Origin of the sequence: Pseudomonas sp. PGPPP1, assembly GCF_002255865.1 — a bacterium.
GTDB classification, from domain to species: domain Bacteria; phylum Pseudomonadota; class Gammaproteobacteria; order Pseudomonadales; family Pseudomonadaceae; genus Aquipseudomonas; species Aquipseudomonas cremoris.
Map to the genome: position 1 here is coordinate 1 of NZ_NKIG01000025.1, position 102821 is coordinate 102821.

The following is a 102821-nucleotide window of genomic DNA, read 5'->3' on the forward strand; positions in this document are numbered from 1 at the left end:
TGACTTGGGACATGATAGTTCCTTAATAAGTCGGGTTTGGCCTCCACGTATCCCAATGACCAACCAGCGGCATCAAGGCCTCCGGCACCCAGGTCATCGTGTCGACACGTGTGTGGATTTAAGCTCTGCGGGGTATCCCCGGAAAGCGGCGCATTTTATACCACAGCATCGACAAAAACGAAACCCGCAATCACATTTGCCGTCGACCGCTTTCACGCAAGCCCTTGAATAGAGCCAACAACCCCCTACCTTATAGAGAGAAGCGATCATCAGAGGCTCATGATTTGAGGCCATCGTCTGTTAGAATCGCGTTTTCTGTGGCTTGTGCGAATTCTGTAACCTTTTGTCGCGCGCCCGTAAACCGTATTGATTTCAGCGCGTCGCGCTAGAGAGAGCCTGTATGACCGTTAGTTTGAAAACCGCCGAAGACATTGCTGGCATGCGCATCGCCGGCAAACTGGCTGCCGACGTGCTGGAAATGATTGCCGAACACGTCAAGCCCGGCGTCACCACCGAGACCCTGAACCAGATCTGCCACGACTATATAGTCAACGTGCAAGATGCCATCCCTGCGCCACTGAACTACAAGGGTTTCCCCAAGTCGATCTGCACCTCGGTCAACCACGTGGTTTGCCACGGTATTCCGGGCGACAAACCGCTGAAGGACGGCGACACCCTGAACATCGACGTCACCGTGATCAAGGACCGTTATTTCGGCGACACCAGCCGCATGTTCCACGTCGGCACCGTGCCGGTCTGGGCCGAGCGCCTGTCCCAGGTGACCCAGGAATGCATGTACAAGGCCATCGAGATCGTAAAACCTGGCTGCCGCCTGGGCGACATCGGTGAAGTGATCCAGAAGCACGCCGAAAAGAACGGCTTCTCGGTCGTGCGCGAATTCTGCGGCCATGGCATCGGCACCGTGTTCCACGAGGAACCACAAATCCTGCACTACGGCCGTGCCGGCACCGGCATGGAACTGAAAGCCGGCATGACCTTCACCATCGAGCCGATGATCAACCAGGGCAAGGCCGATACCAAAGTGCTGGGCGACGGTTGGACCGCCATCACCAAGGACCGCAAGCTCTCCGCCCAGTGGGAACACACCCTGCTGGTGACCGAGACCGGCTACGAGATCTTTACTCTGCGCGCCGACGACACGATCCCACGCGTTTCGGCCTAAAGGTTGTTTCAGGTTTTCCCACGCTGTGTAGTGACTGACTGAATAGATAGAAAGGAAAACCGATCAATGCCCCAGGTGGATCCCGAACTCTTCGACCGTGGCCAGTTCCAGGCCGAACTGGCCCTGAAGGCGAGCCCTATCGCCGCTTTCAAGAAGGCGATCCGCCAGGCCCGCGAGGTGCTCGACGAGCGCTTTCGCAGTGGCCGCGACATCCGCCGGCTGATCGAGGATCGCGCCTGGTTCGTCGATAACATCCTGCAAAAGGCCTGGGAGCAGTTCAGCTGGAGCGAAGACGCCGATATCGCCCTGGTGGCGGTTGGCGGCTACGGTCGTGGTGAGTTGCACCCCTACTCCGACATCGACCTGCTGATCCTGCTGGACAGCGCCGATCACGAGATCTTTCGCGATTCCATCGAGCGTTTTCTCACGCTGCTGTGGGACATTGGCCTGGAAGTCGGTCAGAGCGTGCGCTCGGTGGACGAATGCGCCGAAGAAGCCCGCGCCGACCTCACCGTCATCACCAACCTGATGGAAAGCCGCACCATCGCTGGCCCCGAGCGTTTGCGCCAGCGCATGCTCGAAGTCACCAGCACCGCGCACATGTGGCCGAGCAAGGATTTCTTCCTGGCCAAGCGTGCCGAGCAGAAAGCCCGGCACCACAAATACAACGACACCGAATACAACCTGGAACCCAACGTCAAAGGCTCGCCTGGCGGGTTGCGGGATATCCAGACGATCCTGTGGGTAGCCCGGCGCCAGTACGGCACTCTGAACCTGCGCGCCCTGGCGGGCGAAGGGTTCCTGGTTGAGAGCGAAAACGCCCTGCTCGCCTCATCCCAGGAGTTCTTGTGGAAAGTCCGCTACGCCCTGCACATGCTGGCCGGCCGCTCCGAGGACCGCCTGCTGTTTGACCACCAGCGCTCCATCGCCACCCTGCTGGGGTTTGAGGGTGAAGACGCAAAGACCAGCATCGAAAGCTTCATGCAGCAGTATTACCGGGTGGTCATGAGCATTGCCCAGCTCAGCGACCTGATCATCCAGCACTTCGAAGAAGTCATCCTGGCCCCCGAAGACGAAGCTCCACCGCAGCCGATCAACTCGCGCTTCCAGTTGCACGACGGTTACATCGAGGCGCGCAACGACAACGTGTTCCGCCGCACGCCGTTCGCGATGCTGGAGATCTTCGTGCTGATGGCCCAGCAGCCGGAAATCAAAGGCGTGCGCGCCGACACCATCCGCCTGCTGCGCGAAAACCGTCACTTGATCGATGACGACTTCCGCAACGATATCCGCAACACCAGCCTGTTCATCGAGCTGTTCAAATGCAAGATCGGCATCCATCGCAACCTGCGGCGCATGAACCGTTACGGCATCCTTGGGCGCTACCTGCCAGAGTTCGGCTTTATCGTCGGGCAGATGCAGCACGACCTGTTCCACATCTATACGGTGGACGCCCACACCCTGAACCTGATCAAGCACCTGCGTAAGTTGCAGTACACCCAGGTGTCAGAGAAATTCCCGCTGGCCAGTAAACTCATGGCCAAGCTGCCCAAGCCCGAACTGATCTACCTGGCCGGGCTGTACCACGACATCGGCAAGGGCCGGCATGGCGATCACTCTGAGGTCGGTGCCGTTGACGCCGAAGCGTTCTGCCAGCGCCATCAGTTGCCCGTGTGGGACAGCCGCCTGATCGTCTGGCTGGTGCAAAACCACTTGGTGATGTCGACCACCGCCCAGCGCAAGGACTTGTCCGACCCGCAGGTGATCCACGACTTCGCCGGGATCGTCGGCGACGAGACCCGCCTCGACTACCTGTACGTGCTGACCGTTTCCGATATCAACGCCACCAACCCGACGCTGTGGAACTCCTGGCGCGCCAGCCTGCTGCGCCAGCTGTACACCGAGACCAAGCGCGCCCTGCGCCGCGGCCTGGAAAACCCGGTAGACCGCGAAGAACAGATCCGCCGTACCCAAAGCGCGGCCCTGGACATTCTGGTACGCGGCGGCAACGACCCGGACGACGTCGAGCAGTTGTGGTCGCAACTGGGGGACGATTACTTCCTGCGCCACACCGCCGGCGATGTGGCTTGGCACAGTGACGCGATCCTGCAGCAACCGGCCGATGGCGGCCCGCTGGTGTTGATCAAGGAAACCACCCAGCGCGAATTCGAAGGCGGCACGCAGATCTTCATCTATGCGCCGGACCAGCACGACTTCTTCGCCGTGACCGTGGCGGCGATGGACCAGCTCAACCTGAACATCCACGATGCGCGGGTGATCACTTCCAGCAGCCAGTTCACCCTCGACACCTATATCGTGCTCGACACCGAAGGCGAGTCGATTGGCGATAACCCCGCACGTGTGAAAAAGATCCGCGAAGGCCTTACCGAGGCCCTGCGCAACCCTGACGACTATCCGACCATCATCCAGCGCCGGGTACCGCGCCAGCTCAAGCACTTTGCGTTTGCGCCACAGGTGACCATTTCCAACGACGCCCAGCGCCCGGTGACAGTGCTGGAACTCAGCGCGCCGGATCGCCCTGGCCTGCTGGCGCGTATCGGCGGGATATTCCTGGAGTTCGACCTGTCGTTGCAGAACGCCAAGATTGCGACCCTCGGCGAACGCGTGGAAGACGTGTTCTTCATCACCGACGCCGACAACCAGCCGCTGTCCGACCCTGAGCTGTGCCGGCGCTTGCAGGAAGCCATCGTGCAGCAGTTGAGCGTGACCCAGGAGCCTGGGGTCGAGCTCACCCGGCTGACTATTTGATTATTGATTTTGTTAACCCGATTCATGTGGGAGCTGGCTTGCCTGCGATAGGGTCGCCACGGTGTAGCTGGCACACCGAGGCGATGCCTACGCAGGCAAGCCAGCTCCCACAGAGTCCGCGCTTATCTAAGAGACTTTTATGAACAACGCCCTGAACCAGCTCCAGCCCTACCCGTTCGAAAAACTGCGCGCCCTGCTCGGCAGCGTTACGCCAAACCCGGACAAGCGCCCGATCGCGCTGTCCATCGGCGAGCCCAAGCACAAGTCCCCGGAGTTCGTTGCCAAAGCGCTGGCCGACAACCTCGACCAGATGGCGGTTTACCCGACCACACTGGGCATCCCGGCCCTGCGCGAGGCCATCGGCGCCTGGTGCGAACGCCGCTTCAACGTGCCCAAGGGCTGGCTCGATCCGGCGCGCAATATCCTGCCGGTCAACGGCACCCGTGAAGCGCTGTTCGCCTTCACCCAAACCGTGGTCAATCGCGGTGACGATGCGCTGGTGGTGAGCCCGAACCCGTTCTACCAGATCTACGAAGGCGCCGCGTTCCTGGCCGGGGCCAAGCCGCATTACCTGCCGTGCCTCGATGCCAATGGCTTCAACCCGGACTTCGATGCCGTGACGCCGGATATCTGGAAACGCTGCCAGATCCTGTTCCTGTGCTCCCCGGGTAACCCGACCGGCGCATTGATCCCGGTCGAGACCTTGAAAAAGCTCATCGCACTGGCCGACGAATACGACTTCGTGATCGCCGCCGACGAGTGCTACAGCGAGCTGTACTTCGACGAACAAACCCCGCCGCCAGGCCTGCTGAGCGCCTGCGTCGAACTGGGGCGCCAGGACTTCAAGCGTTGCGTGGTGTTCCATAGCCTGTCCAAGCGCTCCAACCTGCCGGGCCTGCGTTCCGGTTTCGTGGCGGGCGACGCTGACATCCTCAAGGCCTTCCTGCTGTACCGCACCTACCACGGCTGCGCGATGCCTGTACAAACCCAACTGGCCAGCATCGCGGCCTGGCAGGACGAAGCCCACGTACAGGCCAACCGTGACCTGTACCGGGAAAAATTCGACGCTGTGCTGGCCATCCTCAAGCCGGTGCTGGACGTGCAAAGCCCTGACGGTGGGTTTTACCTGTGGCCGAATGTGAATGGCGATGATGCGGCGTTCTGCCGGGACTTGTTCGTAGAAGAACACGTGACCGTGGTGCCGGGTTCGTACCTGTCGCGGGAAGTGGACGGTTTCAACCCGGGCGCCGGGCGTGTGCGCATGGCATTGGTTGCGCCGTTGGCGGAGTGTGTCGAATCGGCGGAACGGATCCGGGATTTTATCCAGCGTCACCGCTAAGTGTTACCTGGGTCATTTCACCGGCCCCAGATTCGCCTCACTCATATCCAAATCAGCCAACACCTCCCTCAAAACGTCATCACCGATCTGGTGATGACGGCTCAAGCTATACAATTCCAAACGCTGTGCCCGCAGGGCCTTGAGCCTTAATTTGCGCTCAAGCAGGTCCATCTGCTGCGCCAGCGCCTGGGCTTCAGCCGAGTCGTTGAACACTTCCAACTGGTGGCGATATTCAGACATCAGACGAGCCTTGAGCTCAGTCGCGAGCGCCGCCTGGGCAGCGTCCTGAGTTTCGGGGTCAGCGGGCTCTTCGGCTTCCAGGGCGTGGATCGCGGCAACGGCGGTCTTCTTCCAAGCCTCGCGTACCTCGTTATGGCGCTTTTCATCCGGACTCTTCTCGATACCGCGCAATAGCAGCGGCAACGCAATACACGCCGCAATCAGTGACAGCAGGATCACCCCGGCCGCAATGAAGATCAGCAAATCGCGCTCAGGAAAGTCCTGGCCCGGCGCCAGCAGCAACGGCACCGACATCACACCGGCCAGGGTCACCGCACCGCGTACGCCACCGACAGTCAGCAGCCAACAAGACCGGGCGGTGGGCACCAGCGTCAGTTCGCTTTTCCCACGCACCCTGCGCAACAACCCCGACAGACGCCAGATGCTCTGAACCCAGACAAACCGCAGTACTACCAGCACCAGGAAAATCCCGATCACGTCGAGGCAGCGATAGAACAACGCTGGCCATAACGTGGGCTCATGGCTCACCACAGCCTTGATGATGTCCGGCAGTTGCAGGCCCAACAGCAAGAAGATCAGGCCGTTGAAGGCAAACTCCAGTAACGACCAAACGCTGCGGTTGAGCAACCGTGTACTGGTCTGGCGTGGCAACAGGTCGAGCCAGCTTTGCATCATGCCCGCCGCGACTGCCGACAAGATGCCCGATGCACCCAGGCGTTCGGCCAATACATAGGCGGCAAACGGCAGCAACAACATAAACACCACGTGAGTCGCCGGATCATCCCAACCACGGGCGATCATCCATGCACGCAGGCGGCCGACCAGCCAGCTCAGCGCCACGCCAACGGCCAGGCCACCCACCGCCACCAGCACAAACGTCAGACTGGCATCCGCCAGGGAGAACACCCCGGTCAACGCCGCCGCCAGCGCGAACTTGAACGTCACCAGGCCCGACGCATCATTCATCAAGGCCTCGCCCTGCAGCATGTGCATCAACGGCGTAGGCAGGCGATTCTGAGAAATGGCCGACACCGCCACCGCGTCCGTCGGCGATAAAACTGCTGCCAAGGCGAATGCCACTGGTAGCGGGATCGTAGGCAAAATCCAATGTATGAAGTAGCCGGCACCGACTACGGTAAACAGCACGAGCCCCACCGCCAGCGTCAAGATCGGCCCGCGCAGCCGCCAAAACTCACGTTTGGGCATGCGCCAGCCGTCCGAAAACAATAGCGGCGGCAAGAACAGAAACAGGAACAACTCCGGGTCCAGCGCCACATGCAGTCCCAGCGTGGGCCAAGCCAGCAGGGCGCCGGCAGCAATCTGCACCAAGGGCAACGGCAGAGGAATGACACGCCCGACCAGACGCGAAACGCTGACCAGCATCAGCAGGATAAGAACGGTGTAGGCGGTTTGCATAACGCGGGTTTCCCAGACTATCGACTTGCAACGACACACATCAGGCAACAACTGGCAGTTGAAGTGCCATATTACCCAGCTATGTTACCCGCCTATGCCGCCAGTCGGCATTTGCACATAAGTCGCACGCCAGCATGACGAGGGGCACCACTGGCCGCTGGTCGTGGCATAATCCGGGTCCTTTGGTTTTCAGCATCTTAAAGGGGGCGATTCCTTGGCCGCTTCAAGCAAAACGTTGCACCTTTTTGGCATCAAAGCCTGCGACACCATGAAAAAGGCGCGCACCTGGCTCGATGAGCACGCTGTGAGCTATGAGTTCCACGACTACAAAACGGCCGGTATCGACCGCGAACACTTGACCCAATGGTGCAACGAGCACGGTTGGCAGGTGGTTTTGAACCGTGCGGGCACCACCTTTCGCAAACTCGAAGACGAACGCAAAGCCGATCTCGATCAGTCGAAAGCCATTGAATTGATGCTCGCACAACCCTCGATGATCAAGCGCCCGGTGCTTGATCTCGGTGACAGAACCCTGATTGGCTTCAAGCCAGATAGTTATTCGGCGGCCCTCAAGTAGGCCAGCCTTTCCCATTTTTGTAGAGGTAACAGCATGTCCAATTCCCTGTTCAGCCTGGGCTTCGGCGTCGGCACTCAGAACCGCCAAGGTGCTTGGCTGGAAGTGTTTTACGCACAACCGCTGCTCAACCCATCGGCTGAAATCGTCGCCGCTATCGCCCCGATCCTGGGTTACACCGAAGGCAACCAGGCGATCACCTTCACCATCAGCCAAGCGCTGCAACTGGCTGATGCCCTCAAGAACGTCGACGCGACCCAAGCGGCGCTGCTCAATCGCCTGGCTGAAAGCCACACCCCGCTGGTCGCCACCCTGCTGGCCGAAGACGCAGCACTGACCTCCACGCCTGAGGCCTACCTCAAGCTGCACCTGCTGTCCCATCGCCTGGTCAAGCCGCACGGCCTGAGCCTGGCCGGTGTGTTCCCGCAACTGCCGAACGTAGCCTGGACCAGCCAGGGCGCAATCGACATCAACGAGCTGGCCGAACGTCAGCTGGAAGCGCGCCTGCGTGGCGAGTTGCTGGAAGTGTTCTCGGTGGACAAGTTCCCGAAAATGACCGACTACGTGGTGCCGGCTGGCGTGCGTATCGCTGACGCCGCACGTATCCGCCTGGGCGCGTACGTGGGCGAAGGCACCACCGTGATGCACGAAGGTTTCGTCAACTTCAACGCCGGCACCGAAGGCCCGGGCATGATCGAAGGCCGTGTATCGGCGGGCGTGTTCGTCGGCAAGGGCTCGGACCTGGGCGGCGGTTGCTCCACCATGGGCACCCTGTCGGGCGGCGGCAACATCGTGATCAAGGTTGGCGAAGGCTGCCTGATCGGTGCCAACGCCGGTATCGGTATCCCGTTGGGCGACCGCAATACCGTAGAGTCGGGCCTGTACGTCACCGCCGGCACCAAGGTTGCGCTGCTGGACGAGCAGAACCAACTGGTAAAAGTGGTCAAGGCGCGTGAACTGGCCGGCCAGCCGGACCTGCTGTTCCGCCGCAACTCCGAGACCGGTGCCGTGGAGTGCAAAACCCACAAATCGGCCATCGAACTGAACGAAGCGCTGCACGCTCACAACTAAGCAGCCACTCGATGCCACTAGCGGGCCCCGATCCTGGGGCTCGTTTATACGAGTTTGAACACCATGCTTGTGCCCTCCCCCTGGCGCACCGATTTCCCGGCCATCGCCACCCTGCAACGGCAAGACCAGACCTATCTGGACAACGCCGCTACCACACAAAAACCCCAGGCCCTGTTGGATGCCATCAGCCATTACTACGCCAATGGCGCAGCCAATGTGCACCGTGCCCAGCATTTGCCAGGCGCCCATGCGACCCAGGCTTTCGAAGACAGCCGCAGCAAGGTCGCGCAGTGGTTGAACGCAGGTGAAAGCGGGCAAATCGTGTTTACCCACGGCGCAACCTCTGCGCTGAACCTCTTGGCCTATGGCCTTGAGCATCTATTCAATGCGGGCGATGAGATTGTTATCAGCGCCCTCGAACACCACGCCAACCTGCTGCCGTGGCAGCAATTGGCCAAGCGTCGCGCCTTGGAACTGGTGGTGCTACCCCTGGGTGATGACGGCGTGATCGACCTCACCGCCGCCGCCGAGCTGATCGGCCCACGCACACGCCTGCTGGCCGTGAGCCAGTTATCTAACGTGTTGGGCGCCTGGCAACCGCTGGAAGCCCTGCTCGCACTGGCCCGCCCCTATGGCGCTTTGACCGTGGTCGACGGCGCCCAAGGCATCGTCCATGGCCGTCATGACGTGCACGCATTGGGTTGCGACTTCTACGTATTCTCCAGCCACAAGCTCTACGGCCCGGATGGCGTCGGCGTGCTGTTTGGCCGCAATGAAGCCCTGCATCACCTGCGTCACTGGCAGTTTGGTGGTGAGATGGTGCAGCAGGCCGACTACCACAGCGCCAGTTTCCGCCCGGCGCCGCTGGGGTTCGAAGCCGGTACTCCGCCGATTGCCAGCGTGATCGGCCTGGGTGCCAGCCTGGACTACCTGAGTTCGCTGGACCAGCCAGCCGTAATGGCCCATGAAGCAGCCTTGCATGACTACCTGTTGCGCGGGCTCAAAGCACGCAATGGCGTGCAGGTACTGGGATCACCCCATGTGGCACTGGTCAGCTTCGTGGTTGAAGGCGTGCACAACGCCGACCTTGCCCACCTGCTGACCGAACAAGGCATTGCCGTGCGCGCTGGCCATCATTGTGCGATGCCACTGCTCAAGGCGATGCACTTGTCGGGGGCGATCCGTGTGTCGCTTGCGCTGTACAACGACTCCGATGACCTGGAGCGCTTCTTTGAAGCGCTGGACCAAGCGCTGGATATGTTGCGATGAGCTTGCCCGTTGATGCGACGAACGCGCTTGAAGCGTTCCAAGCCGTCGGTAGCTGGGAACAGCGCGCCCGCATGCTGATGCAATGGGGCGAACGCATGCCCGCCCTGGCCACTGAAGACAAAGTCGACGCCAACCTGGTGCAGGGTTGCGAAAGCCTGGTCTGGTTGGTGGGGCGTTTGCAGGATGGGCATTGGCAGTTTGCTGCGAGCAGCGATGCGCGGTTGATTCGCGGGCTGGTGGCGTTGCTGCTGGCGCGAGTGAATGGGCTTTCTGCCGTCGAGCTGCAGGCGGTGGACTTGCCCGACTGGTTCAATCAATTGGGCCTTTCCCGCCAACTGTCACCGTCCCGCAGCAATGGCTTGAATGCAGTGTTGCAGCGCATGCGAGAACTAAGCCGTACATAAAGCTAAATGTGGGAGCTGGCTTGCCTGCGATAGCAACACCGGTGTGTGACTGATACACCGAGGTGTCTGCATCGCAGGCAAGCCAGCTCCCACATTTTGAGTCAGTGCAGGGCAGTGAGATCTAGGTGGGCTTGACCCGCTCCGAAGGCCTGCGCACCCCGGCCACAATCTTGTCTACCGCTTTCGTCGCCGCGACCATGCCGAACGTGGCCGTGACCATCATCACCGCGCCAAACCCTCCGGCGCAGTCCAGCTTCACCCCGTCACCCACGAAACTCTTCTGCAGGCAAATGCTGCCGTCCGGCTTGGGATAGCGCAGTTGCTCGGTGGAAAACACACACGGCACGCTGTAATGACGTGTAACGGTGCGCGAGAAGCCGTAATCGCGGCGCAGCGTGGAGCGCACTTTCGACGCCAACGGGTCATTGAAGGTGCGGTTCAGGTCGCACACCTGGATCAGCGTCGGGTCGATCTGCCCGCCCGCACCGCCAGTGGTGATGATCTGGATCTTGCGGCGCTTGCACCAGGCGATCAGCGCAGCCTTGGCGTTGACGGCGTCGATGCAGTCGATCACGCAATCAATATTGGGTGTGATGTATTCGGCCATGGTGTCGCGGGTGACGAAATCCGCAACCGCATGCACGGTGCAATCCGGGTTGATACCACGCAGGCGTTCGGCCATCACCTCGACCTTGGGTTTGCCCACGGTGCTGTCCAGCGCGTGCAACTGGCGGTTGCTGTTGCTCACGCAGACGTCGTCCAGGTCAAACAGCGAAATCTCGCCCACACCGCACCGGGCCATGGCTTCTGCCGCCCAGGAGCCCACGCCGCCGACGCCGACGATCGCCACGTGGGCCGCTTTCAAGCGTTCCAGGCCTTCAATGCCATACAAGCGGGCGACGCCTGCAAACCGCGGATCTTCTGTACTCATGACCATTACCCCAAAAACCGGCGCGCATTATGGGCTACGGAGCGGCAAGTTTTAAGCTACAAGTTACAAGTTAAGAACTTAGATGGCCTTTTGCTGACTAACGTCCGGCTTTTCTCTGTCTGCTATACGCTCAGGGAAGCGTCGGTGTAGGATGCGCGCCGTTCGGCGCTGGCCGACACCTCTTTTCGTTCCACACCCTTTGGAACCCGAAATAACCATGGCATCGCGTAAATTTGGACTCAACCTGGTGATCGTGTTGGCAATCGCCGCACTGTTTACCGGCTTCTGGGCGCTGATCAACCGCCCCGTCACTGCTCCCAACTGGCCTGAGCAGATCTCCGGTTTTTCCTACTCGCCGTTCCAACAAGGCCAGTTCCCACAGAAAGACCAATACCCCACCGACGATCAGATGCGCCGTGACCTTGAGATCATGAGCAAGCTGACGGACAACATCCGTACCTACTCGGTCGACGGCACGCTGGGAGACATCCCCAAGCTGGCGGAAGAGTTCGGCCTGCGGGTAACCCTGGGTATCTGGATCAGCCCGGACCTGGAACGTAACGAGCGTGAAATCCAGCGCGCCATCGAGATCGCCAACAGCTCGCGCAGCGTAGTGCGGGTGGTGGTCGGCAACGAAGCCTTGTTCCGTGAGGAAATCACCCCAGAAGCACTGATCGTGCTGCTGGACCGCGTACGCGCCGCAGTGAAAGTGCCGGTGACAACGTCCGAGCAATGGCACATCTGGGAAAAGAACCCGCAACTGGCCAAGCACGTCGACCTGATCGCCGCGCACATCCTGCCGTTCTGGGAATACATTCCGATGGACAAGGCCGGCCAGTACGTACTCGACCGCGCGAAAGACCTGAAGAAACTGTTCCCGAAAAAGCCACTGCTGCTGTCGGAAGTTGGCTGGCCGAGCAACGGCCGCATGCGTGGTGGCAATGAAACGTCCCCGGCCGACCAGGCGATTTACCTGCGTACGCTGGTGAACAAGCTGAACCGCCAGGGCTACAACTATTTCGTGATCGAGGCCTTCGATCAGCCGTGGAAAGTCAGCGACGAAGGCTCCGCCGGCGCTTACTGGGGTGTGTACAACGCGGCGCGCCAGCAGAAATTCAACTTTGAAGGGCCGGTGGTCGCGATTCCGCAATGGCGCGTACTGGCCATCGGTTCGGTGGTGCTCGCGCTGCTGTCCCTGACCCTGCTGATGATCGACGGCTCGGCCCTGCGCCAGCGTGGCCGCACGTTCCTGACGTTTATCGCGTTCCTGTGCGGGTCGGTGCTGGTGTGGATTGGCTACGACTACAGCCAGCAATACAGCACGTGGTTCAGTGTCACCGTGGGCATTCTTCTGGCCCTCGGCGCACTCGGCGTGTTTATCGTGCTGCTGACCGAGGCCCATGAACTGGCAGAAGCGGTATGGACCCACAAGCGTCGGCGTGAATTCCTGCCGGTCGAAGGTGATTCGGACTACCGCCCGAAAGTGTCGATCCACGTGCCGTGCTACAACGAGCCGCCGGAGATGGTCAAACAGACCCTCGACGCCCTGGCAGCGCTGGACTACCCGGACTACGAAGTCCTGATCATCGACAACAACACCAAGGACCCTGCTGTATGGGAACCGGTGCGCGACTACTGCGAGACCCTGGGCCCGCGCTTCAAGTTCTTCCACGTCGCGCCCCTGGCCGGCTTCAAGGGCGGCGCCCTGAACTACCTGATCCCGCACACCGCCAAGGACGCCGAAGTGATCGCGGTAATCGACTCGGATTACTGCGTGTCGCCGAACTGGCTCAAGCACATGGTGCCGCACTTCGCCGACCCGAAAATCGCCGTGGTGCAGTCGCCGCAGGACTACCGCGACCAGAACGAAAGCACCTTCAAGAAGCTCTGCTATGCGGAATACAAGGGTTTCTTCCATATCGGCATGGTCACCCGCAACGACCGTGACGCGATCATCCAGCACGGCACCATGACCATGACCCGTCGCTCGGTGCTCGAAGAGCTGGGCTGGGCCGATTGGTGTATCTGTGAAGACGCCGAGTTGGGCCTACGGGTATTTGAGAAAGGTCTGTCGGCGGCGTATTACCACGACAGCTACGGCAAGGGCTTGATGCCGGATACCTTTATCGACTTCAAGAAACAGCGTTTCCGTTGGGCGTACGGTGCGATCCAGATCATCAAGCGTCACACCGCAAGCCTTTTGCGCGGCAAGGACACCGAGCTGACCCGTGGCCAGCGCTATCACTTCCTCGCGGGCTGGTTGCCGTGGGTGGCGGACGGCATGAACATCTTCTTCACCGTGGGCGCCCTGTTGTGGTCGGCGGCGATGATCATCGTGCCAACACGGGTTGACCCGCCGCTGCTGATTTTCGCGATCCCGCCGTTGGCGCTGTTCGTGTTCAAGGTGGGCAAGATCATCTTCCTGTACCGTCGCGCGGTTGGCGTGAACCTAAAAGATGCGTTCTGCGCGGCCTTGGCCGGTTTGGCGTTGTCCCACACCATCGCCAAAGCAGTGCTGTATGGCTTCTTCACCACCAGTATTCCGTTCTTTCGTACACCGAAAAACGCGGATAACCACGGCTTCTGGGTAGCCATCTCCGAAGCCCGCGAAGAAATGTTCATCATGCTGCTGTTGTGGGGCGCCGCGCTGGGGATCTACCTCGTGCAGGGCCTGCCGAGCAATGACATCCGCTTCTGGGTGGTGATGCTGCTGGTGCAGTCGCTGCCGTATGTGGCGGCGTTGATCATGGCGTTCCTGTCGTCGCTGCCTAAACCAGCGGCTGAGCCAGAGCCCGCACCCGCTGCGTAAAAACTTGCGCAATGCACTAAACGGCGGCCTCTGGTCGCCGTTTTGCTATAAGATAACGGCCGTTTTGTGCGCCTTGCCTGCTCATTTTATAAAGCTGTGGAGTTTCCCCATGACGGCCCATGCCGACCTTTCGCCGACCCTTCAACTTGCCATCGACCTGATCCGTCGCCCCTCCGTGACGCCGATCGACGCCGATTGCCAGAAGCTGATGATGCAGCGCCTGGGCGACGCCGGTTTTGCGCTTGAGCCGATGCGCATTGAAGACGTGGATAACTTCTGGGCCACCCACGGCAAGCACGACGGCCCGGTGCTGTGCTTTGCCGGCCACACCGATGTGGTACCGACTGGCCCGGTTCAGGCCTGGCAGAACGACCCGTTCGACGCGCTGATCGACGAAAACGGCATGCTCTGTGGGCGTGGCGCGGCCGACATGAAAGGCAGCCTGGCCGCGATGCTGGTGGCTTCTGAGCGTTTCGTCGCCGACTACCCGGACCACAAAGGCTCGGTGGCCTTCCTGATCACCAGCGATGAAGAAGGTCCGGCGCACCACGGCACCAAAGCCGTGATCGAACGCCTGGCCGCCCGCAAGGAGCGCCTGGACTGGTGCATTGTCGGCGAACCATCGAGCACTACATTGGTAGGCGATGTGGTCAAGAATGGTCGTCGTGGCTCCCTCGGCGCCACCTTGACCGTACGCGGTGTGCAGGGCCACGTGGCCTACCCGCACTTGGCGAAGAATCCGATTCACCTGGCCGCACCGGCCCTGGCGGAACTGGCTGCCGAGCATTGGGATGATGGCAACGCCTTTTTCCCGCCCACCAGCTTCCAGATCTCCAACCTGAACTCCGGCACCGGCGCCACCAACGTGATTCCCGGTGACCTGACGGCGGTGTTCAACTTCCGCTTCTCCACCGAGTCCACCGTCGAAGGCCTGCAGCAACGTGTAGCGGCAATCCTCGACAAGCACGGCCTGGATTGGCACGTGGAGTGGGCGCTGTCGGGCCTGCCGTTCCTCACCGAACCGGGCGCGTTGCTGGATGCGGTATCCGCGAGCATCAAGGCAATCACCGGGCGTGAAACCAAGGCGTCCACCAGCGGCGGTACGTCGGATGGGCGTTTCATCGCCACCCTCGGTACCCAGGTGGTCGAATTGGGCCCGGTCAACGCGACGATTCACCAAGTGAATGAGCGCATCCTGGCCAGTGACCTCGATGTGCTGACCGAAATCTACTACCAAACCCTGATCAAGTTGCTCGCCTGATGCTCGCTTGCCCCATTTGCAGCGCCCCGCTCAACGCGGTGGACAATGGCGTGGCGTGCCCGGCCGGGCACCGTTTCGACCGCGCGCGCCAGGGTTACCTGAACCTGCTGCCGGTGCAGCACAAGAACAGCCGCGACCCGGGCGACAACCTCGCCATGGTCGAGGCTCGCCGCGACTTCCTCAACGCCGGGCATTACGCGCCGGTGGCCAAGCGCCTGGCCGAATTGGCCGCTGAACGCGCTCCACAGCGCTGGGTGGACATCGGTTGTGGCGAGGGCTACTACACCGCGCAAATCGCCGATGCCCTGCCCCACGCCGATGGCTACGCACTGGATATTTCCAAGGAAGCGGTCAAGCGCGCGTGCAAGCGCAACCCCCATCTGACTTGGTTGATCGCCAGCATGGCCCGCGTGCCGTTGGCCGACGCCAGTTGCCAGTTCCTGGCCAGTGTCTTCAGCCCTTTGGACTGGGAAGAGGCTAAACGCCTGCTCAGCCCTGGCGGCGGTTTGATGAAGGTCGGCCCCACCAGCGGCCACCTGATGGAATTGCGCGAGCGCCTGTACGACGAAGTGCGTGAGTACACTGACGACAAGCACCTGGCCCTGGTGCCAGAGGGCATGAGCCTTGCGCACAGCGAAACCCTGGAGTTCACGCTGAGCCTGGCCGAGCCCCAGGACCGCGCCAACCTGCTGGCCATGACGCCCCACGGCTGGCGTGCCAGCGCCGAGCGTCGCACCCAAGTGATCGAGGCGGCCGAGCCGCTGCTGGTCACCGTGTCGATGCGCTACGACTATTTCGTGCTTCAATAACCGACTTTTCCGCGAATGGATTTTTAAAATCCCGCAACGAGGAACATCCATGCGCCAACCCGATATCGAGATTTACCTGAAGGACGCCGACGTCGACCACCGAGCCATCGCCGCCTGGCTGGGCGCCGCCCTGGGCCCGTGTACCGACTGGGTCCAGAAGGGCCAAACCTACAAGTGCAAGGCCGGCAACGTGCCCGTGACCTGGCTGCCGAAAGCCGTAGGCAAATGGAACAGCCTATACCTGGAAAGCGACCAGACCCCGTGGGACGACGACATCGCCTGCGCCCGCGCTGCGTTTGCCGCACTGAACGTCGAAGTGCGTTGCGCGCCGGGCACGTGGGTTGAAGAGGAAGGTGAAGAAAGCGCCGACACCTGGATTCGTATCAGCGAAGACGGTGAAGAACAGATCACCTGGAAAACTGCCTGATTTAAAGCTGCAAATACAATCAATGTGGGAGCTGGCTTGCCTGCGATGCAAACACCTCGGTCTATCAGCAAGACCACAGTGATGCTATCGCAGGCAAGCCAGCTCCCACAGTTGATTGGGTTACCAGAACAGCATTGGGTCAGCCTTACAGCCCCACCACATCCTCCGCCTGCAACCCCTTCTCGCCGGTCACCACGGCGTATTCCACCTGCTGGCCCTCGGCCAGGGAGCGGTGGCCTTCACCACGAATGGCGCGGTAGTGCACAAACACATCCTTGCCGTCTTCGCGCTGAATGAACCCATAACCCTTTGCATCGTTGAACCACTTCACGTTGCCTGTTTCGCGCGTTGCCATTTGTCTTACTCCCACTTGCATTTTTATTGTTGAGTGCCGCATTGAACTGCCGAGTATAAGACAGGCTCAAAAACGATCAACTCAAGTTTACATCGCTGCTTTTTTGCCGATTTTCGGCGAATACGGCACACTACCGGCCCGAGCACCTGCTCGGTTTTAACCACTTGAAGCAGCACGCCTATGACCCGCTCCCCGTTCCGCCGTCTGGTGTTTGGCGCCTTGCGCCGACTGTTGTACCTCTGGGTTCGCTCGGAGACGATCAACCAGTCGTCCCTTACCCTTAACCTGGACCGCAGCCGGCCGGTGTTCTACGTCCTGCAATCGCCCTCCCTTACTGAATTGGCCGTGGTCGATGCCGAGTGCACCAAGGCCGGCCTGCCACGCCCGGTGCTACCGGTATCGGTGGGCCCGCTGATGGAACCGGCGGCGTTCTTCTACCTCACGCCGGAGCCGGACTGGCTTGGCCGTCAGGACAAGCGCGGCGCGCCGCCCACCTTGACGCGCCTGGTCAATACCCTGACCGAACACGCCGAAGAGAATGCACAAATCATTCCGGTCAGCGTGTTCTGGGGGCAATCGCCCGAGAGCGAGTCCAGCCCGTGGAAACTGCTGTTTGCCGACAGCTGGGCCGTTACCGGCCGTCTGCGCCGACTGCTGAGTATCCTGATCCTCGGTCGCAAGACCCGTGTGCAATTCTCTGCGCCCATCAACCTGCGTGAATTGATCGAGCACAATAAAGGTCACGAACGCACGGTGCGCATGGCCCAACGCATCCTGCGGGTGCATTTCCGCAACCTGAAAACCGCCGTGATCGGCCCCGACCTGTCTCACCGCCGCAACCTGGTGAAGGGCCTGGTCAACATGCCGCTGGTGCGCCAGGCCATTGCCGATGAAGCCGAACGGGAAAAAATCAGCCCGGAAAAGGCCAAGGCCCAGGCCCTGCGCTACGGCAACGAGATCGCCTCGGACTACACCTACACCGCGATCCGCTTCCTCGAAGTGGTATTGAGCTGGTTCTGGAACAAGATCTACGACGGCATCAAGGTCAATAACATCGAAGGCGTGCAGAAGGTTGCCCAGGGCTACGAGGTGATCTACGTCCCCTGCCACCGCAGCCATATCGACTACCTGTTGTTGTCCTATCTGCTGTTCAAGAACGGTCTGACGCCACCGCACATCGCCGCCGGCATCAACCTGAACATGCCGGTGATCGGCAGCCTGTTGCGCCGTGGCGGTGCGTTTTTCATGCGCCGTACCTTCAAGGGCAACCCGCTGTACACCTCAGTGTTCAACGAATACCTGCACACCCTATTCACCAAGGGTTTCCCGGTGGAGTATTTCGTCGAGGGCGGGCGCTCGCGCACCGGGCGCATGCTGCAACCCAAGACCGGGATGCTGGCGATCACCCTGCGCAGCTTTTTGCGCTCATCGCGCATGCCAATCGTGTTCGTGCCGGTGTACATCGGCTATGAGCGTGTGCTCGAAGGCCGCACCTACCTCGGCGAGTTACGTGGCGCGAGCAAGAAGAAAGAGTCGATCTTCGATATTTTCAAAGTGGTCGGCGCGCTCAAGCAGCGTTTTGGCCAGGTCGCGGTCAACTTCGGCGAGCCGATCAAGCTGGCCGAATTCCTCGACAACGAACAACCCGACTGGCGCTCCCAGGAACTGGCCCCGAACTACAAACCGGCGTGGCTCAACGAAACCACTAACCGTCTCGGCGAGCAGGTAGCCCGCCACTTGAACGAAGCCGCTGCCGTGAACCCGGTGAACCTGGTGGCCCTGGCACTGCTGTCCACCACGCGCCTGGCCCTGGATGAACAGGCCATGGCACGCCAGTTGGACCTGTACCTGGCGCTGCTGCGCCGCGTGCCTTACTCGCCCCACACCACCTTGCCCGAAGGCGATGGCATGGCGCTGATCAAGCATGTCAAAGACATGGACCTGCTGTCGGAGCAGAGCGACGCCCTCGGTAAGATTCTGTACCTGGACGAGCAGAACGCCGTCCTGATGACCTACTACCGCAACAACGTGCTGCACATCTTCGCGTTGCCTGCGTTGCTGGCGAGCTTCTTCCAGAGCAGCTCGCGGATGAGCCGCGAACAGATCCTGCGCTACACCCACGCCCTGTACCCGTACCTGCAATCGGAACTGTTTATTCGCTGGTCACTGGAGGAGTTGGACACGGTCGTCGACCAATGGCTCGAAGCCTTTGTCGAACAGGGCCTGCTGCGCTTTGAAAATGACGTGTTCCTGCGCCCGGCGCCGAGTTCACGGCATTTTGTGCTGCTGACCCTGCTGTCCAAGAGCATTGCCCAGACCCTGCAACGCTTCTACATGGCGATCTCGCTGCTGCTCAACAGCGGCCAGAACAGCATCAGCGCCGAAGAATTGGAGGATTTGTGCACGATCATGGCCCAGCGCCTGTCGATCCTGCATGGCCTCAATGCCCCGGAGTTTTTCGACAAGAGTCTTTTCCGACATTTCATCCAGACCCTGCTGGAGCAAGATGTGCTGCGCCGCGATGAAGCCGGCAAATTGAGTTACCACGACATGCTCGGTGAACTGGCCGAAGGCGCCGCCAAACGTGTGCTGCCGGCGGAGATTCGTTTGTCGATCCGCCAGGTGGCGTTGCACCGCGTGGATGACACCCCGGTCGAATCTGAAGCCGTCAAACCTGAATAAAGCCGCTAGATTGAATAAGGCGCCGGGCGGTTTCCGGCGCCGTTTACAAGGAGCTAGACCATGAAAAAGATCATCCTCCTGGGCCTCACCGCCCTGCTCGGAGCCTGCCAATCCATGACGCCCGCACCCAAGGCCAGCCTCGACGGCGAAGTGTTTTACCTGCAACGCATCGCCTTGCCGCCGACCGCCACCTTGAGCGTCAGCCTGCAAGATGTCTCCCTGGCCGACGCACCGGCGGTGACCCTGGCTGAACAGAAAGGCCCGGTCAAAGGCCAGGTGCCGCTGCCCTTCCACTTGAGCTACGACCCGGCACAGGTCAAGCCCGGCCACAGCTACTCGGTGAGCGCTCGCATCGAACTGGATGGCAAGCTACTGTTTATTACCACCGAACGGCACTCTGTGCAGCTCAACGGCCAGGACCCACAGCCGCTCCGCCTGCGCGTAGATGCTGTGGCTCACTGATAGCCTCCAGAACATAAGCCCTATCAAAAGGAAGCGCCCATGCTCCGTAACTCCCTTCACCTTACCGCCCTGTGTGCCGGCCTGCTGTTTGGTGCCAACGCCATGGCCCTGGACCTCGGCAGCCTGTCCCAGGGCGACGCCAGTGGCGGCCTCAAGGACGCACTGACCCAAGGCGCTCAGATCGCCGTGAAACAACTGGGCGTACCCGGCGGTTTCAGCAACAACCCCGAAGTGAAGATCGGCCTGCCCGGCAAGCTGGGCAAAGTCGCCGACAAGCTGAAAATGTTCGGCATGGGCGACCAGGTCACGCAGCTGGAAACCAGCATGAACAAGGCCGCTGAAACCGCCGTGACCCAGGCCCAGCCGATCCTGGTGAACGCCGTGAAAAACATGAGTGTGACCGACGCCAAGGGCATCCTCACCGGCGGCCAGGATTCAGCCACCCAGTACCTGAACAAAAGCAGCCGCGAAGAAATCCGCGCCAAGTTCTTGCCTATCGTCAAAGCCGCCACCGACAAAGTCGGCGTGGCCCAGCAATACAACGCCTTGGCCGGCAAGGCTGCGGCCTTTGGCGCGGTGGACGCCAAAAGCGCCAACGTCGAGAACTACGTGACTGAACAAGCGCTGGACGGCCTGTTCAAGATGATCGCGCAGCAAGAAGAAACCATTCGCAAGAACCCGGCGGCTGCGGCTACCAGTTTGGCGAAGAAGGTGTTTGGGGCGTTGTGATACCCGCTTTGCCCACGTTTCAAAGAAACGTGGGCATTCGTCAAATCAACGAGAAGTCTTCAACCAGTTTTGTTGTATGTCTGCCTGATCTCGCATTGAAAAGACCCATTCACGGCCCTGCTTCTTTTTAACAAAGATATTTAGATCAACAAGTCCATTCAGGACGGCAGACGCCGTATTGTAGGAACACCCCAGGTTTTCCTTAACGTTGACCGCCGTGAACTGCTTCGCGGTGCCGCTCTTGGCCACCTGAAATACAGTCTTCTGTTTCTCATTCAACTCTTTATAAAGCCCTGACTCCCAGAGCCATTGCTCAAACGCCTCGGCCTCTCTAACGCTTTTTTCGTAAGACTCCTTGAAGCCGTCAACCGCGCGCTGCACAACCGAACATTGGTAGTCGATAAAGTAAGTCAGATCCAGTTCGTCCGTCTCGGTATAGAGATAAGACATGCCGTACTGAACGGCGGCATTCTTAAGCAGAACACTGATGGAGATATACCTGAATGCCGCGTAATCGCTTTTGAACATGAACCAATAAAACAACGCACGTGCCACACGACCATTACCATCCCGAAAGGGGTGCTCGTAACCCAGGGCAAAGTGCAGGGATATACCTTTGATCAACGGATGAAGGTAGCGACTTGTCGTAGCATCGTCGTGGCAGGTGTTGATCCAATCCGCTAATCGCCCCAATCTTTTGGCGATGCCTTCTGCGGGAGGGGGCGTATGGACCACATTGCCATCGCCATCTTGGACAACTACGTCATCATTTAGACGAAAGCTGCCGGGAGAATATTTGTCATCGTCAATACCTTGAACACCCACCTCATGCATTTCAGCGATCAGTTCGGCACTGAGAGGAGCGTTTCGCTTATCCCAAGCGAAACGCATCATCCGGTAATTACCAATGATCATTTTTTCATCGGGTGTTCTGGGTAGCCGCTCTCTTTTCAACATATCTTTTGCGACCAGCGTCGTGGTGGCTGCCCCTTCCAACTGACTGCTGCTGATGGCCTCATCTTCAATCAAATCATTGAGCAGATACTTGATGTGGGCGGCCTTCCCAATCTTGCTGCTCATGTACTCAAGTGCTGCAGTTGAGGCATACCTGTCGACCGTGGATACCACACGCTGTGCGGTCGGTGTCAGTAAAAACTTGCACCAGGCCTCGGGCGTACCGACGGGCAATATTTGCTGGTACAGACGAGAGCGCTCGTATTTTACGATGCCCCAGCATATCGCCTGATCCAAATGCTTGGGGAAGCGGTGACGTAGCTGATCAAAGTGTAAGTAACGCCCCTGGCTATCGGTTGGCTGAGTCAGCTTCATATAGTCAGAAAGATGCTGGAGATGGGGTTCCTGGCCAATTAAAACGAAAACCCCTTCCGGCACCTTCGGTGGCAACTTGATCATCAAAATCTCAATTTTCTGATTTCTGAGACTTGAGTACACCAGAAATCCGCAACTATCTCAATAAACATAAAATCTGAGACGCGAGCTCCCTCAGCTCACCACCGACTCCGCCAACCGCCCCACCATCAGCGTGGCAAAGCAGCCAATCGCAATCGAGGTCGCACGGTTGATCTTCAATGGCGTGAGCCATGCCTTTTGAATCCCTTCAAAGCGACTGCCCAGCACAATCCACGCCGCCCCTACTGGAATCACCACCAGCGCCAGCGTGACCATGAACCCGGCATAGCCTGGTAGCGTGGCAAAGGTGCCAACCGGTGCAATGAACGACACGATCAGCAGTCCCTTGGGATTCATCACCGTCAGCCAGAAGAAGTACAGCCCGGAGAAACGGTCGGAACCGGGGTTGATGACGCTGTTCTTACGCTGCCAAAGCTTGTAGGAGACATACAGCAAGTAGCAGGCCGCCGCCAACTGCGTGGCCTTCAGCGCCCACGGCGAATACGCCGCCAGGTACAACAACGCCCCCCCCCATAGCGAGACTTGCAGTAGATAAGCCAGGCACTCGGTCAACGCCAGCGTCCAGGAGGCCCGAAAACCAAACAACACCCCCGCGCGAAACAGCAGGGTGTTGGTCGGACCTGGGGCAAGCAACAACAACATCAAGGCTGAAACAGTAGCCAACATGATTACGCGACGTCCTTCCTCACTCGGAACCACGCAGCATACAGGGCCGGCAGGAATAATAGGGTCAACGCCGTCGCCACAATCAACCCGCCCATGATCGCCACGGCCATCGGCCCGAAGAACACGCTGCGTGACAGCGGGATCATCGCCAATACGGCCGCCAGCGCGGTCAGCACAATCGGACGGAAGCGTCGGACGGTGGCTTCGATGATTGCTTGCCATGGCGCGAGGCCTGCCTTGATGTCCTGCTCGATCTGGTCCACCAGGATCACCGAGTTACGCATGATCATCCCCGACAGGGCGATGGTGCCGAGCATGGCCACAAAGCCGAACGGCTGGCGGAACACCAGGAGGAACAGCGTGACACCGATCAGCCCCAGCGGCGCCGTCAGAAACACCATGGCGGTGCGTGAGAAGCTGCGCAGTTGCAGCATCAGCAACGTCAGCACCACCACGATAAACAGCGGCACGCCGGCTTTTACCGAGTTCTGGCCACGGGCGGAGTCTTCTACCGTACCGCCGACTTCCAGCAGATAACCGTCGGGCAATTCTGCGCGTACACCTGCAAGCGTTGGCAGGATTTGCTGGACCAGGGTTGCCGGTTGCTCCTTGCCATAGATATCGGCGCGCACGGTGACCGTTGGCAGGCGGTTGCGGTGCCAGATAATGCCTTCTTCGAAGCCGTATTCAAGGGTGGCGATCTGTGACAGCGCGACGCTTTTGCCGTTATCGGTCGGCACCGCGAGGCTTGGTAACAACGACAGTTCGGTGCGCTCATGCACGGTGCCGCGCAGGAGGATTTCGATCAACTCGTTGTCCTCGCGGAATTGGCTGACGCTGGAACCGGTCAACGAACTCTGCAGGAATTTCGACAGGTTGGCGGTGCTCACGCCGAGGGCGCGAGCACGGTCCTGGTCGATGTTGAGGTAGACGATCTTGCTCGGCTCTTCCCAGTCCAGGTGCACGTTGACCACGTGGGTGTTTTCGCGAACCTTGGCTGCCACTTTCCGCGCCAGGGCGCGGACTTCTTCGATGTGCTCGCCGGTCACCCGGAACTGCACCGGATAACCCACGGGCGGGCCGTTTTCCAGGCGCGTGACCCGCGAGCGCAGGTCCGGGAATTGTTCGTTGAGGGTTTCGATCAACCAGGTGCGCAGGCTTTCGCGCTCTTCAATGGTTTTGGCCAACACCACAAACTGGGCGAAGCTGGCGGCCGGCAATTGCTGGTCCAATGGCAGGTAGAAACGCGGCGAGCCGGTGCCCACATAAGCCACGTAGTTGTCGATGCCGGCGTGTTCCTTGAGCAAACTTTCCAGGCGTTTGACCTGGTCGGCGGTGTTGCTCAGGGAGGCGCCTTCGGCCAGTTTCAGGTCGACCATCAGTTCCAGGCGGCCGGAAGCCGGGAAGAACTGCTGCGGTACAAAGCGGAACAAGGCGACCGAGCCGATAAACAGCAGCAGGGTCAGCACGATCACGGTTTTGCGGCGATTCACGCACCACTCCACCAGACGTCTTACACGCTGGTAGAACGGCGTACCGTAGGGATCAGGCCCGTCAGTGCCGTGCTTGGCCGCGTGAATCTTCGCCAGGTCCGGCAGGAGTTTTTCCCCTAGGTACGGCACAAACACCACGGCGGCGACCCACGAGGCCAGCAGCGCGATGGTGACCACCTGGAAGATCGAACGGGTGTATTCGCCGGTACTCGATTGCGCGGTGGCAATCGGCAGGAAGCCGGCGGCGGTGATCAGCGTACCGGTGAGCATCGGGAACGCGGTGCTGGTCCAGGCGAAGCTGGCTGCCTTGAGCCGGTCGTAGCCCTGCTCCATTTTGATCGCCATCATTTCCACGGCGATGATCGCGTCATCCACCAGCAGGCCAAGCGCCAGGACCAAGGCCCCGAGGGAGATCTTGTGCAGGCCGATGCCCAGGTAATACATGGTGGCAAACGTCATCGCCAGCACCAGTGGAATCGCCAGGGCAACCACCATGCCGGTGCGCACACCAAGGGAGAAAAAGCTCACCAGCAACACGATGGCCAATGCCTCGGCCAATACCTGGACGAATTCGCCGACGCTGGTTTTTACTGCCGCCGGCTGGTCCGACACCTTGCGCAGTTCCATGCCTGCCGGAAGGTTCTTTTGCAGGCGTGCGAACTCGCCTTCCAGGGCTTTACCCAGCACCAGAATGTCACCGCCGTCACGCATGGCGACGGCCAGGCCGATGGCGTCCGCGCCCATGTAGCGCATGCGTGGCGCGGGTGGGTCGTTGAAGCCACGATGAATCTCGGCCACGTCGCCGATACGGAAGGTGCGATCGCCCACGCGAATCGGGAAGTTGCGGATCTCGTCCACTGTCTTGAAGTTGCCCGACACCCGCAGTTGCACGCGCTCGGTCGGAGTTTCGAAGAAGCCCGCCGTGGACACCGCGTTCTGCTCCTGCAAGGCCTGTTGCACGGCGGCCAACGGCAGGCCGAGGGTCGCCAGCTTGAGGTTGGACAGTTCGATCCAGATCTTCTCGTCTTGTAGGCCAAGTAGCTCAACCTTGCCCACATCTGCGACACGTTGCAGTTGAATCTGGATGCGGTCGGCGTAGTCCTTGAGCACCGCGTAATCGAAACCGTCGCCGGTCAGGGCATAAATGTTGCCGAAGGTGGTGCCGAACTCATCGTTGAAAAACGGCCCCTGGATATCCGGCGGCAAGGTCTGGCGGATGTCGCTGATCTTCTTGCGCACCTGGTACCACAGCTCGGGAATCTGCGCCGAGTGCATGGAGTCGCGGGCCATGAAAGTGACTTGGGATTCACCGGGGCGCGAGAACGACACAATGCGCTCGTACTCGCCGGTCTCCATGAGTTTTTTCTCGATGCGCTCGGTGACTTGGCGCGAGACTTCCTGGGCCGTGGCGCCTGGCCAATTGGTCTTGATTACCATGGCTTTGAAGGTGAACGGCGGGTCTTCGCTCTGTCCCAATTTGGTGTAGGACAAGGTGCCGACCACGGCCAGCAGGATCATCAGGAACAGTACGATCTGGCGATTACGCAACGCCCATTCGGAAAGATTGAAACCCATCGGGGACTACTCCTTGTTGGCCGCCAGATTCACAACTCGGTTGGAGCGGTCCACCGGACGCACTTGCTGGCCCTCATGGAGTACATGCACGCCTGCGGCAATGACCCAGTCAGTGGGACTAAGGCCTTCCAGCACCGGGACGGTTTTTTCACCGAAGGCGCCGATGCGCACCGGCGTGCGCTTGAGCGTGTCGTCCGGCTGTACCAACCAGACGTAGGACGCACCGTTCTCCGCACTGAGGGCAGACAGCGGCACCGACAGCGCAATTACGCCGTCTGCTTGTACGAAAACCCGGGCGCTCTGGCCCAGCTCGGCGGGGACTTTGCCGCCAGTGAACGCGACACGGGCAGCAAAAGTGCGCGACTTCGGATCAGCCGCCGGAGACAGCTCACGAATACGCCCGGTAAAGCGCTGGTCCGGCTGGCTCCACAGCTCCACCGTCACCGGCTGGCCGATTTTGAAACGACCAAAACCTTGTTCCGGCAAGCTGATCAGCACTTCGCGCTCGCCATCGGTGGCCAGGGTGAATACGGTTTGGCCGGCGGACACCACTTGGCCTACTTCCACTGCACGCTTGGCCACCACGCCGTCCTGGGGCGCACGTAGCACTGCATAGCCAGCCTGGTTGCTGGCCACGTCGAATTCAGCCTTGATTTGCTTAAGGCGAGCTTCACCGGATCGGTAGAGGTTTTCGGAATTGTCGTACTGGGAGCGGCTGACCATCTGACGGTCCAGCAAGGTTTTGTAGCGGTCACGCTCAGCGCGCACCAGGCTCAGGTTGGCCTCGGCGGCAGCCACCTGGGCACGGGTGGCCTCCAATTGCAGGCGCACATCCTGGGGGTCGAGTTCGGCGAGTGGCTGGTTGGCCTTGACCCGCTCGCCCTCCTCTACCAGACGCTTGCTGACTTTGCCGCCAATGCGAAAGGCCAGGTCCGGCTCATAACGGGCGCGAACTTCGCCGGGATAACTGTCGCTCGATTGTGCCGAAGGTTGCGGCTGTACCACCATGGCCGGGCGGACGGTGGTCTGGGCTGCTTCTTCATGGCCACAGGCGGCCAGGAGGAACACCAGGCTGACAGGCAACGCAAAGGGCAGGAAAGTGCTGCGCATGCTGAAGGACCTTTCGCAAATGGAGCTAGGAATAATTATACTGGCCAGTATGTTATTAATACCAAACTCACCAGTCCAGTATTAAAGTGAAAATGTCCGACAATCCTGTAAACACCAATAGCCCTGGGCGTCCCAAGGACATGGCAAAACGCCAGGCAATCCTCGAAGCAGCGAAAATCCTGTTTTTGAGTAATGGCTACGCCAGCACCAGCATGGACGCGGTTGCACTGGAAGCTGGCGTGTCGAAACTGACCGTCTACAGCCACTTCACCGACAAAGAGACCTTGTTCACGGCTGCCGTGGTGGCGACGTGCGAGGAACAATTGCCGGTGATGTATTTCGAGCTGCCGGCCGGCATGCCCGTGGAGACGGTACTGCTGAATATTGCCCGGGGGTTCCATCGGCTGATCAACAGCGAGGAGTCGGTGAACCTGCATCGGTTGATGATGACCACTGGCAATCAGGACGTGAAACTCTCACAAATCTTCTTCGAAGCCGGCCCTATGCGCATGCTGCAGGGCATGGAGCGTCTGCTGGGCAAGATCGACCAAAGCGGCGCGTTGAGCATCCAAAAACCCTTTACCGCCGCCGAGCACTTCTTTTGCCTGCTCAAGGGCACAGCGAATTTCTGCTTGTTGTATGGGTGCGGCGGGCAGTTGAGCGAAGAAGCCGCCGAGGCGCATGTGCAGGATGTGGTGGGGTTGTTTATGCGGGCTTATCGGGCCTGAAGGCTTATGTTGCCTGGGCGGGCGCTATCGCAGGCAAGCCAGCTCCCACATTTGAAGGTATTCACACCTCAAAATGTGGGAGCCGGGCTTGCCCGCGATGAGGCCCGCAAGGCCAACGAAGATTTAAGGCTTGAGCGCCTTCTTGGGATAAATGTCATACCGGCTGGATTTACCATCCAACGCATGACTCGGCTTGGGCCCTTCAATACACGGCGCCTTGCGCGGCCGCTTCACCACCACGCGGTGACTGGCCAGGGCCAATGCCGCCGCCAGCAGCGCCGGCGCGTCCGGATCATCCCCCACCAGCGGCCTGAACAGGCGCATTTCCTTCTTCACCAGGGCGGTTTTCTCACGGTGCGGGAACATCGGGTCGAGGTAGATCACCTGAGGCGGCTCGCCTTCCCAGTTGCGCATCACGTCAATGGAGTTGCCCTTGAGCAACTTCATGCGCGCCACAATCGGCGCCACGTCAAAGTCATCCGCGCCACGCGTCAGGCCGTCTTCGAGCAAGGCTCCGATCAGCGGCTGGCGTTCGATCAGGCTCATCTCGCACCCCAGGCTGGCCAGCACGAAGGCGTCCTTGCCCAAGCCTGCCGTAGCGTCCAGCACCCGTGGGCGTACGCCTTGGGCGATACCGACGGCCTTGGCGATCATCTGTCCGCTGCCACCGCCATACAAACGCCGATGCGCCGCGCCACCCTCGACAAAGTCCACCCGCACCGGCCCTGGTGCGTCAGGCCCGAGCTGTTGCAGTTGTAGGCCCTGCTCACCGACTTGCAGGGAAAAGTCCCCATCGGCCAGCGTTAACGGCAAGCCAAGCCGCGACGCCCATTGCTCGGCAAGGGCCTGGAAACCTTCGGCCAAGGCCTCGACCTGGATGCGGCTGGCCGCTGGTTGTTCGCTCATCAATCGCTACGCTCAAAAATATTAAGGATCGGCAAACATCGGCCGATAAAAACAACAGTCAGGTATTTTGCCAGAGCTGAGCGTCGACCGAGAAAAATGTCAGACATTCTTCCCCTAACCATCGGTGTACTGCCGACCCACAACCACTACGGCCTGCGCAATACTCAAGCGCTGGCCGGGGTGAGTCATGTGTGGCAGGACTTCTTCGCCCGAGCGTTGGCCGAACAGCTCGGCGATACACCGCAAGCGCTCAGCGCGCCAGCCCCAGCGGACCCAGCGGTAGAACCGAGTGCCGGTGCGGATTTACTGTCGCAAATTCTCACCCAGCGTGAGTGCGACGTGAAAGACACCGAGATCGCCCCACCTGAGCCGCTGTTCCTGCCGATTGCCGAGTTCGAAACCGAATTGCTGCCACCGGCTGCCACGCCGTTCCCGGACGAAGAAATCATCGCCCAACAGCGCCAGCAAAATTTCGAAAGCGGTTGGGTCCGTCCCATCGTGCTGACCGCCGGCGAGCCACTGCCAGAGCCGGGCCCTGCGCCGCAGCCTCGCCCCTTGCACTTGCCTATCGCCGAGTTCGAACTGGACCTGCTGCCACCGCCCGCCACGCCGTACCCTACCGAGGAACTGGTGGCGCAACAAAAGGCCCTGGACTTCGACTACTACTGGGCGCGCCCGCTGGTCACCCAGAACCTGCGCCTGGCCGCCTGATTCAATCCTTGAAGAACGCGTTCGCCTGGCTGAACGGCATCTTGCGCTCGGTGAAGGTAAAGGTGCCCAACTCATACACCTCCTGCGCCGCCCGATAGAACTCGCCATACGCCGCCAGTGCCATGGCCGAGCCGACGCTGATACGCCGTACGCCCATCTCGCTCAGTTGCGCCACGCTGAGGTTCAAGCCGCCGGACATCAACACATTCACCGGTTTAGGCGCGACCGCCTTGACCACCGCCAGCACTTCCTCGCCACTGCGCAAGGCCGGTGCATACAGCACGTCGGCACCGGCCTCGGCGTAAGCTTGCAGGCGGCGGATAGTGTCAGGCAAATCCAGGCGACCATGCAGGAGGTTTTCTGCGCGGGCTGTCAGGGTGAAGGGAAAAGGCAGGCTGCGCGCGGCAGCAACCGCCGCTTCCACGCGCTCAACGGACAAATCAAAAGGGTAGATAGGGTCGGCAGCGATGCCCGTGGCGTCTTCAATGGAGCCGCCGACGATGCCGGTTGCCGCAGCGCGCAGGATGGTCTGGGCACAACCTTCGGGGGTGTCGCTGAAACAATTTTCCAGGTCCGCCGCCACCGGCAACGTGGTCGCCCGAGCGATGGCACCGGTATTGGCCAGCGTGTCTTCCAGGGACAGCGCCCCCTCCGCATCCGGCCGCCCGAGGCTGAACGCATAACCCGCGCTGGTGGTGGCCAAGGCTTCAAAACCGAGGCTGGCCAGCATGATGGCAGAACCTGCATCCCACGGGTTGGGCATCACGAATGCGCGGTCACGCTCATGCAGGGCCTTGAAGGTTTCGGCGCGAAGGGTTTGGGCATCCATGGCGGGCTCCTGGCAAAAAGAGGAGCCTTAGAGTAACCCCAGTTGCTCCGCTGCGGGTTGCCGATTCAGGGTCGGTAGCGGCGCAAGGCCCGGCAGGCGTGCCATCAACTTGTCGTGAAAACGCAGGGCCAGTTGAGCGGCCAGACGGTTATCCGAGGTGTGCAGGAAGACATAGGGCGTACGACCTTCTTCGATCCAGCCGGCGACTTTTTCCACCCACGGGATCAGGAAGGGGTCGTTGGGTTCCAGTTCCGGGTGACCAATAAAGCGCACTTGGGGAAACAGCGTCAGTGCCGCAGGACGTGGGGGCACCTTGGGTTTCTTCGATTGGGCATGCAGCACCGCCGCCGAGGTGGACGTGCAACTGAACAGCGGACGCGAATCCAGGCAGATCCGCTCAACGCCCCGGTCACGCAGCAAACGGTTGAGTGTGCGCTCGGCGTCGCCCTTGGCGAAGAACTCCGGGTGACGCACTTCCACTGCCATCGGGCGCTCCAGGCCATCGATAAAACCCGCCAGTTCGCTCAGACGCTGCGGCGAAAAACTCGCCGACAGTTGCAGCCACAACGGCGAGACACGCTCACCCAACGGGCTCATCAGGCCAACAAAACTCTCTGCCGCCGGCAGCTGGTCGCGCAGGTCGCCACCATGGCTGATGTCGCCGGGAAACTTGGCGGTGAAACGAAAATCCTCAGGCATGATCTCGGCCCAGCGCTGCACGGTGGCGGCTGAGGGTCGGGCGTAAAACGTGGTGTTGCCTTCAACGGCGTTGAAAACCTGGGAATAGAGGGCGAGGTAGTCGCTGGAACGCGCGTCGACAGGGTAGAGATAGTCGCGCCAGGCGTTTTCACTCCAGGACGGGCAACCGATGAAATAAGGCAGGCGCATCAGATGTGAATGTCGAGGCCCAGCACTTCCATATCCCATTCGACAAAGCCGGCAGTGGTCAGGTAGCTGGCCAAGGCGGTGGCGACGCTTTTGCTCATGGAGCGCGGGAAGACCATGTCTTGCTGACGGGCGGGAAGACCGCTGATGCGTGCTTGAGAATTGGCGTGCGCATCGGACTGGACTTCGATGAAGTCTGGCGAATCCTCGACAGAGTCGTCCACCGTGGCGTTTGCCTTACGCGGCTTACGCTTGATCGGGTACGACTGTGAGGAAAAGCCATCAATACGCATGGGCGCGAACTCGCTATCAGTAATGGCATTTTGGCAGCATCATCCGTGGTGCGCAAATGCTCTGGTGATAACTAGAACACATAATTTGAAAAAGGTTTAAAACCGCGGGCAAATTCTGACGATTGGTGAATTTCGCCTCACTTTGCCCGCATTTTTGACGTCAAATAATCCCGCGTTCGGCCTTGGTCTGGGCGACTTTATCGCGCAAGTAAACAGGGGCGGCCTGGTCAGCCGGGATCGCCTCGCCACGCGCAAACGCGAAGCGTGCCAGGGTTAGCAAGTCTTCGGCATGGGGCAGCATTGCGGCGTCCTGGCCAACCAATTGCACATTGATTCGCTCGCCATAACCCCAGCCGGTGCCAGCACCGAACCAGTCACCGCTGGCGTCATCGGGCAGCGCAGAAGACTCCGGAGGCTGTACCGCTTCAACACCCACCAAACGCATTTCGCCAGCGGTTTCGCGGTAGCAGCCCCAATAGACTTCATCCATGCGCGCATCGATAGCCGCTGCGACTTGCTGGGCGCCGTGTTCGCGCAAGGCGCGCTGGGCCAGCACCGCCAGGTTGGACACCGGCAATACCGGACGCTCCAACGCAAACGCCAGGCCTTGCACCACGCCGATGGCAATGCGCACACCGGTAAAGGCACCTGGCCCACGGCCGAAGGCGATGGCGTCCACTGCCGCCAGGGTGGTGCCGGCGTCTTCGAGCAGTTGCTTGATCATAGGCAACAGCTTCTGCGCATGCAGGCGCGGGATCACCTCGTAGTGGCTCGTAACCTTGCCATCGTGCAGCAGGGCAACGGAGCAAGCTTCAGTCGCGGTGTCCAGGGCCAGCAGGGTGCTCATCGGTGTGGGTGTCCAAGTCGAAAAAAAGTGCGCCAGTATAAACAACAACGGCCCGCAAGCGGGCCGTTATACGTGTAGCCAGTCGAAGGATCAGCTCAGTGCTTGCAGCACCTTGGCAGTGATCGCTTCTACCGAGCCAACGCCCGGAATGTGGCTGTACTTGGGCTTGCCTTCGGCAGCGGACAGCTTCTGGTAGAAATCCACCAAAGGCTTGGTCTGCGAATGGTAGACCGACAGGCGGTGACGCACGGTTTCTTCGGTGTCGTCTTTACGCTGTACCAGGTCTTCGCCGGTAACATCGTCCTTGCCTTCGACTTTTGGCGGGTTGTAGATGGTGTGGTACACGCGGCCCGAGGCTTCGTGAACGCGACGACCGGCAATACGCTGCACGATCTCTTCATCTTCAACCGCGATTTCAACCACTGCGTCCAGCTCGACGCCGGCCTTCACCAGGGCTTCAGCCTGGGGAATGGTGCGTGGGAAGCCGTCGAACAGGAAACCGTTCTTGCAGTCTTCCTGGCTGATGCGTTCTTTGACCAGGTTGATGATCAGGTCATCGGAAACCAGACCACCGCTGTCCATCACGCTTTTGGCGATCAGGCCCAGCTCGGTGCCGGCCTTGACCGCTGCACGCAGCATGTCGCCGGTGGAGATTTGTGGAATGCCGAATTTTTCAGTGATGAACTTTGCCTGAGTACCTTTACCGGCCCCGGGAGCTCCCAGCAGAATGACGCGCATTGATGTGCTCCTCAATTTTTTATAGAGATGACGCTCGGATCCGCCGCGAGGGGGCAAATCTCGTAGAAATATGGCTTGTAAAATTCTGGGTCCAGGCCGCCCAAACGGCCAAAGGCTGATCAAGATACACAGCAGGCCCTATCCATACAAGCCGCCAAAAGTCGCAGGAACCGCGCTGTATATGCTTCATAGGTAGGGTATGCCCGAGTGCAACCCGCCCGTGTGGACGCCGACCGCCCTGTTCGGGGCGGCCGTCGTGGTTTACCTGCAAGCCTTTGAGAACACGCGAAAAAACCTCAACCCGTGTTGCGCAAACCCGCCGCAATACCGGCCACGGACACCAGCAGCGCCTGTTCCAGAGGGCTGTCTTGCGCGGCCTCCTGCTGGCGCGAACGTGCCAGCAACTCAGCCTGCAACAGGTGCAGCGGGTCGAGGTAGGTGTTGCGCAGGCGGATAAACTCCAGGGTGTCCGGGCTATGGGCCAACAGCTGCGACTGGCCGGTCAGGCCAAGCACCACACTGCAGGCCTGCGACAATAGGTCGCGCAAATGCACACCCAATGGCAACAGGTCCGGTTGCACCAGGCGCTCGTCATACAGGCGGGCGATGTCGGCGTCCGCCTTGGCCAGCACCATTTCCAACATGTCGATACGCGTGCGGAAGAACGGCCACTGCTCGCGCATCTGCCCCAGCAGCTCACCTTCGCCGCGCTCCAGCGCCTTGCTCAGCGCCGCTTCCCAACCCAGCCAGGCCGGTAGCATCAGGCGGGTCTGGGTCCAGCCGAAGATCCACGGGATAGCGCGCAGGCTTTCGATCCCACCCGCACGGCGCTTGGCCGGGCGACTGCCCAAGGGCAACCGGCCCAACTCCTGTTCTGGGGTGGATTGACGGAAGTATTCGACGAACTGCGGATTTTCCCGCACCACTGCGCGGTAGGCGCTGACACCATCTGCGGCCAATTCATCCATCAAATGACGCCAGGCCGGCTCCGGCGGTGGCGGTGGCAACAAGGTGGCTTCCAGCACTGCAGCCAGGTAGAGGTTGAGGTTCTGCTCGGCAATATCCGGCAAGCCGAACTTGAATCGGATCATTTCGCCCTGTTCGGTGGTGCGGAAACGCCCCGCCACCGAGCCCGGCGGCTGCGACAGGATCGCCGCGTGGGCCGGGCCGCCGCCACGGCCGACGGTGCCGCCGCGACCATGAAACAACAACAGTTCCACCTGCTGCTCGCGGCAGATATCCACCAAGCGCTCCTGCGCCCGGTATTGCGCCCAGGCGGCGGCAGTCGTGCCGGCGTCCTTGGCGGAGTCTGAATAGCCGATCATCACTTCCTGCGGGCCCTGTAAGCGCGCGCGATAGCCCGGCAGTTGCAGCAGGCGCTCCATCACCGGCCCGGCGTTATCCAGGTCGGCCAGGGTTTCAAACAACGGCACCACGCGCATCGGCCGTTGCACGCCCGACTCTTTCAGCAGTAATTGCACCGCCAGCACGTCGGAGGCCTCGCCCGCCATGGAGATGACATACGAGCCCAGTGAAGCCGCCGGTGCAGCAGCGATTTCCTTGCAGGTGTTCAACACCTCGGCTGTGTCCGCCGAGGGTTTGAAATACCCCGGCAGCAATGGCCGACGATTCGCCAGCTCTTTGGTCAGAAAACTGATGCGCGCGTCTTCGTCCCAGTCCTCATAGCGACCGAGGCCAAGGTAGTCGGTGATTTCCGTCATGGCCGCCGAATGCCGACTGGAGTCCTGGCGCACATCCAGCCGCACAAGGAACAGGCCAAAGGTCACGGCACGGCGCAGGCAGTCGAGCAACGGGCCATCGGCGATCACGCCCATGCCGCACTCATGCAGCGACTGATAACACAGCTCCAGCGGGTCCAGCAGGTCGCGGTTGTTCTGCAGTACCTCGGCAGGCGCCGGGGTGCTGCTGCTCAACGCGGTGTGCGCCCATTGGCGTGTGGCGCGCAGGCGTTCGCGCAGTTGCTTGAGCAAGGCGCGGTAGGGCTCGACGCTGTCGCCGACCTTCGCCTGCAATGCCGGGCTGGCCTGTTGCATCGACAGTTCGGAGGCCAAGTGGTCGATGTCGCGCAAGTACAGGTCAGCCGCCATCCAGCGTGCCAGCAACAGCACTTCGCGGGTGACCGGCGCAGTGACATTCGGGTTGCCGTCACGGTCGCCGCCCATCCACGAGGCGAAGCGAATCGGTGCAGCCTCCAAGGGCAGACGCAGGCCGGTGGCGGCATGCAAGGCCCGGTCGGCCTTGCGCAGGTAATTGGGAATGGCGTGCCACAGCGAATGTTCGATCACCGCGAAGCCCCATTTGGCTTCGTCCACCGGAGTGGGCCGGACACGGCGGATTTCTTCGGTGTGCCAGGCTTCGGCGATCAAGCGTTGCAAGCGCTCACGGATTTGATCGCGCTCGGCGGTCGTGAGGTCGCGGTGGTCTTGCAGCGCCAATTGGGCGGCGATGGCATCGTATTTCTGGATCAGAGTACGGCGCGCCACTTCGGTGGGGTGAGCGGTAAGGACCAGCTCAATCTCCAGGCGCCCCAACTGGCGTGCCAGGGACTCATTGCTGTGACCTTCGCTTTGCAAGCGGGCGAGCAACTCGGGTAACACGCGGGACTCGAACGGTGCCGGTTGCGACTCATCACGTCGATGAATCAGTTGGTACTGCTCGGCAATGTTGGCCAGGTTAAGGAACTGGTTGAAGGCACGAGCCACCGGCAGCAGTTCGTTTTCCTGCAACTGGTTGAGACGGGTGCTCAGTTCATCGCCAGCGCCATGGCGGTCGGCCTTGGCGCCTTTGCGGATCTGCTCGATCTTGTCGAGAAAATCGTCGCCATACTGCTCTCGAATGGTATTGCCCAACAGCTCACCCAGCAGGTGAACATCCTCACGCAAGCGTGCATCGATATCACTCATCAGCCAATCTCCAGCCAGAAATCCGGGACGCGCAGGTGTTCCAGAGTGCCGCCAGTGCTCGTTTCTGACAAGACTTTAAACCTTGTGGCTTGCAGCTAGTCTCAAAGGTAAGTCGCCGCGTTTATCCACGCGGACGGCGGGTCACTCATCACCGCCTGCTATCGCGGGCTTTATTGAGGTTGCCATGAAAATTCGAGAATTGGCCCAGCATTGGGAAGAGAACGCCAAGGGTCGCTTGACCAAGACCGAGTACGCCATCCATCTGGATGTCGAGTCCGCCGCAAGGCTGGCCGCCATCGCCGAGATGTACCCCAAACGCAACACCGAAGAGCTGCTCGGCGAACTGATCGGCGCCGCCTTGGAAGAGCTGGAAACCAGCTTCCCCTACATCAGGGGCCAGCAGGTCGTTGCCACCGATGAGGAAGGTGACCCGCTGTATGAAGACGTCGGCCCCACCCCTCGTTTCCTGACCTTGTCGCGTCGTTATCTGCATGATTTGTCGGCGAGTGCCGACGAACAAAAACACTGACACTTCCCCGTTACCCCCTTGTATTCCGGGCCTTCCACAGGCCCGGCGTACCGCTGCGCAACGCAGAAGTTCCAACTTTTTTACGCTGACCAATCAGTCAGATATTTTTTTAGGCAAATCGCCATCTTCTCTGAACTATTCAAAAAAGCCTCCGGTCACACCGAGTAAGCCATCACGTGGAACAGCCGTTTGAATAGGTGCCATGCGCTTAAACGCCAGGCCCGCCGCCGCTGCCATCCTGAGGTGGATTTTGAAGTATTTCAGGAGTTATCCAATGGAGTTGAAGACGATGAAGACCAGCACTGCCAAATCCTCGTTTAACCACCTGCGCGGGCTCAAATTGGCCGCGCTGGCAATCGGTACCAGCTTCGTTCTGGCCGGTTGCGCCGGCAACCCTCCGACCGAGCAATACGCGGTCACCCAATCTGCGGTGAACAGCGCTGTCAGCGCCGGCGGTACCGAGTACGCAGCCGTAGAAATGAAATCGGCCCAGGACAAGCTCAAACAAGCCGAAATCGCCATGCACGACAAGAACTACGACGAGGCCCGTCGCCTGGCCGAACAAGCTGAATGGGATGCTCGCGTTGCAGAGCGCAAATCCCAGGCAGCCAAGGCTGAACAGGCTGTGAAGGACTCCCAGAAAGCTGTTCAGGAGCTGCGTCAGGAAGGCATGCGCCCCGCTGTTATCAAACAGCCGTAAACCGCCGCCACTGATTGCATTGCACCCGATATCGAATTGAAAGGACGACACGACTATGCGTAAACAATTGATGATCCCTGCCCTGCTGGCGATGAGCGTTGCCCTGGCGGCCTGCTCCACCCCGCCAAACGCGAACCTGGAAAACGCACGGACCAACTACTCGGCCCTGCAAGCCAACCCGCAAGCCACCAAGGTTGCAGCCCTGGAAACCAAAGACGCCAGCGAGTGGCTGGACAAGGCAGACAAGGCCTACCGCGACCGCGAAGACCAGAAGAAGGTCGACCAACTGGCCTACCTGACCAACCAGCGCGTTGAAGTGGCCAAAGACACCATCGTGCTGCGCGAATCCGAAGCCAAGCTGAAAAACGCTGGTGACGAACGTGCCCGCGCACTGCTCGAAGCCCGCGATGCGCAAATCAAACAGCTGCAAGACAGCCTGAATGCCAAGCAGACTGATCGCGGTACGCTGGTGACCTTTGGTGACGTGCTGTTTGCCACCAACAAGTCCGACCTCAAATCCAGCGGCCTGGTGAACATCACCAAGCTGGCGCAATTCCTGCGCGATAACCCAGACCGTAAAGTGATTGTCGAAGGCTACACCGACAGCACCGGTTCCGACGCGTACAACCAGAGCCTGTCCGAGCGCCGTGCGGCATCCGTGCAACGCGCATTGGCTCAACAGGGTGTGGATATTTCGCGCATCGTGACCCAGGGTTACGGCAAGGAATACCCGGTTGCCGACAATGGCAGCGTATCGGGCCGTGCCATGAACCGTCGTGTTGAAGTGACCATTTCCAACGATAACCAGCCGGTCAAACCACGCTCGTCCGTGGCTAACTGATCGACTGTTGTACTAAAAGAAACCCCGCCATATGGCGGGGTTTTTTATGCGGCGCTTATCAGAAACCGACAGACATCTTGGATTGCTCCACGATTGCCTGGACCTGGCCGCCACCGCCCTGCCCACCAGCGGAGTCACCTCCACCGCCGGCCCCCTGGCCACCCATTAACTTCTGCAATTGCTCTTGCAGCATCTTCAGCAATTGCTGCAATGGATCTTCTTCGCCACCGCCACCTTGTGCGCCGCCCGAACCTTGTTGCCCTTTGGCGGCGATCTGGTCTTCCAGGCCTTTGATCTGCTTCTTAAGGGCCTCAATCTCTTTTTGGTTGCCACCAGACTCACCGGCGCCACCGACACTTCCCTGGGAAAACTGGGGGTTAATACTCATATTCATGCTTGTTGACTCCAAATTGGAAAACACCGTGGTCCGATCAGCGCTGCTGATCAGTCCGAAATCTGTGGCGTTCAACCCAAGATGGTTCCGGTGCGACGCTCCCCTGACATGACTTGAACCAGAATTGGACAAAGGATCAGCGCATTACGGCAAGGACAAAGCATGTTTTCGTACGCCAAATCGCTACTGCTCAAGCTGCGGTGTTTCCTGCCCCATGCAGCGCACCGCCTGTTTCTTGTTGTTGACCAATACACCGCTGAGGCCTTTCTGCTCGGTATCGAACATGACCAACACACCGTCGACACACTGCGCCACTTGCGCGGCCGGGGTCAGGGAGATCTTGTAATCCTCTCCTGGCACCGTCTTGAGCATGGTGAAGTCACTGAGCAGCAACGCATCTTCAGGCTTGGCAAAGTGAAGGTAGCCGTAGAACCACAAGCAGCCGACGGTGCCGATGATGGTGCCGATGCCGGTGAGGATCAGCGGGATCATGTTGCGTTCTTCGCTCATTGCGGGCTCTCTGATGAATCAACTGTAGGAAGGGGGTAGTTCGGAATTTCGCCCAGGCGGCGCAGGCCGTTGAAGTACTGCGGGTCGTCCAGGTAGCGCAGCATCACGGTCTGCCAGGTCTTGTCGGCAAAGGTCTGCACATGGCCACCCCGGGTCAACTGCAACACGCGCGGCGGCGGTGCGGCCTGGTACAGGAGGATGGCGTTGGCCACAGGCACAATCGGGTCATCCAGGCTGTGGAACAGCAGTTTCGGTACGCCGGTTAATTCAGGCATGGCGTGGATCGCACTGTCGGCGTCCGGCACCAGCCACGACAGAGGCACCTGGAGCGGCCATGTTAACCAAGAGGTGCTCAGGGCGAATTGTCCTACGTCACGATAACTGGCGGGCACGCCGTCCAGCACCAGGGCCTTGAGCTGGGCTTGGCGCTCCGGGTGTGCCGCCAGGTAATGCACTGCCAGCGCGCCGCCCAGGCTTTGACCGAGGACGATCAGCGGTTGGTGCTGGGTTTCGGGGGCCTTGTCGATCCAGCTGAACGCCGCATCGATGTCCTGATAGACCTCGGGCAAGGATGGCTTGCCTTCGGACAGGCCATAACCGCGATAGTCCAGCAGCAGCACTTGATAGCCTTGCTCCGGCAACCACCAACTCCCGCCCAAGTGCCAGGCCAGGTTGCCGCCATTGCCATGCAGGTGCAGCACGGTGCCTTTGAGCGGCACGCCGGACTTGGCCGGCAGCCACCAGGCGTGGAGCTTCACGCCATCGGCGGTAGTGAGGGTGACGTCGCGGTAGGCCAGGTGGGCCTTTTGCGGCGTGAACGGCAGGCCAGGCTCGGGGTAAAACAGCAGGGAGCTGCAACCGTTCAAAGTGAGTAGCAGGCACAGAATGCCGAGGATTCTCATCCGTTGAAGCCTCGCTATTGAAAACAAAAGAGATCAAATGTGGGAGCTGGCTTGCCTGCGATAGCGGTGTATCAGTCGCAACTGCTTTAACTGAAAGACCGCTATCGCAGGCAAGCCCGCTCCCACATTTTGATCCGGTTTCGTCAAAGGATATTCGAGTAGTCCGCCTCGATCCGATCCAGGCTCAAGTGGTTGAGGAAGTTGGAGAAACACATCCACGCCGCCAGCGCGTTCATGTCGCGAAACTGGTCTGGCAAGTACTTGGGCGGCACCACCAGGCCCTCGTCCACCAGTTGGCGCAGGGTGCGCATGTCCTCCAGGGTGGTCTTGCCGCAGAACAGCAGCGGCACTTGTTCCAGCTTGCCTTTGCGCACGGCCAGCTGGATGTAGTTGTAGACCATGATAAAGCCCTTGAGGTAGGACAGGTCCTTGGTAAACGGCAAGCCGGTCGGCACCGAGCCACGGAATACGCGGCTGGCGTTGCCGTAGCTTTCGGCCATTTCAAAACCTTGCTCGCGGAAGAACTCGAACACCTGCAGGAAGTCCGCGCCCTCTTCCACCATGTGGATGGCGCGGGTGCGGTTGGTCAATTTACGCAGGCGACTCGGGTAGGAGGCAAACGTGATGATCTCCATCAGGATCGCCAAACCTTCCTGGGTCACGGTGGACGACGGCGGGCCCTTGGACAGGAAGGTGCAGATAGGCTGGTTCTGGCCGTTGAGCGTGGTGCCGACGTGCACCAGGCCTTCATGCACTTCCAGGGCACGTACATCGCGGTCGTTGAACATCGCGTCGGCGCGGATCTTGATGTAGTCGGCACCCGCCGCCGCGTCGGCGACGATACCGTCGGACTCGAACACGCGGATGGTTTCTTCGGCTTCGCCAAACACCTTGTTCAGGCGGGTTTGCAGCAGGGCGACGGCGTCCTTGGCTGTGAGGGTCTTGGCCTCATCTTTCAAGTCGCCACGGCCGTCGATGTTATTCAGGTAGTCGGACAGCATCAGGCCCAGGTCAGCCAGGGTCGGGTCGCCCGCGTGGAACGCGTCCGAGGCGGCGCCGTACAGCTCTTGGGAAATCAGGCCGAAGTCCTCGGTGCCGCGTGCTTCGAGCATGCGCACCACCATGCGGTATTCCCGGCACATGCGGCGCATGATCTGCCCCACCGGGCTGAACTGGCCGAGACGACGGGTGATGTCGCGCTCAATGTTCTGGAACTCCAGCTTCACTGCGCTGGAGTCGAACGACAGTGGCCGGTTGAGGTAATAGTCGCGGCTCACGGCGGGCATTTCCTTACCCTTGGCCTTGAGGAACCCCTGGCGAATGTTCTCGTCCCACTTCACGGCGTCGAGGACACGAATCGGTGTTTGCGCCAGCACAATGCGATCAGACAAGGTGCGTATCGTCTGCTGGTAATCGTCCACCTGGTGCTTCCTCTTTAAACGTTATTTGCCCGTGCGCTGGTAGCGCACGGCTTCAACGAACACATCGGCATTGGCCGGGTCATCCAGGTAGGCAAATACCTGGTCCATGGGGCTGTCGACCACCACACCCGCGCCTTCGACGGTCTCCACGTTGCTGCCGCTCAACACCTTTTGGCCGATGGCCTGGTGAATCTGATCCAGGTCCAGGGTGTAGACCACCAATTCGTGTTTTTCGTCGAACTCGAAGCCCGCCAGGATGTAATGCCCGCCCAGCTTGGCCGGCAGTGGCGCCGACAGGTACCAACGACTGCCATGGCGCGACACGCTAAACAGGTACTCATCACGCTGACCGGGCTTGGCTGTAGGGTAGCTCACGGCTTTGTAACGGTGGTTACCCGCAGCGCTGATGTGCAGGTTGAGCGGCTCGCCCCAGGCGTTCTTGCTCGACCACTGGCCCAACAAAGCCTGCGGCGCGGCCTCATGGGCAGGCAGCGGGTCCTTGAAGGTCACCAGGCAACCGCTCAGTAGCAGGAACGACAAGGCGATGACTGCAACACGCCAGGCTTTCATTCGACACTCCCCGGTGTCAGACCGAGGCCAACACCAAATGCATGTAACGCTTGAGAATCTCAAGCATCTCTTCACCGGTCAGAGGCTCTGCGCCGCCCAGCAGGCCCTGATATTCCATCCGACCGATTATCGCCGTCAACACTTTGGCATCCTGTTGCGGCTCGCGAGAGCCCAATACCTGGAAAAACTGCCCGGTGCCCTGCAACAGGATCTGTTGGTGCGAGCGCACCAGCGCTGCCAGGCGCGGGTTCAACAGGGCCTCCTGGCGGAAGGCCTGTTCAGCCATCAGGTGTTCGCGGCGGTTGGTCAGTTGGCGCAAGACGTAATCGGCGGTCAGCCGCGCAATGTCATCGGCCAGTTGGGAACGCGACTGCGGGCTGCCATCGCCATAGGCGACCATCTCGCGCAGCAGGCCTTCGTTGCGCACCCACAACTTGCCCATGAACGCAGCGCTGCGCTCCACGTATTGGGCAAAGGTATCGGTCAGCAGGTCATCGATGTCCTTGAAGTAATAGGTGGTGGCCGACAACGGCACCCCGGCTTCGGCGGCCACCGCCCGGTGGCGCACGGCGCGAACCCCTTCGCGTACCACGATGCGCATGGCCGCATCGAGAATGTCTTGCCTGCGCTGCTCGCTGCCCCTACGACTGGCCTTACGGCCCTGGTACTGGACGCTTTCAGCCACGGCAGCGGCAATGCCGGCGGCGCCTTCCTGAGCGATTACGCGGTTCACGACACACATCCTTGAATAGATCAAAACCTGGCGCTGTTAGCTTGACGCTTAAAGACGCCGCATAAAAAAGCCGCCTTATAAAAGGCGGCTTCGGATTTCGCTGGATTTACGCTTGCGGCCGCATGTGCGGGAACAATATCACGTCGCGAATCGACGGTGAGTTGGTCAGCAGCATCACCAGACGGTCGATACCAATACCTTCACCGGCGGTTGGCGGCATGCCGTATTCCAGGGCACGGACGAAGTCAGCGTCGTAGTGCATGGCTTCGTCGTCGCCGGCGTCCTTGTCGGCCACCTGGGCCATGAAGCGCTCGGCCTGGTCTTCCGCATCGTTCAACTCGGAGTAGGCGTTGGCGATTTCGCGGCCGCCGATGAACAGCTCGAAACGGTCGGTGACGTTCGGGTTGTCATCGTTGCGACGGGCCAGCGGCGACACTTCGAACGGGTACTGGGTAATGAAGTGCGGCTGTTCCAGCTTGTGCTCCACCAGTTCTTCGAAAATCATCACCTGCAATTTGCCCAGGCCTTCGAAGCCCAGCACCTTGGCGCCGGCTTTCTTGGCAATGGCGCGGGCCTTGTCGATGTCATTCAGGTCGTCAGCGGTCAGCTCAGGGTTGTACTTGAGGATCGAATCGAACACCGACAGACGCACGAACGGCTCGCCGAAGTGGAACACCTTATCGCCGTACGGCACGTCGGTGCTGCCCAGGACCAACTGCGCCAGCTCGCGGAACAGTTCTTCGGTCAGGTCCATGTTGTCTTCATAGTCGGCGTAAGCCTGGTAGAACTCCAACATGGTGAACTCTGGGTTGTGACGCGTCGAAACGCCTTCGTTACGGAAGTTGCGGTTGATCTCGAACACTTTTTCGAAACCACCCACTACCAGGCGCTTGAGGTACAGCTCCGGCGCGATACGCAGGAACATTTCCATGTCCAGCGCGTTGTGGTGGGTTTCGAACGGCTTGGCTGCAGCACCACCGGGGATGGTTTGCAGCATCGGGGTTTCCACTTCGAGGAAGTCACGCTGCATCAGGAAGCTACGAATGTGGGCGATGACTTGCGAGCGCACACGGAAGGTGTGGCGCACGTCTTCGTTGACGATCAGGTCAACGTAGCGCTGGCGGTAGCGCTGCTCGGTGTCGGTCAGGCCGTGGTGCTTGTCTGGCAGCGGGCGCAGGGATTTGGTCAGCAGGCGTACGTTTGTCATTTCAACATACAGGTCGCCCTTGCCGGAACGGGCCAGGGTGCCTTCGGCGGCAATGATGTCGCCCATGTCCCAGGTTTTTACCGCGGCCAGGGTTTCTTCCGACAAGGTCTTGCGGTTGACGTAGACCTGGATGCGACCGGTCATGTCCTGGATCACCATGAACGAGCCACGGTTGAGCATGATGCGACCTGCCACCTTGACCGGGATCGCAGCCTCTGCCAGTTCTTCCTTGGTCTTGTCCGCGTATTGCTTCTGCAAGGCATCGCAGTAGTTTTCGCGACGGAAGTCGTTGGGGAAGGCATTGCCCTTGGCGCGCTCGGCAGCAAGCTTTTCCTTGCGCAGGGCGATCAGGGAGTTTTCTTCCTGTTGCAGGGCTTGCGGGTCGAGTTGTTGGTCGCTCATGTCTTTAAATCTTCCATCACAGGTCTGTTGCCCCCGCCACTGGCGGGGGACTTGAGGTCGGGCAGGCGGTTTACAGGCCCGATTTCAGGCTGGCTTCCAGGTATTCGTCGATATCGCCGTCGAGCACCTTGTCGCAGTCGCTGCGTTCGATGTTAGTGCGCAGATCCTTGATCCGCGACGCATCGAGCACATAAGAACGGATCTGGTGACCCCAGCCGATATCCGACTTGGTGTCTTCCAGCGCCTGGGAAGCAGCGTTGCGCTTCTGCATTTCCTGCTCGTACAACTTGGCCCGCAGCATTTTCATGGCGGTGTCCTTGTTGGCGTGCTGGGAACGTTCGTTCTGGCAGCTGACCACGGTGTTGGTCGGTACGTGGGTAATACGTACGGCCGAGTCGGTGGTGTTTACGTGCTGACCACCGGCACCGGAGGAACGGTAGGTGTCGATACGCAGGTCGGCCGGGTTGATCTCGATTTCCACCTTGTCGTCGATCTCGGGCGAGACGAACACAGCAGAAAACGAGGTGTGGCGACGGTTGCCGGAGTCGAACGGGCTTTTACGCACCAGACGGTGCACGCCGATCTCGGTACGCAGCCAGCCAAAGGCATATTCGCCCTTGATGTGCACGGTGGCGCCCTTGATACCGGCGACTTCACCGGCGGACAGCTCCATGATGGTGGCGTCGAAACCGCGTTTATCCGCCCAGCGCAGGTACATGCGCAGCAGGATGTTGGCCCAGTCCTGGGCTTCGGTGCCGCCGGAACCGGCCTGGATGTCCAGGTAGGCGTTGTTCGGGTCCATCTCGTGGCTGAACATGCGACGGAATTCGAGTTTGGCGAGGTTTTCCTCGAGACGGGCCAGCTCGGCGACGACATCGCCCACTGCGCCTTCGTCGTTCTCTTCGACGGCCATATCCAGCAGGTCACGGCAATCGGCCAGACCGGTGTTCAGTTCGTCGAGGGTATCGACGATCTGCGCCAGCGCAGCGCGCTCGCGGCCCAGTTCCTGGGCGTATTCAGGTTTGTTCCAGACAGCAGGATCTTCAAGCTCGCGATTGACTTCGGTCAGACGCTCATGCTTTTGATCGTAGTCAAAGATACCCCCGAATAGTTTCGGAGCGCTCGGACAGGTCCTTGATGGTGTTAAGGATCGGGTTGATTTCCATGGCGGGCAGCACTCGTTGGCGAACTTTTGAAAGCCGGCGAGTATAACGGCAAACGGGGGGGAACGGCAGCCCGCTTGGCGAAAAGGCGGGGGTGTATACGATCTCCTAAAGAACGGAGATCAAATGTGGGAGCTGGCTTGCCTGCGATAGCGGTCTGTCAGTTGAGGCAGCTGCAACTGGGACACCGCCATCGCAGGCAAGCCAGCTCCCACAGGCGTTCGGCGCCGCTTGCGACTATTCGATACCCACCTGATTGCGCCCGTTATGCTTGGCCGTATACAACCCCTTGTCCGCCGCCAATATCAGCTGCCGACAATCCGTCCCCTGCTGCGGCGTCATGGTCGACAACCCGATGCTGATGGTCAGGCTGGCGCCTTCGGCCGGGGCGATGTGCGGGATTTTAAGGCCCGCGACGGCCATGCGCAGCTTCTCGGCCACCAGGCGTGCACCTCCTGGCGACGTATTGGGCAGCACCAACGCAAACTCTTCACCGCCGTAGCGCGCCGGCAGGTCCGACGGGCGGCTGCTGGCTTCGCGAATGCTGGCGGCGACTTTGCGCAGGGCTTCGTCACCCTCTACGTGGCCGAAGCTGTCGTTGTAGGTCTTGAAGAAGTCCACGTCGATCATCAGCAACGACAGCTGGGTCTGGTCACGCATGGCGCGGCGCCATTCCAGTTCAAGGTATTCGTCGAAGTGGCGGCGGTTGGACAGCCCGGTAAGGCCATCGGAGTTCATCAGCCGTTGCAGCACCAGGTTGGTGTCCAGCAGCTGTTGCTGGCTCACACGCAGCGCACGGTAGGCGGCATCGCGCTGCAACAGGGTCATGTAGGAGCGCGAGTGGTAGCGAATGCGCGCCACCAACTCAATGTTGTCCGGCAACTTGACCAGGTAGTCGTTGGCCCCGGCCGAGAACGCGGCACTCTTGATCAGCGGGTCTTCCTTGGTGGAAAGCACGATGATCGGGATGTTCTGCGTGGCCGGGTGGTTGCGGTATTCGCGCACCAGGGTCAGGCCGTCGAGGCCGGGCATTACCAGGTCCTGCAGGATCACCGTGGGCTTGATGCGGATGGCCTGGGCGATCGCCTGGTGCGGGTCGGCGCAAAAATGGAAGTCGATATTTTCTTCATGGGCCAGGCCGCGTCGCACGGCTTCGCCGATCATGGCTTGGTCGTCGACCAGCAACACCATGGCGGCGTTTTCGTCGGTCTTGATGTCGTCGATCTGTAAATCATTCATGTGCAGTCACCTGAATTACTACCTGCAAGCCAGCATCGCGGAGGGTAAACATCATTTTGCAAAGACCTCCAGCAATCGGGGCGCAATTCTATCCAGTGGGCGAATTTCAACAGCAGCATCAATCGCCGCCGCCGCTTTGGGCATGCCATATACCGCCGAGCTCTGCTGATCCTGGGCGATGGTCAAATAACCTTGTTCACGTAGCAATTTAAGGCCCTGGGCCCCGTCGCGGCCCATGCCGGTCAGCAGTACGCCAACGGCGTCGCCATTCCAATGGCTGGCCACGCTTTCAAAAAACACGTCGATCGAGGGCCGGTAAATCTCGTTCACTGGCTCTGCGGTATAGGCGAGCGTGCCATTTTTCAACAACCGAATGTGGTGATTGGTACCGGCCAATAGCACCACGCCACTTTGCGGCGGTTCGCCTTCGCGGGCCAGGCGCACCGGCAGGCCCGAGGCACTGCTCAGCCACTCGGCCATGCCAGCGGCGAACACCTGGTCCACATGCTGCACCAGCACAATGGCGGCGGGAAAGTCCCGGGGCAAGCCCTTGAGCAGGATTTCCAGGGCGGCCGGACCACCCGCCGAAGAGCCAATGGCCACCAGGCTCTCGCGCTTGCCGGTGATGCGCGGAGGCGCGGTTTCGGCGCGTACGCGGCTGCCACGCTGGCCGATCAGCCAGCCAATATTGAGGATCTTGCGCAGCAACGGCGCCGCCGCGTCCTTGGGGTTGCCCACGCCCAGGGGCGGGGTGTCGACCACATCCAGGGCACCATGGCCCATGGCTTCGAACACACGGCTGACGTTGGCCTGGCGGTCGACGGTCACAATGACGATGGCACACGGCGTCTCGGCCATGATTTGGCGCGTGGCCTCGACCCCGTCCATCACCGGCATGATCAAGTCCATCAGGATCAGGTCCGGGGTCAGCTCGGCACACCGCTGTACGGCTTCCAGGCCGTTGGCAGCCACCCAGACAACCTGATGCGCGGGCTCGAAACTCAAGGCACGGCGCAAGGCCTCCACCGCCAGGGGCATATCATTGACGATCGCAATCCTCATGCCCGCGCGCCTCCAATCAGCTCCACCACGGCGTCCAGCAGGGCATCGTCGTGGAAACTGGCTTTGGCTAAATAATAGTCGGCGCCGGCGTCCAGTCCACGGCGTCGGTCTTCTTCACGATCCTTGTAGGACACCACCATCACCGGCAGCGATTGCAGGCGACTGTCTCGACGCAAAAGTGTGACCAATTCAATACCGTCCATGCGGGGCATATCAATGTCTGTGATCAACAGGTCGAAGTCCTCGGAACGCAATGCGTTCCAGCCGTCCATGCCATCGACCGCGACCGCCACTTCATAACCACGATTAAGTAACAATTTGCGTTGCAGCTCACGCACGGTGAGCGAGTCATCCACCACCAGCACCCGTTTACGCGGCGCTTCGGTGGCCTGCTGGCTACGCCGTGCGATGCGCTCCAGGCGGCCGGTGTTGAGCAACTTGTCCACCGAACGCAGCATGTCTTCCACATCAACGATCAATACCACCGAGCCATCATCGAGCAAGGCACCGGCGGATATGTCCTGGACCTTGCCCAGCCGATCATCCAGCGGCAAGACGACCAAGGTGCGTTCGCCGATAAAGCGCTCCACGGCAATCCCATACACCGCATCGCGCTCGCGGATCACCACGACCTTCAAGGTCTCTTCATTACTCTGCCCCGGCGGGCGCTGCAACAATTGGCTGGCGGCAACCAGGCCGACATGTCGACCCTCGTGCCAGAAATGCTGGCGGCCTTCCAGTTGCACGATATCGTCCGGCGCCAAATCGCACATGCGTTCGATGTGGGCCAGTGGGAACGCATAGGCCTCTTCGCCGACCTCCACCACTAGGCTGCGCACCACCGACAAGGTCAATGGCACTTCCAGGTGAAAGCGACTGCCCTGCCCCGCCGTTTGCTCCAGCACCACCGCACCGCGCAGTTGGCGCACCATATGTTGCACTGCATCCAGGCCGACGCCGCGCCCGGACACTTCGGTGACCTTGTCCCGCAGGCTAAAACCCGGCAAAAACAAGAACGTCAGCAGTTCTTCTTCACTCAATCGCAGCGCGGTTTCCAGCGGCGACAGGTGTCGATCGACAATGGTGCCGCGCAGGCGCTCGAGGTCGACGCCGTTACCATCGTCACTCAGCTCCAGCACCAGCAAACCGGCTTGATGGGAGGCGCGCAGGCGGATCAAGCCCTCGGCAGGCTTGCCCGCCAATACGCGTTGCTCGGGCATTTCGATGCCGTGGTCGACGGCATTGCGCAGTAAGTGGGTGAGCGGCGCTTCGAGCTTCTCCAACACGTCGCGGTCAACCTGGGTCTTTTCGCCCTCGATCTCCAGCCGCACTTGTTTACCCAGGCTACGACCCAAGTCACGCACCATGCGCACCTGCCCGGCCAATACATCGGCAAACGGGCGCATGCGGCAGGCCAACGCCGTGTCGTAGAGCACTTGGGCGCGCTGCCCCGCTTGCCAGCCGAATTCGTCCAGCTCGGCAGTTTTTTCCGCCAGCAGGGCCTGGGCTTCACTGAGCAAGCGTCGGGTATCGGCCAGCGCTTCCTGGGCTTCGAGGTTCAAGTCCAGGGTCTTGAGCTGACCGTCCAGAGCGTCCAGGGCACGCACGCTCTGGCTTTGCATGCGTTTCAAGCGCTGCAGGCTGGCCAGGTAGGGCTTGAGCCGCTGGGTTTCCACCAGGGATTTACTGGACAGGTCCAACAGGCTGTTCAAGCGCTCGGCGGTAACCCGCAGCACGCGCTCACCGCCTTCGGTCATGCGTTTGTTCTGGCGCACCGGCTCGGCGGCAACGGGCGGCGCGGGCTCAGGCTCAGGCGGCAGTTCCTCAACGATGGGCGCAGGTGCCAGCTCAGGCACTGGAGGCGGCGGTGTCACGTTAACGACCGGTGCCTGGGACGGATCGAGCAAGCGCTCCATCAACGCCACATAGGCTTCGATATCTGCCGGCCCCACGTCATTGCCGGGGGTGGCAATGCGCATCAGCAGGTCGGTGCCTTGCAGCAGTGCATCAATATGTTCAGGTTGCAGGTAAAGCCGGCTTTCCTGGGCGCTGACCAGGCAATCTTCCATCACGTGGGACACGCTGACCCCGGCGTCCACCCCAACAATACGTGCCGCGCCCTTCAAGGAATGCGCGGCGCGCATGCAGGCTTCAAGCTGATCGGCCTGGGTCGGGTTGCGCTCCAGCGCCAGCAAGCCTGCGCTCAGTACCTGGGTTTGCGCATCGGCTTCCAGGCTGAACAGTTCCAGCAGCGAGGCATCGCGCATCTGGTCGGGGGTCATGTGAGGCTCCGGGTCACGGCGGACAACAATTGCGCCTCGTCCAACCAACGCAGGCTGCGGCCTTTCCACTGCAATACACCCTGGGTGTAGCGCGCGCTGGCCTGGGTACCGGAGGCCGATGCGGCCTTCAAGGTACGCTCATCGATGGCGTGGATGCCGTCGACTTCATCCACCGGCACCACCACCGGGCCATCCTGGGCGGCAATGATCAGCATGCGCGGCATGATGCGCCCGCCCGTGGCGCCATTGTTGGTAGCGTCCAGGCCCAGCAGCTCCACCAGTGACAGGCACGCCACCAGCGCGCCGCGCACATTGGCCACGCCAAGCAAGGCGCGAGAACGTTGGTGCGGCAGGGAGTGGATCGGTTGCAGCGGCGCCACTTCCACCAGGCAACGGGTGGCAATGCCCAGCCATTCTTCGCCGAGGCGGAACATCAGCAACGACCGGGTGACCACGTCTTCACCGACTTCAACGGTGGCCTGCGGACGGTGGTCGTCCTGCTGCAAGGCATAGCGGTCCAGCAGGCGCGTGGCGGCGGTGGAATACACCGAGCAGTTGCGGCAGTGGATATGGTCTGCCAACAGCGGGCAGGATTTGTCGCCGTGGATACCGATCCGGTTCCAGCAGTCGTCGATGGCTTGGGTGTCGGCCAGGGTCAGGTCCAGGCCTGCGGTGTCGAGCACGTGTGGGCTACTCATCGTTTGGACTCACTGTCAGCTCGCTCGCTACGTGCGGCACGGGCCTGCAAACGGCGCGCCCCCGCCGTGTCACCTTGGGATTCGAGCAACGCGGCCAGGTGCATCAAGGCCTGCGGGTGCTGCGGTTCCAGATACAGGGCTTTGCGGTAGAAGCCCTGGGCTTCCAGGGCGCTGCCGGACACATCGCTGAGCAGCCCCAGCCAGTAGAAGACCTGCGCGGCTGGCGGGTGGTTGTTCAAATATTGTTCACAGGCAGCACGCGCTTCAGCGCTTTTGCCCTCATTGGCGAGTGTGGCGATGCGGCTGAGCAAGGTATTCGCATCGGACGGCGGCGCCTTGATCGGTACCACCTGGGTGTTAACCGTGCTGAACGGCCGCGGTCGCACGGGCAGCGTCGCCGCAGTACGCGGGGGCGGGGGCGCGGGAATCGGCGCGAACACCGGCTCAGGCTTGACCGGCTCGGCATGCCGGCTGAACGCAAAGGACTGCGGTACGCCAATCGAGCGCATGCCATGACGCCCCAGCAGGCTGCCTTCGGCCGGGCCGATAAACAGCACGCCATCGACGTGAGTCAGGCCCTTGAGCACATCGAACACTTGCTTCTGGGTCGGCTGGTCGAAGTAGATCAGCAGGTTGCGGCAAAACACAAAGTCGTAGCTCGGCTCATTGGCCAGCAGCGTCGGATCAAGCAGGTTGCCGACTTGCAGCCGCACCTGTTCGCGCACGCGGTCAGCGATGTGGTAACCATCGCCGTATTCGGTGAAGTGCCGGTCCCGAAAGCCGATATCGCCACCCCGGAACGAGTTCTTGCCGTACACCCCGCGCCGCGCGCGCTCCACCGACAGCGGGCTGACATCCAGGCCCAACACCTTGAATTGATGGGGCGCCAGGCCAGCATCCAGCAAGGCCATGGCAATCGAATAGGGTTCTTCGCCGGTGGAACACGGCAGGCTGAGGATGCGCAGCGCGCGCATCTGCTTGATCTCGGCCAGGCGTGCCTTGGCCAGGCGCGCCAGTGTTGCAAAGGATTCGGGGTATCGGAAAAACCAGGTCTCGGGGACGATCACCGCTTCGATCAGCGCTTGCTGCTCATCCTGGGAGCTTTGCAGGTGCTGCCAGTATTCGCCCGCTGTCTGCGCGTGCGTCGCCTGGGTGCGTTGGCGCACCGCGCGTTCGATGATCGCCTCGCCCACCGAGGCCACGTCCAGGCCGATGCGCTCCTTCAAGAAGGCAAAGAAACGTGGATCGTTGCTCATACGCTCAACTCGGCTGAAAACAACACGGCACGCACATCATCGGTCAGCAGGTCGTTCACGCCGATCCATTGCATCAGGCCTTGGGCATCCTCACGCACCGGCCCCAGGTACGGCGCCTGGCGGTTGTCCAGGCCGTAGGGCTGAAACTCGGCCGGGTCGCAACGCAGGGTATCGGTGGCTTGTTCAAGGATCAGCCCCAGCCAACGTGCTTCGTGCCACGGCTCTGGTTGATAATTGACCAGCACCAGCCGCGTGCTGGTACGGGCCTGGGCCGGCGCACCAAAGGTTAGGGCACTCAGGTCGATGACCGGCACCAGCGCTCCGCGATGGGCAAAGATACCGGCCACCCACAACGGCGCATGGGCGATCGGCTTGAGCGGCAGGCGCGGTAGCACCTCAGCCACTTCGGTGGCTTTGAGGGCATAGCGTTCGCTGCCGATGCAAAACACCAGGAACAACGCCTTTTTCGCTGCCGGGACGGCGCCGCGTTTAGCCGCGAGGTCGCTCATCAGACTTTGAAACGCGACACGCCGCTGCGCAGACCGACCGCAACCTGGCTCAGTTCATCAATCGCAAAGCTGGCCTGGCGCAGCGACTCGACGGTCTGGCTGCTGGCGTCGCCCAGTTGCACCAGTGCGTGGTTGATCTGCTCGGCACCGGTGGCCTGGGCCTGCATGCCTTCGTTGACCATCAACACGCGCGGCGCCAGGGCCTGTACCTGATGGATGATCTGCGACAGCTGCTCGCCCACTTGTTGCACTTCGGACATGCCCCGGCGTACTTCCTCGGAGAACTTGTCCATGCCCATCACGCCAGCGGACACCGCCGACTGGATCTCACGCACCATCTGCTCGATGTCATAGGTGGCCACGGCAGTCTGGTCAGCCAAGCGGCGCACTTCGGTGGCGACCACAGCAAAACCGCGCCCGTATTCGCCGGCTTTTTCAGCCTCGATGGCCGCGTTGAGCGACAGCAGGTTGGTCTGGTCGGCGACCTTGACGATGGTTACCACCACCTGGTTGATGTTGCCGGCTTTCTCATTGAGGATCGCCAGCTTGGCGTTCACCAGGTCGGCGGCGCCCATGACCGAGTGCATGGTTTCTTCCATGCGCGCCAGGCCTTGCTGCCCGGAACCGGCGGCCACCGATGCCTGGTCGGCAGCAGTCGACACTTCGGTCATGGTGCGGACCAGGTCCTTGGACGTGGCGGCGATCTCGCGGGAAGTGGCACCGATTTCGGTGGTCGTCGCCGCCGTTTCGGTGGCGGTGGCCTGTTGTTGCTTGGAGGTGGCGGCGATCTCGGTGACCGAGGTGGTGACCTGCACCGACGAACGCTGGGCCTGGGACACCAGGGCGGTGAGCTCGGTCATCATGTCGTTGAAGCCGGTTTCCACCGCGTTGAATTCGTCCTTGCGCTCCAGGTTCAGGCGCTTGCTCAGGTCGCCGCCGCGCATGGTTTCAAGGATTTCGACGATGCGTTGCATCGGCGCCATGATCGCGCGCATCAACAGCAAACCGCACAGACCGGCGGCCAGAATGGCCAGCACTAACGACACGAACATGCTGACTTTGGCGGCAGATACCGCGTTATCAATGGCACTGGTCGCTTGGTCGGCAACGCTCTTGTTTTCGGTAATGATGTCATTGAGCTTCATGCGCCCAGCCGTCCAGGCGGGCGTCAGATTGGTATTGAACTCTTTGCGGGCGGCGTCCAGGTCATTGCGCTGCAGGCTATCAAGCACAACGGCCAGGCTCTTGTTGTAGGCCTGGTGCAGGGATTCGAATTTATCGAACTCGGCCTGATCTTCCCGACCGTTGATGGTTTTCTGATAGCTGGCCATCTGCGTCTGGATACGCGCTTCATAGGATTTGAAGTCGGCCTTGTCGGTATCGCTCAAGCCCTTGTCGTCGCGCAGGCCAAGCATTTCGAGGGTTTGCAGGTAGCTGTCGACCCACGCGCTGCGGATCATCGAACTGAGGTACACACCCGGCACGGCGTCGTCGCGGACCGCTTCCTCGCTGTTTTCGATCTTCAGCAACCGTGAATAGGAGACCACAACCATTAACAGCATGATGGCGATAATGACCGCAAAGCTTGCCAAGATCCGTTGGCGCAAGGTCCAGTTCTTCACAGTAATTCCTCGAAGGGCCGATCAAATGCCGGGGAGTATAGCTGAGCAGAAGCCCTCATTAATCAATGGGTTTTGATGTAGGGATCACAGAATGCAAATGTAGGAAGGGGCTTGCGGCAGATGGCGGTGATTCGGCCACCTGTAAAAGGGCTGAAACACCGCGATTGAGACATGATCACAATCGAAATTGTGGGTGCAGGCAGCTAACCGGCGTTCAGGCGCACCTGTTTTTCCAACTCGGCCTTTAAACCAGGCTCAAGCTTGAGCTGGCGCGCCAGCTCGTCGAGGTAGGCCTTTTCCATAAAGTTCTCCTCATCCACCAGCATCACACTGGCGATGTACATTTCGGCCGCCATTTCCGGAGTGCTCGCCGCCCGCGCCACGTCGGCCGGGTCCAGGGGCTTGTTCAGCTCCGCGTGCAGCCAGCTTTGCAGCTCACGGTCGTTGTCCAGCTTGGTGAATTCACCTTCGATCAGCGTGCGTTCGCGCTCGTCTACGTGGCCATCAGCCTTGGCGGCGGCGACCAGCGCCTTGAGGATGGCTTGGCTGTGTTGCTCAACCTGTGCCGCCGGCAGGCGGTCGATGGTTTGCGGTTCACCTTTGGGCGCAGTGGCCTGTTGTGCCTGCCAGTTGCCGTAGGCCTTGTAGGCAATGACGCCCAACGCTGCCAAACCGCCGTAGGTCAGGGCCTTGCCGCCGAATTTACGGGCTTTCTTGTTACCGAGCAGCAAGCCCATCGCACCCGCTGCCAAGGCGCCGCCGCCCGCGCCGCCCAGCAGGCTGCCCAGGCCGCTACCGCCGAGCAATCCGCCCAGGGCGCCTTTGTCTTCCTGCTTACGTTGGCCGCCACTCTTGTTCTGCAGCATGTCCTGGCCAGACTTGAGCAATTGATCGAGCAATCCACGGGTATTCATTCGTAGCCTCCAGACACTAGGGTTCATAGGACCAATAGGCCCCCAGCGTAAAACTAAGTGCCAAAAAGCCCCGATCTAGAGTGCTTCCAGATGTAACGCCGCCGCCCTTCGTTAAAACCGATATACACTCGAACAAATCTATAAAAACACCCCACTGGTAATTCCAGCATGATGACCCTGCGTCAAATCCGGCATTTCATCGCCGTGGCCGAGACCGGCTCGATCTCCGCCGCCGCACAGACTGCGTTTATTTCCCAGTCCACCCTGACCCTGGCGATCCAGCAACTGGAGCAGGAAATCGGCGTAAACCTGTTCAATCGCCACGCCAAGGGCATGACCCTGACTCACCAGGGCCACCAGTTTCTGCGCCAGGCGCACCTGATCCTCGCCACCGTCGATAACGCCAAGCGCAGCCTGCAACAGAGCACCGACCAAGTGGCCGGACAGTTGATCATCGGCGTGACCAGCCTGGTTGCCGGCTACTACCTCGCCGACCTGCTCACCCGTTTCCAGCGCGCCTACCCCAACGTGGAAATCCGCGTGATGGAGGATGAGCGCCCGTACATCGAGCATTTGCTGGTCAGTGGTGAGATCGATGTAGGCGTGCTGATCCTCTCCAACCTTGAAGACCGCCACGCCCTGCAGACCGAAGTGCTCACCCACTCCCCTCACCGCCTGTGGCTGCCGGCACAACACCCGCTGCTGGAGCACGACAGCATCAACCTTGCCGACGTGGCGCGTGAGCCGCTGATTCAACTGAACGTCGATGAAATGGGCCACAACGCCCAGCGCATGTGGACCGGTGCGGGCCTGCAACCACGAGTGACCTTGCGCACTGCCTCCACCGAGGCGGTGCGAAGCCTGGTGGCGGCGGGCCTTGGCGTGTCGATCCAGCCCGACATGACCTACCGCCCCTGGTCGCTTGAGGGCGACATTATTGAAGCGCGACCGATCGCCGACCTCAGCCAAACCCTCGACGTCGGCCTGGCCTGGCGTCGTGGCACGGCGCGGCCGGCGTTGGTGGACCCGTTCCTGACGGTCGCTCGTGAACAGCCCCATCCGCGCAAGCCATCTATTTAATCGAATGCTGCATTCAGTATTTAGTATTTGTTGACCTCGCGCCCGACCTCTACTCTCACTTCATCCATAAGAGAAGGTCAGGCGCCCTGTAAGAGAACGCCCATGGCCATACAACAAAAGAGATCGCGAAAAATGTCCGGCGCACCCACCCCGCTGCTCACCGCGTTGCTGATCGACGGCGAACTGGTCCAGGGCCAGGGTTTTGTCGAGCCGATCCTCAACCCCGCCACGGGTGAAGTGCTGACTCAAATCGCCGAGGCCAGTACCGAGCAGGTCGAAACCGCGATCCTCGCTGCCCATCGTGCTTTTGCGACCTGGTCGCGCACCACGCCGCAACAACGCTCGAACATCCTGCTGGGCATCGCCGATGCCATCGAAACACAAGCCGACTACCTCGCTCGCCTGGAATCGCTGAACTGCGGCAAGCCATTGCACTTGGCGCGCCAGGATGATTTGAGCGCCACGGTGGATGTGTTCCGCTTCTTCGCCGGTGCTGTGCGCTGCCAGACCGGGCAACTGAGCGGTGAGTACCTGCCGGGCTACACCAGCATGGTGCGCCGCGACCCTATCGGAGTCGTGGCGTCAATTGCGCCGTGGAACTACCCGCTGATGATGGCCGCGTGGAAAATCGCCCCGGCCCTCGCCGCCGGCAATACCCTGGTGTTCAAACCCTCGGAACATACGCCCCTGTCGATCCTGGCCCTGGCGCCGGTGCTTAAAGAGCTGCTACCACGCGGAGTGATCAACATTCTGTGTGGCGGCGGCGAAGGCGTCGGCAGCCATTTGGTCAGCCACGCAAAAGTGCGCATGGTTTCGCTGACCGGCGATATCGTCACCGGGCAAAAAATTCTGCAAGCCGCATCCAAAACACTTAAACGCACGCACCTGGAGCTGGGCGGCAAAGCCCCGGTGATCGTGTGCAACGACGCCGACCTGCAAGCCGTGGTCGAAGGCGTGCGTGCCTACGGTTACTACAACGCCGGCCAAGACTGCACCGCTGCGTGCCGTATCTACGCCCAGGCCGGGATTCACGACAAATTGGTCGCCGAGTTGGGCGCGGCGGTCAGCAGCTTGCGCTTTGCCGGCAAACGCGATGCCGACAACGAACTCGGCCCGCTGATCAGTACGCGCCAGCGCGACCGCGTTGCCAGTTTTGTCGAACGCGCCCTCGGCCAGCCGCATATCGAACGCATCACCGGCGCCGCCGTGCATTCCGGTGCAGGTTTCTATTACCAACCCACCCTGCTCGCCGGCTGCAAGCAAAGCGATGAAATCGTGCAGCGCGAAGTGTTTGGCCCAGTGGTCACCGTGACCCGCTTCGACGAACTGGAGCAGGCGGTGGACTGGGCCAACGACTCGGAATATGGCCTGGCCTCATCGGTCTGGACCCAGAACCTGGACAAGGCCATGCAAGTGGCCGCGCGCCTGCAATACGGCTGCACCTGGATCAACAGCCATTTCATGCTCGTAAGTGAAATGCCCCACGGCGGCTTGAAGCGCTCGGGGTACGGGAAAGATCTGTCCAGCGATTCGCTACAGGACTACAGCGTGGTGAGACACATCATGGCGCGCCACGGCCAGCATCTTTAAAACAACAACTAAGCTCTTGCGGTACCGGCTTCACACACTGCCCCGACCATAATTAAAGAAGAGGGAACCCCTATGTCCGCGCACAAGACCGCACTGCTCAGTGCCCTGACCACCGCGCTGCTGGCCAGCGCCAGCATCCAGGCCGCCGAACCGCTCAAGGCGGTCGGTGCCGGTGAAGGCCAGTTGGATATCGTCGCCTGGCCCGGCTACATCGAACGTGGCGAAAGCGACAAGGCCTACGACTGGGTCACCGGTTTTGAGAAGGAAACCGGCTGCAAGGTCAACGTGAAAACCGCCGCCACGTCTGACGAAATGGTCAGCCTGATGGCCAAGGGTGGTTATGACCTGGTGACTGCATCGGGTGATGCGTCGTTGCGCCTGATCGGCGGCAAGCGTGTGCAGCCGATCAACACGGCATTGATCCCGAACTGGAAGAACATCGACCCGCGCCTCAAAGACGCGCCGTGGTATGTGGTCGGCCAGCAAACCTACGGCACCCCGTACCAATGGGGCCCGAACGTGTTGATGTACAACACCAACGTATTCAAGACCGCGCCCACCAGCTGGAACGTGGTGTTTGACGCGCAAAACCTGCCGGACGGCAAGCCGAACAAAGGTCGCGTGCAAGCGTATGACGGCCCGATCTACATCGCCGATGCGGCGCTGTACCTCAAGTCGACCAAGCCGGAACTGGGCATCCAGAACCCGTATGAGCTGACCGAAACCCAGTACAAGGCCGTGCTTGAGTTGTTGCGCGCCCAGCAACCGCTGATCCACCGCTACTGGCACGACACCACGGTACAGATGAGCGACTTCAAAAACGAAGGCGTGGTGGCCTCCAGCGCCTGGCCGTATCAGGTCAACGGCCTAGTCAACGAGAAGCAGCCGATTGCCTCGACCATTCCAAAGGAAGGCGCCACCGGCTGGGCCGACACCACCATGTTGCACAGCGAAGCCAAGCACCCGAACTGCGCCTACAAGTGGATGGACTGGTCGCTGCAACCCAAAGTCCAGGGCGATGTTGCCGCCTGGTTCGGCTCGCTGCCGGCAGTGCCTGCCGCCTGTAAAGAGAGCGAACTGCTGGGCGCCGAAGGCTGCAAGACCAATGGGTTCGACCAGTTCGACAAGATCGCCTTCTGGAAAACCCCGCAGGCTGAGGGCGGCAAGTTCGTGCCGTATAGCCGCTGGACCCAGGATTACATCGCGATCATGGGCGGGCGCTAAACCTGCCCGGGCTGCATAGATCCAATGTGGGCAGGGTTTATGTGGGAGCTGGCTTGCCTGCGATGCAGACACCTCGGTGTTTCAGCCAGACCGAAGTGATGCGATCGCAGGCAAGCCAGCTCCCACAGAAAAGCGCTCACATTTCAATTGCGATGACAGATTCCCCCGTTTTTTCAGAAGTCCAGGCCGGGCCGCTGCGACGACCCGCGCCTTTTCGGAGCACCGCACCATGACGCTTGCAGTCCAATTCACCCACGTTTCCCGTCAGTTCGGCGAAGTGAAAGCCGTTGACCGGGTTTCCATCGATATCCAGGACGGCGAGTTCTTTTCCATGCTCGGTCCCTCGGGCTCCGGCAAGACCACGTGCCTGCGCCTGATCGCCGGGTTCGAGCAGCCGAGCGCAGGCTCGATCCGTATCCATGGCGAGGAGGCCGCTGGCTTGCCGCCGTATCAGCGCGACGTGAACACCGTGTTCCAGGATTACGCGCTGTTCCCCCATATGAATGTGCGCGACAACGTGGCGTACGGCCTCAAAGTCAAAGGCGTCGGCAAGACCGAGCGCCTGAACCGCGCAGAGGAAGCCTTGGGCATGGTCGCCCTCGGCGGCTACGGCGACCGCAAGCCGGTGCAGCTCTCCGGTGGCCAACGCCAACGGGTAGCCCTGGCCCGTGCGCTGGTCAATCGCCCGCGCGTGTTGCTGCTGGATGAACCGCTGGGCGCCCTCGACCTCAAGCTGCGCGAACAGATGCAAAGCGAGCTGAAAAAGCTGCAACGCCAACTGGGCATCACCTTTATTTTCGTGACCCACGACCAGACTGAAGCGCTGTCGATGTCGGACCGTGTGGCGGTGTTCAACAAGGGTCGTATCGAGCAAGTCGACACCCCACGCAACCTGTATATGAAGCCGGCCACCGCCTTCGTGGCCGAGTTCGTCGGCACCTCCAACGTGATTCGCGGCGAGTTGGCCCAACGCCTCAGCGGCAGTGCCCAGCCGTTCTCGATCCGCCCGGAACACGTGCGCTTTGCCGAAGGCCCGCTGGGCGCCGGTGAAGTGGAAGTCAGCGGCCTGCTGCACGATATCCAGTACCAGGGCAGCGCCACCCGCTATGAGCTGAAACTGGAAAACGGCCAGGCGCTGAATATCAGCCAGGCCAACAACCAATGGCTGGATATCAGCAGCGGTCATCAGGTCGGTCAGTCCATCACCGCCCGTTGGGCGCGGGAAGCCATGACTCCGCTGACCGAAATCGCAGGCGAGGTGTGACATGAGCCTGGCCCTTTCTCAACCGCCGATGCGCAGGTTTTCCAACCTGCTGTACCGCAAGCCCAACCTGTACCTGGCGATGCTGTTGATACCGCCACTGATCTGGTTCGGCGCGATCTACCTGGGGTCGTTGCTGACCCTGCTGTGGCAAGGTTTCTACACCTTCGACGACTTCACCATGGCGGTCACGCCGGACCTTACCCTGGCCAACTTCGCGGCGCTGTTCCAGCCGTCGAACTTCGACATCATCGTGCGCACCTTGAGCATGGCGATCGTGGTGTCCATCGCCAGCGCCATCGTGGCCTTCCCCATCGCCTATTACATGGCGCGCTACACCACGGGCAAGACCAAGGCGTTTTTCTACATCGCGGTGATGATGCCGATGTGGGCCAGCTACATCGTCAAGGCCTATGCCTGGACCTTGCTGCTGGCGAAGGGCGGCGTCGCGCAGTGGTTTGTGCAGCACCTGGGGCTGGAGCCGGTCTTGCAGTTCGTGCTGGGCATTCCGGGCGTAGGCGGCAGTACCTTGAGCACTTCGCACCTGGGGCGGTTCATGGTGTTCGTCTATATTTGGCTGCCGTTCATGATCCTGCCGATCCAGGCCTCGCTGGAACGTTTGCCGCCGTCGTTGCTGCAAGCCTCGGCCGACCTTGGGGCCAAGCCACGCCAGACCTTCATGCAGGTGATCCTGCCGCTGTCGGTGCCGGGGATTGCTGCCGGTTCGATCTTCACGTTCTCGCTGACCCTGGGCGATTTCATCGTGCCGCAGCTTGTCGGGCCACCCGGTTACTTCGTTGGCGGCATGGTCTACGCGCAGCAAGGCGCCATCGGCAACATGCCCATGGCCGCGGCGTTCACCCTGGTGCCGATCGTGCTGATCGCGGTTTACCTGTCCATCGTCAAACGCCTGGGGGCCTTCGATGCACTCTGAAAAATCCTCGTTGGGCCTGAAGATCGCAGCCTGGGGCGGCTTGGTGTTCTTGCACTTCCCGATCCTGATCATCTTCCTGTACGCCTTCAATACCGAAGAAGCCGCGTTCAGCTTTCCGCCCCAAGGGTTCACCTTGAAGTGGTTCAGCGTGGCATTCGCCCGGCCGGACGTGCTGGAAGCCATCAAGCTGTCGCTGCAGATCGCGGCCATTGCCACGTTGATCGCCATGGTGCTCGGCACATTGGCCTCGGCCGCGCTGTATCGCCGTGAGTTCTTCGGCAAGCAAGGCGTGTCGCTGATGCTGATCCTGCCGATTGCACTGCCTGGGATCATCACCGGTATCGCGTTGCTGGCAACGTTCAAGTCGCTGGGCATCGAGCCCGGGATGTTCACCATCATCGTCGGCCACGCGACCTTCTGCGTGGTGATCGTCTACAACAACGTGATCGCGCGCTTGCGCCGTACCTCCCACAGCCTGATCGAAGCCTCGATGGACCTGGGCGCCGACGGCTGGCAGACCTTCCGCTACATCATCATGCCCAACCTGGGCTCGGCGCTGCTGGCCGGCGGCATGCTCGCCTTTGCGCTGTCGTTCGACGAAATCATCGTTACCACCTTCACCGCCGGCCACGAGCGCACCTTGCCGCTGTGGCTGCTCAACCAGTTGAGCCGCCCGCGCGATGTGCCGGTGACCAACGTGGTGGCGATGCTGGTGATGCTGGTGACGATGTTTCCGATTCTGGGTGCCTATTACCTCACGCGCGGCGGTGAAAGCGTGGCGGGGAGTGGCGGTAAATAATTAACAACACATAGCCACCGTTGAAACACGGTCAATGTGGGAGCTGGCTTGCCTGCGATAGCAGTATCGACTGAAGCACCGCTATCGCAGGCAAGCCAGCTCCCACATTTGAATCGAGTTTCCTCAGGCAGCAACCGTCGTTTTGAGGAGAGTTGAACCATGCAAACCAAATTACTGATCAACGGCCAGCTGGTCGAAGGCGAAGGCCCGGCCCAAGCGGTGTTCAACCCGGCCCTCGGCCGCGTGCTGGTGGAAATCAACGAAGCCAGCGAAGCCCAGGTCGACGCCGCCGTGCGTGCCGCCGATGCGGCCTTTGAAAGCTGGTCGCAAACCGCACCGAAGGATCGCTCCCTGTTGCTGCTGAAACTGGCGGACGTGATCGAGGCCCATGGCGAAGAACTGGCCAAGCTGGAGTCGGACAACTGCGGCAAACCCTACAGTGCCGCGCTGAACGACGAGATCCCGGCGATTGCCGACGTGTTCCGCTTCTTCGCCGGCGCCAGTCGCTGCATGAGCGGCTCGGCTGGCGGCGAGTACCTGCCGGGCCATACGTCGATGATCCGCCGCGATCCAGTGGGCGTGATTGCCTCCATCGCACCGTGGAACTACCCACTGATGATGGTCGCCTGGAAAATCGCCCCGGCGCTGGCTGCGGGTAATACCGTGGTGCTCAAGCCGTCGGAACAAACCCCACTGACCGCGTTGCGCATGGTTGAACTGGCCGCCGACATTTTCCCGGCCGGTGTACTCAACCTGGTGTTTGGTCGTGGGCCAACAGTAGGCAGCCCGCTGGTGAATCACCCGAAAGTGCGCATGGTGTCGCTGACCGGCTCCATCGCGACCGGCGCGAATATCATCTCGAGCACGGCCGACAGTGTTAAGCGCATGCACATGGAACTGGGCGGCAAAGCGCCGGTGATCATCTTCAATGACGCGGACATCGATGCTGCCGTGGAAGGCATTCGCACCTTTGGCTTCTACAACGCCGGGCAGGACTGTACGGCCGCATGCCGCATTTATGCCCAGGCCGATATCTACGAGGCATTCGTCGAGAAACTCGGCGCCGCCGTCGCCAGCATCAAATACGGTTTGCAGGATGACCCTGGCACCGAGCTGGGCCCGTTGATCACGGCGCAACATCGCGACCGCGTGGCCGGGTTTGTCGAACGTGCCGTGGCGCAGCCGCATATTCGCCTGGTAACCGGCGGCAAGGCGGTGGAAGGCAATGGCTTCTTCTTTGAACCGACGGTGTTGGCCGACGCGCAGCAGGACGATGAAATCGTACGTCGCGAAGTGTTCGGGCCAGTGGTTTCCGTGACCCAGTTCAACGATGAAGCGCAGGTGCTGGGTTGGGCCAACGATTCGGACTACGGGCTGGCGTCGTCCGTGTGGACGGCCGATGTGGGCCGCGCCCATCGTTTGGCTGCGCGCTTGCAGTACGGCTGCACGTGGGTGAATACCCACTTCATGCTGGTCAGCGAAATGCCTCACGGCGGTCAGAAACTGTCGGGGTATGGCAAGGATATGTCCATGTATGGGCTGGAGGACTACACCACTGTTCGGCATGTGATGTTCAAGCACTGACGCGCAACCCTTGTAAAAGCTGGCTTGTGTGGGAGAGGGCTTGCCCGCGATTACGGAGTGTCAGTCGAAAAGGCGATGACTGATCCACTGCCATCGCGGGCAAGCCCGCTCCCACATGAGCCTCCTCATAACAATAAATAATTCGTAGGTTCCCCATGGACATCACCCGCCGCGACTTCCTCAACGGCGTCGCCATTACCATTGCCGCCGGCATGACGCCGCTGCAACTCCTGCAAGCCGCTCCCGATGGCCGCTACTACCCTCCTGCCCTCACCGGCCTGCGCGGCAGCCATGTGGGTTCGTTCGAAGTGGCGCACCAGATGGGCTGGGAAAAGAAGGTGTTCGACACCGAGAAACTGCCGATCACCGAGGACTATGACCTGGTGGTGGTTGGCGGCGGGTTAAGCGGTTTGTCAGCGGCGTGGTTCTACCGCGAGAAGCACCCGAAGGCGAAGATCCTGATCCTGGAAAACCACGACGACTTCGGTGGCCACGCCAAGCGCAATGAATTCCAGGCCGGTGGCCGCATGATCATCGGCTACGGCGGCAGCGAAGCGTTCCAGTCGCCCAACCACCTCTACAGCAAGGAAGTGAACGGGCTGTTGAAGAAACTGGGGGTCAATATCAAGCGCTTCGAAACCGCCTTCGATCGCCAGTTCTACCCGGGCCTGGGGCTGTCGCGCGGGGTGTTTTTCGACAAGGAAAACTTCGGCGAAGACAAACTGGTAACCGGCGATCCAACCCCCATGGTGGCCGATGACATTGCGCCGGACCAGTTGAATGCGCGCTCCCTGCAAGACTTCATCAATGATTTCCCCTTGCCGGCCGCAGACCGCCAGGCTCTGATCGAACTGCACACGGCGCCCAAGGACTATCTGCCAGGCAAATCAGCAGAGGAAAAAGCTGACTACCTGGCGGTCACCAGCTACCGCGACTTCCTGCTCAAGAACGTAGGCTTGTCGGAAGGTGCGGTGAAGTACTTCCAGAGTCGCACCAATGACTTCATGGCGTTGAGCATCGATGCCGTTGCATCGTCCGATGCCTACAGCGTGGGTTTCCCAGGCTTTGCCGGGATGAACCTGGCACCGATCAGCGAAGAAGCCGCGGCGGAAATGGAAGAGCCCTACATCTACCACTTCCCGGATGGCAATGCGTCGGTGGCCCGCCTGCTCGTGCGCAGCCTGATCCCTGGGGTTGCGCCGGGGCATACGATGGAAGACATCGTGCTGGCGCCCTTTGATTACGCCAAGCTCGATCAACCCAAAGCATCGGTGCGGGTGAGACTGAACAGTACGGCGGTGAGTGTGCGTAACGTCGGCGATGGCGTGCATGTCGGCTACAGCCGTGGCGGGCAACTCGCCCAGGTGCGCGGCAAGCGCTGCATCCTGGCCTGCTACAACATGATGATCCCTTACCTGCTCAAAGACCTGCCCGCGCCACAGGCCCACGCCTTGAGCCAAAACGTGAAATACCCGTTGGTGTACACCAAGGTGGTCATTCGTAATTGGCAGTCGTTCCAGAAACTTGGGGTACACGAGATTTATGCGGCGACCCAACCCTACAGCCGGATCAAACTGGATTACCCGGTCAGCATGGGCGGCTACGACCACCCACGCGACCCGACGCAGCCGATTGGCCTGCACATGGTCTACGTGCCCACCAGCCCCAACAGCGGCATGAACGCACGTGACCAGGCACGCGCCGGACGGGGCAAGTTGTATGGGCAGACCTTTGAGCAGCTTGAGGCGCAATTGCGTGACCAGTTGCAACGCATGCTGGGCCCGGGTGGGTTCAATCATGAACGCGACATTCTGGCGATCACTGTCAACCGCTGGTCACATGGTTATGCGAGCTTCTCCAACAGCCTGTTCGATGACGCCGATGAAAGCGAAGCGTGGATGACCCTGGCGAAAAAACCGCTGGGGCATGTGAGCATTGCCAACTCGGATGCGGCGTGGAGCGCCTATGCGCACGCGGCGATTGATGAGGCGTTCAGGGCCGTGGGGGAAGTTGCCTGAAATACAGTTTAAATGTGGGAGCGGGCTTGCTCGCGAATACGGTGTGTCAGTCGACACATCTGTGTTTGATGCCTTGCTTTCGCGAGCAAGCCCGCTCCCACATTAGATCCTCATGGTGTTTGAGTGCCGTGCCCAGACGCATAGTCGGAAACACCTTGTTTCACATGCAAAGCCATCACCCCGCTATCAATCATTTTTCCTACGTCATCGAACCGCTTAAGCTATCCGGCGTCTGTTTATTGTCCGTAGCGTTTGGTCGAAGGCATGTCCGAACCGTAATTTCTGATCCAGTACGTGCCAGGAACGGCGCAGGATTTGCTCACGACAGGTTGTCTCTATGCACCGCAGGAATTTGCTCAAAGCGTCCATGGCCATTGCGGCTTACACCGGTTTATCGGCCAGCGGCCTGCTCGCTGCGCAGGCTTGGGCAGGCAACCGCGCCGCCGATGGCAAGGCCGTGTCGTTCGATTTTGAAACGTTGAAGGCCCAGGCCAAGAGACTCGCCGGGACCGCGTATAAAGACACCAAACAGGTGCTGCCGCCGACCCTGGCGACCATGACGCCACAGAATTTCAACGCTATCGGCTATGACGGCAACCATTCGTTGTGGAAAGAACTGAACGGTCAATTGGACGTGCAGTTCTTCCACGTCGGCATGGGTTTCAAGACGCCCGTGCGCATGCACAGTGTCGACCCCAAGACCCGTGAAGCGCGCGAGGTGCATTTCCGCCCTTCGCTGTTCAACTATGAAAAAACCACGGTAGACACCAAGCAGTTGACCGGTGACCTGGGTTTCTCCGGCTTCAAGCTGTTCAAGGCGCCGGAACTGGATCGCCATGACGTGCTGTCGTTTCTGGGCGCCAGTTATTTCCGAGCGGTGGACTCCACGGGCCAGTACGGCCTGTCGGCCCGTGGCCTGGCCATCGATACCTACGCGAAAAAACGCGAGGAATTCCCCGACTTCACGCAGTTCTGGTTCGAAACCCCGGACAAGGACGCCACCCGCTTCGTGGTCTACGCCTTGCTCGACTCGCCGAGCGCCACCGGTGCCTATCGCTTCGATATCGACTGCCAGGCCAACCAGGTGGTAATGGCCATCGACGCCCATATCAATGCGCGTACCGCCATCGAACAACTGGGCATCGCACCAATGACCAGCATGTTCAGTTGCGGCACCCACGAACGTCGGATGTGCGACACCATCCACCCGCAAATCCACGACTCGGACCGCCTGGCGATGTGGCGCGGCAACGGCGAGTGGATCTGCCGTCCGCTGAACAACCCGGCCAAGCTGCAGTTCAACGCGTTTGCCGACAAGGACCCGAAAGGTTTTGGCCTGGTGCAGACCGACCATGAGTTCGCCAGCTACCAGGACACCGTAGACTGGTACAGCAAGCGCCCAAGCCTGTGGGTCGAGCCGACCACTGCTTGGGGCGAAGGCTCCATCGACCTGCTGGAAATCCCTACCACCGGCGAAACCCTGGACAACATCGTGGCCTTCTGGACCCCGAAGACGCCTGTGGCCGCCGGCGACTCGCTCAACTACGGCTACAAGCTGTACTGGAGCGCCCTGCCGCCGGTGAGCACGCCGTTGGCACAGGTCGATGCGACCCGTTCCGGCATGGGCGGCTTCACCGAAGGCTGGGCACCGGGCGAACATTACCCCGAAGTATGGGCCCGTCGTTTTGCCGTGGACTTCAAGGGCGGTGGCCTGGACCGCCTGCCGGCCGGCACCGGGATCGAGCCGGTGGTGACCTGCTCCCACGGCCAGGTGAAGGATTTCAGCGTGCTGGTGCTCGACAACATCAAGGGCTACCGCATCCTGTTTGACTGGTACCCGACCAGCGACAGCGTGGAGCCAGTGGAGCTGCGCCTGTTTATCCGCACCCAGGATCGCACCCTGAGTGAGACCTGGTTGTACCAGTATTTCCCGCCGGCACCGGAGCAGCGCAAGTACACCTGATGCCAAATAAATGTGGGAGCCGATCTGCTCCCACATTTTTTTAAGGGTGGCTCAGAACCGCGACACACTCTTCATCGCCCCAATCAGGTACCGCATCGCCACCTGGTCACTCTCGGTCAGCGCACGGTATTGCTCCACCAACTCAGCTTCTTCCAGACTCAACCTGCGGCCACGCAAGGACAACCTGCGGGTAATAAATGACGCCACTGCACCCGCCACACCAAAGGACTTGGCCATGGACTGCTACTCCTGATATCAATCAAACACTCCTGGTGCCCACCACCTGCATCCCGTGAAGCGCAATGCCTCCGTGAACAAACAGACTGACTCCCTGGGCCAGAAATCAGACTTACCCTAAGCGTAGAAACGATCTCGCCAAGCGTGCGTTTTTTTTAGAGTAATCACTTAAATAGTTTCATCGGTTATAAATACCTACAGCGCAATCTCACTGCGCTGCACAGAAAAAACCCACCGGATCAGGGTGGGTTCTGGTGCAGCTTCTGTAGGCTCAATCCCTCAGGTCAGACTCGTGAATCGGCTGGTCGCGATGAGTCGCCCGTTGATACTGCGCCGGCCAGATTGCCTTGCGTCCGCCAAGGTCATCATCGGCATGCAATGGCCAGTACGGATCACGCAACAGTTCCCGGGCCAGGAAGATGATGTCGGCCTGGCAGGTGCGCAAGATGTGCTCGGCCTGGGCCGGTTCGGTGATCATGCCGACGGTGCCGGTGGCGATACCCGACTCTTTACGCACACGCTCGGCGAAACGGGTCTGGTAGCCAGGGCCGGTGGGAATCTCGGCATTGGCGGCGGTGCCTCCGGAGGATACGTCGATCAAGTCCACGCCGAGGTCTTTCAGGCGGCGCGCCAGTTCCACGGTTTCATCAGGGTTCCAGCCGTCTTCAACCCAGTCGGTGGCCGACACCCGCACAAACAACGGCAGCTCCTGCGGCCAGGCTGCACGCACGGCCTGGGTCACTTGCAGCACCAGACGGATGCGGTTTTCAAACGAACCACCGTACTGATCCTGACGCTGGTTGCTGATGGGCGAGAGGAACTGATGCAGCAGGTACCCATGGGCGGCGTGGATTTCGACCACCTCGAAACCGGCGGTCAATGCGCGCTTGGCGGCCGCGACAAAGTCGGCGATCACTTGCTGGATCTGCCCTTCATCCAATGGCTTGGGCTGCGTGTGGTTGGGGTCGAAGGCAATCGGCGAAGGTCCCACCGGCACCCAACCGCCGTCGCCCGGCTTGACGCTGCCGTGCTTGCCGATCCACGGCCGATGAGTGCTGGCCTTGCGCCCGGCGTGGGCCAGTTGAATCCCAGCCACTGCACCTTGGGCCGCGATAAACCGAGTGATGCGTTGCAGCGGCTCGATCTGGGCGTCGTTCCACAGTCCCAGGTCCTGGGCAGTGATGCGTCCATCGGCGGTCACGGCGGTGGCTTCGGTAAAAATCAGCCCGGCACCGCCCACGGCACGGCTGCCAAGGTGCACCAGGTGCCAGTCATTGGCCAGGCCTTCTTCAGCGGAGTATTGGCACATCGGCGAGACCGCTATGCGATTGAGCAGGGTCAATTGGCGCAGGGTATAGGGTTCGAGCAGCTGACTCATGGCGCACCTCTTCTGGGTTCTGTGGGCACTGTTCAACAGTGCTTAGAGCCTAGTCGACAACGGTGGATTGCACAGGGTTCAGATCGGAAAGCGGGAGCCGATTGCCGGCTCCCGTGCAGCAACCGCTTACATTTCGACCTGGGTGCCCAGCTCGATCACCCGGTTTACCGGGAGTTTGAAGAAACGCAGGTTACCGTTGGCGTTCTTCAACATGAACGCGAACAAACCTTCGCGCCAACGCGCCATGCCCTTGATGCGCGACGCAATCACCGTCTCGCGACTGAGGAAGTAGGTGGTGCGCATCGGGCTGAAATCCAGGTCATCGAGGTGACACAGTTTCAGCGCCTCGGGCACGTCCGGCTCGTCGGTAAAGCCGAAGTGCAGGATCACACGGAAGAAGCCTTCACCGTAGGAATCCACCTCGAAACGCCGAGCGGCAGGTACACGCGGAATATCCTCGTAGACCACCGTCAGCAACACCACTTGCTCATGCAGCACCTGGTTGTGCAGCAGGTTGTGCAACAGCGCGTGGGGCACCGCGTCCGGGCGCGCCGTGAGGAACACCGCCGTACCCTGTACGCGATGGGGCGGTTGCACGCGGATACTGCTGATAAAGATCGGCAGTGGCAGGCCGCCTTCGTCGAGGCGCTCCACCAGCAATTGCTTGCCGCGTTTCCAGGTGGTCATCAGCACAAACAGCACAATCCCCGCCAGTACTGGGAAGGCGCCGCCCTGGATGATCTTCGGCACGTTGGCGGCAAAGTACAGGCCGTCCACCAACAGGCAGCAGACCAGAACCGGCACCGCCAGTATCGGCGGCCATTTCCACAGCAGCAGCATGACCGCCGACACCAGGATCGTGGTCATCAGCATGGTACCGGTCACCGCCACGCCGTAGGCCGACGCCAACGCGTTGGAGGACTCGAAGCCGAGCACCAGCAAAATTACCCCGACCATCAGCGACCAGTTCACCGCGCCGATATAGATCTGGCCCTGCTCGGCGCTGGAGGTGTGCTGGATATGCATGCGCGGGATGTAACCCAGTTGGATCGCCTGGCGCGTCAGCGAGAATGCGCCGGAGATGACCGCCTGGGAGGCAATCACCGTTGCCAGGGTGGACAACACCACCAGCGGGATCAGCGCCCAGCTCGGCGCCAGCAGGTAGAAGGGGTTACGTGCGGCTTCCGGGTCGCCGAGCAGCATCGCGCCCTGGCCAAAATAGTTAAGCACCAGCGCGGGGAGCACCAGCATGAACCAGGCGCGTGCGATGGGTTTGCGACCGAAGTGCCCCATGTCGGCGTACAACGCTTCGGCGCCGGTCAGAGCCAGCACGACCGCGCCGAGGATGGCCACGCCAATGCCCGGATGAGCCTCGAAGAAACGCACGGCCCACATCGGATTGATGGCGCTGAGCACTTCAGGATGCAGTGTGATGCCATACACGCCGAGGCCACCCAGCACCAGGAACCACGTCACCATGACCGGCCCGAACAGCTTGCCGATGTGATCGGTACCGTGCTTCTGGATCAGGAACAACGCCACCAGCACCACCAAGGCGATAGGCACGACCCACTTTTCCAGTCCGTCGAAGGCCAACTCCAGCCCCTCAACGGCGGACAATACGGAAATCGCCGGGGTGATCATGCTGTCACCGTAGAACAGCGCCGCCCCGCACAGGCCACACACCACCAGGAAGCTACGCAGCTTCTTGCGCTCCCCCGCCGCCCGTCGCGCCAGTGCAGTAAGGGCCATGATGCCACCTTCGCCTTGGTTGTCGGCGCGCAGCACGAACAGCATGTACTTGATCGAGACCACCCAGATCAGCGACCAGAAGATCAGCGCCAAAATCCCCAAGACGCCGTCATGGTTGACTTGCACTCCATAACCGCCGTTGAACACCTCTTTAAGGGTGTAGAGCGGGCTGGTCCCGATATCGCCGTAAACCACCCCGACCGCTGCCACCAACATGCCAATCGGCTTTGCGGTGGAATGCTCGGCACCTGCCGCCGGACTACTTGCCTGACCCATCAACCACTCCTGCCCTTTGACCTGAGGTCTTTTATAAACAGCGCGACTAAGCTGACCCTAGCATGCGCTGTTTTACTTCTCGTAACAGACGTTTTATTGACCCCGGGGTTTTCCCCGTGCGCAACGGCGCGAAGCATAGCGCAGCACTCGTCGCATTTCCCTGCTCAAGTGATTCAGGTGTCGTTTTACGCAGTCAGCAATAGAGGTAAAGGCAAATTGAAGCCTTTTTGCCTGCATTGATCACACTGACGGCCAACCGTATATTTTCGGCCCGACTCGATCGCGCTGAATTTGTGGTCCTGGCCAGTTTCCCAGCTCATTAAATCGCGCTCTGCATGCCTCCCGCAGTCGATATAGAAACTCAATCATCGACTTGTCTCTTTTAAGGTACATTCCTCATGTACGAAGTGAAACACGTGCTGTCAGCCAATGGCGTGGACATTTACCAAGCCTGGCTCGACACCGTGCAAGACACGCGTTCAAAAGCACGAATCACCACCCGAGTTGACCGAGCCTCCCTTGGCCACTTCGGCGTTACCGAACCTGTGGGTGATGGGGTTTTTGAGATGAAACTCGACTTCGGACCGGGGTTTCGCGTGTATTACGCAATCCAGGATCGGAAGATTGTTTTCCTGTTAGGTGGTGGTTCAAAAACCAGACAGCAGAACGACATCGACCAAGCCAAAGGCCTCTGGAAATCTTACAAGGTGCAGCAAAAATGACCATTCGTACTCGCTCTCATGAAGATAGCGTCCTTGAAATGCTTCGAAACGACGAAGCATTTGCCCTCGAATACCTGTCTGTCGCGCTTGAGGAAATTGATGAAGCAGGGGGTGAGGACGCCTTCCTGGTCGCTGTCCGTCGAGTAGCGGAAGCGCGTGGCGGAATGCTCAGCTTGTCTCAAAACACAGGCCTTAACAGGGCCAATCTCTACAGATCTATCGCCGTCGGCGGCGACCCGAAGCTCTCTACCCTCCTGAAAGTGCTTCAAGCGTTGGGTGTGGGCATGTCTAAAGTTGTATCCCACCGCACAGAGCAAGACGTTCAGGCTTGAGGGCGGGGTCTGGGCTCTGCGAATTAACCAATGCAGCACTCGTCGCATTTCCCTGCATAAAGCTGGTCAAGTGCGTTGCCCGTCGCTAGAATTGCGCACTTTTTGATCAGAGGCACACCAAGTGCCCGTCTACCGCCTTGTCGTGCCCGACTGGCGGCGTCATTCAATACCGAGGTTAGACATGTCCACCACCATCGCAAAAGCCAACCCCAAGGTTGGCTTTGTTTCCCTGGGTTGCCCGAAGGCTCTGGTCGACTCCGAGCGCATCCTCACGCAGCTGCGTATGGAAGGCTATGACGTTGTGTCCACCTACCAGGACGCCGACGTGGTGGTGGTCAACACCTGCGGCTTCATCGACTCGGCCAAGGCGGAGTCCCTGGAAGTGATCGGCGAGGCCATCAAGGAAAACGGCAAGGTCATCGTGACCGGCTGCATGGGTGTGGAAGAAGGCAATATCCGCAACGTGCACCCGAGCGTGCTGGCTGTGACCGGTCCACAGCAATACGAGCAGGTGGTCAACGCCGTGCACGAAGTGGTGCCGCCGCGTCAAGACCACAACCCGCTGATCGACCTGGTGCCGCCACAGGGCATCAAGCTGACCCCGCGTCACTACGCGTACCTGAAGATTTCCGAAGGCTGCAACCACAGCTGCAGCTTCTGCATCATCCCGTCGATGCGCGGCAAGCTGGTCAGCCGCCCAGTCGGTGATGTGCTGGACGAGGCACAGCGCCTGGTTAAATCCGGCGTGAAAGAGCTGCTGGTGATATCCCAGGACACCAGCGCCTACGGCGTCGACGTGAAATACCGCACGGGTTTCTGGAACGGCGCGCCGGTGAAAACCCGCATGACCGAACTCTGCGAAGCCTTGAGCAGCCTGGGTGTGTGGGTGCGCCTGCACTACGTTTACCCGTACCCGCACGTGGACGAACTGATCCCGTTGATGGCTGCCGGCAAGATCCTGCCGTACCTGGACATCCCGTTCCAGCACGCCAGCCCCAAAGTGCTCAAGGCGATGAAACGCCCAGCCTTTGAAGACAAGACCCTGGCGCGCATCAAGAACTGGCGCGAGATCTGCCCAGAGCTGATCATCCGCTCCACCTTCATCGTCGGCTTCCCCGGCGAAACCGAAGAAGACTTCCAGTACCTGCTGGATTGGTTGACCGAAGCACAGCTGGACCGCGTCGGTTGCTTCCAGTATTCGCCGGTTGAAGGCGCACCAGCCAACCTGCTGGACCTGGCCGTAGTGCCAGACGACGTCAAGCAAGACCGTTGGGAGCGCTTCATGGCGCATCAACAGGCGATCAGCTCGGCACGTTTGCAACTGCGTATCGGCAAGGAAATCGAAGTGCTGATCGACGAAGTCGACGAGCAAGGCGCAGTGGGCCGTTGCTTCTTCGATGCGCCGGAGATCGACGGTAACGTGTTTATCGACGATGCCAGCGGTTTGAAGCCAGGCGACAAGGTCTGGTGCACCGTGACGGATGCCGACGAGTACGACTTGTGGGCCGAAAAGCGCGACTAAATCTGTAAAGATTTAAAAAAGCCCCGCCTCTGGACAAGATGCGGGGCTTTTTTAGGTCTATCGTTTTGCCCATCAGCGCACATCAAGGCAAGGGGCAGCGGGCATGCGTCAGCATTCGGTTATCCACACACCTAAAACCAGCGACTACACGCACCTGGCGCAAATCTGGGAAGACTCGGTACGCGCGACCCATGACTTCCTGCCGGACAGCTACATCGTGTTGCTGAAAAACCTGGTGCTGACACGCTATCTGGATTCGGTGATGTTGATCTGCACCAAGGACCTGCGCCAGCGCATCACCGGTTTTGCCGGGGTGGCGGCGGGTAAGGTGGAGATGCTGTTTATCGACCCACAGCACAGGGGCGAAGGCTTGGGCCGGCAATTGCTGCGTTACGCGATTGAGCACATGAATGCCGATGAACTGGACGTCAACGAGCAGAACCCCCAGGCGCTGGGCTTTTACTTCAAGCAAGGGTTCGAGGTGGTCGGACGTACGGAGCATGACGGTCTGGGGCAACCTTATCCGTTGCTGCATATGCGTTTGCGCCAAGTGCAGCAACAAGCTCGACAGGGCTAATTGAAATGGAGCCGGGATTAACCGGCCCCACACAGGTACAATAGCTGCCCCCTTTTGTTACGGCCCTTGTCATGACTGACCCCATACGCCTCTCCAAACGCCTTATCGAACTGGTCGGTTGCTCCCGTCGGGAGGCTGAGCTGTTTATCGAAGGCGGCTGGGTCTCGGTGGACGGTGAAGTGATCGACGAGCCGCAGTTCAAGGTCACCACCCAGAAGGTCGAACTCGACCCAGAAGCCAAGGCCACCGCGCCAGAGCCAGTGACCATCCTGCTGCACGCCCCTGCCGGCGTGGATGCCGAGACCGCGCTGGCCACCATCAGCGCCGAGACCTTGTCCGAAGAACACCGCTTCGGCAAGCGCCCGCTCAAGGGCCACTTCCTGCGCCTGACCGCCAGCGCCGACCTGCAAGCCAAGGCCAGCGGCCTGTTGGTATTTACCCAGGACTGGAAGATCCTGCGCAAGTTGACCGCCGATGCCGCCAAGATCGAGCAGGAATACGTGGTGGAAGTCGAAGGCGACATGGTTGCCCACGGCCTCAACCGCCTCAACCACGGCCTGACGTACAAAGGCAAGGAACTGCCGGCGGTCAAAGCCAGCTGGCAGAACGAAAACCGCCTGCGTTTTGCGCTGAAAAACCCGCAGCCGGGCGTCATCGCACTGTTCTGCGAAGCGGTTGGCCTCAAGGTTATCGCCATTCGCCGCATCCGCATCGGCGGCGTGTCCATCGGCAAAGTACCGGTCGGCCAATGGCGTTACCTGTCCGGCAAAGAGAAGTTCTAAGCCCCTCCCCTTTTTTCGACACCGCCTGATTCGGCGGTGTCCCCAGTTGAATACCAGGATTGCCCACCATGATTCACAACGACGTACTGCGCAGCGTGCGCTACATGCTCGACATCAGCGACAACAAGATGGTTGAGATCATCAAGCTCGGCGGCATGGACGTAACCAAGGAAGACTTGCTGACCTACCTCAAGAAAGATGAGGAAGAAGGCTTCGTGTTCTGCCCGGATGATGTCATGGCGCACTTCCTCGACGGCCTGGTGATCTTCAAGCGCGGCAAGGACGAAAGCCGTCCACCGCAGCCGCTCGAAACCCCAGTGACCAATAACATCATCCTCAAGAAGCTGCGCGTCGCCTTCGAACTGAAAGAAGACGACATGCACGCCATCCTCAAGGCCGCCGAGTTCCCGGTGTCCAAGCCAGAGCTGAGCGCGCTGTTCCGCAAGTTCGGCCACACCAACTACCGCACGTGTGGCGATCAGTTGCTGCGTAATTTCCTCAAGGGCCTGACCTTGCGGGTTCGCACCTAAGCCATGCGTTACAACGTCTCGCCCGTCGGTTTCGTACGTTCCTGTTTCAAGGAGAAGTTCGCCATCCCGCGTCAGCCGCAATTGGCGCCCGCCGCCCGTGGCGTGCTGGAGTTGGTGGCGCCGTTTGACGGCGGCGAGGCAGTGCAGGGCTTGGAGCAAGTCAGCCATGTGTGGCTGCTGTTTCTGTTCCACCAAGCCCTGGAAGACAAGCCACGCCTGAAGGTGCGCCCACCGCGCCTGGGCGGCAATACGTCTATGGGCGTGTTTGCCACCCGTGCGACCCACCGGCCCAATGGCATTGGCCAATCGGTGGTGAAGTTGGACAAGGTGGAGCCTGGCAAGCTGTGGATTTCCGGGATCGACCTGCTCGATGGCACGCCGGTGCTGGATATCAAGCCGTATGTGCCGTACGCAGACATCATCGACACCGCCACCAACGACATGGCCAGTGGCGCCCCTACGTTGATTCCCGTGCAGTGGCTGAAGACCGCACTGCATCAGGCACAAAGCCATGCCCAGCGGCTGGATGAGCCGTTGGTGGCGTTGATTGAGCAGTGCTTGGCGCAAGACCCGCGGCCGGCGTATCAAACGCCTGGGCCTGAGCGTGAGTATGGCGCGCAGTTTTGGGATGTGGATGTGCGGTGGCACTATCCCGAGGCGGGGCTGATTTGTGTGCTGGAAGTGCTTCCAGCCGGATAAACACCAGAAACAACTGTGGGAGCCGCTTGTGTGGGAGCTGGCTTGCCTGCGATAACATCACCTCGATTCAACTGAATAACCGAGGCGTCTGCATCGCAGGCAAGCCAGCTCCCACAAAAGCCAGCTCCCACATTTTTTTGTATCGGTGTTTACTTCTCGACGAACGCACGCTCGATCAAATAGTCACCCGGCTCACGCATGCGTGGCGAAACTTTCAGGCCGAAGCTGTTCAGCACTTCGCTGGTTTCATCCAACATACTTGGGCTACCGCACAGCATGGCGCGGTCGTCCTCAGGGTTGATCGGCGGCAGGCCGATGTCGGTGAACAGCTTGCCGCTGCGCATCAGGTCGGTCAGGCGGCCTTCGTTTTCGAACGGCTCGCGGGTCACGGTCGGGTAGTAGATCAACTTTTCACGCAGGGCTTCACCGAAGAACTCGTTCTGCGGCAGATGCTCGGTGATGAATTCGCGGTAGGCGACTTCGTTGACGTAACGCACGCCGTGGCACAGGATCACTTTTTCAAAGCGCTCGTAGGTTTCCGGGTCCTGGATCACACTCATGAAGGGTGCGAGGCCAGTGCCGGTGCTGAGCAGGTACAGGTGTTTGCCCGGCTTCAAATCGTCAAGCACCAGGGTGCCTGTCGGTTTTTTGCTGATGATGATCTCGTCGCCTTCCTTCAAGTGCTGCAATTGGGAAGTCAGCGGGCCATCCGGGACCTTGATGCTGAAGAACTCTAAATGCTCTTCCCAATTCGGGCTGGCAATGGAGTAAGCGCGCATGAGCGGGCGGCCGTTGGGCTGTTGCAGGCCGATCATCACGAACTGACCGTTCTCGAAGCGCAGGCCCGGATCACGGGTGCACTTGAAGCTGAACAGAGTGTCGTTCCAGTGATGAACACTGAGGACACGCTCGTGGTTCATGTTGCTCATGTACGGGGGACTCCTGGAAATGGGTCTGCGCCACAAAAATAGATGCGCAATTGCACAGCATTCTAATGGCGGCGACAATATCTGTTAACTGGATTATTAAGATAAGGGTTATCGGTTATATCGATATGCGATTTACTCTCCGTCAACTGCAAGTCTTCGTCGCCGTCGCCCAGCAGGAAAGCGTCTCGCGCGCTGCTGGCCTTTTGGCCCTATCTCAATCCGCCGCCAGCACCTCGATCACCGAGCTGGAGCGTCAATCCAGCTGCCAATTATTCGACCGCGCGGGTAAGCGCCTGAGCCTCAACGCCCTCGGTCATCAGTTACTGCCCCAGGCGGTCGCGCTGCTGGACCAGGCCAAGGAGATCGAGGACCTGCTCAACGGCAAGTCCGGCTTTGGCTCCTTGGCGGTCGGCGCCACCCTGACCATCGGCAACTACCTGGCCACCCTGCTGATCGGCAGCTTTATGCAGCAGCACCCCGAGAGCCAGGTGAAGCTGCATGTGCAGAACACTGCTCATATCGTGCACCAGGTTGCTCACTACGAAATTGACCTGGGTCTAATCGAAGGCGACTGCAGCCACCCCGATATCGAGGTGCAAACCTGGGTGGAAGATGAACTGGTGGTGTTTTGCGCCCCGCAACATCACCTGGCCAAGCGTGGCGTGGCGAGCATGGACGAGTTGACCCATGAGGCATGGATCCTGCGGGAACAGGGCTCTGGCACGCGCCTGACGTTCGACCAAGCCATGCGTCATCACCGTAGCGCGCTGAATATCCGGCTGGAGCTGGAGCATACCGAGGCGATCAAACGGGCAGTGGAGTCAGGGTTGGGGATTGGCTGCATTTCACGGCTGGCACTGCGCGATGCATTCCGCCGTGGCAGCCTGGTGCCGGTGGAAACCCCGGACCTGGACCTGGCCCGGCAGTTTTACTTCATCTGGCATAAACAGAAGTACCAGACCTCGGCAATGCGCGAGTTCCTGGAACTGTGCCGCGCCTTCACCGCCGGGGTTCAGCGCAGCGACGAGATCGTGCTGCCGAGCATTGCCTGAGGGCTAGATCAGGATCACGGCCCATACCAGGGTAATCATGGTCAATGCCACAAATTGTGCGGCACTGCCCATGTCCTTGGCGTTTTTAGACAGGGGGTGACGGTCCAGGGAAATCCGGTCAATCGCCGCTTCCACCGCCGAATTAAGCAACTCGACGATCAGGGCCAACAGGCAGACCGCGATCAGCAACGCACGCTCGACCCGGCTGACGTGCAGGAAAAAGCTCAGCGGGATCAGGATGACGTTGAGCAACACCAACTGACGGAATGCCGCCTCGCCGGTAAAAGCTGCACGCAGGCCATCCAGGGAGTAGCCCCCCGCATTGAAGATACGTTTGATACCGGTTTGACCCTTGAAAGGCGACATAGACGTAGGCAACTGAACTAAAGGAGTGGGGAAGCTAGATCACGCAAAGTCAAAAAAGCGTGAATCGGTTACATCTTAATGCTGCGAAATTGACTCAAGTTGTTGCAGAAGCAGCGCCGCCTGAGTGCGGGTACGCACGCCCAGCTTGCGAAAAATCGCCGTGACATGAGCCTTGATGGTCGCTTCCGACACGCTCAACTCGTAGGCAATCTGCTTGTTCAGCAACCCTTCGCAGACCATGGTCAGCACGCGGAATTGCTGGGGCGTCAGGCTCGCCAGGCCATCACGGGCGGCCTTGGCTTCGTCGGAGACGTTGATTTCTTCAAACGCCTGCGGTGGCCAGGACACATCGCCATCAAGCACGGTTCGCACCGCTTTCTGGATATCTTCCATGGCGCTGGACTTTGGAATGAACCCACTGGCGCCAAACTCCTTGGAGCGCACCACCACGTCGGCTTCTTCCTGAGCCGAGACCATCACGACGGGAATTTGCGGGTATTGCCCGCGCAACAAGACCAGCCCGGAGAAACCATAGGCACCGGGCATGTTCAGGTCGAGCAGCACCAGGTCCCAATCGGATTTTTCGGTAAGGCGGGCTTCCAGCTCGGCAATGCTGGCAACTTCGACCAGGCGCACGTCCGGGCCGAGGCCCAGGGTCACTGCTTGATGCAGAGCGCTGCGAAACAGCGGGTGGTCATCGGCTATCAGGATTTCGTATGTGGCCATTGATTAAATGATCCTGTTTTTTATGGGAACGCTGATGGGTTCAGCGTTCACCAGTACACAAGGCGATGGCCAGGCAGCCATTGCCACAGGGCAAGTCCGACGTCAAAAGCAGTTGAAACGACGTCGAAAATTCACGGTTACGCCCCAATCGGCGCCCAGCATGCCCAGCGTAGCCTGGAGGGTCAAGCACTACGCCAGTGGGCATTTTAGCGGGTTACGCGCATGCGGTGCCATCATGCAAACGTCGTCTGGTTATAGCGCCGGTATATAGGGCGCAAGACGCCGATGCACAGCGTCCTCCACGTCCAGCGGCAACTGGAACTTGGCCGCCAGGTAATGGGTGCTGAAGACGTCGAGGTAGGCATCCAGTACTTCGCTGGCAGTCTCGTCGGCGGCCAGTTCCAGGCACAGGGCGGCGACTTCGGCGGTACAGAAATGGTCATCGCGCTTGGAGCGCCGCAATTTGTAGCGCGACAGTTGCTCAGGGGCCAGGCTCAGTACCGGCAAGTGTTCCAGATACGGGCTTTTGCGGAACATTTTGCGCGCTTCGCTCCAAGTGCCATCAAGCAGGATAAACAACGGGCGCTTACCCTCCACCACCTGCACTTGGCTGACCACACGTTCGGGGGCGACGAACTCACCGGGAAATACGATATAGGGCTGCCATTGCGGGTCGGCCAGTAAGGTCAGCAAAGCAGGGTCAACCTCGGTGCGCGACCAGGCGAATGCGGTGGTGTCGTCGACCACGTCAGCGATCAGCCAGCCGGTATTGCTCGGTTTCATCGGCTCGACATCGTGCATCAACAGGCACATGGCGGACCTGGCCTCGACCTTGGGTCGCCAGGCACACAGGCAATACTCGGGGATCACTCGGCAACCGGGGCAACGCTCGGCACGCGAACCACGATTAAGAAACGGCCTGACGGCACGGGCCAGGCGTTGGGTGCGCAGGCGAGAGACGGCGTGGCTCATCGGGTGCGCCGCTGGGAAGGGTAAATCGACACGGTGAAAACTCGTGGAGGGTTTAAGGGCCGCAGTTTACCAGCGATACGCCTGGCTGTAGTGGCAAGGGGTCACCTATAATTGCGCGCCACTGAACGCACAGCGCAGTGGCTGGTCTATGCACCAGTAACCGAATCAGGAGAGTTTCATGCTGCGTTCCATGCTGCGTCTTGCCGCCCCATCCATCGCGCTTGCGCTGGTATTGCCCGTGGGCGCCCAGGCGGCCTCGCTGCTGGAGGCCCAAATGAACCGCAAGCTGCAAAGCGTCGCGGCTGAAAGCAACAAGGACCTGCCACGGGAAATTGACGAAAAAACCCTGGAAGTCGCCTACACCGTCGAAGGCATGCAGTTGATCGATCATCTCAGTGTGCAGCCAGATCGCGCCGAGCAGATGCGCGCCAATCCCAAGGCCGTGTATTTCCAACTGGGCCAAAGCGTGTGCTTGAACAAGGGCTACCGCGAGTTAATGGCCAAGGGCGCAGTGATGCGCTATGAAATCACCGAGAACAAGACCAACCGCCCTGTAGCGTCGGTCAAGTTTGTTGAAGCCGATTGCCCCGCGCCGGCTGCAGCCAAGAAGAAAAAGTAAAGACTGAACCTTCGCGCGCTACCGTCCGGTGGCGCGCACGCCCCGCATCAACTCCTCCCTGCAGGCTAGACTGCGTATCAGGCGACCAATAAGCGGTTGCCAGCCAAGGGTTTTCCGGCCCATGATCAAGTCATCCCAACTATTCATTCACAGCGCTTTTCATGCTGTTCTGTAACAATTTCAGGGCAAAAGAAGGTTGCCCCCTGCGGCAAGCAGCGACACATGCAGTGTTGTAGCTCCGGCGAATGGCTCGTCGGCCACCCGGGCCCTGTAAGAAGGAGACGTTGAATGCCTTACGAACCGAATGACCGCCTGCTCCAGCTTTTTGAAGAAAACGGGGCCGACCTCACGCAGCAGGTCGAAACGCAACTCCAGCTGATCGCTCCCAACAGCCCGAACATCCCTCTTTATCGCGACATGATCCTCACCGTGCTACGCATGGCCAAGGACGACCGCAGCCGCTGGAATGCCAAAATCACGTTGCAGGCTGTCCGCGAACTGGATAACGCCTTCCGCGTACTGGAGCAATTCAAAGGACGCCGTAAAGTCACGGTGTTTGGCTCGGCGCGCACCCCCATCGAAAGCCCGCTGTATGCCTTGGCCCGAGAAGTCGGCGCATTGCTCGCGCAATCGGACCTGATGGTGATCACCGGCGGCGGCGGCGGGATCATGGCGGCCGCCCACGAAGGCGCCGGCCTGGAGCATAGCCTGGGGTTCAATATCACCCTGCCGTTCGAGCAACATGCCAACCCGACCATCGATGGCACCGAGAACCTGCTGTCGTTCCACTTCTTCTTCACCCGCAAGCTGTTCTTCGTCAAAGAGGCCGATGCATTGGTGTTGTGCCCAGGCGGCTTCGGCACACTGGATGAGGCGCTGGAAGTGCTGACCCTGATCCAAACCGGCAAGAGTCCTCTGGTGCCCGTGGTGTTGCTGGATGCACCCGGCGGCGGATTTTGGCAAGGCGCCCTGGACTTTATCCGCAGCCAACTGGAAGCCAATCGCTACATCCTGCCCACCGACCTCAAGCTGGTGCGGCTGGTGTACAGCGCAGAAGAGGCAGTGGAAGAGATTAACCGGTTCTATGCCAACTTCCATTCCACGCGCTGGTTGAAACGTGAGTTTGTAGTGCGTATGCATCATGCGCTTAGCGATCGGGCGTTGGCCCATCTGCAGAGCGAGTTCGCCAGCCTGCGATTGAGCGGGGAGTTCCAGCAGCTTGCCTATACGGGTGAGGAGCATGATGAGCCGAAGTTCAGCCATTTGACGCGGTTGGTGTTCAACTTCAACGGGCGAGATCAAGGCCGGTTGCGGGAGTTGGTGGATTACATCAACTTGCCGGAGAACTGGGCGCAGGCTCAGGGGAAGGCGCAGCAGCGGTTGGCGCCGGAGACGGCGTGATTTTTTGAGTTTTGTAAATAAAAAAGCCCCGCCTGCAGAGATGCAGGCGGGGCTTTTTTGTAGTGAGCGGCTGGTGTTCAGTCGTCCATGTCGCGGCCGCTCAATAGGCGGCTGATCATCTCCATCGAGAATCCGCGATAACTCAGGAAGCGTCCCTGTTTCGCACGCTCTTTGGCATCGATAGGCAGATGGCCAGAGAACTTGCGACGCCAGGTGTCTTCCAACTGCGACTGCCAACTGATCCCGCACTCACGCAGGGCGAGGTCGATATCAGCGCGTTGCAGGCCGCGTTGGCTCAGTTCTTCGCGAATCCGGGCGGGGCCGTAGCCGGAACGTGCTCGGTAGGAGACAAAACTTTCGAGGTAACGGGATTCCGACAGCAGCCCTTCTTCCGTCAAACGGTCGAGGGCGGTTTCGATCATTTCGAGTTCTGCGCCGCGCTGACGCAGTTTGCGCGTCAGCTCGACTCGACCATGCTCGCGGCGAGCGAGCAAGTCCATTGCAGTGCGCCGGACGGCGACGAGTGTATCCAGTACAACTGTCATCGTTGAGATCAGATGTCGGTGTCGGCTTCTTCGACTTCTTCAACCGGCTCGCGGTTGGCAGCAGCTTTCACGTCTGGTGCTGCGGTCAGCAGCTTGTCGCGAATTTGCTTCTCAAGCGTGGCGGCGATATCCGGGTTGTCCGCGAGGAACTTGGCCGAGTTGGCCTTGCCCTGGCCGATCTTGCTGCCGTTGTAGGCGTACCAAGCACCAGATTTTTCGACGAAGCCGTGCAGTACGCCCAGGTCGATCATCTCGCCGTTCAGGTAGATGCCCTTGCCGTAGAGAATCTGGAACTCAGCCTGACGGAAAGGCGGGGCCACTTTGTTCTTCACGACTTTAACGCGGGTTTCGCTACCAACAACCTCGTCACCTTCCTTCACCGCGCCAGTACGGCGGATATCCAGACGGACCGAAGCGTAGAACTTCAGCGCGTTACCACCGGTAGTGGTTTCCGGGCTGCCGAACATCACGCCGATCTTCATACGGATCTGGTTGATGAAGATAACGAGGCAATTAGCGTTCTTGATGTTACCGGTGATTTTACGCAGCGCCTGGGACATCAGACGGGCTTGCAGGCCCACGTGCATGTCACCCATTTCGCCTTCGATTTCAGCCTTCGGTACCAGGGCTGCCACGGAGTCGACCACGATCACGTCGATGGCGTTGGAGCGCACCAACATGTCGGTGATTTCCAGGGCTTGTTCACCGGTGTCCGGCTGAGAAACCAGCAGGTCGTCAACGTTGACACCCAGCTTGCCGGCGTATTCAGGGTCCAGGGCGTGCTCGGCGTCGACGAACGCGCAGGTGGCACCCATTTTTTGCGCCTGGGCAATCACCGACAGGGTCAGGGTGGTTTTACCGGAAGATTCAGGACCGTAGATTTCAACGATACGGCCTTTTGGCAGGCCGCCAATGCCGAGCGCGATGTCCAGACCCAGAGAGCCAGTGGAAATAGCCGGGATCGCCTGACGGTCGTGATCGCCCATACGCATTACGGCACCCTTGCCGAATTGACGTTCGATCTGACCCAGGGCCGCAGCCAAGGCTTTCTTCTTGTTGTCGTCCATTAAAGTCCTCACGTAATCAATAAGGCCTGACGGCCAACACCTGTATAAGTAGACAGTATTGTTCCACAAAGATCAGAAATCGCCTACCCCTGATTTTCTATTTCTGCTGCAGCTCGTCGTAACAAGCCCTCTAGCGCGGCCTTTACCGTTTGTCGGCGGACCTCATCGCGGTTACCCGTGAAGTGCTGCAACTCGGCTGTCACCTCCTCGCCCACACCAAAGGCCAACCACACGGTGCCCACCGGCTTGTCCGGCGAACCACCATCCGGGCCCGCCACACCGCTGACCGCCACGGCAAACCGCGCCAGGCTTTTTTCCTGGGCGCCACGAACCATCGCTTCCACCACGTCCTGGCTGACAGCCCCGACTTTTGGAAACAAAGTTTCCGGCACATTCAATTGCCGGGTTTTCTGTCGATTGGAATAGGTGACATAGCCCGCCTCAAACCAGGCCGAACTCCCCGGAATCCGTGTGATAGCTTCCGCGATGCCGCCGCCGGTGCATGACTCGGCCGTGGTGACGTGGGCGTTGAGCACCTGCAGGCGGCGCCCCAGTTCGGCAGCCAGTTGAGTGATTTCCTTCACGGTCGTCTCCAGAAGTAGGCGGGGAATTTGCCTACCCTACAGCAGCCCGTCGACCATGCAAGTTACAGATTGCATCAGGAGACTAATGCGCAGGTGGAACGCATAACACCGCCCGCGCCCGTGCCCACAGCCGCAAACGGTCCTCCAAGCCATTGAGCCCACCATTGATACGCCGGGTAATGGTGGTGAACTGATCCTTGTCGACCAGTTCGTTAAGGCCGTTGCTCTGCCAGAACCACGCGGCGGACTCGCACGCCCATTGCGGCACCTCCAATAATTCCGGTTGCTGCAACAGCCGGTCATCGTCGAACAACGCCCGGCTGCACGCCAGGTAATTGCGTCGTCCCGTCACTTGGATCAGCCCCCTCCCCCGGTACTTCTGGCCATCGCCATCCGCCTCGGGGGTATTGCCCAAGCGTGCGGCCAAAGCACCGGTGTCATACCGATTCAGATACTGATCACTGCCCAGTTCACGCATGTAACGCAACTCACCGGACTCATGGGCGATTTGTGCGAGAAAAGCTGCAATGCGCTGGGCGTTGTTGATCTCGTATCGCGCAAACGCCGCATTGAGCGCGGGCAAAAAAATACCCGCTCTCAAGCGGGCTCCAGGCATGATTTGAATCAATTGCGGCAGTGTTACCACCATGAACCCTCTCCTGAAAACGCGCTATATCGACAATCCACCTGCCGTGATTGCACTGCGATAACCCTTCTCCGGGTCGCCCTCATTGACCACCTTGGTGATCGACCATCGCCCCTGCATATACGAAGGCCAGGTTTCATCCAGCCGCAATAATCCTTCGGCGGCCAGCAACGGATTGCCGGGGCAATCGATCACCAGTTCCAGGCCCTCACGTCCGACCCGGCGCAACTCACCTTCGGCCACGGCACGTGCCTCGTCTTCGTTCTGGCAGCGTTGACGCAAGGTCTTGAACGGTGCAATTCCAACCTGAACCACGCGCTGCTTGCCTGCGGCACTGTCCCACCAGGTGACGCGACTGCCTTGGTAGTTCGAACGGGTTTTCTCATTGAGTACAGCTGTGATGAAGGCCTGGTCGCCTGGACGGTTATCCTGGGTCACGGACAGCTTCACCTCCGGCAATTGTTGAAGGGAAATCGACTTGACCTGCCCGGCTTCCGCCAACACATACAACTCGTTAAACGGCTTGGTCACCGCGCAATAGCGCTTGGCAAGACGGGTGATGAAGGCCATGTCGCTTTCGTTGGATTGGTCGACATGAGCAATTGCAATGCCTTCCAGGGACGCCGCCACACGCGGTGAAAAACCATGCCGTCCGACCAGTTGCCGAAACAGCGCACCCAGGGTCGTCGGCCCATAACTGGCGGAACGGCGCTGACGGTAGCCACTCGGGTCCTCCATGCTGAAAGGCGCCGCCGTGGCGACGATCATCAAGCGCATGGGGAACAGCACGGGGGTCCGCTGCGTAATGACGAACTGCCCCTTCTCCACCAGCCCCGACTCTTTATAACCAACGCGCAAGCCGATCTTGCCGCTCATGCTCGGCAGGCCTTCTAGCCCCTCGATGTTGAGCGTCAGCTCCAACCGATCCGACTCGATGCCGGCGGCGTCGGTGTGTTTCCAATGCATGATGCGTTGATTGAGCAGTGCCGCGTTGGCACCGTAAAACTCCACGATTGGCGTAAATCCCTGTGCCATACAACCTCCTTAATCCCAAGCCAAAACAGGGCGCGCGGCATTCGGTCGCGCGTACAGTTCCGGCACGATCACCCACACGCCAGCCGGCAGCACCGGGCCAAACTCGGCAAGCCCGGGGTTCAAGCGCCATAGAGTTTCTTCCGCCGCATCATCGCAACGGCCCAACTCGCGATAGAGCAGCAGGTTGACCGAATCACCGGCAATACTTCGCACTTTACGCATTGGTGAATTCCTCCAGCACCAGGGTCCAGCCGATGACCATGGCGGTGCCGTCATCGATGACGCCGCTCTGTTTTTCCGCCACCGAATTGATCCGCCACAGGCCCCAATTGCGGCCAATGCCATCGACCAGTGGCAACGGCACTCGCTGGTTCTGCAGGGCACGCAGTTCATCGAGCCGCTGCATGCCCACGGCGTACATGGCGGTGCCGCCGAAGGTCAGTTTTTCCAGCTTCTGTCCGTTCTGCCGCGATTGGGGTTTACTGGCGATAATCGCCAGGTCCAACCAGCCGCCGTCACTGTTACGGGCCAACGAGGAATAAGCAAAACCCCGAGACAGGCCAAAAATAAAATCACCCAACACCATCTGTTGTCGCATCAATCACCTCCTGGATCGGCCAGTGCCGCATTACGCCGGATACCCAGGGAATCGGTGACCATCGGCATGCATTGAAATTGCAGGGCCTGGATCACCTGGTTGACCACCTGCTGGGCATCGGCAGGATTTACGCCGGTGATCTGGATGCTTGGGGCAATCGACACTTGCACGTTGTCTGTACGGGCACTGTTGAGCTCCTTACTCACCGCGTCGGGCGACGACAGACGATCACTTGGAGCGAAGAATTTGTCACCAAACCAGGTACCGACTTCACCGCCCAGCAAGCCACCGATAACGCCACCGACAGCGGTACCAACGCCAGGCAAAATCATCGTGCCAATGGCCGCACCAGCAGAGGCGCCGGCCCAGGCACCGCCGTTGGTGCTGAGGCCGGCGCCAACGGCATTGGCGTCGCCGTTGCGTACGCCTTGGATGACTTCAAACGCACTGTCGACATACCTCAGCGGACCAACACGGCGGGCGCCTACCGACTCCAGCCGGCTCATGACGCCCGCCAGTCGGGAGCCAGAGACGCTTGGCGAACCACGCGGTGCCGACGCCACGGCCTGAAAGCTCGACTGTGAGTCCGAGAACATCACCTTGCCCACGCGGTCGGTAGCTTCACGCAACCAAGCCCCTGGCGAGCTCCTTTTTTTGCCCGAGCCTGAACGCTTTGCCTTACCTGCGCTTTTTTGCCCTTTGCGACTGTTACTGCGCTGCGGGTTCTTCCTGCCACCGGTAGATCCTGCGGAAAAATCCCTGATGCAGCAGCCCGCGTTACTGCTGGCATCCTTGTCTTTATCCTCTTTAAGCCATTTGGCCGCGCGGGGATATTCCTCGGCAACTGCGTCAAGCGCTTTACCCGAAAGCCTGTCCTTGGCCTTATCCCAAAGGCTCGACATCAGTTCCTTTCCAAGAAAGTTACCGACAGCGACGCCCGCCTCCAGCCCCTTGTCGACCCAGGAATCATTGGAAGCTGCACCCGCCGTGGTCAGACGAGAATCACTGAGGGTGGACAAGGTAGTGTTGAGCGCTTCCAGGGTCTCTCGCAGACGTACTTGCTCAACGTTCAAACTATTGCTTTCAAGGCTGGCGCTGGCTAGCGCAAGGCTTATTTGCGCTGGCGCTTCGGTGATGCCCCCAGCGTCAGTAGTTGTACTACTGGCCAAGCCAGGATAAGTCAGCCAACGCTTATCCTCATCCGTCAGCTTGAGTGAAAATTGATTGTCCTGCATCCCGCTCTACTCCTGTTTGACGCCAAGGCGAGTGATCGCGATGTCGTAGCGGCGCAATGCTTTTGCGGCGTCCCACTCCAGGATCTCCGCTTCCGTTACCGAGTAAACCAGCGGCACCACATCGAGGATTACGTCGATGTCGCGTTGCGAAAGAAGGCCGCCGGTTGATTTAAAAAATCGTCGATGCGCTCCTGCAATTCGGTCCAGTCGGGCACGGTCAGGCCGGCAAGGTCGGGGATCATCAGGCCGGCGCAATGCGCAGTGATGAATTCGGCGCGCTCTTTGGCGGTGGCGAGTTTTTTCATCACCTTGGTGGCACGCAAGGCAGGCATTTCCAGAGGGAGAGCGGTGTGGGTACGGCCGGCAGCGTCGAATGGCAACAACAATTGGACGGGCTGCTCGTGGGTCGATTCTTCTTGTTCGTTGAGGAAGAACGACGTGGGACGTGTCGACATTTCATGCACGTACTGGGCGATGGTGACGTAGTCCGGGCGCATAAGTTGGTCGAGTTCTTTTTCCGACAGGCCGGTGGCGAGTTTCGCCAGTTCGAAGAACTGGTCGTCCTCGTCTTCACCGGCCCGGGCCAACGCAGCTTTTTGCGCGGCGTAGTACAGCGGTTTGAGTTGAACCTGCTCGATCGTCGCGCCAGTGTCGGCGGTGATCGGCGAGAGCAGGCGGTGCAGCGGTGGCATCCAGGCCATGGGGCAATTCCTTTTGCAAGTAAGGGGGCGAGCAGGCCCGCCCCCGGGTGGTCAAGGCATCAGCACTGCGCGACGCGCATCACCGAGAATGTCGACGCCATTGAGCACAAACTTCTGGGTGCGCACGTCGATGTCGATCACCGTGACGCCGTTTTCCAGACGGCTGTAAGTCCGGCAGGCGAGCTCCAACGTAGTGGTGGCCTTCTCACCCATTTTCAGCTTGGCTTCCTCCAGGATTTTGAGCTTGCCGCCGACGGTGTGGTAGGTGAAGTAGGTCTTGCCGTCCTGATCCTGGCCCGCCTCGCGCACGTTCAGCAGGATGTCATCGCCCAGGCGTACACCCAGGGCCAGCATGATCTGCGGCCCGGCACCTTGCAGGATCAGCTTGGCGCCCAGCACTTTGCCACTCTTGGCCATTTCCTCGGCAATGAACCGCCCGCCGGACATGGCTTCCATCTCGAACTCGATCTTCGGCGGGGTGAACTCCTCCACTGTCGCGGACAACGGCAGGCCTTGCAGGGTGGCCGCAATGGCCTGTCTGACTCGGTTGGTAAACATTAGAGAACGTCCTCCAGGAACTGCTCGATGATTTCATCGCGGGCATTGAGTTGATAAATCATGTGTTCGTTCGGAGCGTAGCGGCCGTAGTCGATGACGATGTACCAGGTGCCGTTTTTGTACTTCTCGACACTGTTCAACTCCGGGTGCAGGTACACGCTGCCGCCGGGAATGGTTTCGTCGGCCACCAGGGTTTGCAGCCAGTCGTTGATGCGCTTGACCTCCTGGTCCATGAAGGACTTGGTGAGGTTCTTGGCCATGGCTTTCTGACCAGCCTTGACCAGCTTGCGGCTGATGGCATCTTCCAGGCCGACGTAGCTGATGAACTTGCCGGTGATGGAACGGTTACCCAGCAACGAGAAACCGCCGAGGATGGTGCGCGCGTAGTAGCTCACGCCGTAGCGGTTGAGCAGGTCGCCTTCGGTGGACGTATCCAGGATGTTGTACTCGACCACGCGGGAAACGTCCTCGGCGAACGTCACCTGGTTACCCGGGCTTTCCCACTGCTTGACCTTGGCCAGCGCGGCGATGGCCAGGGACGACGGCGACAGGAACACGTTCTTCTTGGCTGCCTTGGAATACACCGACGGCATGTTGTGCACCAGCAGGCAGCGGTCGAAACCCAGGTCGGCACCGCCCAGTTCGCCGCTGTAGGTCACTTGGTCGGCGACGCTGGCGTCTTTACCGTCCAACACCACACGGGCCTTGATGCGTTTGCCAAACGCGGCGAACTCACCGGCGACCGCTTTGGTGCCGGTAAAGCCGGGGGCACCGATGATGGTCAGGTCTTCCGGCACGCTGGCCAGTGCAGCCAGGCCGAGTTTGCGACCGGTGATCGGCTCGTCGCCACCGATCACGTTGTTGAGGGTGTCCGCCGGGGTAGCGCCCTCGTCCACGATCACCACATAGACCGGCACCTTCACCACTTTGAGGATCTGGTAGACCGCGTGGAAGAGCGTTCCGGTTTCAGCGCCGGTAGGGTCCAGCAGCGCCTGGGTGGTGAAGCTGTTGATGCGAAACGGCGCGTTTTTCGGGATCGACGCATGGGCGTTCGGCGCAGTGCCGACCAGCCCGATCACGTTATCGCCCAGGCCACCCATGGCCTCGGGGGATTCAGTCGCATTGACGGTGATGCCGTTGTGCTCGAAGTTCAAAACCTCAGCCATGATTAGTCAGCCTTCTGGGGGGCGGCCTTTTTGGCCGGGGTGGTGTTGAGGACGCTGGTGAGTTCCAGGCGTCCGGCGGTGCGTAGGGCGGATGCTTCGACGTCCAGCAACTCCAGTTCCTGACCGACGACGGACCAGTGGCCTTTGCCAGTCGGGAATGGGGTTAGGACGGTGTAGGTTTGGCGGTGGGGCATGGGGGAAATCTCCAGGCGAAAAAAAACCGCGGGGAGCGGTTTGGGGAAGGTTCTGATGGAGTAACGGGCCTGTTAAGGTGCATTTATACGGTTTGACCCGCTAACCACAATGGAGCAGTGGGCCGGTATTCGTTATTTGGAAAATCAGCAGATTGAGGCCAATCGCGCAGAGACTGTATGTAAATCAATAGTTCTTTGAAGCGAGCGTCAGAAAGCACTGTACTTACTTCAATTTCACGCTGATCACGGTGGCGCTCCCGAAGCCATATGACCTCGGACAAATGAGCATCACGCCATTTCCGCTCACTGAATCCGAGGTCGAAAACTGGTACAGATAGGGAGGCCAACTCCAACGCCTCTTCTTCGGAAATAGCGATGAGCCCTTCATGCTGGCTAGAACCCAACTCAAACGCGAACACCTCTTGGGAGTCATCAATGAAATATTTCATGTGCTCATCTCCATCCAGCCCGATATTGTGTAACTTCCAGCCGGAACCTTATAAGTTGATCCTGCGGGAACAGGTGTTGAAACAGCCGTACTAAAAGTCGCACTAGGGAATGAAGATCCAGTAACAACAAAACCATCGACGACAATCATCGCTGTCTGATTTGCCGCCGTCGCAACAAGAGCAATGTTCACATAAATCAGCTTACCCGAGGTATTTGTATAAGTAACATTTATCGCTCGAGCGGCCTTTACATCAACTATTTTTTTGAATTGACCACTTACAGCATCATTTAAACGACCAATCCCTACCTCGAGAAGTGCAACATCAATAGTTCCTTGATTGATCGGGGCGCTCCACGCTTTGATACACCACATTACAGTTAGGTTTCGAGGGCGCGTGGCGCCCAACCCCAAAGTTTGAGACGGCTGAACCCCATCATTGAAAAGAGCATAACTCACGGGATAATTAACTTGCGCTACCGTATCAAGACCGTGAGAAGCTAACATTCCCACATCTGAACCAGTATGCCAAAGTCCGGAAACAGCGGGGCCTGCTGTACTGTAATCAAACGTCTGCAACGTGCCCTTTTGCCAACTACCAAGCGCACGTCCTGAATCTATCCCGCGCCCGTGATCCCACCCTCGCAGGAACTCACCACGCGATTCCGGCAATCTAAAATTCCCGCCCCCCTCATCTCCTTTATTGAAGACGTTTCCGAGAAATGCCGCCAAGTCAGGATAAGTAGCAGCGCTTTTCACACTGCCATCCAGCTCGAAGTATCCCGGTGGGATTTTATCCATCGGAAAAGCAATAATAGATCCAACCGGCAACGCCGAAGCCTTGGCAATCATCGCCTCAACCTCCGCCTTCGAATACGTCCCCTGCTTCAGATAATCCATCACCCAAGCCCGAGTCGCTTTCACCACCGTGTCATCAATCAACAACGTGACAATCGACGCGTTACTCGTCTCGAAAATCGAGCGGATATAAAACTCTTTCCCCGACCCCGACGTCGCCAACACCGGTTTATACGACTCCGGATACTTCACAACGGCATACAAGATCCCGGTATCCGTCCACAGCCCGGCCTCTCGCACATACCACCCACCAACATCCGATGGAATGGTGACTTCGGCCATCAGCCAATTGGCGTTCTTTTCATCTTGAAACAGTGCATTCAGCGGCCCGCGCCACACTTCGCGCTTGAGCGCCTTGGCGTTGGCATCTGGGTTGTACACAGCGCCGTTGCCGTCACCGACGGAGATTTGCGCGAGTTTGATCGGTGCGCCGGCGGCCTTGCAGGCGGTTTCGTAGGCGATCCCCGCGTTGGTGAGCAGGGTGTAATAGTCAGCCATTTAGTGCTCCTGTGGATAAAGGGTGGTGGTTTCGACGCTGTAGAGCCCGGCCGCCAGAAAGGCGCGGCCTGTGGCTTCGACGCCGGCCAACACGTTGGGGTAGATCGTGGTGAGTTCGCCGCACAGCGTGGCGGCGCCGATGCTGTGGCGTCCGGAGGCGCTTAGTCCTACGGAGATCGACAGGATGTCGCGCTCGCTTTTGGCATCGGCCAGGCGGCGGTCGAGTCGGGCATCGATGGTTTCGCTGTAGGGCAATTCGGTCCAGGCCCGTACGGCAAAGCTGTAGGGCGCACCGGGTGGCTTTTGCTCGTACCAGGCGCGCACTTCGGGGCTCAGTTGCAAACCCTTGGCGGCGCTTTCCAGGGCTTGGCGGGTGCCGGCCTGGCGGGCGGTGGGCCAGGCAAGTTTGACGGTCAGGCGTTTCTCGGACTCAGGGGCGGTGGCGCTCCATTCACTGACTGCACGATCCGCCGCCAGGTAGGGCAAGAACGCCGCCGGTGTGCGATCCGGGTCCATCAGTTCGGGAAACGGCGGCATGACCCGTTCCAGCAAATGGCCGAAGCCCAAGTCCAGGGCCTTCTCCAGCGGTGAGCTGTTGGCGGGCAACAGGCTCGTCTTGGGTTCACTCATAGCGTGCGCACCTCCACCTCGACGCCCGTGCAGTAAGGCGCCTGGAACGCCGAGCTGATGATCGGTTCCAGCGGTTCAAGGATTTGCAGTTGCGCGGCACCTGCGCTGTGGATGGCGTAGTCGATCCAGCTGGGGTCGACCCGCCCTTCCAGGCGATGGCAGGAGTCTGCGTAGGTTTGCAGCAGTTGCTGCGCGGCCACTTGGGTCAGGCCGGAATCCGGGCCGGCGTTGATCTTGGCCACCACGCGGATTTTATAGCGCTGGATCTGTGCGCCCTGGACAGTGACTAGGTCAGTCTCCGGTCGCACATCGGGCCGTGCGAAATGTCGGCGCACACCGTCAAGCAAATCGGCGGAGGCGCTGCCATCGCCGTCCCTGGAAAGCACGGTAACCATCACCTCGCCGGGGGCAGTGCGTCGACCATTACCGTCCTTGACCTGAGCCGCGTAGCCGTCCGGATCAAAGGTGTAGCTGACGGTGACTACGCCCGGCGTAGCGCTTTGCACCTTGACCGACGGGCGCTCGCCCAGGGTGAACACTTCGCGGCGATACTGCATGCGCGACCCCGCCGCCGGGGCGTGGGGTGCCAGGTAATAACGTAGGCGAGCGTCGTCGTCGCTTTCCAGAACCGGCGGCACAGGTGGGAATGCAGCGGGATCGCCGGGGTCGAGCACTTGGCGCTCCAGCCCCATATCCGCCAGGCGTGCATCCAGGTTGCTGCCGCTAGCCCACCACGCCAGCATCTGCTTGATGCGGGCGTTGTACTTGCGTTCGTGGGTTTGCAGGCGTATGCAAAACGCTTCAAGGGCCAGGGTCAGCAGCTCGCTTTCATTGTCGAGGCTCACCTTGAGTTTTGCCGCGCTTTGCGGTGCTCGCGTGGCGACGTAATCCACGACAAACGCCTTGAACTCTGCCAGCAACGGCTCGAACTCATCGACCGCGATAATCGCCGGTTCCGCCAGTTGGTTCTGGCCAGGGATCAGCATGCTCATGTGACGACCTCGAACGATTGTTGGCGGTTTTTCCAGGTGCCGGCAAAACGCAGCAACACGCCTGCCCCCTGACGGGTGGCGACGATGACCTGGGGTTGGAAGTCGCTGATGCCGTTTTGCGTGTTGTAAAACGCCTGGGCGGCGTGGCTTTGGGCGAGGATCAACACATCGTCGCCCAGGTTCTGGCCGAGCAGTTGCGGGACCAGCGAGCCGTACAACGGGCGCTTTTGACGAGTGCCCACGGGGGTGGTCAGCGCTCGGGTGGCGCGCTGTACGAATTGCAGCCAGTCATCGACTGCTGCCCCGGTGTTCCTATCGATTCCGATCATGGCAAATCCTTATGCGCTACTGATCACGCGGCCTTGGTGATCCACCAACGGGCCGCTCAAATGCACGCCGGCGGTATCCAATAACAAACTTGTGGTGCCGAGTTGCAGGATGATGCTGTCCTGGGTCATTACCAACGTCGCAGCACCAACGCTGGCGTTGATCTGTTCACGAGAAGCGGTGACGCTGGTAGGCCCATTGCTCCAATTGAACAGGTGACTAGCGTCGTCATAGTCGCTCTGAGTGCCGTCTTTGTAGCGGCGTCGGGTCAGCGAAGGCTCGCTGGAGACTGGTGGAAACAGGCTACTGTTGAGCCCGAACAAGGCCACAGACTGGGCGCCCCCTTCCCCGCCGCCGTAGTTGAGCAGCAGGCATTGTTCCCCGACGGACGGAATGCGGGTTTCACTTTGCGTACCGGCGCTGGGATTAAAAAACCGAATGGTCGGGCTGAGTAAATCGCCATGACTGACCTTGCAGGTATTGCTGGCAGCGTCGACCTCCTGGCACACGCCAATCCGGCAGAAACTTTCTGCGCGCCGATACAGGTCTTCAAGCTGGGCCTCTATTTCGGCCAGGCGTTCGACAATCGGCCCCAATTGCATGCGTAGCAATGCATCGAACATGGACTACTCCTGCAGAGGGCGGTATTGGTCGGGATCGTTGATGTCGGCGACTTCCCAGGTGCGAGCAAACAGCGGTTTGCCTGTGGGATCTTCGAGCAGCGACGGGCCGAGGTAGAGGTTTTGGATGAAGGAAACGGTCCAGGTGTCGTAGTCCGTTTCCGCACTGGTCAGTGCGGATGGCGCAGCGACAATGCTGGTAGGCAGGTCGCATTGATCCGGCGGCAGGCCCCAGCGGTTGTCCAGGGCCAGGTCCATCAGTTGGCTGGCCAAGTCGCAGGCGTCAAACGCGGCCGACCCGCCGGCGACCGTGGCCTTGAGTGAAACCGACAAGGCATGCGCCTTGCGCCCTTCAAGGGAGCGCACGCCGGGGCCGTTGCGCTCCACGCTGATCAATACGCCGGTTTTATCGTCGGCGCCGTTGAAGTCTCGATGACTGCCTACACGCAATTGTGGGAAAGCGCTCTTCAGCGCCTCCCCAATCGCCACAGGCAATTGGGAGGGTTTTTCGATAAGTGTCATGTTGTTGCGTCCTTGCAGCGGTTACTGCTGATCCGGGCGGTTGACGCCGATGCGCTTTGCCGCCCAACGTTCATAAAGGCCGATGGCGACGTCCGCGCCGGCCATGGCCGTAAGGCAACCAATGGCGCCTGCGGTCCAGATCGACATGCCGGCGGCGTAGCACAGCATCAATGCCGAGACCCCGCAGACCATGCACGCCCCGGACCGCAGGGCCAGTCGCCGTATCAGCGACCAGCCGCGGGCGCCCTCCTTGTCGGCGCGCCACATTTCGCCACTGACCCCGCCGATCAAGGCCAGTACGATCACCAGCCAGATAGGCATTTCCGCTAACGCTTGCTGCTCGTTTGTCATGTCACGCCTCCTGGCTGAGCAATACCGGCAAGGTGCCGGGGCTTGGGTACTTCCGTGTGTGGGTAGGCATTCCAAAAAGCCCGGTTGCCCGGGCTTTTCAGTAATGATTTCCTCGATCTTTCGGCGCTACTGGCGCGGTACGGACCTTTCCTCGATGTTTTTCCGACCACGATCCCTGTCTGCCGGATAACTGCTTCTGGTGTTTTACGCTGCACACCCGGGTCAGTTGCCAACCCTCTGAACCGTTGAGGCCGGTTCATCGCTGCCTGTTTTGCACTGCTGTGAAACTAAAGAGCGTTGGCATCCTTGCCGGTGTTGCCTGGCGTCCTTGCCACCGCTCTGATGGCGTCCTTGCCGGTGTTACGTGCCTTCCTTGTCTTCCTTGGCAGCATCCTTGCCGCCTCCACCAAGCCTTGTTGGCTGGCTTGAGATGGAGAATATGCATGTATGCATATACAGTCAATGCACTAATGCATTTATTTTCAGCCAGTAAATGCACCGATGCATTAACAGCCTCGCTGGCAGGGGAATTGGCGGTTTTTGACAGGCGAAAAAAACCCGCACATTGGCGGGCTTTGTCTTACGTCATGAGGTTAACGGGCGTACATGCCCCACCAGAATACATGGCCGAGGATGCTGATCTGCTCATCCTGGATTTCCTGGAAGCTGTAGTCTTCGTCCGGGTGCTCGTCGCGATTGAAACTGCGCAGGCGAATCCCGGAAGGCAGACGATAGAGCTGTTTCACCCGCAGCTGGCCATTGTGATTGATGGCGTATAGGTCGCCATCAACGATATCGCCAATACCGCTCTTGCCGGCATTCACCCCAACCGTCGCGCCATCACGCAGTACCGGCAGCATACTGTTGCCACGTACGGTCACACACTTGGCCTGGTCAAACTGCACACCGTTATGCCGCAGGCTGCGCTTGCCGAACCGCAGGCTGGCCTTTTCGCTTTCCTCGATGACGAATCTTCCTGATCCAGCAGCCAATTCAACCTCGCGCAGAAAGGGGATCGACACCTCGTCGTCATTCACGGGGGTGTCGTCGTCCCACAGGCTTATGTCCTTGAGTTCCGAATGCATCGGGTCGCGAGCATCCTCACGCGAAACACCCAGTGCCACGCGCCCGCGCAGTTGGTCGGTGCTGACGCGAAAATATTCGGCGATGCGGGAAATGTGCTTGTCCGACGGGTCAACGATCTTGCCGCTGAGAATCCTGGACAGGGTGGATTGAGGCACGCCGGTACGCCGGTGAAGCTCCGTGGGGGAGATCCGGTCGCGGTCCAGCAGCTCTCTTAGGACGATAGAAACGTTGCGTTTTTGCATAGCGCGGATAGTGACGGGGGTTTTGAGGGTTGGCAAATGCTAATTTGCATATTTTATGCAATATCGGAAAGATTTAGCCGGCCAAACTGCAGAGCGGGATGCAATTAACCCTGCGACGGACGCTTTCGGCCGATGTTGCGGCTTCCTACATCCGGTGATGCTCCAACAAAAAGTCCACGAATAACCGCACCCGCGCCGGCATTGTCGAGCCACCTACAAACAGCGCGTGTATCGGTTCTTCATCGCCCGGGTTCCAGGCTTCCAGCAGCGGTATGAGGTCCCCTCGCTGCAGGTCCTCATTCACGCTGAACCTGCCGATACGCGCAATGCCGGCACCGACTCGCGCAAGCTGCGCCAGTGCTTCACCGCTGCTGCATTCGATGTTGCCGCTGACCTTGAGGGAAAATTCCCGTCCCTCGCGGATGAACGGCCAATTGGGCTCGGCACGCCGGAAGTTGAAGCGTAGGCAGTTGTGCCGCAAGAGGTCTTCAGGTTCCTGGAGACTGCCGTGGCGCTGGAGGTACTCGGGCGATGCCACCACTACCTGGCCGGTGGCGCCGATCCTGCGCGCGGTCAACGGGCTGTCGGGAAGATGGCCAAATCGTATCGCCACGTCGGCTTGGCCACCGAGAATGTCGACTACTTCATCGCCAAGGGTGAGGTCAACGACGATGTTCGGGTAGCGGGCACTAAACGCAGCCACTAGGGGAACAATGGCCAGCCGCCCATGGCCAAGGGCGGCGCTTACGCGCAATCGCCCCCTTGGTACACCTTGGTCGGCGATGGCGTCTTCGACCTCGGCCATGTCGGCCAGGATACGCCGTGCGCCGCGCAGAAAAGCCTCGCCTTCGGCAGTGAAGCTGATCGTTCGTGTAGTGCGCAGCAGCAGCCGGGTGCCAAGGCGTTGTTCGGTACGCGCGATGATCCGACTGACCGCCGAAGGCGTGAGCCCCAATGCTCGCGCCGCAGCTGACAGGCTACCTTCTTGCGCCACAGTGGCGAAAACGAGCATGTCACCGGATCGTCCGTTGAAGTCCATTTGTGCCCCTTACGCATAGGTGATTGCCAAAAATGCTATCTACCGCGTTAAAACGCTGGATCGTAGCATTAGCGGCATAGATAAGGAGCCTTTCATGCGTATCAACCCACCACTCGTCGCACTCGCCATGGGTGCCTTTGGCATCGGTGTTACCGAGTTCGCCCCCATGGGCATGCTGCCCGGCATCGCTGCGGACCTCGGCGTTTCCATTCCTGCCGCTGGCCTATTAGTCAGTGCTTACGCCATGGGCGTACTGCTAGGTGCGCCGCTGATGAGCCTGACCACCGGCAAGATACCCCGGCGGTATCTGCTGGTCGGACTCATGGCGATATTCACCCTCGGTAACTTGATGTCAGCCCTGGCTACCGATTACTACAGCCTCATGATCGCCAGGGTGGTGACCTCACTCAACCACGGTGCGTTCTTTGGCATTGGCTCCATCGTCGCCGCCAGCGTGGTCGCCCCTGATAAACGTGCCGGGGCGGTTGCGGCAATGTTCATGGGGTTGACCTTGGCAACCATCGGTGGTGTGCCGTTGGCCGCCTGGTTTGGCGAAATGTTCGGTTGGCGCACCGCATTCTGGGGAATTACCGGCCTTGGCGTGGTGGCAATGACTGCATTGTGGTTCGCCCTGCCAGACCTGAAAGCGCCGCCGAGCGCTGGAATAATGGCCGAAATCCGAGTACTCGGCCGTGGCCCGGTGCTGGGCGCGCTGGCTCTCACTGTAGTCGGCTCGGGTGCAATGTTTACCGTCTTCACCTACATCGCGCCCATACTCAGCAGCGAGACCCACGCTTCCACCGCCTACATCACTGCCATGTTGGTGCTGTTTGGTGTGGGACTGACGCTGGGCAACATGTGGGGCGGCAAGGCCGCCGACCGCTCGATAGATCGCACCCTGATCGTTTCGCTGAGCGTGCTGATTCTCGTCTTGCTCGCGTTTACCGTACTGATGCGTTGGCCGCTGCCGGCCGCCGTCGCCATCCTGATTTGGGGTATCGCCAGTTTCGCCTTGGTGCCACCGCTGCAAATGCGCGTCATGGAAGCCGCCAAGGACGCACCTAATTTGGCTTCGGCAATGAACATCGGCGCGTTCAACTTCGGCAACGCGATTGGTGCGGCGCTGGGCGGCGCGGTGATCAATGCCGGGCTGGGTTATCCGGCGATTTCCTTGGCCGGAGCGGCCATGGCGGGTCTGGGACTGTTAATGGTGCTGGCTTTCGTGTGGCGTTCCAGGACTGTTGTAGCTGCGGTGGTGTGACCACGATAGGAGCAGGGCTGCCAGTCCACTTGATGGCAGTTGCTCTTGCTTGAGTGATGGGGATAAGGGGCGCGAACGCTTTTGCGTTTTACCTACCCGTTTGCGACCTGCGAAGGGCCGACTTCGCGTGTTAACCTTGCCGCCATCGCAAAATCGCAGGGCCGAATGCCCCACCTTTGCCCCACTCCTTCCAACGAATTTGCTAACTATCTGATGAGTAAAAACACTTCCGATCTGTCCTCCCACACCCCGATGATGCAGCAGTACTGGCGCCTGAAAAACCAGCACCCTGATCAGTTGATGTTCTATCGCATGGGCGACTTCTACGAGATCTTCTACGAAGATGCGAAGAAGGCCGCCAAGTTGCTGGACATCACCCTGACCGCGCGCGGGCAGTCGGCGGGGCAGTCGATTCCGATGTGTGGCATTCCTTACCACTCACTGGAAGGTTACCTGGTCAAGCTGGTGAAGCTGGGCGAGTCAGTGGTGATCTGTGAGCAGATCGGCGACCCGGCCACCAGCAAGGGGCCGGTGGAACGTCAGGTGGTGCGCATTATTACGCCGGGGACGGTGAGTGATGAGGCGCTGCTGGATGAGCGTCGCGATAACCTGATCGCGGCGGTGCTGGGGGATGAGCGCCTGTTTGGTCTGTCGGTGCTGGATATCACCAGCGGCAATTTCAGTGTCCTGGAGATCAAGGGCTGGGAGAACCTGCTGGCAGAACTTGAGCGCATAAACCCGGTGGAGCTGTTGATCCCGGATGATTGGCCAAAGGACCTGCCGGCGGAAAAACGCCGTGGGACCAAGCGTCGTGCGCCGTGGGATTTTGAGCGTGATTCGGCGCTGAAAAGCCTGTGCCAGCAATTCTCTGTGCAGGACCTCAAAGGCTTCGGTTGTGAAACCCTGACCCTGGCCATCGGCGCCGCCGGTTGCCTGCTCAGCTACGCCAAGGAAACCCAGCGCACCGCCCTGCCGCACTTGCGCAGCCTGCGTCATGAACGCCTGGACGACACCGTGGTGCTCGACGGTGCCAGCCGTCGCAACCTGGAGTTGGACACCAACCTCGCTGGCGGGCGCGACAACACCCTGCAATCGGTGGTCGACCGTTGCCAAACCGCCATGGGCAGCCGCTTGCTGACTCGCTGGTTGAACCGTCCACTGCGGGATTTGAGCGTACTGCAAGCGCGTCAGACCTCGATTACCTGTCTGCTGGACGGCTATCGCTTCGAGAAACTGCAGCCGCAGTTGAAGGAAATCGGCGATATCGAACGCATCTTGGCGCGGATCGGCCTGCGCAATGCGCGACCACGTGACCTGGCGCGCCTGCGCGATGCCCTCGGCGCCCTGCCGCAGTTGCAAGCCGCGATGACCGAGTTGGATACACCGCACCTGCAACAACTCGCCCTGATCGCCAGCACCTACCCGGAACTGGCGGCGTTGCTGGAAAAAGCCATCATCGACAACCCGCCGGCGATCATTCGTGACGGCGGCGTGTTGAAGACCGGTTACGACAGCGAACTGGACGAACTGCAAGCCCTGAGCGAAAACGCCGGCCAGTTCCTGATCGACCTGGAAGCCCGCGAAAAAGCCCGCACGGGCCTGGCCAACCTGAAAGTCGGCTACAACCGCGTGCACGGCTACTTTATCGAGCTGCCGAGCAAGCAGGCCGAGTCGGCGCCTATCGACTATCAGCGTCGCCAGACCCTCAAGGGCGCCGAGCGCTTTATCACGCCGGAGCTCAAAGAATTCGAAGACAAAGCGTTGTCGGCCAAAAGCCGCGCGCTGGCTCGGGAAAAGATGCTCTACGAGGCCTTGCTTGAGGACCTGATCAGCCAACTGGCGCCGCTGCAGGACACTGCCGCCGCCTTGGCCGAGCTGGATGTACTGAGCAACCTCGCCGAGCGAGCGCTGAACCTGGACCTGAACTGCCCGCGTTTTGTGAGCGAGCCGTGCATGCGCATCGTGCAGGGGCGCCACCCGGTGGTGGAACAGGTGCTGACGACACCGTTCGTCGCCAACGACCTGTCGCTGGATGACGATACCCGCATGTTGGTCATCACTGGCCCGAACATGGGTGGTAAATCCACTTATATGCGTCAGACCGCCTTGATTGTGTTGCTGGCGCATATCGGCAGCTTTGTGCCGGCGACCAGTTGCGAGTTGTCCCTGGTGGACCGTATTTTCACCCGGATCGGTTCCAGCGATGACCTGGCTGGTGGCCGCTCGACCTTTATGGTCGAAATGAGCGAAACCGCCAACATCCTGCACAACGCCACCGAACGCAGCCTTGTCCTGATGGACGAAGTGGGTCGCGGCACCAGCACCTTCGACGGCCTGTCCCTGGCATGGGCGGCGGCCGAGCGTTTGGCGCACTTGCGTGCCTATACGCTGTTCGCCACTCACTACTTCGAACTGACCGTACTACCGGAAAGCGAGCCATTAGTGGCCAACGTGCATCTGAATGCCACGGAGCACAACGAGCGCATCGTATTCCTGCACCACGTGTTGCCAGGCCCCGCCAGCCAGAGTTACGGCCTGGCTGTGGCGCAATTGGCCGGCGTGCCGAGCGAGGTGATCACCCGCGCCCGCGAACACCTCAGCCGCCTGGAAACCACGGCATTGCCCCATGAAACCGTGGTCGCAAGTCCTGCCAAAGCCTCAAGCAAACCCGCCACGCCACACCAGAGCGATATGTTCGCCAGCCTGCCCCATCCGGTGCTGGAAGAGTTGGCTAAGCTTGACTTGGACGACTTGACGCCGCGCAAAGCGCTCGAAATGTTATATGCACTGAAGGTTCGGATATAACGCTGACGCTTGCAAGCTGGTAGACTCTCGCGCGGTTTGGGATGCTGCAGGCTCTTAGCCTGGCCTGCAGACTATCGCTCCCGAACCTCGCGAGCCCTGCCACACAGGGTTTCGCTGCCGCCGCCTGAGGAGAAAATTAGAAATGACCTTCGTCGTCACCGACAACTGCATCAAGTGCAAGTACACCGACTGCGTGGAAGTATGTCCGGTGGACTGCTTCTACGAAGGCCCGAACTTCTTGGTAATCCACCCGGATGAGTGCATCGACTGCGCCCTGTGTGAGCCAGAATGCCCGGCCGTCGCCATTTTCTCCGAGGACGAAGTCCCGGCAGAGATGCAGGAATTTATTCAGTTGAACGTCGAACTGGCGGAAATCTGGCCGAACATCACTGAGAAGAAAGACTCGCTGCCGGATGCAGCAGAGTGGGACGGCGTCAAAGGCAAGATCAAAGATCTGGAGCGCTAACAGCGCCGCCGCCAAACAAAAAAAGGCCCTTAGGGGCCTTTTTTGCGTTCAGGGACCGCGTATTCACTTTTCTACGGTGTCCAGTCCTGAAATAGGTTTACACCTATTTCAGCCTCAAAACGCCCGATGCACCGCATCGGGCGTTTTGTATTTCAGCGATAGATGTGGCCGCTCGCTGTTATAGATCTGCACCGATTGATCC

100 protein-coding genes are annotated in these 102821 nt (G+C 60.1%); 41 read left to right on the forward strand and 59 right to left on the reverse strand.

Annotation, left to right across the window (positions count from 1 at the left end):
• The first annotated feature begins 400 nt into the window (after positions 1-400).
• From map to dapC, 3 genes are all read left to right on the forward strand, one after another.
• Entirely contained in the window at positions 401-1183 is a 783-nt protein-coding gene (gene map / locus CFE47_RS23365; protein WP_286840741.1) for a type I methionyl aminopeptidase, read from the forward strand.
• A 66-nt stretch (positions 1184-1249) separates the two neighbouring features.
• Positions 1250-3952, forward strand: a complete 2703-nt coding sequence (locus tag CFE47_RS23370) for a [protein-PII] uridylyltransferase (protein WP_286840742.1) — start codon at positions 1250-1252, stop codon at positions 3950-3952.
• Positions 3953-4091: 139 nt separating this feature from the next.
• Positions 4092-5291, forward strand: coding sequence for a succinyldiaminopimelate transaminase (gene dapC / locus CFE47_RS23375; protein ID WP_286840743.1), 1200 nt, complete (start codon positions 4092-4094; stop codon positions 5289-5291).
• 12 nt (positions 5292-5303) lie between these two features.
• On the opposite strand, the gene CFE47_RS23380 is transcribed toward dapC, so the two are convergent.
• Positions 5304-6947: a Na+/H+ antiporter gene (locus CFE47_RS23380; protein ID WP_286840744.1), complete on the reverse strand. Its 1644-nt coding sequence runs from the start codon at positions 6945-6947 to the stop codon at positions 5304-5306.
• A gap of 268 nt (positions 6948-7215) precedes the next feature.
• Between CFE47_RS23380 and CFE47_RS23385 the strand changes: the two genes are divergently transcribed.
• The 4 genes from CFE47_RS23385 (at position 7216) to CFE47_RS23400 (ending at position 10265) form a co-directional block, all read left to right on the forward strand.
• On the forward strand, positions 7216-7524 hold the full coding sequence (locus tag CFE47_RS23385; protein WP_231982825.1) for an arsenate reductase: 309 nt from the start codon (positions 7216-7218) through the stop codon (positions 7522-7524).
• A gap of 33 nt (positions 7525-7557) precedes the next feature.
• Positions 7558-8592 (forward strand): 2,3,4,5-tetrahydropyridine-2,6-dicarboxylate N-succinyltransferase, encoded by a 1035-nt coding sequence (gene dapD, locus CFE47_RS23390; RefSeq protein ID WP_286840745.1) that lies wholly within the window; start codon positions 7558-7560, stop codon positions 8590-8592.
• A 63-nt stretch (positions 8593-8655) separates the two neighbouring features.
• Positions 8656-9861, forward strand: coding sequence for an aminotransferase class V-fold PLP-dependent enzyme (locus tag CFE47_RS23395; protein ID WP_286840746.1), 1206 nt, complete (start codon positions 8656-8658; stop codon positions 9859-9861).
• Positions 9858-10265 carry a SufE family protein gene (locus CFE47_RS23400; protein WP_286840747.1) on the forward strand — a complete coding sequence of 136 codons (408 nt, stop codon included), beginning with the start codon at positions 9858-9860 and terminating at the stop codon, positions 10263-10265. The genes CFE47_RS23395 and CFE47_RS23400 overlap by 4 nt, the downstream gene beginning before the upstream one ends.
• A 121-nt stretch (positions 10266-10386) precedes the next feature.
• Here CFE47_RS23400 and tcdA read toward each other — a convergent pair whose 3' ends face one another.
• The gene (tcdA, locus tag CFE47_RS23405; protein ID WP_071487460.1) at positions 10387-11202 is read right to left on the reverse strand and encodes a tRNA cyclic N6-threonylcarbamoyladenosine(37) synthase TcdA; all 816 of its coding nucleotides are present in this window, start codon (positions 11200-11202) and stop codon (positions 10387-10389) included.
• Between the two features lie 211 nt (positions 11203-11413).
• Here tcdA and CFE47_RS23410 point away from each other — a divergent pair, with 211 nt between their 5' ends.
• The 4 genes from CFE47_RS23410 (at position 11414) to CFE47_RS23425 (ending at position 16502) form a co-directional block, all read left to right on the forward strand.
• A complete protein-coding gene (locus CFE47_RS23410) occupies positions 11414-14005 on the forward strand; it encodes a glycosyltransferase (protein WP_185707416.1) in 2592 nt (863 codons plus the stop codon).
• Between the two features lie 109 nt (positions 14006-14114).
• The gene (gene dapE, locus CFE47_RS23415) at positions 14115-15266 is read left to right on the forward strand and encodes a succinyl-diaminopimelate desuccinylase (protein WP_185707418.1); all 1152 of its coding nucleotides are present in this window, start codon (positions 14115-14117) and stop codon (positions 15264-15266) included.
• Entirely contained in the window at positions 15266-16075 is an 810-nt protein-coding gene (locus CFE47_RS23420) for a putative RNA methyltransferase (RefSeq protein ID WP_286840748.1), read from the forward strand. Before dapE ends, CFE47_RS23420 begins: the two co-directional genes overlap by 1 nt.
• 49 nt (positions 16076-16124) lie before the next feature.
• Positions 16125-16502, forward strand: coding sequence for a hypothetical protein (locus tag CFE47_RS23425; protein ID WP_286840749.1), 378 nt, complete (start codon positions 16125-16127; stop codon positions 16500-16502).
• Between the two features lie 145 nt (positions 16503-16647).
• On the opposite strand, the gene CFE47_RS23430 is transcribed toward CFE47_RS23425, so the two are convergent.
• On the reverse strand, positions 16648-16857 hold the full coding sequence (locus tag CFE47_RS23430; RefSeq protein ID WP_003219353.1) for a cold-shock protein: 210 nt from the start codon (positions 16855-16857) through the stop codon (positions 16648-16650).
• A gap of 180 nt (positions 16858-17037) precedes the next feature.
• Between CFE47_RS23430 and plsB the strand changes: the two genes are divergently transcribed.
• From plsB to CFE47_RS23445, 3 genes are read left to right on the forward strand one after another with little or no spacing between them, the layout of a single operon-like run.
• The gene (gene plsB, locus CFE47_RS23435; protein WP_286840750.1) at positions 17038-19539 is read left to right on the forward strand and encodes a glycerol-3-phosphate 1-O-acyltransferase PlsB; all 2502 of its coding nucleotides are present in this window, start codon (positions 17038-17040) and stop codon (positions 19537-19539) included.
• A 60-nt stretch (positions 19540-19599) separates the two neighbouring features.
• On the forward strand, positions 19600-20001 hold the full coding sequence (locus tag CFE47_RS23440; protein WP_185707423.1) for a YbaY family lipoprotein: 402 nt from the start codon (positions 19600-19602) through the stop codon (positions 19999-20001).
• Between the two features lie 39 nt (positions 20002-20040).
• Positions 20041-20730, forward strand: a complete 690-nt coding sequence (locus CFE47_RS23445; RefSeq protein WP_286840751.1) for a DUF4197 domain-containing protein — start codon at positions 20041-20043, stop codon at positions 20728-20730.
• Positions 20731-20775: 45 nt separating this feature from the next.
• On the opposite strand, the gene CFE47_RS23450 is transcribed toward CFE47_RS23445, so the two are convergent.
• The 4 genes from CFE47_RS23450 to CFE47_RS23465 form a co-directional block, all read right to left on the reverse strand.
• Positions 20776-22140 (reverse strand): Fic family protein, encoded by a 1365-nt coding sequence (locus tag CFE47_RS23450; RefSeq protein WP_376750085.1) that lies wholly within the window; start codon positions 22138-22140, stop codon positions 20776-20778.
• Positions 22141-22233: 93 nt separating this feature from the next.
• The gene (locus CFE47_RS23455; RefSeq protein ID WP_286840753.1) at positions 22234-22827 is read right to left on the reverse strand and encodes a LysE family translocator; all 594 of its coding nucleotides are present in this window, start codon (positions 22825-22827) and stop codon (positions 22234-22236) included.
• Between the two features lie 2 nt (positions 22828-22829).
• Positions 22830-25895: an efflux RND transporter permease subunit gene (locus tag CFE47_RS23460; protein WP_286840754.1), complete on the reverse strand. Its 3066-nt coding sequence runs from the start codon at positions 25893-25895 to the stop codon at positions 22830-22832.
• Between the two features lie 6 nt (positions 25896-25901).
• On the reverse strand, positions 25902-27005 hold the full coding sequence (locus tag CFE47_RS23465) for an efflux RND transporter periplasmic adaptor subunit (RefSeq protein ID WP_286840755.1): 1104 nt from the start codon (positions 27003-27005) through the stop codon (positions 25902-25904).
• 92 nt (positions 27006-27097) lie between these two features.
• On the opposite strand from CFE47_RS23465, the gene CFE47_RS23470 reads away from it, so the two are divergent.
• Entirely contained in the window at positions 27098-27733 is a 636-nt protein-coding gene (locus tag CFE47_RS23470) for a TetR/AcrR family transcriptional regulator (RefSeq protein WP_286840756.1), read from the forward strand.
• Between the two features lie 123 nt (positions 27734-27856).
• On the opposite strand, the gene CFE47_RS23475 is transcribed toward CFE47_RS23470, so the two are convergent.
• Complete coding sequence (locus tag CFE47_RS23475; protein WP_286840757.1) at positions 27857-28639, reverse strand: class I SAM-dependent methyltransferase; 783 nt, start codon at positions 28637-28639, stop codon at positions 27857-27859.
• 96 nt (positions 28640-28735) lie between these two features.
• Here CFE47_RS23475 and CFE47_RS23480 point away from each other — a divergent pair, with 96 nt between their 5' ends.
• On the forward strand, positions 28736-29350 hold the full coding sequence (locus CFE47_RS23480; protein ID WP_286840758.1) for an energy transducer TonB: 615 nt from the start codon (positions 28736-28738) through the stop codon (positions 29348-29350).
• 1 nt (position 29351) lies between these two features.
• Here CFE47_RS23480 and CFE47_RS23485 read toward each other — a convergent pair whose 3' ends face one another.
• The 6 genes from CFE47_RS23485 to ppc form a co-directional block, all read right to left on the reverse strand.
• A complete protein-coding gene (locus CFE47_RS23485) occupies positions 29352-30179 on the reverse strand; it encodes an isocitrate lyase/PEP mutase family protein (RefSeq protein WP_286840759.1) in 828 nt (275 codons plus the stop codon).
• Positions 30180-30206: 27 nt separating this feature from the next.
• Positions 30207-31067, reverse strand: coding sequence for a DUF72 domain-containing protein (locus CFE47_RS23490; protein WP_286840760.1), 861 nt, complete (start codon positions 31065-31067; stop codon positions 30207-30209).
• Positions 31067-31357 (reverse strand): hypothetical protein, encoded by a 291-nt coding sequence (locus tag CFE47_RS23495; RefSeq protein WP_286840761.1) that lies wholly within the window; start codon positions 31355-31357, stop codon positions 31067-31069. The genes CFE47_RS23490 and CFE47_RS23495 overlap by 1 nt, the downstream gene beginning before the upstream one ends.
• Positions 31358-31517: 160 nt before the next feature.
• Positions 31518-32204: a tRNA (adenosine(37)-N6)-threonylcarbamoyltransferase complex dimerization subunit type 1 TsaB gene (tsaB, locus tag CFE47_RS23500; RefSeq protein WP_286840762.1), complete on the reverse strand. Its 687-nt coding sequence runs from the start codon at positions 32202-32204 to the stop codon at positions 31518-31520.
• A gap of 90 nt (positions 32205-32294) precedes the next feature.
• Entirely contained in the window at positions 32295-32942 is a 648-nt protein-coding gene (gene adk / locus CFE47_RS23505) for an adenylate kinase (RefSeq protein ID WP_185707447.1), read from the reverse strand.
• A gap of 296 nt (positions 32943-33238) precedes the next feature.
• Complete coding sequence (ppc, locus tag CFE47_RS23510) at positions 33239-35866, reverse strand: phosphoenolpyruvate carboxylase (RefSeq protein ID WP_286840763.1); 2628 nt, start codon at positions 35864-35866, stop codon at positions 33239-33241.
• 184 nt (positions 35867-36050) lie between these two features.
• On the opposite strand from ppc, the gene CFE47_RS23515 reads away from it, so the two are divergent.
• From CFE47_RS23515 to lptF, 3 genes are all read left to right on the forward strand, one after another.
• The gene (locus CFE47_RS23515; RefSeq protein ID WP_286840764.1) at positions 36051-36395 is read left to right on the forward strand and encodes a pilin assembly protein; all 345 of its coding nucleotides are present in this window, start codon (positions 36051-36053) and stop codon (positions 36393-36395) included.
• A gap of 289 nt (positions 36396-36684) precedes the next feature.
• A complete protein-coding gene (locus tag CFE47_RS23520) occupies positions 36685-37095 on the forward strand; it encodes a DUF4398 domain-containing protein (protein ID WP_185707453.1) in 411 nt (136 codons plus the stop codon).
• A gap of 55 nt (positions 37096-37150) precedes the next feature.
• A complete protein-coding gene (gene lptF, locus CFE47_RS23525) occupies positions 37151-37936 on the forward strand; it encodes a lipotoxin F family OmpA-related lipoprotein LptF (RefSeq protein ID WP_185707455.1) in 786 nt (261 codons plus the stop codon).
• Between the two features lie 58 nt (positions 37937-37994).
• On the opposite strand, the gene CFE47_RS23530 is transcribed toward lptF, so the two are convergent.
• The 16 genes from CFE47_RS23530 to CFE47_RS23605 form a co-directional block, all read right to left on the reverse strand.
• A complete protein-coding gene (locus CFE47_RS23530) occupies positions 37995-38330 on the reverse strand; it encodes a FlxA-like family protein (RefSeq protein WP_286840765.1) in 336 nt (111 codons plus the stop codon).
• A gap of 183 nt (positions 38331-38513) precedes the next feature.
• Positions 38514-38840: a PA3694 family proteiin gene (locus CFE47_RS23535; protein WP_048720026.1), complete on the reverse strand. Its 327-nt coding sequence runs from the start codon at positions 38838-38840 to the stop codon at positions 38514-38516.
• The gene (locus CFE47_RS23540; RefSeq protein ID WP_286840766.1) at positions 38837-39742 is read right to left on the reverse strand and encodes an alpha/beta hydrolase; all 906 of its coding nucleotides are present in this window, start codon (positions 39740-39742) and stop codon (positions 38837-38839) included. The genes CFE47_RS23535 and CFE47_RS23540 overlap by 4 nt, the downstream gene beginning before the upstream one ends.
• A gap of 143 nt (positions 39743-39885) precedes the next feature.
• The gene (locus CFE47_RS23545) at positions 39886-41163 is read right to left on the reverse strand and encodes a flavohemoglobin expression-modulating QEGLA motif protein (RefSeq protein WP_286840767.1); all 1278 of its coding nucleotides are present in this window, start codon (positions 41161-41163) and stop codon (positions 39886-39888) included.
• A gap of 21 nt (positions 41164-41184) precedes the next feature.
• A complete protein-coding gene (locus CFE47_RS23550) occupies positions 41185-41733 on the reverse strand; it encodes a hypothetical protein (protein WP_286840768.1) in 549 nt (182 codons plus the stop codon).
• 16 nt (positions 41734-41749) lie between these two features.
• Positions 41750-42466, reverse strand: a complete 717-nt coding sequence (locus CFE47_RS23555) for a TetR/AcrR family transcriptional regulator (RefSeq protein ID WP_185707466.1) — start codon at positions 42464-42466, stop codon at positions 41750-41752.
• Positions 42467-42572: 106 nt separating this feature from the next.
• On the reverse strand, positions 42573-44075 hold the full coding sequence (gene lysS / locus CFE47_RS23560; protein ID WP_286840769.1) for a lysine--tRNA ligase: 1503 nt from the start codon (positions 44073-44075) through the stop codon (positions 42573-42575).
• A 70-nt stretch (positions 44076-44145) separates the two neighbouring features.
• Positions 44146-45241 (reverse strand): peptide chain release factor 2 gene (gene prfB / locus CFE47_RS23565; RefSeq protein WP_095943132.1). Its coding sequence is split into 2 segments (ribosomal slippage): positions 44146-45168 and positions 45170-45241, totalling 1095 coding nucleotides; the frame shifts between segments, so codons are not numbered across the junction.
• A 234-nt stretch (positions 45242-45475) separates the two neighbouring features.
• On the reverse strand, positions 45476-46477 hold the full coding sequence (locus CFE47_RS23570) for a response regulator (RefSeq protein ID WP_185707468.1): 1002 nt from the start codon (positions 46475-46477) through the stop codon (positions 45476-45478).
• Positions 46478-46528: 51 nt separating this feature from the next.
• Positions 46529-47539: a chemotaxis response regulator protein-glutamate methylesterase gene (locus tag CFE47_RS23575; RefSeq protein ID WP_286840770.1), complete on the reverse strand. Its 1011-nt coding sequence runs from the start codon at positions 47537-47539 to the stop codon at positions 46529-46531.
• Positions 47536-49821, reverse strand: a complete 2286-nt coding sequence (locus CFE47_RS23580) for a hybrid sensor histidine kinase/response regulator (RefSeq protein WP_286840771.1) — start codon at positions 49819-49821, stop codon at positions 47536-47538. The genes CFE47_RS23575 and CFE47_RS23580 overlap by 4 nt, the downstream gene beginning before the upstream one ends.
• Complete coding sequence (locus CFE47_RS23585) at positions 49818-50519, reverse strand: chemotaxis protein CheW (protein ID WP_286840772.1); 702 nt, start codon at positions 50517-50519, stop codon at positions 49818-49820. Before CFE47_RS23585 ends, CFE47_RS23580 begins: the two co-directional genes overlap by 4 nt.
• Positions 50516-51775, reverse strand: coding sequence for a CheR family methyltransferase (locus tag CFE47_RS23590; RefSeq protein ID WP_286840773.1), 1260 nt, complete (start codon positions 51773-51775; stop codon positions 50516-50518). The genes CFE47_RS23585 and CFE47_RS23590 overlap by 4 nt, the downstream gene beginning before the upstream one ends.
• Positions 51772-52284, reverse strand: a complete 513-nt coding sequence (locus CFE47_RS23595) for a chemotaxis protein CheW (protein ID WP_286840774.1) — start codon at positions 52282-52284, stop codon at positions 51772-51774. Before CFE47_RS23595 ends, CFE47_RS23590 begins: the two co-directional genes overlap by 4 nt.
• A complete protein-coding gene (locus tag CFE47_RS23600) occupies positions 52284-53906 on the reverse strand; it encodes a methyl-accepting chemotaxis protein (protein ID WP_286840775.1) in 1623 nt (540 codons plus the stop codon). Before CFE47_RS23600 ends, CFE47_RS23595 begins: the two co-directional genes overlap by 1 nt.
• Positions 53907-54109: 203 nt before the next feature.
• Positions 54110-54820 carry a tellurite resistance TerB family protein gene (locus tag CFE47_RS23605; protein WP_286840776.1) on the reverse strand — a complete coding sequence of 237 codons (711 nt, stop codon included), beginning with the start codon at positions 54818-54820 and terminating at the stop codon, positions 54110-54112.
• Positions 54821-54988: 168 nt separating this feature from the next.
• On the opposite strand from CFE47_RS23605, the gene CFE47_RS23610 reads away from it, so the two are divergent.
• The 9 genes from CFE47_RS23610 (at position 54989) to CFE47_RS23650 (ending at position 67273) form a co-directional block, all read left to right on the forward strand.
• On the forward strand, positions 54989-55900 hold the full coding sequence (locus CFE47_RS23610) for a LysR family transcriptional regulator (RefSeq protein WP_003209548.1): 912 nt from the start codon (positions 54989-54991) through the stop codon (positions 55898-55900).
• Between the two features lie 132 nt (positions 55901-56032).
• A complete protein-coding gene (locus CFE47_RS23615) occupies positions 56033-57490 on the forward strand; it encodes a gamma-aminobutyraldehyde dehydrogenase (protein ID WP_286840777.1) in 1458 nt (485 codons plus the stop codon).
• Between the two features lie 72 nt (positions 57491-57562).
• Positions 57563-58714, forward strand: a complete 1152-nt coding sequence (gene ydcS, locus CFE47_RS23620) for a putative ABC transporter substrate-binding protein YdcS (protein WP_185707486.1) — start codon at positions 57563-57565, stop codon at positions 58712-58714.
• A 229-nt stretch (positions 58715-58943) separates the two neighbouring features.
• Entirely contained in the window at positions 58944-59978 is a 1035-nt protein-coding gene (locus CFE47_RS23625; RefSeq protein WP_286840778.1) for an ABC transporter ATP-binding protein, read from the forward strand.
• A gap of 1 nt (position 59979) precedes the next feature.
• Entirely contained in the window at positions 59980-60909 is a 930-nt protein-coding gene (locus CFE47_RS23630; protein WP_286840779.1) for an ABC transporter permease, read from the forward strand.
• Complete coding sequence (locus CFE47_RS23635; RefSeq protein ID WP_286840780.1) at positions 60899-61708, forward strand: ABC transporter permease; 810 nt, start codon at positions 60899-60901, stop codon at positions 61706-61708. The genes CFE47_RS23630 and CFE47_RS23635 overlap by 11 nt, the downstream gene beginning before the upstream one ends.
• Before the next feature lie 159 nt (positions 61709-61867).
• Complete coding sequence (locus CFE47_RS23640) at positions 61868-63292, forward strand: gamma-aminobutyraldehyde dehydrogenase (protein WP_286840781.1); 1425 nt, start codon at positions 61868-61870, stop codon at positions 63290-63292.
• Positions 63293-63447: 155 nt separating this feature from the next.
• On the forward strand, positions 63448-65310 hold the full coding sequence (locus tag CFE47_RS23645) for an NAD(P)-binding protein (protein ID WP_286840782.1): 1863 nt from the start codon (positions 63448-63450) through the stop codon (positions 65308-65310).
• A gap of 337 nt (positions 65311-65647) precedes the next feature.
• On the forward strand, positions 65648-67273 hold the full coding sequence (locus tag CFE47_RS23650; protein ID WP_286840783.1) for a glucan biosynthesis protein D: 1626 nt from the start codon (positions 65648-65650) through the stop codon (positions 67271-67273).
• A gap of 51 nt (positions 67274-67324) precedes the next feature.
• Here CFE47_RS23650 and CFE47_RS23655 read toward each other — a convergent pair whose 3' ends face one another.
• The 3 genes from CFE47_RS23655 to CFE47_RS23665 form a co-directional block, all read right to left on the reverse strand.
• Positions 67325-67510 (reverse strand): hypothetical protein, encoded by a 186-nt coding sequence (locus tag CFE47_RS23655; protein ID WP_185707500.1) that lies wholly within the window; start codon positions 67508-67510, stop codon positions 67325-67327.
• Between the two features lie 271 nt (positions 67511-67781).
• Complete coding sequence (locus CFE47_RS23660) at positions 67782-68888, reverse strand: NADH:flavin oxidoreductase/NADH oxidase (RefSeq protein ID WP_286840784.1); 1107 nt, start codon at positions 68886-68888, stop codon at positions 67782-67784.
• Between the two features lie 126 nt (positions 68889-69014).
• Positions 69015-70916, reverse strand: coding sequence for a potassium transporter Kup (locus CFE47_RS23665; protein ID WP_286840785.1), 1902 nt, complete (start codon positions 70914-70916; stop codon positions 69015-69017).
• A 398-nt stretch (positions 70917-71314) separates the two neighbouring features.
• Between CFE47_RS23665 and CFE47_RS23670 the strand changes: the two genes are divergently transcribed.
• The 7 genes from CFE47_RS23670 (at position 71315) to tsaA (ending at position 76080) form a co-directional block, all read left to right on the forward strand.
• A complete protein-coding gene (locus tag CFE47_RS23670) occupies positions 71315-71638 on the forward strand; it encodes a type II toxin-antitoxin system RelE/ParE family toxin (protein WP_286840786.1) in 324 nt (107 codons plus the stop codon).
• Positions 71635-71970 carry an addiction module antidote protein gene (locus CFE47_RS23675; protein ID WP_286840787.1) on the forward strand — a complete coding sequence of 112 codons (336 nt, stop codon included), beginning with the start codon at positions 71635-71637 and terminating at the stop codon, positions 71968-71970. Before CFE47_RS23670 ends, CFE47_RS23675 begins: the two co-directional genes overlap by 4 nt.
• A gap of 181 nt (positions 71971-72151) precedes the next feature.
• Positions 72152-73492, forward strand: coding sequence for a 30S ribosomal protein S12 methylthiotransferase RimO (gene rimO / locus CFE47_RS23680; protein WP_003231334.1), 1341 nt, complete (start codon positions 72152-72154; stop codon positions 73490-73492).
• Positions 73493-73595: 103 nt separating this feature from the next.
• A complete protein-coding gene (locus CFE47_RS23685; RefSeq protein ID WP_286840788.1) occupies positions 73596-74069 on the forward strand; it encodes a GNAT family N-acetyltransferase in 474 nt (157 codons plus the stop codon).
• Between the two features lie 71 nt (positions 74070-74140).
• Positions 74141-74851: an rRNA pseudouridine synthase gene (locus CFE47_RS23690; RefSeq protein WP_185707518.1), complete on the forward strand. Its 711-nt coding sequence runs from the start codon at positions 74141-74143 to the stop codon at positions 74849-74851.
• A gap of 68 nt (positions 74852-74919) precedes the next feature.
• Positions 74920-75381, forward strand: a complete 462-nt coding sequence (locus CFE47_RS23695) for a YehS family protein (protein WP_286840789.1) — start codon at positions 74920-74922, stop codon at positions 75379-75381.
• A gap of 3 nt (positions 75382-75384) precedes the next feature.
• Positions 75385-76080 (forward strand): tRNA (N6-threonylcarbamoyladenosine(37)-N6)-methyltransferase TrmO, encoded by a 696-nt coding sequence (gene tsaA, locus CFE47_RS23700; protein WP_286840790.1) that lies wholly within the window; start codon positions 75385-75387, stop codon positions 76078-76080.
• A gap of 149 nt (positions 76081-76229) precedes the next feature.
• Here the strand turns inward: tsaA and fpr are convergent, their stop codons facing one another.
• On the reverse strand, positions 76230-77009 hold the full coding sequence (fpr, locus tag CFE47_RS23705) for a ferredoxin-NADP reductase (RefSeq protein ID WP_124526086.1): 780 nt from the start codon (positions 77007-77009) through the stop codon (positions 76230-76232).
• A 125-nt stretch (positions 77010-77134) separates the two neighbouring features.
• Between fpr and CFE47_RS23710 the strand changes: the two genes are divergently transcribed.
• On the forward strand, positions 77135-78061 hold the full coding sequence (locus tag CFE47_RS23710) for a LysR family transcriptional regulator (protein ID WP_010212678.1): 927 nt from the start codon (positions 77135-77137) through the stop codon (positions 78059-78061).
• Between the two features lie 3 nt (positions 78062-78064).
• On the opposite strand, the gene CFE47_RS23715 is transcribed toward CFE47_RS23710, so the two are convergent.
• The 3 genes from CFE47_RS23715 to CFE47_RS23725 form a co-directional block, all read right to left on the reverse strand.
• Positions 78065-78427, reverse strand: a complete 363-nt coding sequence (locus CFE47_RS23715) for a diacylglycerol kinase (RefSeq protein ID WP_017137081.1) — start codon at positions 78425-78427, stop codon at positions 78065-78067.
• Positions 78428-78502: 75 nt separating this feature from the next.
• Positions 78503-79153, reverse strand: coding sequence for a response regulator transcription factor ErdR (gene erdR / locus CFE47_RS23720; RefSeq protein WP_003189050.1), 651 nt, complete (start codon positions 79151-79153; stop codon positions 78503-78505).
• Between the two features lie 252 nt (positions 79154-79405).
• Positions 79406-80125, reverse strand: coding sequence for a tRNA-uridine aminocarboxypropyltransferase (locus CFE47_RS23725; RefSeq protein ID WP_286840796.1), 720 nt, complete (start codon positions 80123-80125; stop codon positions 79406-79408).
• Positions 80126-80303: 178 nt separating this feature from the next.
• On the opposite strand from CFE47_RS23725, the gene CFE47_RS23730 reads away from it, so the two are divergent.
• The gene (locus CFE47_RS23730; protein WP_185707526.1) at positions 80304-80744 is read left to right on the forward strand and encodes a PA3611 family quorum-sensing-regulated virulence factor; all 441 of its coding nucleotides are present in this window, start codon (positions 80304-80306) and stop codon (positions 80742-80744) included.
• Positions 80745-81032: 288 nt separating this feature from the next.
• Positions 81033-82145, forward strand: a complete 1113-nt coding sequence (locus tag CFE47_RS23735; protein WP_286840798.1) for an LOG family protein — start codon at positions 81033-81035, stop codon at positions 82143-82145.
• Between the two features lie 77 nt (positions 82146-82222).
• On the opposite strand, the gene recX is transcribed toward CFE47_RS23735, so the two are convergent.
• The 22 genes from recX to CFE47_RS23845 form a co-directional block, all read right to left on the reverse strand.
• Positions 82223-82690 carry a recombination regulator RecX gene (gene recX / locus CFE47_RS23740; protein WP_286840800.1) on the reverse strand — a complete coding sequence of 156 codons (468 nt, stop codon included), beginning with the start codon at positions 82688-82690 and terminating at the stop codon, positions 82223-82225.
• A gap of 8 nt (positions 82691-82698) precedes the next feature.
• Complete coding sequence (gene recA, locus CFE47_RS23745) at positions 82699-83757, reverse strand: recombinase RecA (RefSeq protein WP_003189042.1); 1059 nt, start codon at positions 83755-83757, stop codon at positions 82699-82701.
• An 83-nt stretch (positions 83758-83840) separates the two neighbouring features.
• Entirely contained in the window at positions 83841-84341 is a 501-nt protein-coding gene (locus CFE47_RS23750; RefSeq protein ID WP_286840803.1) for a CinA family protein, read from the reverse strand.
• A gap of 82 nt (positions 84342-84423) precedes the next feature.
• Positions 84424-84990, reverse strand: coding sequence for a glycoside hydrolase family 19 protein (locus CFE47_RS23755; RefSeq protein WP_286840804.1), 567 nt, complete (start codon positions 84988-84990; stop codon positions 84424-84426).
• A 21-nt stretch (positions 84991-85011) separates the two neighbouring features.
• The gene (locus tag CFE47_RS23760) at positions 85012-86022 is read right to left on the reverse strand and encodes a contractile injection system protein, VgrG/Pvc8 family (RefSeq protein WP_185707534.1); all 1011 of its coding nucleotides are present in this window, start codon (positions 86020-86022) and stop codon (positions 85012-85014) included.
• 9 nt (positions 86023-86031) lie between these two features.
• Positions 86032-86244 (reverse strand): tail protein X, encoded by a 213-nt coding sequence (locus tag CFE47_RS23765; RefSeq protein ID WP_286840806.1) that lies wholly within the window; start codon positions 86242-86244, stop codon positions 86032-86034.
• Positions 86237-86620 carry a phage tail protein gene (locus tag CFE47_RS23770; protein ID WP_286840808.1) on the reverse strand — a complete coding sequence of 128 codons (384 nt, stop codon included), beginning with the start codon at positions 86618-86620 and terminating at the stop codon, positions 86237-86239. The genes CFE47_RS23765 and CFE47_RS23770 overlap by 8 nt, the downstream gene beginning before the upstream one ends.
• The gene (locus CFE47_RS23775) at positions 86620-87855 is read right to left on the reverse strand and encodes a glycine zipper domain-containing protein (RefSeq protein WP_286840810.1); all 1236 of its coding nucleotides are present in this window, start codon (positions 87853-87855) and stop codon (positions 86620-86622) included. Before CFE47_RS23775 ends, CFE47_RS23770 begins: the two co-directional genes overlap by 1 nt.
• A 128-nt stretch (positions 87856-87983) precedes the next feature.
• Positions 87984-88556, reverse strand: coding sequence for a phage tail assembly protein (locus CFE47_RS23780; protein WP_286840812.1), 573 nt, complete (start codon positions 88554-88556; stop codon positions 87984-87986).
• A gap of 51 nt (positions 88557-88607) precedes the next feature.
• The gene (locus tag CFE47_RS23785) at positions 88608-89114 is read right to left on the reverse strand and encodes a phage major tail tube protein (RefSeq protein ID WP_185707544.1); all 507 of its coding nucleotides are present in this window, start codon (positions 89112-89114) and stop codon (positions 88608-88610) included.
• Positions 89114-90280: a phage tail sheath protein gene (locus CFE47_RS23790; protein ID WP_286840815.1), complete on the reverse strand. Its 1167-nt coding sequence runs from the start codon at positions 90278-90280 to the stop codon at positions 89114-89116. Before CFE47_RS23790 ends, CFE47_RS23785 begins: the two co-directional genes overlap by 1 nt.
• Positions 90281-90282: 2 nt before the next feature.
• Positions 90283-90474 (reverse strand): hypothetical protein, encoded by a 192-nt coding sequence (locus CFE47_RS23795; RefSeq protein WP_286840816.1) that lies wholly within the window; start codon positions 90472-90474, stop codon positions 90283-90285.
• A gap of 83 nt (positions 90475-90557) precedes the next feature.
• A complete protein-coding gene (locus CFE47_RS23800) occupies positions 90558-90923 on the reverse strand; it encodes a phage tail assembly chaperone (protein ID WP_286840817.1) in 366 nt (121 codons plus the stop codon).
• The gene (locus CFE47_RS23805; RefSeq protein ID WP_353744903.1) at positions 90920-92278 is read right to left on the reverse strand and encodes a phage tail-collar fiber domain-containing protein; all 1359 of its coding nucleotides are present in this window, start codon (positions 92276-92278) and stop codon (positions 90920-90922) included. The genes CFE47_RS23800 and CFE47_RS23805 overlap by 4 nt, the downstream gene beginning before the upstream one ends.
• Positions 92279-92908, reverse strand: a complete 630-nt coding sequence (locus CFE47_RS23810) for a phage tail protein I (protein WP_286840819.1) — start codon at positions 92906-92908, stop codon at positions 92279-92281.
• Positions 92905-93900: a baseplate J/gp47 family protein gene (locus CFE47_RS23815; RefSeq protein ID WP_286840821.1), complete on the reverse strand. Its 996-nt coding sequence runs from the start codon at positions 93898-93900 to the stop codon at positions 92905-92907. The genes CFE47_RS23810 and CFE47_RS23815 overlap by 4 nt, the downstream gene beginning before the upstream one ends.
• Entirely contained in the window at positions 93897-94229 is a 333-nt protein-coding gene (locus CFE47_RS23820; protein ID WP_286840823.1) for a phage baseplate protein, read from the reverse strand. Before CFE47_RS23820 ends, CFE47_RS23815 begins: the two co-directional genes overlap by 4 nt.
• Positions 94230-94238: 9 nt before the next feature.
• The gene (locus tag CFE47_RS23825) at positions 94239-94850 is read right to left on the reverse strand and encodes a phage baseplate assembly protein V (protein ID WP_286840825.1); all 612 of its coding nucleotides are present in this window, start codon (positions 94848-94850) and stop codon (positions 94239-94241) included.
• A gap of 3 nt (positions 94851-94853) precedes the next feature.
• On the reverse strand, positions 94854-95369 hold the full coding sequence (locus CFE47_RS23830; RefSeq protein ID WP_286840827.1) for a hypothetical protein: 516 nt from the start codon (positions 95367-95369) through the stop codon (positions 94854-94856).
• A 21-nt stretch (positions 95370-95390) separates the two neighbouring features.
• Entirely contained in the window at positions 95391-95720 is a 330-nt protein-coding gene (locus tag CFE47_RS23835; RefSeq protein WP_135287710.1) for a phage holin family protein, read from the reverse strand.
• 593 nt (positions 95721-96313) lie between these two features.
• The gene (locus tag CFE47_RS23840) at positions 96314-97048 is read right to left on the reverse strand and encodes a LexA family transcriptional regulator (protein WP_286840829.1); all 735 of its coding nucleotides are present in this window, start codon (positions 97046-97048) and stop codon (positions 96314-96316) included.
• 145 nt (positions 97049-97193) lie between these two features.
• Entirely contained in the window at positions 97194-98087 is an 894-nt protein-coding gene (locus tag CFE47_RS23845) for a LysR substrate-binding domain-containing protein (RefSeq protein WP_286840831.1), read from the reverse strand.
• Positions 98088-98181: 94 nt separating this feature from the next.
• On the opposite strand from CFE47_RS23845, the gene CFE47_RS23850 reads away from it, so the two are divergent.
• The 3 genes from CFE47_RS23850 (at position 98182) to fdxA (ending at position 102619) form a co-directional block, all read left to right on the forward strand.
• Positions 98182-99348: an MFS transporter gene (locus tag CFE47_RS23850; RefSeq protein WP_286840833.1), complete on the forward strand. Its 1167-nt coding sequence runs from the start codon at positions 98182-98184 to the stop codon at positions 99346-99348.
• Positions 99349-99561: 213 nt separating this feature from the next.
• Positions 99562-102153, forward strand: a complete 2592-nt coding sequence (mutS, locus tag CFE47_RS23855; protein WP_286840835.1) for a DNA mismatch repair protein MutS — start codon at positions 99562-99564, stop codon at positions 102151-102153.
• Between the two features lie 142 nt (positions 102154-102295).
• Positions 102296-102619, forward strand: coding sequence for a ferredoxin FdxA (gene fdxA, locus CFE47_RS23860; protein ID WP_017738276.1), 324 nt, complete (start codon positions 102296-102298; stop codon positions 102617-102619).
• The last annotated feature ends 202 nt before the right edge of the window (positions 102620-102821 follow it).

Coding starts and splice junctions, on each gene's coding strand:
- CFE47_RS23630 (WP_286840779.1), top strand. CDS start 59,980: ATGAGCCTGGCCCTTTCTCAACCGCCGATGCGCAGGTTTTCCAACCTG.
- CFE47_RS23490 (WP_286840760.1), bottom strand. CDS start 31,067: ATGCGCCTGCCTTATTTCATCGGTTGCCCGTCCTGGAGTGAAAACGCC.
- dapD (WP_286840745.1), top strand. CDS start 7,558: ATGTCCAATTCCCTGTTCAGCCTGGGCTTCGGCGTCGGCACTCAGAAC.
- CFE47_RS23775 (WP_286840810.1), bottom strand. CDS start 87,855: ATGCAGGACAATCAATTTTCACTCAAGCTGACGGATGAGGATAAGCGT.
- CFE47_RS23765 (WP_286840806.1), bottom strand. CDS start 86,244: ATGCGTAAAGTGCGAAGTATTGCCGGTGATTCGGTCAACCTGCTGCTC.
- CFE47_RS23475 (WP_286840757.1), bottom strand. CDS start 28,639: ATGAGCGAACAACCAGCGGCCAGCCGCATCCAGGTCGAGGCCTTGGCC.
- CFE47_RS23420 (WP_286840748.1), top strand. CDS start 15,266: ATGCTCGCTTGCCCCATTTGCAGCGCCCCGCTCAACGCGGTGGACAAT.
- CFE47_RS23815 (WP_286840821.1), bottom strand. CDS start 93,900: ATGAGCATGCTGATCCCTGGCCAGAACCAACTGGCGGAACCGGCGATT.
- tsaB (WP_286840762.1), bottom strand. CDS start 32,204: ATGAGCACCCTGCTGGCCCTGGACACCGCGACTGAAGCTTGCTCCGTT.
- CFE47_RS23850 (WP_286840833.1), top strand. CDS start 98,182: ATGCGTATCAACCCACCACTCGTCGCACTCGCCATGGGTGCCTTTGGC.
- CFE47_RS23430 (WP_003219353.1), bottom strand. CDS start 16,857: ATGGCAACGCGCGAAACAGGCAACGTGAAGTGGTTCAACGATGCAAAG.
- CFE47_RS23540 (WP_286840766.1), bottom strand. CDS start 39,742: ATGAGAATCCTCGGCATTCTGTGCCTGCTACTCACTTTGAACGGTTGC.
- CFE47_RS23840 (WP_286840829.1), bottom strand. CDS start 97,048: ATGCAAAAACGCAACGTTTCTATCGTCCTAAGAGAGCTGCTGGACCGC.
- CFE47_RS23485 (WP_286840759.1), bottom strand. CDS start 30,179: ATGGATGCCCAAACCCTTCGCGCCGAAACCTTCAAGGCCCTGCATGAG.
- dapE (WP_185707418.1), top strand. CDS start 14,115: ATGACGGCCCATGCCGACCTTTCGCCGACCCTTCAACTTGCCATCGAC.
- CFE47_RS23830 (WP_286840827.1), bottom strand. CDS start 95,369: ATGACACTTATCGAAAAACCCTCCCAATTGCCTGTGGCGATTGGGGAG.
- CFE47_RS23650 (WP_286840783.1), top strand. CDS start 65,648: ATGCACCGCAGGAATTTGCTCAAAGCGTCCATGGCCATTGCGGCTTAC.
- CFE47_RS23675 (WP_286840787.1), top strand. CDS start 71,635: ATGACCATTCGTACTCGCTCTCATGAAGATAGCGTCCTTGAAATGCTT.
- CFE47_RS23455 (WP_286840753.1), bottom strand. CDS start 22,827: ATGTTGGCTACTGTTTCAGCCTTGATGTTGTTGTTGCTTGCCCCAGGT.
- CFE47_RS23465 (WP_286840755.1), bottom strand. CDS start 27,005: ATGCGCAGCACTTTCCTGCCCTTTGCGTTGCCTGTCAGCCTGGTGTTC.
- dapC (WP_286840743.1), top strand. CDS start 4,092: ATGAACAACGCCCTGAACCAGCTCCAGCCCTACCCGTTCGAAAAACTG.
- CFE47_RS23805 (WP_353744903.1), bottom strand. CDS start 92,278: ATGGCTGACTATTACACCCTGCTCACCAACGCGGGGATCGCCTACGAA.
- CFE47_RS23445 (WP_286840751.1), top strand. CDS start 20,041: ATGCTCCGTAACTCCCTTCACCTTACCGCCCTGTGTGCCGGCCTGCTG.
- tsaA (WP_286840790.1), top strand. CDS start 75,385: ATGCGTTACAACGTCTCGCCCGTCGGTTTCGTACGTTCCTGTTTCAAG.
- CFE47_RS23605 (WP_286840776.1), bottom strand. CDS start 54,820: ATGAATACCCGTGGATTGCTCGATCAATTGCTCAAGTCTGGCCAGGAC.
- CFE47_RS23800 (WP_286840817.1), bottom strand. CDS start 90,923: ATGAAATATTTCATTGATGACTCCCAAGAGGTGTTCGCGTTTGAGTTG.
- CFE47_RS23440 (WP_185707423.1), top strand. CDS start 19,600: ATGAAAAAGATCATCCTCCTGGGCCTCACCGCCCTGCTCGGAGCCTGC.
- CFE47_RS23695 (WP_286840789.1), top strand. CDS start 74,920: ATGATTCACAACGACGTACTGCGCAGCGTGCGCTACATGCTCGACATC.
- CFE47_RS23820 (WP_286840823.1), bottom strand. CDS start 94,229: ATGATCGGAATCGATAGGAACACCGGGGCAGCAGTCGATGACTGGCTG.
- CFE47_RS23395 (WP_286840746.1), top strand. CDS start 8,656: ATGCTTGTGCCCTCCCCCTGGCGCACCGATTTCCCGGCCATCGCCACC.
- CFE47_RS23795 (WP_286840816.1), bottom strand. CDS start 90,474: ATGCCCCACCGCCAAACCTACACCGTCCTAACCCCATTCCCGACTGGC.
- CFE47_RS23685 (WP_286840788.1), top strand. CDS start 73,596: ATGCGTCAGCATTCGGTTATCCACACACCTAAAACCAGCGACTACACG.
- CFE47_RS23400 (WP_286840747.1), top strand. CDS start 9,858: ATGAGCTTGCCCGTTGATGCGACGAACGCGCTTGAAGCGTTCCAAGCC.
- CFE47_RS23385 (WP_231982825.1), top strand. CDS start 7,216: ATGAAAAAGGCGCGCACCTGGCTCGATGAGCACGCTGTGAGCTATGAG.
- CFE47_RS23640 (WP_286840781.1), top strand. CDS start 61,868: ATGCAAACCAAATTACTGATCAACGGCCAGCTGGTCGAAGGCGAAGGC.
- CFE47_RS23710 (WP_010212678.1), top strand. CDS start 77,135: ATGCGATTTACTCTCCGTCAACTGCAAGTCTTCGTCGCCGTCGCCCAG.
- CFE47_RS23670 (WP_286840786.1), top strand. CDS start 71,315: ATGTACGAAGTGAAACACGTGCTGTCAGCCAATGGCGTGGACATTTAC.
- lptF (WP_185707455.1), top strand. CDS start 37,151: ATGCGTAAACAATTGATGATCCCTGCCCTGCTGGCGATGAGCGTTGCC.
- fdxA (WP_017738276.1), top strand. CDS start 102,296: ATGACCTTCGTCGTCACCGACAACTGCATCAAGTGCAAGTACACCGAC.
- CFE47_RS23725 (WP_286840796.1), bottom strand. CDS start 80,125: ATGAGCCACGCCGTCTCTCGCCTGCGCACCCAACGCCTGGCCCGTGCC.
- CFE47_RS23645 (WP_286840782.1), top strand. CDS start 63,448: ATGGACATCACCCGCCGCGACTTCCTCAACGGCGTCGCCATTACCATT.
- CFE47_RS23380 (WP_286840744.1), bottom strand. CDS start 6,947: ATGCAAACCGCCTACACCGTTCTTATCCTGCTGATGCTGGTCAGCGTT.
- CFE47_RS23760 (WP_185707534.1), bottom strand. CDS start 86,022: ATGGCACAGGGATTTACGCCAATCGTGGAGTTTTACGGTGCCAACGCG.
- CFE47_RS23825 (WP_286840825.1), bottom strand. CDS start 94,850: ATGTTCGATGCATTGCTACGCATGCAATTGGGGCCGATTGTCGAACGC.
- CFE47_RS23550 (WP_286840768.1), bottom strand. CDS start 41,733: ATGAAAGCCTGGCGTGTTGCAGTCATCGCCTTGTCGTTCCTGCTACTG.
- CFE47_RS23460 (WP_286840754.1), bottom strand. CDS start 25,895: ATGGGTTTCAATCTTTCCGAATGGGCGTTGCGTAATCGCCAGATCGTA.
- CFE47_RS23835 (WP_135287710.1), bottom strand. CDS start 95,720: ATGACAAACGAGCAGCAAGCGTTAGCGGAAATGCCTATCTGGCTGGTG.
- CFE47_RS23425 (WP_286840749.1), top strand. CDS start 16,125: ATGCGCCAACCCGATATCGAGATTTACCTGAAGGACGCCGACGTCGAC.
- CFE47_RS23665 (WP_286840785.1), bottom strand. CDS start 70,916: ATGGGTCAGGCAAGTAGTCCGGCGGCAGGTGCCGAGCATTCCACCGCA.
- CFE47_RS23580 (WP_286840771.1), bottom strand. CDS start 49,821: ATGACCCCCGACCAGATGCGCGATGCCTCGCTGCTGGAACTGTTCAGC.
- map (WP_286840741.1), top strand. CDS start 401: ATGACCGTTAGTTTGAAAACCGCCGAAGACATTGCTGGCATGCGCATC.
- ydcS (WP_185707486.1), top strand. CDS start 57,563: ATGTCCGCGCACAAGACCGCACTGCTCAGTGCCCTGACCACCGCGCTG.
- recX (WP_286840800.1), bottom strand. CDS start 82,690: ATGACAGTTGTACTGGATACACTCGTCGCCGTCCGGCGCACTGCAATG.
- CFE47_RS23530 (WP_286840765.1), bottom strand. CDS start 38,330: ATGAATATGAGTATTAACCCCCAGTTTTCCCAGGGAAGTGTCGGTGGC.
- CFE47_RS23690 (WP_185707518.1), top strand. CDS start 74,141: ATGACTGACCCCATACGCCTCTCCAAACGCCTTATCGAACTGGTCGGT.
- CFE47_RS23785 (WP_185707544.1), bottom strand. CDS start 89,114: ATGTTTACCAACCGAGTCAGACAGGCCATTGCGGCCACCCTGCAAGGC.
- CFE47_RS23615 (WP_286840777.1), top strand. CDS start 56,033: ATGTCCGGCGCACCCACCCCGCTGCTCACCGCGTTGCTGATCGACGGC.
- CFE47_RS23715 (WP_017137081.1), bottom strand. CDS start 78,427: ATGTCGCCTTTCAAGGGTCAAACCGGTATCAAACGTATCTTCAATGCG.
- CFE47_RS23495 (WP_286840761.1), bottom strand. CDS start 31,357: ATGCGTATTGATGGCTTTTCCTCACAGTCGTACCCGATCAAGCGTAAG.
- CFE47_RS23770 (WP_286840808.1), bottom strand. CDS start 86,620: ATGCGACAACAGATGGTGTTGGGTGATTTTATTTTTGGCCTGTCTCGG.
- CFE47_RS23570 (WP_185707468.1), bottom strand. CDS start 46,477: ATGAATGATTTACAGATCGACGACATCAAGACCGACGAAAACGCCGCC.
- fpr (WP_124526086.1), bottom strand. CDS start 77,009: ATGAGCAACATGAACCACGAGCGTGTCCTCAGTGTTCATCACTGGAAC.
- CFE47_RS23755 (WP_286840804.1), bottom strand. CDS start 84,990: ATGGTGGTAACACTGCCGCAATTGATTCAAATCATGCCTGGAGCCCGC.
- plsB (WP_286840750.1), top strand. CDS start 17,038: ATGACCCGCTCCCCGTTCCGCCGTCTGGTGTTTGGCGCCTTGCGCCGA.
- CFE47_RS23735 (WP_286840798.1), top strand. CDS start 81,033: ATGCCTTACGAACCGAATGACCGCCTGCTCCAGCTTTTTGAAGAAAAC.
- tcdA (WP_071487460.1), bottom strand. CDS start 11,202: ATGGTCATGAGTACAGAAGATCCGCGGTTTGCAGGCGTCGCCCGCTTG.
- lysS (WP_286840769.1), bottom strand. CDS start 44,075: ATGAGCGACCAACAACTCGACCCGCAAGCCCTGCAACAGGAAGAAAAC.
- CFE47_RS23410 (WP_185707416.1), top strand. CDS start 11,414: ATGGCATCGCGTAAATTTGGACTCAACCTGGTGATCGTGTTGGCAATC.
- CFE47_RS23625 (WP_286840778.1), top strand. CDS start 58,944: ATGACGCTTGCAGTCCAATTCACCCACGTTTCCCGTCAGTTCGGCGAA.
- CFE47_RS23515 (WP_286840764.1), top strand. CDS start 36,051: ATGAAAATTCGAGAATTGGCCCAGCATTGGGAAGAGAACGCCAAGGGT.
- CFE47_RS23520 (WP_185707453.1), top strand. CDS start 36,685: ATGAAGACCAGCACTGCCAAATCCTCGTTTAACCACCTGCGCGGGCTC.
- ppc (WP_286840763.1), bottom strand. CDS start 35,866: ATGAGTGATATCGATGCACGCTTGCGTGAGGATGTTCACCTGCTGGGT.
- CFE47_RS23660 (WP_286840784.1), bottom strand. CDS start 68,888: ATGAGTCAGCTGCTCGAACCCTATACCCTGCGCCAATTGACCCTGCTC.
- adk (WP_185707447.1), bottom strand. CDS start 32,942: ATGCGCGTCATTCTGCTGGGAGCTCCCGGGGCCGGTAAAGGTACTCAG.
- CFE47_RS23810 (WP_286840819.1), bottom strand. CDS start 92,908: ATGAGTGAACCCAAGACGAGCCTGTTGCCCGCCAACAGCTCACCGCTG.
- CFE47_RS23610 (WP_003209548.1), top strand. CDS start 54,989: ATGATGACCCTGCGTCAAATCCGGCATTTCATCGCCGTGGCCGAGACC.
- CFE47_RS23575 (WP_286840770.1), bottom strand. CDS start 47,539: ATGAGGATTGCGATCGTCAATGATATGCCCCTGGCGGTGGAGGCCTTG.
- CFE47_RS23780 (WP_286840812.1), bottom strand. CDS start 88,556: ATGGCCTGGATGCCACCGCTGCACCGCCTGCTCTCGCCGATCACCGCC.
- erdR (WP_003189050.1), bottom strand. CDS start 79,153: ATGGCCACATACGAAATCCTGATAGCCGATGACCACCCGCTGTTTCGC.
- CFE47_RS23790 (WP_286840815.1), bottom strand. CDS start 90,280: ATGGCTGAGGTTTTGAACTTCGAGCACAACGGCATCACCGTCAATGCG.
- CFE47_RS23470 (WP_286840756.1), top strand. CDS start 27,098: ATGTCCGACAATCCTGTAAACACCAATAGCCCTGGGCGTCCCAAGGAC.
- CFE47_RS23585 (WP_286840772.1), bottom strand. CDS start 50,519: ATGAGTAGCCCACACGTGCTCGACACCGCAGGCCTGGACCTGACCCTG.
- CFE47_RS23655 (WP_185707500.1), bottom strand. CDS start 67,510: ATGGCCAAGTCCTTTGGTGTGGCGGGTGCAGTGGCGTCATTTATTACC.
- CFE47_RS23730 (WP_185707526.1), top strand. CDS start 80,304: ATGCTGCGTTCCATGCTGCGTCTTGCCGCCCCATCCATCGCGCTTGCG.
- CFE47_RS23480 (WP_286840758.1), top strand. CDS start 28,736: ATGTCAGACATTCTTCCCCTAACCATCGGTGTACTGCCGACCCACAAC.
- rimO (WP_003231334.1), top strand. CDS start 72,152: ATGTCCACCACCATCGCAAAAGCCAACCCCAAGGTTGGCTTTGTTTCC.
- mutS (WP_286840835.1), top strand. CDS start 99,562: ATGAGTAAAAACACTTCCGATCTGTCCTCCCACACCCCGATGATGCAG.
- CFE47_RS23535 (WP_048720026.1), bottom strand. CDS start 38,840: ATGAGCGAAGAACGCAACATGATCCCGCTGATCCTCACCGGCATCGGC.
- recA (WP_003189042.1), bottom strand. CDS start 83,757: ATGGACGACAACAAGAAGAAAGCCTTGGCTGCGGCCCTGGGTCAGATC.
- CFE47_RS23845 (WP_286840831.1), bottom strand. CDS start 98,087: ATGGACTTCAACGGACGATCCGGTGACATGCTCGTTTTCGCCACTGTG.
- CFE47_RS23595 (WP_286840774.1), bottom strand. CDS start 52,284: ATGAGCGACCTCGCGGCTAAACGCGGCGCCGTCCCGGCAGCGAAAAAG.
- CFE47_RS23590 (WP_286840773.1), bottom strand. CDS start 51,775: ATGAGCAACGATCCACGTTTCTTTGCCTTCTTGAAGGAGCGCATCGGC.
- CFE47_RS23370 (WP_286840742.1), top strand. CDS start 1,250: ATGCCCCAGGTGGATCCCGAACTCTTCGACCGTGGCCAGTTCCAGGCC.
- CFE47_RS23635 (WP_286840780.1), top strand. CDS start 60,899: ATGCACTCTGAAAAATCCTCGTTGGGCCTGAAGATCGCAGCCTGGGGC.